The organism is Rhodococcus sp. GA1, from assembly GCF_024321955.1.
GTDB lineage: Bacteria > Actinomycetota > Actinomycetes > Mycobacteriales > Mycobacteriaceae > Rhodococcus > Rhodococcus pyridinivorans.
Map to the genome: position 1 here is coordinate 1,552,399 of NZ_CP097186.1, position 112,618 is coordinate 1,665,016.

General features: G+C 67.8%; 114 protein-coding genes, 3 pseudogenes and 1 riboswitch. Of the genes and pseudogenes, 52 read left to right on the forward strand and 65 right to left on the reverse strand.

From position 1 onward, the window contains the following. Window positions 1–275: 275 nt before the first annotated feature. From M3330_RS07170 to M3330_RS07180, 3 genes and pseudogenes are all read left to right on the forward strand, one after another. Window positions 276–416: pseudogene (locus tag M3330_RS07170) on the forward strand (hypothetical protein); the annotation flags it as partial. Between the two features lie 175 nt (window positions 417–591). Further along, on the forward strand, window positions 592–738 hold the full coding sequence (locus M3330_RS24465; RefSeq protein WP_230809823.1) for a glycoside hydrolase family 15 protein: 147 nt from the start codon (window positions 592–594) through the stop codon (window positions 736–738). Between the two features lie 124 nt (window positions 739–862). Next, a complete protein-coding gene (locus tag M3330_RS07180) occupies window positions 863–1,819 on the forward strand; it encodes a TIGR03885 family FMN-dependent LLM class oxidoreductase (RefSeq protein WP_255028015.1) in 957 nt (318 codons plus the stop codon). A gap of 24 nt (window positions 1,820–1,843) precedes the next feature. Here M3330_RS07180 and M3330_RS07185 read toward each other — a convergent pair whose 3' ends face one another. The 20 genes from M3330_RS07185 to M3330_RS07280 all read right to left on the reverse strand — a co-directional run bounded on the left by M3330_RS07185 (window position 1,844) and on the right by M3330_RS07280 (window position 27,888). Then, window positions 1,844–2,128 carry an antitoxin gene (locus M3330_RS07185; protein WP_230809780.1) on the reverse strand — a complete coding sequence of 95 codons (285 nt, stop codon included), beginning with the start codon at window positions 2,126–2,128 and terminating at the stop codon, window positions 1,844–1,846. A gap of 63 nt (window positions 2,129–2,191) precedes the next feature. Beyond that, on the reverse strand, window positions 2,192–4,669 hold the full coding sequence (locus tag M3330_RS07190) for an HAD-IC family P-type ATPase (RefSeq protein WP_230809779.1): 2,478 nt from the start codon (window positions 4,667–4,669) through the stop codon (window positions 2,192–2,194). Between the two features lie 52 nt (window positions 4,670–4,721). Further along, window positions 4,722–5,855: an MBL fold metallo-hydrolase gene (locus tag M3330_RS07195; RefSeq protein WP_024103115.1), complete on the reverse strand. Its 1,134-nt coding sequence runs from the start codon at window positions 5,853–5,855 to the stop codon at window positions 4,722–4,724. Then, the gene (locus M3330_RS07200; RefSeq protein WP_064852131.1) at window positions 5,852–6,583 is read right to left on the reverse strand and encodes an enoyl-CoA hydratase; all 732 of its coding nucleotides are present in this window, start codon (window positions 6,581–6,583) and stop codon (window positions 5,852–5,854) included. The genes M3330_RS07195 and M3330_RS07200 overlap by 4 nt, the downstream gene beginning before the upstream one ends. Window positions 6,584–6,690: 107 nt before the next feature. Then, entirely contained in the window at window positions 6,691–7,491 is an 801-nt protein-coding gene (locus M3330_RS07205; RefSeq protein WP_197483223.1) for an AfsR/SARP family transcriptional regulator, read from the reverse strand. A gap of 235 nt (window positions 7,492–7,726) precedes the next feature. Then, a complete protein-coding gene (locus M3330_RS07210; protein WP_082937633.1) occupies window positions 7,727–9,286 on the reverse strand; it encodes a phosphopantetheine-binding protein in 1,560 nt (519 codons plus the stop codon). Then, complete coding sequence (locus tag M3330_RS07215; protein ID WP_255028029.1) at window positions 9,283–10,734, reverse strand: class I adenylate-forming enzyme family protein; 1,452 nt, start codon at window positions 10,732–10,734, stop codon at window positions 9,283–9,285. Before M3330_RS07215 ends, M3330_RS07210 begins: the two co-directional genes overlap by 4 nt. 10 nt (window positions 10,735–10,744) lie before the next feature. Beyond that, window positions 10,745–12,232: an MFS transporter gene (locus M3330_RS07220; RefSeq protein WP_064852097.1), complete on the reverse strand. Its 1,488-nt coding sequence runs from the start codon at window positions 12,230–12,232 to the stop codon at window positions 10,745–10,747. Continuing rightward, complete coding sequence (locus M3330_RS07225; protein ID WP_064852096.1) at window positions 12,229–13,494, reverse strand: MFS transporter; 1,266 nt, start codon at window positions 13,492–13,494, stop codon at window positions 12,229–12,231. Before M3330_RS07225 ends, M3330_RS07220 begins: the two co-directional genes overlap by 4 nt. Next, the gene (locus tag M3330_RS07230; RefSeq protein WP_255028031.1) at window positions 13,491–14,210 is read right to left on the reverse strand and encodes a thioesterase II family protein; all 720 of its coding nucleotides are present in this window, start codon (window positions 14,208–14,210) and stop codon (window positions 13,491–13,493) included. Before M3330_RS07230 ends, M3330_RS07225 begins: the two co-directional genes overlap by 4 nt. Beyond that, window positions 14,207–15,316: an alpha/beta fold hydrolase gene (locus M3330_RS07235; RefSeq protein WP_064852727.1), complete on the reverse strand. Its 1,110-nt coding sequence runs from the start codon at window positions 15,314–15,316 to the stop codon at window positions 14,207–14,209. The genes M3330_RS07230 and M3330_RS07235 overlap by 4 nt, the downstream gene beginning before the upstream one ends. Continuing rightward, window positions 15,316–15,975 carry a 2-oxo acid dehydrogenase subunit E2 gene (locus M3330_RS07240; RefSeq protein WP_231781063.1) on the reverse strand — a complete coding sequence of 220 codons (660 nt, stop codon included), beginning with the start codon at window positions 15,973–15,975 and terminating at the stop codon, window positions 15,316–15,318. The genes M3330_RS07235 and M3330_RS07240 overlap by 1 nt, the downstream gene beginning before the upstream one ends. A 104-nt stretch (window positions 15,976–16,079) precedes the next feature. Next, on the reverse strand, window positions 16,080–16,301 hold the full coding sequence (locus tag M3330_RS07245) for a phosphopantetheine-binding protein (RefSeq protein WP_064852729.1): 222 nt from the start codon (window positions 16,299–16,301) through the stop codon (window positions 16,080–16,082). Continuing rightward, complete coding sequence (locus M3330_RS07250) at window positions 16,298–18,238, reverse strand: HAD family hydrolase (protein WP_247848569.1); 1,941 nt, start codon at window positions 18,236–18,238, stop codon at window positions 16,298–16,300. The genes M3330_RS07245 and M3330_RS07250 overlap by 4 nt, the downstream gene beginning before the upstream one ends. Next, window positions 18,235–19,275: a 3-oxoacyl-ACP synthase III family protein gene (locus M3330_RS07255; RefSeq protein WP_064852730.1), complete on the reverse strand. Its 1,041-nt coding sequence runs from the start codon at window positions 19,273–19,275 to the stop codon at window positions 18,235–18,237. The genes M3330_RS07250 and M3330_RS07255 overlap by 4 nt, the downstream gene beginning before the upstream one ends. Then, entirely contained in the window at window positions 19,272–22,268 is a 2,997-nt protein-coding gene (locus M3330_RS07260; protein WP_255028045.1) for a type I polyketide synthase, read from the reverse strand. The genes M3330_RS07255 and M3330_RS07260 overlap by 4 nt, the downstream gene beginning before the upstream one ends. A 5-nt stretch (window positions 22,269–22,273) precedes the next feature. Further along, window positions 22,274–22,537: an acyl carrier protein gene (locus tag M3330_RS07265; protein WP_064852731.1), complete on the reverse strand. Its 264-nt coding sequence runs from the start codon at window positions 22,535–22,537 to the stop codon at window positions 22,274–22,276. A 37-nt stretch (window positions 22,538–22,574) separates the two neighbouring features. After that, window positions 22,575–24,200 carry an acyl-CoA dehydrogenase gene (locus M3330_RS07270; RefSeq protein WP_197483266.1) on the reverse strand — a complete coding sequence of 542 codons (1,626 nt, stop codon included), beginning with the start codon at window positions 24,198–24,200 and terminating at the stop codon, window positions 22,575–22,577. Then, window positions 24,197–25,969 carry an acyl-CoA dehydrogenase family protein gene (locus M3330_RS07275; RefSeq protein ID WP_083543555.1) on the reverse strand — a complete coding sequence of 591 codons (1,773 nt, stop codon included), beginning with the start codon at window positions 25,967–25,969 and terminating at the stop codon, window positions 24,197–24,199. The genes M3330_RS07270 and M3330_RS07275 overlap by 4 nt, the downstream gene beginning before the upstream one ends. Next, entirely contained in the window at window positions 25,966–27,888 is a 1,923-nt protein-coding gene (locus M3330_RS07280) for a fatty acyl-AMP ligase (protein ID WP_200359503.1), read from the reverse strand. The genes M3330_RS07275 and M3330_RS07280 overlap by 4 nt, the downstream gene beginning before the upstream one ends. Before the next feature lie 160 nt (window positions 27,889–28,048). Between M3330_RS07280 and M3330_RS07285 the strand changes: the two genes are divergently transcribed. Further along, on the forward strand, window positions 28,049–28,603 hold the full coding sequence (locus tag M3330_RS07285) for an SRPBCC domain-containing protein (RefSeq protein ID WP_083543554.1): 555 nt from the start codon (window positions 28,049–28,051) through the stop codon (window positions 28,601–28,603). Between the two features lie 64 nt (window positions 28,604–28,667). Here M3330_RS07285 and M3330_RS07290 read toward each other — a convergent pair whose 3' ends face one another. Continuing rightward, entirely contained in the window at window positions 28,668–29,666 is a 999-nt protein-coding gene (locus M3330_RS07290; protein WP_064852734.1) for a ketoacyl-ACP synthase III family protein, read from the reverse strand. Then, entirely contained in the window at window positions 29,663–30,979 is a 1,317-nt protein-coding gene (locus tag M3330_RS07295; protein WP_230809775.1) for a cytochrome P450, read from the reverse strand. The genes M3330_RS07290 and M3330_RS07295 overlap by 4 nt, the downstream gene beginning before the upstream one ends. Before the next feature lie 199 nt (window positions 30,980–31,178). Here M3330_RS07295 and M3330_RS07300 point away from each other — a divergent pair, with 199 nt between their 5' ends. Then, a complete protein-coding gene (locus M3330_RS07300) occupies window positions 31,179–32,456 on the forward strand; it encodes an FAD-dependent monooxygenase (protein ID WP_255028073.1) in 1,278 nt (425 codons plus the stop codon). Window positions 32,457–32,509: 53 nt separating this feature from the next. Here M3330_RS07300 and M3330_RS07305 read toward each other — a convergent pair whose 3' ends face one another. The 3 genes from M3330_RS07305 to M3330_RS07315 are packed head-to-tail and all read right to left on the reverse strand — an operon-like array spanning window position 32,510 to window position 34,309. Then, the gene (locus M3330_RS07305; protein ID WP_064852736.1) at window positions 32,510–33,190 is read right to left on the reverse strand and encodes a DUF2332 family protein; all 681 of its coding nucleotides are present in this window, start codon (window positions 33,188–33,190) and stop codon (window positions 32,510–32,512) included. A gap of 6 nt (window positions 33,191–33,196) precedes the next feature. Beyond that, window positions 33,197–33,406, reverse strand: a complete 210-nt coding sequence (locus tag M3330_RS07310) for a hypothetical protein (protein WP_060652022.1) — start codon at window positions 33,404–33,406, stop codon at window positions 33,197–33,199. A gap of 12 nt (window positions 33,407–33,418) precedes the next feature. After that, on the reverse strand, window positions 33,419–34,309 hold the full coding sequence (locus M3330_RS07315) for an SPFH domain-containing protein (RefSeq protein ID WP_255028077.1): 891 nt from the start codon (window positions 34,307–34,309) through the stop codon (window positions 33,419–33,421). A gap of 131 nt (window positions 34,310–34,440) precedes the next feature. Here M3330_RS07315 and M3330_RS07320 point away from each other — a divergent pair, with 131 nt between their 5' ends. The 10 genes from M3330_RS07320 (at window position 34,441) to M3330_RS07365 (ending at window position 44,767) form a co-directional block, all read left to right on the forward strand. After that, entirely contained in the window at window positions 34,441–35,571 is a 1,131-nt protein-coding gene (locus M3330_RS07320; protein WP_200360161.1) for an NAD(P)-binding domain-containing protein, read from the forward strand. Then, entirely contained in the window at window positions 35,568–36,641 is a 1,074-nt protein-coding gene (locus tag M3330_RS07325; protein ID WP_200359495.1) for a S1C family serine protease, read from the forward strand. The genes M3330_RS07320 and M3330_RS07325 overlap by 4 nt, the downstream gene beginning before the upstream one ends. A 117-nt stretch (window positions 36,642–36,758) precedes the next feature. Continuing rightward, the gene (locus M3330_RS07330) at window positions 36,759–38,102 is read left to right on the forward strand and encodes an MFS transporter (protein ID WP_219129968.1); all 1,344 of its coding nucleotides are present in this window, start codon (window positions 36,759–36,761) and stop codon (window positions 38,100–38,102) included. A 68-nt stretch (window positions 38,103–38,170) separates the two neighbouring features. Then, entirely contained in the window at window positions 38,171–39,808 is a 1,638-nt protein-coding gene (locus tag M3330_RS07335) for an ABC-F family ATP-binding cassette domain-containing protein (RefSeq protein ID WP_255028080.1), read from the forward strand. Continuing rightward, window positions 39,809–40,186, forward strand: coding sequence for an RNA-binding S4 domain-containing protein (locus M3330_RS07340; RefSeq protein ID WP_006551630.1), 378 nt, complete (start codon window positions 39,809–39,811; stop codon window positions 40,184–40,186). A 69-nt stretch (window positions 40,187–40,255) separates the two neighbouring features. Then, window positions 40,256–40,528, forward strand: coding sequence for a helix-turn-helix transcriptional regulator (locus tag M3330_RS07345; RefSeq protein ID WP_033096769.1), 273 nt, complete (start codon window positions 40,256–40,258; stop codon window positions 40,526–40,528). Between the two features lies 1 nt (window position 40,529). Then, entirely contained in the window at window positions 40,530–41,066 is a 537-nt protein-coding gene (locus tag M3330_RS07350; RefSeq protein ID WP_033096770.1) for a hypothetical protein, read from the forward strand. Then, window positions 41,063–41,953: an ABC transporter ATP-binding protein gene (locus M3330_RS07355; protein ID WP_006551633.1), complete on the forward strand. Its 891-nt coding sequence runs from the start codon at window positions 41,063–41,065 to the stop codon at window positions 41,951–41,953. Before M3330_RS07350 ends, M3330_RS07355 begins: the two co-directional genes overlap by 4 nt. Then, the gene (locus M3330_RS07360; RefSeq protein ID WP_039587530.1) at window positions 41,950–43,143 is read left to right on the forward strand and encodes an ABC transporter permease; all 1,194 of its coding nucleotides are present in this window, start codon (window positions 41,950–41,952) and stop codon (window positions 43,141–43,143) included. Before M3330_RS07355 ends, M3330_RS07360 begins: the two co-directional genes overlap by 4 nt. A 118-nt stretch (window positions 43,144–43,261) precedes the next feature. Further along, a complete protein-coding gene (locus M3330_RS07365) occupies window positions 43,262–44,767 on the forward strand; it encodes an acetyl-CoA carboxylase carboxyltransferase subunit alpha/beta (protein ID WP_255028094.1) in 1,506 nt (501 codons plus the stop codon). A 16-nt stretch (window positions 44,768–44,783) separates the two neighbouring features. Here M3330_RS07365 and M3330_RS07370 read toward each other — a convergent pair whose 3' ends face one another. Beyond that, complete coding sequence (locus M3330_RS07370) at window positions 44,784–45,458, reverse strand: GPP34 family phosphoprotein (RefSeq protein WP_255028096.1); 675 nt, start codon at window positions 45,456–45,458, stop codon at window positions 44,784–44,786. A 130-nt stretch (window positions 45,459–45,588) separates the two neighbouring features. Here M3330_RS07370 and M3330_RS07375 point away from each other — a divergent pair, with 130 nt between their 5' ends. Then, the gene (locus tag M3330_RS07375) at window positions 45,589–47,481 is read left to right on the forward strand and encodes a propionyl-CoA synthetase (RefSeq protein ID WP_255028098.1); all 1,893 of its coding nucleotides are present in this window, start codon (window positions 45,589–45,591) and stop codon (window positions 47,479–47,481) included. Between the two features lie 85 nt (window positions 47,482–47,566). Here the strand turns inward: M3330_RS07375 and M3330_RS07380 are convergent, their stop codons facing one another. From M3330_RS07380 to M3330_RS07390, 3 genes are read right to left on the reverse strand one after another with little or no spacing between them, the layout of a single operon-like run. Beyond that, window positions 47,567–47,809, reverse strand: a complete 243-nt coding sequence (locus M3330_RS07380) for a DUF3618 domain-containing protein (protein ID WP_019289912.1) — start codon at window positions 47,807–47,809, stop codon at window positions 47,567–47,569. Beyond that, complete coding sequence (locus M3330_RS07385) at window positions 47,806–48,228, reverse strand: phage holin family protein (protein ID WP_006551639.1); 423 nt, start codon at window positions 48,226–48,228, stop codon at window positions 47,806–47,808. The genes M3330_RS07380 and M3330_RS07385 overlap by 4 nt, the downstream gene beginning before the upstream one ends. Beyond that, a complete protein-coding gene (locus M3330_RS07390) occupies window positions 48,225–49,346 on the reverse strand; it encodes a YihY/virulence factor BrkB family protein (protein WP_024103103.1) in 1,122 nt (373 codons plus the stop codon). Before M3330_RS07390 ends, M3330_RS07385 begins: the two co-directional genes overlap by 4 nt. Before the next feature lie 98 nt (window positions 49,347–49,444). Between M3330_RS07390 and M3330_RS07395 the strand changes: the two genes are divergently transcribed. The 4 genes from M3330_RS07395 to M3330_RS07410 are packed head-to-tail and all read left to right on the forward strand — an operon-like array spanning window position 49,445 to window position 51,806. Beyond that, window positions 49,445–49,954 carry a flavin reductase family protein gene (locus M3330_RS07395; RefSeq protein ID WP_255028103.1) on the forward strand — a complete coding sequence of 170 codons (510 nt, stop codon included), beginning with the start codon at window positions 49,445–49,447 and terminating at the stop codon, window positions 49,952–49,954. A gap of 37 nt (window positions 49,955–49,991) precedes the next feature. Further along, window positions 49,992–50,768 (forward strand): pyrimidine reductase family protein, encoded by a 777-nt coding sequence (locus M3330_RS07400; RefSeq protein ID WP_255028854.1) that lies wholly within the window; start codon window positions 49,992–49,994, stop codon window positions 50,766–50,768. Next, window positions 50,758–51,249 (forward strand): CinA family protein, encoded by a 492-nt coding sequence (locus M3330_RS07405; protein ID WP_006551643.1) that lies wholly within the window; start codon window positions 50,758–50,760, stop codon window positions 51,247–51,249. Before M3330_RS07400 ends, M3330_RS07405 begins: the two co-directional genes overlap by 11 nt. A 44-nt stretch (window positions 51,250–51,293) precedes the next feature. After that, a complete protein-coding gene (locus M3330_RS07410) occupies window positions 51,294–51,806 on the forward strand; it encodes a hypothetical protein (RefSeq protein WP_019289913.1) in 513 nt (170 codons plus the stop codon). Here the strand turns inward: M3330_RS07410 and M3330_RS07415 are convergent. After that, window positions 51,789–53,588 carry an acyl-CoA dehydrogenase gene (locus M3330_RS07415; protein WP_255028105.1) on the reverse strand — a complete coding sequence of 600 codons (1,800 nt, stop codon included), beginning with the start codon at window positions 53,586–53,588 and terminating at the stop codon, window positions 51,789–51,791. The two genes, M3330_RS07410 and M3330_RS07415, sit on opposite strands and share 18 nt — an antisense overlap. A 104-nt stretch (window positions 53,589–53,692) precedes the next feature. Between M3330_RS07415 and M3330_RS07420 the strand changes: the two genes are divergently transcribed. Next, the gene (locus tag M3330_RS07420; protein ID WP_255028107.1) at window positions 53,693–54,373 is read left to right on the forward strand and encodes a TetR/AcrR family transcriptional regulator; all 681 of its coding nucleotides are present in this window, start codon (window positions 53,693–53,695) and stop codon (window positions 54,371–54,373) included. Between the two features lie 70 nt (window positions 54,374–54,443). On the opposite strand, the gene M3330_RS07425 is transcribed toward M3330_RS07420, so the two are convergent. The 5 genes and pseudogenes from M3330_RS07425 to M3330_RS07445 form a co-directional block, all read right to left on the reverse strand. Continuing rightward, window positions 54,444–54,809: an FKBP-type peptidyl-prolyl cis-trans isomerase gene (locus M3330_RS07425; RefSeq protein WP_039958015.1), complete on the reverse strand. Its 366-nt coding sequence runs from the start codon at window positions 54,807–54,809 to the stop codon at window positions 54,444–54,446. A gap of 6 nt (window positions 54,810–54,815) precedes the next feature. Then, window positions 54,816–55,166 (reverse strand): annotated as a pseudogene (locus M3330_RS07430) (FKBP-type peptidyl-prolyl cis-trans isomerase); the annotation flags it as partial. 50 nt (window positions 55,167–55,216) lie between these two features. Beyond that, window positions 55,217–56,515, reverse strand: a complete 1,299-nt coding sequence (locus M3330_RS07435) for a citrate synthase (RefSeq protein ID WP_006551650.1) — start codon at window positions 56,513–56,515, stop codon at window positions 55,217–55,219. A gap of 271 nt (window positions 56,516–56,786) precedes the next feature. Continuing rightward, a complete protein-coding gene (locus M3330_RS07440) occupies window positions 56,787–57,095 on the reverse strand; it encodes a serine hydrolase (protein WP_369683112.1) in 309 nt (102 codons plus the stop codon). A 109-nt stretch (window positions 57,096–57,204) separates the two neighbouring features. Further along, window positions 57,205–57,765, reverse strand: a pseudogene (locus M3330_RS07445) (serine hydrolase); the annotation flags it as partial. Window positions 57,766–57,932: 167 nt separating this feature from the next. On the opposite strand from M3330_RS07445, the gene M3330_RS07450 reads away from it, so the two are divergent. Next, complete coding sequence (locus M3330_RS07450) at window positions 57,933–58,808, forward strand: LysR family transcriptional regulator (RefSeq protein WP_039587545.1); 876 nt, start codon at window positions 57,933–57,935, stop codon at window positions 58,806–58,808. Beyond that, on the forward strand, window positions 58,805–59,752 hold the full coding sequence (locus tag M3330_RS07455; protein ID WP_019289918.1) for a serine hydrolase: 948 nt from the start codon (window positions 58,805–58,807) through the stop codon (window positions 59,750–59,752). The genes M3330_RS07450 and M3330_RS07455 overlap by 4 nt, the downstream gene beginning before the upstream one ends. Here the strand turns inward: M3330_RS07455 and M3330_RS07460 are convergent. Together M3330_RS07460 and pdxH are read right to left on the reverse strand one after the other, a co-directional pair. Next, entirely contained in the window at window positions 59,735–61,003 is a 1,269-nt protein-coding gene (locus tag M3330_RS07460) for an MFS transporter (protein ID WP_006551656.1), read from the reverse strand. The genes M3330_RS07455 and M3330_RS07460 overlap by 18 nt on opposite strands. Then, window positions 61,000–61,686, reverse strand: coding sequence for a pyridoxamine 5'-phosphate oxidase (pdxH, locus tag M3330_RS07465; protein WP_193903845.1), 687 nt, complete (start codon window positions 61,684–61,686; stop codon window positions 61,000–61,002). The genes M3330_RS07460 and pdxH overlap by 4 nt, the downstream gene beginning before the upstream one ends. Before the next feature lie 184 nt (window positions 61,687–61,870). Between pdxH and M3330_RS07470 the strand changes: the two genes are divergently transcribed. From M3330_RS07470 to M3330_RS07485, 4 genes are all read left to right on the forward strand, one after another. After that, window positions 61,871–62,998 (forward strand): citrate synthase 2, encoded by a 1,128-nt coding sequence (locus tag M3330_RS07470; protein ID WP_255028119.1) that lies wholly within the window; start codon window positions 61,871–61,873, stop codon window positions 62,996–62,998. A 104-nt stretch (window positions 62,999–63,102) separates the two neighbouring features. After that, on the forward strand, window positions 63,103–64,224 hold the full coding sequence (gene serC, locus M3330_RS07475; RefSeq protein ID WP_006551659.1) for a phosphoserine transaminase: 1,122 nt from the start codon (window positions 63,103–63,105) through the stop codon (window positions 64,222–64,224). A gap of 220 nt (window positions 64,225–64,444) precedes the next feature. Further along, complete coding sequence (gene sepH, locus M3330_RS07480; RefSeq protein ID WP_024103094.1) at window positions 64,445–65,314, forward strand: septation protein SepH; 870 nt, start codon at window positions 64,445–64,447, stop codon at window positions 65,312–65,314. Between the two features lie 14 nt (window positions 65,315–65,328). Further along, window positions 65,329–66,030, forward strand: a complete 702-nt coding sequence (locus tag M3330_RS07485) for a hypothetical protein (protein ID WP_039587548.1) — start codon at window positions 65,329–65,331, stop codon at window positions 66,028–66,030. A 33-nt stretch (window positions 66,031–66,063) separates the two neighbouring features. Here M3330_RS07485 and M3330_RS07490 read toward each other — a convergent pair whose 3' ends face one another. The 8 genes from M3330_RS07490 to M3330_RS07525 form a co-directional block, all read right to left on the reverse strand. After that, complete coding sequence (locus M3330_RS07490; RefSeq protein ID WP_255028128.1) at window positions 66,064–67,647, reverse strand: alpha/beta-hydrolase family protein; 1,584 nt, start codon at window positions 67,645–67,647, stop codon at window positions 66,064–66,066. Between the two features lie 127 nt (window positions 67,648–67,774). Further along, window positions 67,775–68,200 (reverse strand): hypothetical protein, encoded by a 426-nt coding sequence (locus M3330_RS07495; protein WP_039587697.1) that lies wholly within the window; start codon window positions 68,198–68,200, stop codon window positions 67,775–67,777. Between the two features lie 210 nt (window positions 68,201–68,410). Then, window positions 68,411–68,827, reverse strand: coding sequence for an SHOCT domain-containing protein (locus tag M3330_RS07500; RefSeq protein WP_019289925.1), 417 nt, complete (start codon window positions 68,825–68,827; stop codon window positions 68,411–68,413). A gap of 312 nt (window positions 68,828–69,139) precedes the next feature. Next, entirely contained in the window at window positions 69,140–69,565 is a 426-nt protein-coding gene (locus tag M3330_RS07505) for a hypothetical protein (RefSeq protein ID WP_255028133.1), read from the reverse strand. 101 nt (window positions 69,566–69,666) lie between these two features. Continuing rightward, complete coding sequence (locus M3330_RS07510) at window positions 69,667–69,939, reverse strand: DUF2537 domain-containing protein (protein ID WP_138841782.1); 273 nt, start codon at window positions 69,937–69,939, stop codon at window positions 69,667–69,669. After that, the gene (locus M3330_RS07515; protein ID WP_138841780.1) at window positions 69,936–70,742 is read right to left on the reverse strand and encodes an RNA methyltransferase; all 807 of its coding nucleotides are present in this window, start codon (window positions 70,740–70,742) and stop codon (window positions 69,936–69,938) included. The genes M3330_RS07510 and M3330_RS07515 overlap by 4 nt, the downstream gene beginning before the upstream one ends. Window positions 70,743–70,857: 115 nt before the next feature. Then, window positions 70,858–71,289 carry a MarR family winged helix-turn-helix transcriptional regulator gene (locus tag M3330_RS07520; RefSeq protein ID WP_006551668.1) on the reverse strand — a complete coding sequence of 144 codons (432 nt, stop codon included), beginning with the start codon at window positions 71,287–71,289 and terminating at the stop codon, window positions 70,858–70,860. A gap of 44 nt (window positions 71,290–71,333) precedes the next feature. Next, window positions 71,334–72,803, reverse strand: coding sequence for an NCS2 family permease (locus M3330_RS07525; RefSeq protein ID WP_039587704.1), 1,470 nt, complete (start codon window positions 72,801–72,803; stop codon window positions 71,334–71,336). A gap of 80 nt (window positions 72,804–72,883) precedes the next feature. On the opposite strand from M3330_RS07525, the gene M3330_RS07530 reads away from it, so the two are divergent. Continuing rightward, the gene (locus M3330_RS07530; protein WP_006551670.1) at window positions 72,884–73,135 is read left to right on the forward strand and encodes a DUF2530 domain-containing protein; all 252 of its coding nucleotides are present in this window, start codon (window positions 72,884–72,886) and stop codon (window positions 73,133–73,135) included. A 39-nt stretch (window positions 73,136–73,174) separates the two neighbouring features. Here the strand turns inward: M3330_RS07530 and M3330_RS07535 are convergent, their stop codons facing one another. The 3 genes from M3330_RS07535 to M3330_RS07545 are packed head-to-tail and all read right to left on the reverse strand — an operon-like array spanning window position 73,175 to window position 77,425. After that, window positions 73,175–73,714, reverse strand: coding sequence for a phosphatase PAP2 family protein (locus M3330_RS07535; protein WP_019289931.1), 540 nt, complete (start codon window positions 73,712–73,714; stop codon window positions 73,175–73,177). Then, a complete protein-coding gene (locus M3330_RS07540; RefSeq protein WP_039587557.1) occupies window positions 73,711–76,521 on the reverse strand; it encodes a sacsin N-terminal ATP-binding-like domain-containing protein in 2,811 nt (936 codons plus the stop codon). Before M3330_RS07540 ends, M3330_RS07535 begins: the two co-directional genes overlap by 4 nt. A gap of 1 nt (window position 76,522) precedes the next feature. Further along, window positions 76,523–77,425, reverse strand: a complete 903-nt coding sequence (locus tag M3330_RS07545; RefSeq protein ID WP_255028150.1) for a DUF3027 domain-containing protein — start codon at window positions 77,423–77,425, stop codon at window positions 76,523–76,525. Between the two features lie 135 nt (window positions 77,426–77,560). Here M3330_RS07545 and M3330_RS07550 point away from each other — a divergent pair, with 135 nt between their 5' ends. From M3330_RS07550 to M3330_RS07560, 3 genes are all read left to right on the forward strand, one after another. Further along, a complete protein-coding gene (locus tag M3330_RS07550) occupies window positions 77,561–78,376 on the forward strand; it encodes a glutaminyl-peptide cyclotransferase (RefSeq protein ID WP_006551674.1) in 816 nt (271 codons plus the stop codon). Between the two features lie 91 nt (window positions 78,377–78,467). Further along, the gene (locus M3330_RS07555; RefSeq protein WP_006551675.1) at window positions 78,468–80,144 is read left to right on the forward strand and encodes an MFS transporter; all 1,677 of its coding nucleotides are present in this window, start codon (window positions 78,468–78,470) and stop codon (window positions 80,142–80,144) included. Window position 80,145: 1 nt separating this feature from the next. Continuing rightward, entirely contained in the window at window positions 80,146–80,634 is a 489-nt protein-coding gene (locus M3330_RS07560; protein ID WP_255028160.1) for a DUF2771 domain-containing protein, read from the forward strand. Window positions 80,635–80,702: 68 nt separating this feature from the next. Here the strand turns inward: M3330_RS07560 and M3330_RS07565 are convergent, their stop codons facing one another. Next, on the reverse strand, window positions 80,703–81,110 hold the full coding sequence (locus M3330_RS07565; RefSeq protein WP_006551677.1) for a cold-shock protein: 408 nt from the start codon (window positions 81,108–81,110) through the stop codon (window positions 80,703–80,705). Between the two features lie 194 nt (window positions 81,111–81,304). Between M3330_RS07565 and M3330_RS07570 the strand changes: the two genes are divergently transcribed. The 3 genes from M3330_RS07570 (at window position 81,305) to M3330_RS07580 (ending at window position 82,990) form a co-directional block, all read left to right on the forward strand. Then, on the forward strand, window positions 81,305–81,547 hold the full coding sequence (locus tag M3330_RS07570; protein ID WP_024103084.1) for a hypothetical protein: 243 nt from the start codon (window positions 81,305–81,307) through the stop codon (window positions 81,545–81,547). Continuing rightward, complete coding sequence (locus tag M3330_RS07575; RefSeq protein WP_006551679.1) at window positions 81,544–81,936, forward strand: YccF domain-containing protein; 393 nt, start codon at window positions 81,544–81,546, stop codon at window positions 81,934–81,936. Before M3330_RS07570 ends, M3330_RS07575 begins: the two co-directional genes overlap by 4 nt. A gap of 327 nt (window positions 81,937–82,263) precedes the next feature. After that, a riboswitch (cyclic di-AMP (ydaO/yuaA leader) is annotated at window positions 82,264–82,398 on the forward strand. Window positions 82,399–82,408: 10 nt separating this feature from the next. Further along, window positions 82,409–82,990, forward strand: a complete 582-nt coding sequence (locus tag M3330_RS07580; RefSeq protein ID WP_006551680.1) for a transglycosylase family protein — start codon at window positions 82,409–82,411, stop codon at window positions 82,988–82,990. Between the two features lie 159 nt (window positions 82,991–83,149). Here the strand turns inward: M3330_RS07580 and M3330_RS07585 are convergent, their stop codons facing one another. Then, the gene (locus M3330_RS07585; RefSeq protein ID WP_006551681.1) at window positions 83,150–83,338 is read right to left on the reverse strand and encodes a hypothetical protein; all 189 of its coding nucleotides are present in this window, start codon (window positions 83,336–83,338) and stop codon (window positions 83,150–83,152) included. 59 nt (window positions 83,339–83,397) lie between these two features. Between M3330_RS07585 and M3330_RS07590 the strand changes: the two genes are divergently transcribed. Continuing rightward, window positions 83,398–85,677, forward strand: coding sequence for a helicase-associated domain-containing protein (locus M3330_RS07590; RefSeq protein WP_006551682.1), 2,280 nt, complete (start codon window positions 83,398–83,400; stop codon window positions 85,675–85,677). Between the two features lie 70 nt (window positions 85,678–85,747). Here M3330_RS07590 and M3330_RS07595 read toward each other — a convergent pair whose 3' ends face one another. Genes M3330_RS07595 through M3330_RS07610 form a run of 4 tightly spaced genes read right to left on the reverse strand, consistent with a single transcriptional unit; the run spans window position 85,748 to window position 89,757 of the window. Further along, the gene (locus M3330_RS07595; RefSeq protein ID WP_255028168.1) at window positions 85,748–87,103 is read right to left on the reverse strand and encodes an LLM class flavin-dependent oxidoreductase; all 1,356 of its coding nucleotides are present in this window, start codon (window positions 87,101–87,103) and stop codon (window positions 85,748–85,750) included. 28 nt (window positions 87,104–87,131) lie between these two features. Next, window positions 87,132–87,857 carry an ABC transporter ATP-binding protein gene (locus M3330_RS07600; protein WP_219130432.1) on the reverse strand — a complete coding sequence of 242 codons (726 nt, stop codon included), beginning with the start codon at window positions 87,855–87,857 and terminating at the stop codon, window positions 87,132–87,134. Beyond that, window positions 87,833–88,696 carry an ABC transporter permease gene (locus M3330_RS07605; RefSeq protein ID WP_255028170.1) on the reverse strand — a complete coding sequence of 288 codons (864 nt, stop codon included), beginning with the start codon at window positions 88,694–88,696 and terminating at the stop codon, window positions 87,833–87,835. Before M3330_RS07605 ends, M3330_RS07600 begins: the two co-directional genes overlap by 25 nt. Continuing rightward, window positions 88,693–89,757 (reverse strand): ABC transporter substrate-binding protein, encoded by a 1,065-nt coding sequence (locus tag M3330_RS07610; RefSeq protein WP_094980924.1) that lies wholly within the window; start codon window positions 89,755–89,757, stop codon window positions 88,693–88,695. Before M3330_RS07610 ends, M3330_RS07605 begins: the two co-directional genes overlap by 4 nt. Window positions 89,758–89,945: 188 nt before the next feature. Here M3330_RS07610 and M3330_RS07615 point away from each other — a divergent pair, with 188 nt between their 5' ends. The 4 genes from M3330_RS07615 (at window position 89,946) to M3330_RS07630 (ending at window position 92,539) form a co-directional block, all read left to right on the forward strand. Next, on the forward strand, window positions 89,946–90,383 hold the full coding sequence (locus M3330_RS07615; RefSeq protein ID WP_255029082.1) for a hypothetical protein: 438 nt from the start codon (window positions 89,946–89,948) through the stop codon (window positions 90,381–90,383). 15 nt (window positions 90,384–90,398) lie between these two features. After that, window positions 90,399–90,566: a hypothetical protein gene (locus tag M3330_RS07620; protein WP_019289942.1), complete on the forward strand. Its 168-nt coding sequence runs from the start codon at window positions 90,399–90,401 to the stop codon at window positions 90,564–90,566. 23 nt (window positions 90,567–90,589) lie between these two features. Then, window positions 90,590–90,748 (forward strand): hypothetical protein, encoded by a 159-nt coding sequence (locus M3330_RS07625; protein ID WP_019289943.1) that lies wholly within the window; start codon window positions 90,590–90,592, stop codon window positions 90,746–90,748. A 132-nt stretch (window positions 90,749–90,880) separates the two neighbouring features. Further along, the gene (locus M3330_RS07630; protein WP_006551687.1) at window positions 90,881–92,539 is read left to right on the forward strand and encodes a DNA repair helicase XPB; all 1,659 of its coding nucleotides are present in this window, start codon (window positions 90,881–90,883) and stop codon (window positions 92,537–92,539) included. 40 nt (window positions 92,540–92,579) lie between these two features. On the opposite strand, the gene M3330_RS07635 is transcribed toward M3330_RS07630, so the two are convergent. Genes M3330_RS07635 through M3330_RS07645 form a run of 3 tightly spaced genes read right to left on the reverse strand, consistent with a single transcriptional unit; the run spans window position 92,580 to window position 96,314 of the window. Beyond that, a complete protein-coding gene (locus tag M3330_RS07635) occupies window positions 92,580–93,242 on the reverse strand; it encodes a response regulator (protein ID WP_006551688.1) in 663 nt (220 codons plus the stop codon). Next, the gene (locus M3330_RS07640) at window positions 93,224–94,894 is read right to left on the reverse strand and encodes a sensor histidine kinase (protein WP_024103077.1); all 1,671 of its coding nucleotides are present in this window, start codon (window positions 94,892–94,894) and stop codon (window positions 93,224–93,226) included. Before M3330_RS07640 ends, M3330_RS07635 begins: the two co-directional genes overlap by 19 nt. A 49-nt stretch (window positions 94,895–94,943) precedes the next feature. Continuing rightward, window positions 94,944–96,314, reverse strand: a complete 1,371-nt coding sequence (locus M3330_RS07645) for a CitMHS family transporter (protein ID WP_255028858.1) — start codon at window positions 96,312–96,314, stop codon at window positions 94,944–94,946. 272 nt (window positions 96,315–96,586) lie between these two features. Between M3330_RS07645 and M3330_RS07650 the strand changes: the two genes are divergently transcribed. Together M3330_RS07650 and M3330_RS07655 are read left to right on the forward strand one after the other, a co-directional pair. Then, on the forward strand, window positions 96,587–97,255 hold the full coding sequence (locus M3330_RS07650; RefSeq protein WP_255028175.1) for a DUF3239 domain-containing protein: 669 nt from the start codon (window positions 96,587–96,589) through the stop codon (window positions 97,253–97,255). 17 nt (window positions 97,256–97,272) lie between these two features. Continuing rightward, complete coding sequence (locus M3330_RS07655) at window positions 97,273–97,836, forward strand: GNAT family N-acetyltransferase (RefSeq protein WP_039587568.1); 564 nt, start codon at window positions 97,273–97,275, stop codon at window positions 97,834–97,836. An 81-nt stretch (window positions 97,837–97,917) separates the two neighbouring features. Here M3330_RS07655 and M3330_RS07660 read toward each other — a convergent pair whose 3' ends face one another. Beyond that, window positions 97,918–98,904, reverse strand: coding sequence for an LLM class F420-dependent oxidoreductase (locus M3330_RS07660; RefSeq protein ID WP_255028179.1), 987 nt, complete (start codon window positions 98,902–98,904; stop codon window positions 97,918–97,920). Between the two features lie 166 nt (window positions 98,905–99,070). Between M3330_RS07660 and M3330_RS07665 the strand changes: the two genes are divergently transcribed. Beyond that, window positions 99,071–100,120, forward strand: a complete 1,050-nt coding sequence (locus tag M3330_RS07665) for a patatin-like phospholipase family protein (RefSeq protein ID WP_071936306.1) — start codon at window positions 99,071–99,073, stop codon at window positions 100,118–100,120. A gap of 3 nt (window positions 100,121–100,123) precedes the next feature. On the opposite strand, the gene M3330_RS07670 is transcribed toward M3330_RS07665, so the two are convergent. From M3330_RS07670 to M3330_RS07685, 4 genes are all read right to left on the reverse strand, one after another. Continuing rightward, window positions 100,124–101,404, reverse strand: a complete 1,281-nt coding sequence (locus M3330_RS07670) for an MFS transporter (protein ID WP_039587574.1) — start codon at window positions 101,402–101,404, stop codon at window positions 100,124–100,126. Between the two features lie 76 nt (window positions 101,405–101,480). Further along, window positions 101,481–101,654, reverse strand: a complete 174-nt coding sequence (locus tag M3330_RS07675) for a hypothetical protein (RefSeq protein WP_162836426.1) — start codon at window positions 101,652–101,654, stop codon at window positions 101,481–101,483. 44 nt (window positions 101,655–101,698) lie between these two features. Then, window positions 101,699–102,073, reverse strand: coding sequence for a thioredoxin (trxA, locus tag M3330_RS07680; RefSeq protein ID WP_071934404.1), 375 nt, complete (start codon window positions 102,071–102,073; stop codon window positions 101,699–101,701). Window positions 102,074–102,104: 31 nt separating this feature from the next. Further along, complete coding sequence (locus M3330_RS07685; RefSeq protein ID WP_106200585.1) at window positions 102,105–103,484, reverse strand: rhodanese-like domain-containing protein; 1,380 nt, start codon at window positions 103,482–103,484, stop codon at window positions 102,105–102,107. Window positions 103,485–103,623: 139 nt separating this feature from the next. On the opposite strand from M3330_RS07685, the gene M3330_RS07690 reads away from it, so the two are divergent. The 8 genes from M3330_RS07690 to M3330_RS07725 all read left to right on the forward strand — a co-directional run bounded on the left by M3330_RS07690 (window position 103,624) and on the right by M3330_RS07725 (window position 109,230). Continuing rightward, a complete protein-coding gene (locus M3330_RS07690) occupies window positions 103,624–103,893 on the forward strand; it encodes a metal-sensitive transcriptional regulator (protein ID WP_071934402.1) in 270 nt (89 codons plus the stop codon). 115 nt (window positions 103,894–104,008) lie between these two features. Beyond that, on the forward strand, window positions 104,009–104,608 hold the full coding sequence (locus tag M3330_RS07695; RefSeq protein ID WP_039587607.1) for a rhodanese-like domain-containing protein: 600 nt from the start codon (window positions 104,009–104,011) through the stop codon (window positions 104,606–104,608). Between the two features lie 2 nt (window positions 104,609–104,610). Further along, window positions 104,611–105,489: a sulfite exporter TauE/SafE family protein gene (locus M3330_RS07700; RefSeq protein WP_039587610.1), complete on the forward strand. Its 879-nt coding sequence runs from the start codon at window positions 104,611–104,613 to the stop codon at window positions 105,487–105,489. 57 nt (window positions 105,490–105,546) lie between these two features. Next, window positions 105,547–105,861, forward strand: coding sequence for a rhodanese-like domain-containing protein (locus M3330_RS07705; RefSeq protein WP_039587717.1), 315 nt, complete (start codon window positions 105,547–105,549; stop codon window positions 105,859–105,861). Between the two features lie 120 nt (window positions 105,862–105,981). Continuing rightward, the gene (locus M3330_RS07710) at window positions 105,982–106,527 is read left to right on the forward strand and encodes a thioredoxin domain-containing protein (protein WP_083543719.1); all 546 of its coding nucleotides are present in this window, start codon (window positions 105,982–105,984) and stop codon (window positions 106,525–106,527) included. After that, window positions 106,524–107,006, forward strand: a complete 483-nt coding sequence (locus tag M3330_RS07715) for a hypothetical protein (protein WP_255028195.1) — start codon at window positions 106,524–106,526, stop codon at window positions 107,004–107,006. Before M3330_RS07710 ends, M3330_RS07715 begins: the two co-directional genes overlap by 4 nt. 26 nt (window positions 107,007–107,032) lie before the next feature. Then, the gene (locus M3330_RS07720) at window positions 107,033–107,806 is read left to right on the forward strand and encodes a sulfite exporter TauE/SafE family protein (protein ID WP_071934401.1); all 774 of its coding nucleotides are present in this window, start codon (window positions 107,033–107,035) and stop codon (window positions 107,804–107,806) included. Window positions 107,807–107,883: 77 nt separating this feature from the next. After that, the gene (locus M3330_RS07725; protein WP_071934400.1) at window positions 107,884–109,230 is read left to right on the forward strand and encodes a rhodanese-like domain-containing protein; all 1,347 of its coding nucleotides are present in this window, start codon (window positions 107,884–107,886) and stop codon (window positions 109,228–109,230) included. Between the two features lie 21 nt (window positions 109,231–109,251). Here M3330_RS07725 and M3330_RS07730 read toward each other — a convergent pair whose 3' ends face one another. Together M3330_RS07730 and M3330_RS07735 are read right to left on the reverse strand one after the other, a co-directional pair. Beyond that, complete coding sequence (locus M3330_RS07730; RefSeq protein ID WP_052227411.1) at window positions 109,252–109,560, reverse strand: hypothetical protein; 309 nt, start codon at window positions 109,558–109,560, stop codon at window positions 109,252–109,254. After that, window positions 109,557–110,324 carry a hypothetical protein gene (locus tag M3330_RS07735; protein WP_198040593.1) on the reverse strand — a complete coding sequence of 256 codons (768 nt, stop codon included), beginning with the start codon at window positions 110,322–110,324 and terminating at the stop codon, window positions 109,557–109,559. Before M3330_RS07735 ends, M3330_RS07730 begins: the two co-directional genes overlap by 4 nt. Window positions 110,325–110,520: 196 nt before the next feature. Between M3330_RS07735 and M3330_RS07740 the strand changes: the two genes are divergently transcribed. Both M3330_RS07740 and M3330_RS07745 read left to right on the forward strand, forming a co-directional pair. Beyond that, window positions 110,521–110,790, forward strand: a complete 270-nt coding sequence (locus M3330_RS07740; protein WP_016695659.1) for a metal-sensitive transcriptional regulator — start codon at window positions 110,521–110,523, stop codon at window positions 110,788–110,790. Window positions 110,791–110,822: 32 nt separating this feature from the next. Next, window positions 110,823–111,236: a DUF302 domain-containing protein gene (locus M3330_RS07745; protein WP_039587618.1), complete on the forward strand. Its 414-nt coding sequence runs from the start codon at window positions 110,823–110,825 to the stop codon at window positions 111,234–111,236. A gap of 56 nt (window positions 111,237–111,292) precedes the next feature. Here the strand turns inward: M3330_RS07745 and M3330_RS07750 are convergent, their stop codons facing one another. Continuing rightward, window positions 111,293–112,519 (reverse strand): oxygenase MpaB family protein, encoded by a 1,227-nt coding sequence (locus M3330_RS07750; RefSeq protein WP_039587620.1) that lies wholly within the window; start codon window positions 112,517–112,519, stop codon window positions 111,293–111,295. Window positions 112,520–112,618: the final 99 nt, after the last annotated feature.

Consider the following 112,618-nt stretch of genomic DNA (forward strand, 5'->3'; position numbering starts at 1 on the left):
CGGCCACGTCTTCTTCTTCGGCCACCCTGCCGGATGCCGTTCGCCCCGCCCCTCCTGCTTCCACGACGCGCCCGCACACCCGATCTCGCAGCGAGACCGGCAGGTCGTTTGCCCCGACGCAGCCGGGGTATGCAACCGATCGACCGCCGTGTACCCGGCCCCAGCGAGGAGTGCGTGTGATCCCAGCCCGCGACGACGACGGCTATGCGGACCTGCGCACCTATGCCGCGCTGGGTGACGGTGACACCGTCGCCCTCGTCGCCGAGGACGGTTCGGTGGACTGGTATCCGGTTCCGCTCCTCGATTCGCACCCGGTCTTCGCACGACTGCTCGATGCACCGGCGGGCGGTTCCGTCGAGTTGCAGCCTGTCGCCGAGTTCACCGTAGAACGCGCATACGTGACGGGTACGAACGTGCTGAGCACCGTCTTCACCACCGCGCAGGGCCGGGTCCGCGTGACCGATTCGATCGACACGGGCGTCGCCGGGCGGTTGCCGTGGGGTGAGCTCGCCCGCCGCTCGATCGGCGGCGGCTTCGTCCGTTCCGGAAATCCCGGACGGCGAGAAGAACTGGGACTACCGTTTCGCCTGGGTGCGCGACGCCGCCTACACCCTGCACGCGTTGATCCGTCTCGGCGATCGCGAGGAGGTGCACGCCGCGATGAGCTGGTTGCTCCGCGTGGTGCGCGATCAGGGCGCCGACGCGAAGGTGTTCGCCCGGGCCTGTACTCGGAGATGATTGCCGAGGACGGCACCTTCCTCGGCAATCTCCCCCAGGGGCTGAGCCATCTCGCACTCATGACGGCTGCACTGGCCCTCATCGAGAAGTACTGATCGCCGATCGACCGGAGGAGCGGACAGGTATGACGCTGATAGGTTTTCACGCCTCACACGAACAGGCGTCCCCATCCCGCCTGCTCGAGGACGTCCGGCTCGCGGAAGCGGCCGGTTTCGGGGCGGCCATGTGCTCGGACCACATCGAACCGTGGTCGCGTCGCCAGGGGCACTCGGGGTTCGCGTGGTCGTGGCTCGGAGCGGCCCTGGCCACCACGGACCTACGTTTCGGCGTCGTCACCGCGACCGGCTTCCGCTACCACCCGGTCGTCACCGCCCAGGCCACCGCCACTCTGGCATCGATGTTCCCGCAGCGCTTCTGGTTCGCCCTTGGCAGCGGTGAGCACTGCAACGAACGCATGTCCGGAGTTGCCTGGCCGCCCAAGGAGGAACGGCAGCAACTGCTCGGCGAGAACCTCGACATCGTGCGACGCCTGCACGCGGGCGAAGTCGTCGACCACGACGGCGCGGTGAAGGTCGACCGCGGACGGGTCTGGGACCGGCCGGAGACTCCTCCCGACATTCTGCTTCCCGCACTGACTCCCGGGACGGCCGGTCGTTTCGCCGACCGGGTCGACGGTCTCGTCACCGTGAACGCCCCGCTCGAGGACCTGCGGCGGATCCTCGGCGCTTACCGCGACGGGGGCGGACGCGGACGGACCGTGCTGCAGGTCCATCTGAGTTGGGCGCCCACGCGGGAACGCGCTCGGGAGATCGCGCGGGAACAGTGGGCGACGAACGCCTTACCGCCGGAACTCATGGCAGAACTCGCCACGCCCGAGGAATTCGAGGCCCACGCCGCCGAACTCGACGACGGCGCTCTCGAGGGCGCGGTGATCGTGTCCGACGATCCCGCCGAACACGTCGACCGCTTGTGCGAATTCGCCGAACTCGGTTTCGACGAGATCTATCTGCACCATGTGGGGCCGGATCAGCGTCCGTTCATCGACACCTTCGGCGACACCGTACTGCCATACCTGCCGTGAACGGGGCTGCCGCCCCTGCCTCGATCAGGGCTGACGCGGTCCCGGCTGCGCTTCGGGCCCGGGGCCGCCCTCGGGACCCGGTTGCCCGCCCGGCTCCGGCTGCGCGCCCGGAGCGGGATTACCGGTAGTACCCAGATGTCTGCGGGCGGCGTCCTGCGCCTTGTCGACGTGCTGGGTGTACTTCCCGCCGGTACGTCCGTCCACCTGGTCTCCGACCTTCTCGATGAACTGATCGGCCTTGTCGGGGTTCTTCGAGGCGTAGTCCTTGCCCTTGTTCACAAGGCCCTTCACCGAATCCATGAAACCCATCGTTCGGTCCTTCCCTCGTCGGATCGCTGTGAGGTTCGGGCGCACCGATCCGTGCGCTGCGGGTCAGTGTACGCCCGGGAGCAGATCGCCGGAGGCGGCGAACAGGCGGCGATGCTCCCCGTGGAGACGTCCCGACACCCACCACAGGGCCTCGACGAGGACGACTCCGATCAGCCCACACGTCACCGCGATCGTCGAGTACGCGACGTTCGACGGATCGAGCGCGAAGAACTCCCGGGTGAACGGCACGGAGAACAGGATCACGTAACCGAGCACCGAACCGGCGAGCAGCACGATCTTCCACCACTGGTACGGGCGGGCGACCACGGCGAGCACCCACAGCGCGATGATCAGCAGGGTGATCAGGGCCGAGGTGCCGGCCTGGATCTTCTGCTGCTCGGTCTGCTCCGGGCCGCCGTAGACGAGCACGTAACAGACGAAGGTCGCCACACCGACGACCACGCCCGAGGGGATCGCCAGTCGCATCACGCGGGAGACGAAGCCCGAGCGTGCCCGCTCGTTGTTCGGTGCCAGCGACAGCAGGAAGGCGGGTATGCCGATGGTGAACCACGCCGCGATCGTCACGTGCCGGGGCAGGAACGGATAGGGCAACGGCTCGAAGTCGAACACCTGCGACAGCACACCCGACACGCCCACCAGGAAGGCGAGCAGCACCGAGTACACCGTCTTGGTGAGGAACAGGTTGGAGACGCGTTCGATGTTGCCGATGACCCGGCGACCCTCGGCCACCACGTAGGGCAGCGTCGCGAACTTGTTGTCGAGAAGGACGATCTGTGCGACCGCGCGGGTCGCGGGACTGCCCGACCCCATCGCGACTCCGATGTCGGCGTCCTTGAGGGCGAGCACGTCGTTGACGCCGTCGCCGGTCATCGCGACGGTGTGACCGCGCGACTGTAGCGCGCCGACCATCGAGCGCTTCTGATCGGGACGGACCCGGCCGAAGGTCGTCGAGCCTTCGACGACGTCGGCGAGTTCGTTCTCGCCCTCCGGCAGGGAACGCGCGTCGATGGGAGACGCGCTGCCCGGCAGGCCGAGCGACGAGGCGACCGCACCGACGGCGATCGCGTTGTCGCCGGAGATGACCTTGACGTCGACCTGCTGGCCGGCGAAGTACTCGAGGGTCGGCTTCGCGTCCGGGCGCACCCGCTGTTCGAGGACGACGAGCGCGGCGGGCGTGACCGTGCCGGGGGCGAGTTCGTCGTCGACCGGGCGGTCGCTGCATGCGAGGAGCAGCACCCGCAGCCCGCTCGAGCCGAGTTCCTCGGCGCGTCGCGCCGCCTCGGTGCCGGGGTCGAGCAGCACGTCGGGTGCGCCGAGCAGCCAGTTGCCGTGGGTGCCGTACGACTGGCCGCTCCACTTCTTCGCCGACGAGAACGGCGCGACCGCCGTCGGCTCGCCCCAGCCGGGGGCGGTGGGGAACGCCTCGGCGATCGCGAGGACGCTGGCGTTCGGACGCGGGTCGTCGGCCGCGAGCGCGGCCAGGGCGGCGCGGGCCTCGTCGAGGCCGCTGCCGTCGAGGGACTCGAGATCGGACAGGCGCATGCCGTTCTCGGTGAGCGTGCCGGTCTTGTCGGCACACACCACGTCGACGCGCGCGAGGCCTTCGATCGCCGGCAGCTCCTGCACGAGGCACTGACGACGTCCGAGGCGGACGACTCCGACCGCGAACGCGATGGACGTCATGAGCACGAGACCCTCGGGCACCATCGGCACGAGGGCGGCGACCATGCCGCTCAGCGCGGGGCCGAGCGACTCGCCGCTGGAGAAGAGCTGGTTGTAGATGATGAGCAGACCTGCCGGGATCATCAGGTAGGTGATGAAACGCAGGATCTTGTTGATGCCCGCGTTCAGCTCCGACTTCACGAGCGTGAACTTGCTCGCCTCTTCCGCGAGTCGCGCCGCGTAGGCGTCGCGGCCGACCTTCGTCGCACGGTAGGAGCCGGAGCCGGAGGCGACGAAGCTGCCCGACATCACCGTCGAGCCGGGCACCTTGTGCACGGCATCCGACTCACCCGTCAGCAGCGACTCGTCGAGTTCGAGACCCTGGGCCTCGACCACCTCGCCGTCGACGACCAGCTGGTCGCCGGGGCCGAGCTCGATGATGTCGTCGAGCACCACCTCGCGCGGAGCGATCGGTGCGGCGATGCCGTCCCGGCGCACGACGGGTTTCGTCTGGCTGACGATGGCCAGCTTGTCGAGGGTGCGCTTGGCACGCACCTCCTGGATGATGCCGATGCCGCTGTTCGCGATGATCAGCAGACCGAACATGCCGTCGATGATCGAGCCGGTGGCCAGCACGATCAGCAGCAGCACCCCGAGGATCGCGTTGATCCGGGTGAACACGTTGGCCCGGACGATGTCCTTGACCGATCGGGACGCGCGGTCGGGGACATCGTTGGTGAGGCCACGTGCCACACGCTCGGCGACCTGCTCGGTGGACAGCCCCGTGGCTGCATGGTCGGATGCGAGGACCGGCGCCTCGCCCGTTCCCACCACCGTCGTGGGCTCTTCTACTGCCATGACGAACCAGATTAGGGCACGAAAGCGAACAACCGGTGCCGTGGCAGGGGGATCAGCTCGACGTGAGCCACCACGGATCGACCGCGACGGACTTCGACGCATCGGACTTCGACACGTCGATCCGCTGACCCGGCATCGGCACCGCGGTGGTCACCTCCGACTCCCGCGCGGCGGGCAGCAGCCGGGTGATGGGCTCCGACCAGGCGTGGAAGGCGAGGTCGAAGGTTCCCCAGTGCACGGGGACCAACAGACTGTCGTGACGGTCGACGCCACCGAGGTCGAGATGCGTGCGCACCGCCTCCTCGGGGTTCATGTGCACGTCGGGCCATCGCTTGTCGTAGGCGCCCACGGGCAGCAATGTCAGGTCGAACGGGCCGTAGGCCTCGCCGACGTCGGCGAACCGCGGGGTGTACCCGCTGTCGCCGCCGAAGAACACCCGGCGCGTCGGCCCGGTGAACACCCACGACGACCACAACGTGATGTTGCGCTGCAGGCCGCGCCCGGAGAAGTGCCGGGCCTCGGTGCACGTGATGCGCAGGCCGTCCACCTCGACGTGTTCGTCCCAGTCGAGTTCGACGATGCGTTCCTCGGCGATCCGCCAGCGGCGCAGGTGCGCGCCCACCCCGAGCGGCACGACGAACCGGACGGTCGGCTGCAGCACGGCGAGGCTCTCGACCGTGAATCGGTCGAGATGGTCGTAGTGGTCGTGCGAGATCACCACCGTGTCGAGGCGCGGCAGGGTTTGCAGTTCGACCGGCGCCGGATGCAGACGTGCCGGGCCGACAGTCGGTGAGGGTGACACGCGCTCGCTCCACACCGGGTCGCACAGCACCCGGTAGCCGTCGACCTCGACGAGGGCGGTCGAGTGCCCGAACCACGTCACGGCGAGTTCCGCCGCGTCGACCGGCGCGAGATAGGTCGACAACGGCACCTCGGTGCGAGGTCTCCCCCGCGACCCGCGGGTGAGCAGGTCTTTCGCGAAACCGCCCGCCGCCTCGGCGCCGAGCACGGACGCAGGGTCGGTGTTGTGGAAACGACCGTCGCGGTAGCGGGGCGACGCGGCGGCGTAGGGACGGATGTCGGAGACCGAGGCGCCGATGGAACCGGGCAGGCCGTTCACGGCGCGCGCGACCCACAGCGTGCCTGCTCCGGCGAGCGCTGCCGAGACGGCGGACCGGATGTTCATCGTCCGCGGAAGGTCGGGTCGCGGCGCTCGGCACGAGCGAGCCTGGCCTCCTGGGCGTCCTCGCTGAGCCACGCCGCGGCGAGTGCGGCGGTCTGCTCGGGTGTGGCCTCGTCGCGGGTGCCGTCGTCGTTGAGGAACAACTTCATCGCGTTCAGCGACAGCGGCGCGAGCTTCGCGATCTCGTGCGCCCAGGCCTGCGCGTCGGCGAGGTCGCCGATGCGATTGGCGAGCCCACGCGCGAGAGCTTCCTCGGCGGGGACGGGTTCGGCGGCGAGGAAGACCGCGCGTGCGGGACCGCCGCCGATGAGTGAGGCGAGTCGCCGGACCGTCCAGCGGTCCACCGAGATGCCCAGGCGCGCAGCAGGAACCGCGAAACGCGCAGTGGGCGCCACGACCCTCAGATCCGCCGCGAGCGTCAGTTGGGTGCCGGCACCGATGGCCGGGCCGTTGACGGCCGCGATCACCGGGATCGGGGCGTCCACGATGGTGCGCAGCATCTCGGCGAGGCTGTCGGTGAATCCTTCGGCGTAGACGTCGCCGGAGAGATCGGCCCCGGCGCAGAAGCTCGTGCCCCGCCCGGTGATCACCACGACACGCGCGTCGTCCGCCACGGCCTTGTCCACGGCCTCGCGGATCTCCACGCACAACTGCGTGTTGAGCGCGTTCCTGCGTTCCTCGCGTTGCAGTTCCACGGTCACGACGTCGCCGTCGCGGCTGATCCCGATCATGTGTCGCCCCATCCCTTCGTCACCGAACACCACGCATCATTCCACCAGGGCGGCCGACGTGTTCCGATGGCGACCGGATGCGTGCGGATCCGAAGCGGAACCGGAGGTCAGAGGGCCACCTGAACGCTGGGCCGCCCTGACTGCGACGCCAGGATCGAACGATGGATCGCGCGGATATCCGAGCCCGGTTCGACTCCGAATCCGTCACTCAGGTCTTCGCGCAACTTGCTGTACACCTCGAGAGCCTCGATCTGGCGACCCGACCGGAACAGTGCCCGCATCAACTGCCCGTGGAGAGTCTCGTGCACCGGGTATTCGAATACCAGGGCCTGAAGCTCCGAGACCACCGTGTGCAACTCACCCATATCGAGCATCACTTCGTTCCGCAGTTCGATGAGCGCCAGCTCGACTTCCTCCATCTTCTGCACGAAGGCGCCGAGCTTCGTACCCCCCTGCGCACCGCCGAGGATCGGCTTGTGGAAATCGGCGGCAGCCTTGTCGAGGGCTGCGATCGACTCCGGAAGACTGCTCTTCCGGTGGAGTTCGCGCGCCGTGTCGTATTCCACGAGGACCCGACACCAGTCCACCACGTGACGGTCCACCGCCAACCGGTAACCACGGTTCTTCGTTTCGATCAGACCCGGATCCACTCCGCACCTCTGCGCGAACATACGCAGCTGCGAGATGTACACATGTATCGATTCGCGGGCGCGACGTGGCGGCTCGGATCCCCAGACCGCGTCGATGAGAACATCGACCGGTACGGTCCGTTGCGGTTCCAGCACGAGGCACACCCACAGGGCACGTATCCGGTTCCCCGAGGGCAACTCGTGACGCGCCCCGCCCACGGTGATCTCCAGTTCACCGAGCACGGCCACATCGCTCACCCGATCCGACGCAACAGCCACAACAGTCCCCCCGTCCCGGCACAATGTCATATCACTCGAATGCTTTATGGCCGAATGCAATACGGCACACAGGGGCAGATGCCCACGCGGGAGAACTCTACAGCCGGACATACGGCGGGAAAACCGGCGATCGCGACTGTGAGCGGATTCACAGGCGTAACAGATCCCAGCTTGGACGGGGTTCCGAACCGTACCGAATTCTACACCAGGACTTCATCTTCAGGAAATCAAAGGGTCAAACCGATGTGTGCCACTCACCGCTTTCGATGCGCGACCCGGCCTGTGACCGGATCACCTCCCACAGCCCCAACGGGGTATCGCACCGACCGTCGAACAACGCCTCGTCGGGTACCGTCACCGCGTAATGCGCCTCGACCGTTCCGAGGAGATGGACCAGCGCGAGCGAATCGATGCCGAGCGCCTGCAGCGTCTCGTGCGGCGTGATCTCGGCTGCCGCGTCGAGCCTCGGCAGTACCGAACGGAGCATCGTCTCGTAGTGTTCGTCCCAATTCCGCACCTTCTCCTGGTCCGACTTGTTCTCCTGCACGAAAGACACTTCCTCCCTGGCGAATACAACACGTGATGCAGCAACGACCCGCTGGCCACGGGTGACGACCTCGACCGGCGCCGGGCGCGAGAGAAAACCCATGAGACTGGCGGACAGGCCGTACGCCCCCACATTGGGGACGGAGATGATCCGACCCGGTGCGATGTCGCCGAATTCGATATGACGATTCAGGACGTCGGCCGGGGTACACAACGGACCGACGACAGCACCGGCCGCCGGGGCTCCATCGGAGGCCGAAGGGCCGAGCGCCGCGCTCGCACGCATCGGCAGCACACGTCCGATTCCGGACAAACCGCCCACGTGGTGGATACCGGTGTCCGTCACCACGAAATCCTTGTCACGGCTACGTTTCACGTCGAGCACACGCGCCACGAGCGTACCGCTGTCACACGTGAGATACCGACCGGACTCGAAGACCACCTTCGGATTGCCCTCACGCCATCCGGGTAGGCGACGGTCGAGTTCGAACTCGACGGACTCCCGCAGGGAGGGATACAGCGGGCGGGAGCCCTCCACTCCGTACGGGGCGGCGAAGCCACCGCCGAGATCCAGGACTTCGAGCGGGATCTCCCACCTCTCCGACAGTTCCACCGCGTACCGGATGCTGTTGACGATTTCCTCGATCAGGGCGTCCTCGTCGGTGGCGTTGCTCATCGGATAGAAATGGAAACCGTGAACGCGTGCGCCCGCGATCACGAGGTCCATGGGGAGCACCTCCACACTGTCGAGGTCGATCCCGAACTGCGAGGGGGTTCCCGTCATCCGCATCGCACCCTGCCCCGGGGCCGACGGTGCGTTCACGCGCAGAAGGCAGTCGGCCACGGAACTTCTCCGTTCCGCGGCAGAGGCGACACGACGCAAGTCGCGCACGGATTCGCAGGAGAAATTACGTACGCCGGCATCGAGCGCGGTACCGATCTCGCCTTCCGTCTTACCCGGGCCCGTATACAGCGCTTCTGCAGGATCGAAACCCGCCGCGAGCGCCGCCGCGAGTTCGCCGACGGAGCTGATCTCCGCCCGGCAACCGGCCGCTCTCAGTATCGCTCCGACATCGCTGTTGGGATTCGCCTTGAGCGAGAAGTAGATCTCGCTTCCGCCGGGAAGAGCCGCACGCAGGTCGGCTACCGCCTGCTCGATCGACTCTGCACGGAAGATGTACACCGGCGTCCCGAACTCGGCCGCGATGCCTTCGTACAGGTCGCCGGTACTCGTCGAGTGGTTTGTCACTGGTTCTCCTCGAATTCGCGGATCACACGCCGTGTGTCGATCTTTCCGTTGGCAGTCAGAGGCATTCGGTCGACAACGACACACAGTCCCGGAACTTTCTGGGGCTCGAGCCTTCGGTGCAGGTCGTCGACAACGTCACTCGCGGATACGCTTCCGGTCACCACGACCGCCAGTTCACGCTCGCCGCGCGGTGGGATCACGACGACCTCGCGTATCCCGGGAACCCGCTCCACTGCAGCGGCGATCTCGGTGACGCTGGCACGCACACCCTTCGTCTTGAAAATGTCGTCACGCCGCCCTCGGAAGTACAGGTAACCGTCGTCGTCGACATATCCGTAGTCACCGGTGCGAAGGAACGCGGTGCCGTCCGGCCACCGTCCGAACCTCTCCGTTGTCATCTCGGGCTGCTCCCAGTACCCGTCCATCACGTTCGGTCCGGACACGACGATCTGTCCGACCGAACCGGGTTCGACGGGCCTGCCGTTCTCGTCCAGGATCGTCACCGCGGTACCGGGCAGGGGGCGACCGACGCTTCCGGGACGGATCCGGTCGAGATCCGGTTCGGCCACGGTCACCCGCTTGCACTCGGTGATGCCGTACATGGCCACGATCGCGGCGCACGGCAACACCTCCCGTAACTCGGCGATACGGGACTCCGACAGGTCGGCTCCGGTACTGGTGACCATGCGAACCGAGCATGCGGGACCGGACCGTCGTAGCAATGCGTACAACATGTGGGCGACCGGCGGTACGACGGGCAGAACCGTGACGTCGATGCGTCGGATCACGGCGAGCATCTCGGTGGCGCGCGCAGCATCGGCGAGCACGACCTGCGCGCCTACCGAGAATGCGAGCAAGAGCTGGTACAGCCCGTAGTCGAACGACAGCGGCGACAGCAGGGCGATCGTGTCGTCGGCACGATAGTTCAGCCGCTGTTGTATCGCGTGCACGCCGAACTCCATCGCGGACGCCGGGCACCGCACTCCTTTGGGCGCAGCCGTACTTCCGGAGGTGTACATCAATGCGGCGAGTGCCGACGGCTCGTGCGCCACGAGGTGCGGTGGATCGAGTGGGTCCGACGGATCGGTGAGGGCGCCGTCCACCACCAGTACCGGTCGGCAGTCCTCGACGATTCCTTCCAACTGGGTGTCGGTCAGTTGTGGGTGGAGCGGCACATAGGTCGCTCCCAGCCCCCACACTGCGAACGCAACGGCGACGGCATCGGGGGTGGCGGACATGCGCACAACGACCCGTTCTCCAGGGCCGACCCCGAGACGCGCCAGTTGGGCCGCGACCTCGACCGTGCGGTCCCACAGCCGGTCGTAGGAGAACATTGTGCCGTCCACCGTGCGAAGAGCGACAGCGTCGGGTGTTTCGGTACGGGCAACGGCGAGTAGTGCGAACGGGCCGCGGAAAGCGACCGCGGCGGTTGCACTCAGGTCTGTCATGGCAGTCCTCTCATGTCGTACTCGGGTTGATGGTGCGACGGGGCGGAAGAAGGCGGAATGCGACCACGGCTCCGATCCCGACGACGAGCGCTGCTGCGGAGAACGCCCATTGTGTGGCCGTCCGGAACTCCGCAACGGCCTCGGCGAGAGCGACCGCATCGCCTGCCGCGCGAGCGTCGACGATGACGAGACCCGCCGCAGCAGCGTCCCCCGAACCGGTCCCGGCGAATCGGTACGCCAGGGCGAGGGCTCCCCCGACCACGGCCACCCCGGCGGAGAATCCGATCTCCTGCATCGTGTCGTTCACCGCGGCGGCGTCCCCCACTCGAGAAGGTGGTGCACTCGCCACCATCGACTCGGTCACCAGAGGCAGAGCGACACCCACACCCGTTCCTGCGACGGTCACCGCCGCGATCGTGACGCCCACGGGTGCGGCGGGTAGGAGCGCGATCGACAGCGCCGCCGACGCAACGACGAGCAACCCGCCGACCGCGCCTGCACGGACCCCCCAGGCGCTCGCCAGCGGTCCGGACAGGATCGTTCCGACGATCATGGCGATGGTGACCGGTGTGACCGCCAGGCCGGCTGCGAAGGGCGAGAACCCGAAGGCGTACTGCAACAGCTGCGTGAGCACGAACAGCGAGCCTGCAACGGCGAAGAACATCAGCATGTTCGCCACCGATGCACCGAGGAAGCTTCTCGTCTCCCATCCGGCCGGCGCCGACCCCCCATGAGGACGTCGTCGCCGCCGCCACGCGAGGGTCACCCAGGCGGAGGCCGACACCACGACACACACCAGCGCGATGACGGGAAGATCGGACAGGACCGTGAGGGCGACGAGAAGCGGTGCTGTGCCGAGTATCCGGAGGAACGTGGTGAATACTGCGAATCCGTCCGTGCGTTGTGGCGCGAGAGGCGGAACACCGACCGTCACCGTCACCGCCACCGCGGCGGCACTGCAGGTGACGGCGACAAAGATCGACACCCATCCGAAGGTATCCACCAGTGCACCGCCGAGAACCGGCCCTCCCGCGGCGCCGGCCACCGACACCGCCGTCCAGACCGCGATGGCCCGCGATCGACGCTCCGGTGGCGACGTCTCGACCGCGACCGCGAGAGTTGCAGGCATGACGAACGCCGCGCCCGCCCCGATGAGGGTGCGACCGGCGATCACCCCGATCTCGGTGGGGACGGCCCAGGCCGCACAGGCGCCGAGTGACGCCACCCACAGCCCCGTCACGAGGGCCCGGCGCGCACCCCACCGTCCGCACACATATCCTGCCGGGAGCAGCAATGCTGCGAACGTCACGGAGTAGGAGACCACGACGAGCCGCATCGCGGCATCGGACAGGGTCAATTCCGCAGCCATCGCGGGCAGGGCGACATTCACGGCCGTGTTGTTGAAGATGACGACGGTGACCGCGAGTGATACCAGTACGAGCACGGAGGTGTTCGCCCGGGGGCGCCCGGGAAGATGAACGTCTGCCGAAGCGGTCACCGCATTGCCTCTTCTCCGTGACGGCGATCGGTGCGGCCCACGCAGAACATCGCCACCCCGCCCACGACGATGGTGAGACCCGCGAACCGGAAAAGAGATCCGTAGGAACCCGTCGATTCCAGCAGACGGACCGCGGCCAACGGCGCCACGAGCTGGGGTAGCACCACGGCCATGTTGAAAATGCCGAGATCCCTTCCGTGACGCCGAGGGGAGCGCAAACGTGCTGTGATGACCCCGAATCCGGCGCCGAGGCAGATTCCGAGGCCGGTACCGAAGCCGATGGCCGCAACGAACGTCCATGACAACGAAGTCGTGGCGTCGAAGGCGAACAACGCGACTCCGGCGCACAGTGCCCCCGCCAAAGACACCGCCCGACCGTCACCGAGCCGTGCCGCGACTCGTCCGGACATCACCGAACACAACGCCGAGGTCACCACGAATCCGAGGGTGAGTACGAGCACTGCACGGTCCGGGCGGTCCGCCCCGAGGTGGTCGGTCACGAAGTAGAGGAGGAACTGCGTCACGCAACCGAGTCCGAACATCACGCACAATCGCCCCACCCAGGCGAGGACGAGATCGACCCGGACTCCGCTCGCATCCTCTCCGGCCTCGTCCGGATCCGGCCCGGACCCCGTGTACTCCGCATGCTCCGCTGAGACGGAACCCGCGTTCCCGAAAAACGGGCCCACTGTGAGCACGGTGGCCGCTGCGACGAGGAGGTAGCCGGTGGAGGCGTCGGGCGCGGCCGTTGCGATGACCGATCCGATCAATGCCCCGCCCATCTGCGCAGCGGAGAGCACGCCCGCCATCCGAGATCGGCGCGAAGGGTGGGTCCTGTCGGCGAACGTCGCTTCGATACTGCACTGCAGGGCGCCCAGCCCCACCTGTGCACAGGCCCAGGCGAGCACGAGGGCGGCGGGGTCCCGAACCATCGAACACCAGATCAGGGCACCCACCGAAACACCGGTACCGATGATCGCGAACGGTCTTCTCCCCCATCGGTATCGGAACCTGTCCGACACGACACCCCAAGCCGGGTACGCACACAGGAGAACGAGACTTCCCACCGCCGTGACCGTTCCGAACAACCGCGCCTTCGAGTCCGGAGCGATCTCTGCGGCCGTCAGCGCCAGGAGCACCTGCGTCGGCGCGAAGAATGCGAGCCAGAAGCCGACGGCAGCCACGACGAGTGCACGTTGCCCCCGCGGGTCATGCCGGATGTCGTCGCGGGTGCCGGACGGGAATCGTTCGACAGTGCTCACAGCACACCCACCCGGGTACGGTCGACGACCGCGGCTACCAACGCGGTCACTTCCGAACGATTCTCCGTCACGAGGAAATGGCCGGCGCCGTCGAGGATCGAGAGGGAGAAGTCCCGACCGGCGTGGAGGCGCCAGGTCGCCAGTCGCTCCGGGGGCACGAGCCGGTCACGGCTTCCCCCGATCACGTGGAGCGACACCGGCAGCGGCGCCAGCTCGGCATCACCGACCACTCGCGCGCTACGACACAACCGCAGATCGTCCTTGACCGGGCGCATGAGCGGCCCGAGCCATTCGGGCCTCTCGAGCAGTATCGGCGGGATACCACCGAGTTCGGTGAGCGAACGCGCGATCTCGAGATCGGTCATCTCGTCGAGTGGGAGACCCGCGGGCTGCAGATGCGGCGGATTCGACGCCACCACGATCATCGCGAGCGGCAACCGGGCGTTGCGGCGCATTCGCCGCAACGCCAACTCGTAAGCGATCGTCCCACCCATGCTGTGCCCGAAGAGGACATGCTCGGTGGCGAGTAGCTCACCGAGCTCGTCGTCGAGTTGCTCGACCAGCGAGTCCATGGACGTCGGCGACGGTTCGTTCCGCCGTCCGTCCCGCCCGGGCAGGCACACCGCATGGATACGGAGGTCGTGCTCGGATCCCCAGTCCCGGTATGCGGCAGCGCTTCCTCCGGCGTGATGGAAACACACCACCGTCGGGGTCATGCCGGCACCCTCCTGCCCAGATCGACGGGCGATACGAGCGAAACCCGTTCACCTGCCATCAGCACTGCAGACAACGTCCGGGCAGACAGGGAGCCGGGACGGATCATCTCGAGCAGCGCGGACAACGAGCGCATCCTCACCGCGTCGGCGTGATGGGGCGATCCGTGCACATCGTCGAAATCGACGACCGCTGCCCGAGCGAGATGGGCGATCAGCACATTCGCGTCCGCTGTCGGCACGATCTCGTCCCGCAGACTTCGGATGTAGTGGACCGGAATCATCAAACGGCCGAGGTGCTGCCGATCGAGCGCAAGTTCCGGCAACAGCGACGGGAGGTCCTGTGCGCCGGTGACCGACTCGAGCGTACGACGGGTGATCGCCGGCATCGCCTTTTGCACCCAGGGATCGACGAAGGTGTACTGCGTGGGAGATCCGACCGCAACAACCCCTCGGATTCTCGGGTCGGCCGCCGCCGCACGAAGCATCACCGTGCCCCCGAAACTCATGGCCAGGCCGTAGACACCGGACAGTCGCATGCGGGTCGCCGCGGCATCGACGACAGCCGAAACGTAGCCTTCGGAGTCCGGTCCGTAGAGCGCGCTCCGGTGTGCGCCCACCCCCGGCAGATCGATCACGACGGCTGCGATGCCGAGTTTCCGGAAATGAGGAAGCAATCGCCCCCACTGCTCTTTGGGACTGACGATGCCCCCGAGTACGACCACCAGAGGGGCCGGTCCGTCGGTGTCCACGGAGCCGAACCATGCGGTCGTCCGGGAGCCGTTGTACTCCACCGCGAGGTTCTCCGCGACCCCGGACGAACGTGCCCATTTCCCGAACTCGAATACTGCACGGGCCGATGCGTTCTCCTGCATTTCCGTCGCTGCGAACGGAAATCGTGCCAGATTGTCGCGAGCGATCGCATCCAGCGCACGTCCCCGCTCACGATACTTCGAGGCCTCGGCCGTCCACCGTGATGCCCAGCCGTGTTCGTCGTCCTCGAGCGTTCGGATCGTACCGAGGACCCTGCGACATTCCGCCGCATCGATACCCTGCGCGCGACCGTGGAGCAGGACGTGCGTTTTCACTTCGTCGAGGTAATTCATCATCACACTTCCGATCGGGTGTGGGAGGCGGGTACCGTGCACCGCTCCAAATGCCGAACGAGGTCTCCCAGAATGTCGGCCGCGAGCGCGCCGTCGATGACCCTGTGATCGAAGGTCATCGACAGTGGAAGAACGCTCCGAATCTCGATGCTGTCGTCCTGCACGGTGGGACGCCGATGCGCATGCCCCACCCCCACGGTCACTGTCGTGCCACCATCAGAGAAGAACGTACCGACGCGACGGTGTGCCAGCGACGTCACCGCAATCGTGCCCAGGAAACGATGTCGCACAGGCGCAATCGTCATCGACGCGAACACACTGCGGCCGACGGACCTCGGTAGGGCCGACAGGAGGCGTGTACGCCCACGGCCGTTCTGCATCCGACTGCGCGTGTGCTGCATCCATTCGTGGATCTCGCTCGGCGTCCGCCGATCGGCTCGCATCAGCACGTCGGACTGCACTGTCCGCACACCGTCGACCTCCACGTCGAATGCGACCTTCACCGAGACGTCGCGAGGGCGCGACAGCATGGGGAACGGCAGCCGGTGGAATGTGCAGTTGGCGTCCGGATGCTGCGCCACGGTCTCGGCGATCGCTCGTATCACGTGCGCGGTCGCCGAAGCGGCAGGACGGCGACCGGACCGGTCGAGCAGTCCGCTCACGTCGGCTTCTGTTCCGAGGTGAACGAGAGGCCGCCCTGCCATGGCGGTCGAGAAGTATTCGGTGTGCCTGCGCGGTTTCGGAAAAGGCAGGAGATCCACGCTGTTCATGCGCCCACGAGGTTTCGCAGCTGCCCCAGTGATGCGCATTCGAGCGCGTCCGCCACGTTCAACGAACGACCGGTGCGCGCCTCGACAGCAGTCGCAACCGTGAGCAGATACATCGAGTCCCAGGCAGGAAGGGCGTCGAACGGCAGATCGAGATGATCCGTGCCGACGTGCATTCCGGTTTGTGCGCATACGAGTTCGACGAATTCTTCGGCGTTCATGACGGACTGTCCTCTCGCGTCAGACGGACGTAGGGGGAAGGGGGGACGGAGTCGCCGGCCGTCAGCACGAAGTGCTGCCGGCCCTCGGCATCGGCATCGGCATCGGCCGAGCAGAACCCGTTCTCGGAGTACAACGTCGCCACGATGCCGTTCTTCGGGGAGGGTCGATACCATCCGACAACGCTGTGCGCGCCCTCCGACCATGCCGCGTCCACCACGGATCCGAGAATCGCCGTTTCGACACCTCGGGCGAGCACCCGGCACGACAATGCGAAGTTGCGGATGTGCAGCTCCGCTCCGTCGCGCTCGAGGAACAGGCATCCGACCATCCCGTGATCACCGAATCGGTCCGAACACCACACCGCAGCAACAGATGTCGACGGACCGTTCATCCATACCGTCACCGCAGCCTCGTCCATCCGCACCGTGGTCAGGTTGAACTGGTTGGTCCGCTGCGTGATCTGGGAAACCCGCGGGATCTCCGTGATGCGCGGCGCCCTGACGACCACGGCGGTGTCGAGCGCAGCGAGGTAGTCCTCGACGCTCCCGGCTGTGGCGCGTAGTTCGTGCCTGCCGATTTCGCGGCGGTACCGGACCGGACGCGCACGGTCTTCCTCGGTCACGTGCGCCGTGGTGAACCAACCGTCGCGGAGTATCCGCGGCACGTGCAGGGCCGGTTCGTCCGCGTCCACCCGAATCACCTCGACCTCCGGTCGGGCGGTACGCATCGACCCGCACTCGGACGCGGAGTCGTCGACGAACACGAACGAATCCGTGCCGATGTTGAGCCGTCCGGCCAATTCACCGAGGTTGAGAGGCTTCGGATCCCAGTTCGCGATTATCGCAACGAAGTCGTCCTCCGTCAGACCCATGGCGTCGTTCGTGGCGAACACTTCGCGGACCGCCGCGTCGTCGTTCTTGCTCAGCGCCGCAACGAGGACGCCCTGGGCAGCCAACTGTCGCACCACGTCGTGGACGGCGTTGAAGGCCGCTCCGCGAGGCCCGTCGCGCAGCACGATGCCGTGTGGTCCCGCCTCGGCGAGAATGCCACCCCAGAGAGTGCCGTCGAGGTCGAGGGCGAGGCACTTTCGCGTCATGCCCCGGGTGCTCCGTACGATGTGCCCGACCTGCCGGGCGACCTCCGCAAGGAACGCGTCACCGAGTTCGACCCGGGCATAGGCTGCCATGCGCTCGTCGGACAACGGACCAGTGACACACAGGATCGACTCCGAATCGACGACGTGCAGTCGAGACCTGTCGAGAGCGAGTTCCGCGAGTGCGGTGTTGAAGCGACGCCATGCCGCGGCCGCACGTCCCCGCGACTCGAGATCGACCAGCATCGCGAGGATTCGTGGTGGGAGCGGCACCGTGTTGACGACCAGAGTCCGGGCGTCGCCGTGCGTGTCGACAGCGACCACCAGGTCCGCATATGCGTCGTCGAGGGCCTCGAGGAGATCGTCGACCGTCCACGGTGCCCGGAGCCGATCGGTGACGATCGACGCGTCCAACAGGCACAGAGTCAGGTGCGGGCCGTGCTCGAAGACCGTTGCGGAGGGATCGCGCAGTTCGAGGCTCCAGCGGCCGAATCCTCCCACCCTCACCGCGGGAACCAGGCCATGGCGGAGCATTTCTGCCGTCAAGGCTCCCGTCACGCCGCGGACCGTCGTACTGCCGAGCACTGCGACACCGACGACGCGGTGCGCCGAGCCTGCGTCGACGGATCGGCCCTCGAACGACGACAACAACCGAGATGCGGCCGGACGGTCGGTCTCAGGAAGAGCCGCGAGGACGGACTGCAGTTCGACGACCTCACTCTCGAGCCGTCCGTCGCGCTTCAGTTCGACAATGCGCTCGAGGCCCGATACATCCGGCGAGGATGGTCGGATGTCGCCGTTCACGTTCTCGTCGGCGATCGGTGTCGACACCAGGTCGGTCACGGATTGACTCCTTCCACTGCGAAGCCACCCTTGATCCAGCGACTCGATTCGATCGCGACCGCAATTGCGCGCTGCCCGGGTTCGATGCACCGGGCGAGACGGTCGAGCTGAAGGAAGGAGAGGGCGTTGCCGCTGTTGCCCGTCTCGGCCACGCAGCTGATCTCTGTTGCACGATCGGCACCCAGCGCAGCCCGGATACGAGGGGACATCTTCCCCGAGAGTTGCGGGGGCAGAACGTAGTCGACCTCTTCGACCTTCCACCTCGCGAGGCGCAGCAGATCGGTGAACATCTCGCCGGCCATGTGCGGCACATACAGTTCGATTGCCTTGTAGTCCTCGGTGACGGCCTGCCGGTCCGTACCTGTCTCGGTGCGAATCCACCGAGACAGGTCCGCATCGCCGAACCACTCGATGACCTGACCGGGCAGACGGTTCCGTCCCTCGAATCGGGAGACGACCCGCCCCAGTCGCATGAGCGCGCCGTCCGGGTCGGCCGAGATGACCACGGCGCCGGCCCCGTCGCCGAAGAGCATGTAGTTGACCAGTTTCGAAGGCGGCATGGCTCCGGCCCCACGATCGAGGACCATGTGCTTGGCACACACATCGGCCCCGATGACGAGACCTGTTCGATGATCGTCGTCGAGCAACCGGCGCCCCACGTCCAACGCCTGGACTGCGCCGGCGCAACCGGATTGCACCTGGTATGCGGGGATGAGGTCGAGACCGAGCCGATCGGCGACCCCGGTGGCGGCGGTCGGCATGAGCGTGTCGGGCGTGGCCGTCGCAAGAACGATGAAGTCCAGATCCACCCGGTCGATCCCGGCCGCACCGATCGCAGCCTCCGCTGCCTCGGTACCGAGGTCGACGACACCGTGGGTCTGCTCACCGGAGTCGAGATCGACACCGAAGTAGCGGGTCCGTGTACCCACGAAATGGTCGACCCACTGCGCATTGATCCCGAAGGTCTCGTGGAGGAGAGTGTTGTCGACGGGATCGTTCGGGAGCGCCGTGCCGGTTCCGAGTATGAACGTATTCATCGTTTCCCTTCCGACCGGCGAACCGCGAACTCGATGAGGGTGTCGACGGTGACCAGACTTTCGACGAACTCGGTGATCTCGGGCGGTTCGTCGAATCGCACACGCTCCGCCAGCCGATCGGCGAGCTGCATCGCGAGGATCGAGTCGAATCCGAGATCCTCGCGCAGTCGCGCGCCCTCCTCGATCACGCTCGTCGCGTATCCGCTGATCTCCCCGATGGTTTCGCGCACGATCAGCGCAATGTCGCGGGTGTCGATCGATACGACACCGACCGGTTCCGGAGAGTCGTCACGAGAGATCCCGGTGGCGGACGGTGGGACTACCTGTTCCACCGAAGTGTCCCGAGCGGAACGATCGTCCTCGGACACCTCCGGTCCGCGGGACTGCGGCAACCGGCCCCCGGGGTAGAGCGGCAGAACGTGCTGGTCGTGGTCGAACTCGTAGACGGGCATGCGCACCGGCACCACATCTTCGGGCCGGTACAGGCCGTCCCATCGAACATCTGCGCCGTCCTCGTAGAGACGTGCAACCGAGTAAGCGAATTCGATGCCGGTCGATCGTTCTCCGTCCAGCGGTGCCAGTCGGGTGATTCTCGCACCGCCTTGTTCGGCGGCAAGCGATGTCAGCACGGCCCGTGGCCCGATCTCGAGCAGATGGGTGGGCTCTGTCGCAAGCAGTTCCGCGAGCGCGGTCCGGAATTGCACCGGCGCGGAGATCTGCTCGCTCCAGTACACGAGGTCGAGTGCCTCCGCGATCTTCGCACCCCGCAACGTCGAGAAGAACGGAATCCCCGGAACCCCTCGGCCGATCCTTCCTTCCATGGAGCGAGCGAACGCAGCCCCTGCCCCCGCCACGAGAGGCGAGTGGAACGCATGGGTGACCGCGAGCCGCCTCGGCGACCTGCCGTCCAGTGCGCGTTCGGCCTCTTCGATCGCGGCCCCCGTCCCGGCCAGCACGACCCGAGCGGGACCGTTGTCTGCGGCGATCACGACGTCGGTGCGCGAACCGATCCACTCCCGGGCGGCATCGACCGACATCTCGACGCTCGACATCGCCCCGGTTTCGGGCAGGTCACGCATCGCGCGTCCGCGGGCCAGGACCAATTCCGCTGCGGCCTCCGGGGGGAGGGCGCCGGTGATCGTCGCGGCGGCGATCTCTCCGATGCTGTGCCCGAGCACAGCGGCGGGCCGGATCCCGAGATCCGAGTACGCCCCGGTCAGGGCATACTGCAGAACGAACATCGCCGGCTGGCTCGACGCGGAATCCGTCTCGACGACACGAACGGTCTCCTCCGTGGGCGGACCGAGGAGAAGTTGCTCGACGGTCGCTGCAACGTCGTCGGGGAACAAGGTCAGTGCTCGGTCCACATGCGTGCGGACGGCGGGAATCGACGATGCGAGGCGCCGGGCGACCCCTGCGGTGAGCGACCCCTGGCCGGTGAACAGGAAGGCGACGCGGGGACGCACCCGATTCGGTGGAAGGCCGGACGCCACATGGTCTCTGAGCCGGGTCCGAAGCTGCGCGACCGCCGTCCGCCGATCCGGAGCAGCCACCGCGAGCCGCACGCGGCGATCCGACTTGACGAGATTCGTGCCTCGGGAAACACGCGCGAAGTCGCTGTCCGACACCCCGTCGAGGTACTCCGCGACACGCGCGATATTCACGGACAGCGCGGCGGGGGTGGCGGCGGAGACGGTGACCACCCCTATCGACGACCCACTCGGTCGTAGTCGCGGGGTGGGCACCCCCCGCAACAGCATGTGCACATCGGTGCCGCCCATGCCGAAGCTGCTCACACCGGCGATCGCACGTGCAGGCAGCCGGGTGGGGCCGGTGGCAAGCGAGAGGCCTTTGTCGGCAAGCCCCAACTTCGGATTCTCGTCGACGGCGAACAGGGACGGGGGCAGAATCCGATGCTCGAGGGCGAGACACGCCTTGATGGCGCCGGCGATGCCGGCGGCGCCTTCGAGGTGCCCCACGTTGCCTTTGACCGAACCCATGAGGCAGGGGGCCGCTCTGCCGGAGAACACTTCGCCCAAGGCATTGGCCTCGATCATGTCACCGAGCGTCGTTCCGGTACCGTGCGCTTCCAGGAAGTCCACGTCGCCTGCACAAACGTCTCCGGCGCCGAGTGCACGACGGAGAACATCGACCTGCGCCCACTTGCTGGGGGCCGTCAGACCGTTGCTGCGACCGTCGTGGCCGACCCGGCCTCCGAGTACTTCCGCATACACCGTCCCGGAGGCCTCGACCTGGTCGTCGAGGACACGGAGCACGACGACACCCACTCCCTCCCCGCGCCCGATCCCGTTCGCGCCGGCCGAGAACGGTTTCGATCGCCCGTCCGGTGCCGACAATCCGGTAGAGCTGTAGAAGGCGGGGAGTGCGGGCGACAGCATGACGTTGACCCCGGCCACCAACGCGACGTCGCAGTCGCCCGCCCGGATCGCCTGCGCGGCCAGGTAGAAGGCCACGAGCGAGGACGAGCACGCGGTATCGACGGACATGCTGGGCCCGCGCAGATCCAGGTGGTAGGACACCCGGTTCGCGATCATGCACTGCCCGCTTCCCGCGCCGAGATGCGGTGACATCGCGGCGGGATCCGCGACGTTCAGGGCCGTCCAATCACTGGACATCACACCGGCATACACGCCGGTGGAGGTTCCGGCGAGACTCGCCGGAGCGATCCCGGCATCCTCGCACGCGCGCCACGCTGCTTCGAGAACGAGTCGCTGCTGCACATCCATTCCCGAAGCTTCGGTGGGGTTGATTCCGAAGAACGAGCAATCGAATCCGGCCGGATCGTCGATGTAACCCGCAGGCGGCACGCTGCCGGGTGCGTCCGGCACCAGCCAGCGCGTGGAGGGGATCTCGGAGATACCGTGTTCGCCTCGGACGAGCAACTCCCAGAACTGTTCCCGCCCGGAAGCCCCGGGGAATACACAGTCGATGCCGACCACACCGACCCGACGATGCCTCGAATGTGTGTCCATCGCGGTCACGATGCCGACGTCCGTGTGGTCTGTGTCTCGAGGAATCGGGCCATCGCGGCGATCGTCGGGTGGTCCCATGCCAGCGTCGGCTCGACCTCGATCTCGAAGGTGTCCTCGATCTCGCCGCAGAGGGTCAGCGCGTAGACGGAATCCAATCCGTACTCGGCCAGGGGTCGGTCGATGTCGATCGAATCGATGTGTCGGTCGAGGAATCCGGCCACCCGCGAGGAGAGCCAGTCGGCGATCTCGACGTGTCCGATGTTGTCCATTGTGTCCTCCGCTGATCGGTGGAGTCGGCTTCAGGTGTTACGGAAGGCGGCGAGCGACCGGCCTGGCGGCCAGGTCGAAAGCCCGGCCGTGTTCGGCACGTCCGAGGAGTTCGGTGAGCACGGTCCCGTCGTCCGGGGCCGGTATGCGCTGTCTGTACAGCCTGGCCACGAGGCGACGTTTCGCACGACGCGCCCACGCGTCCTTCCCGTCGGATGCGAGCGTCACCGCGCCCGCGGCGACGAGCAGCGCGTAGCGCTCGGTCAGGCGCAGAGCGGAAGGGGTGGTGGCGACTCCTGTCGCGGCAGGTCCCAGGGCCCGGGCGCCGTGAGAAAGCTCACCGAGCGCATGTGCGAGAGCTCGATCGATGTCGTCGACCGGATCGAGTCGTGCCCGCAAGCCGAGCAGCATCGGATCCGCCGATCGCCCGACGAGGGCCAACTCGTCGAACCTCACAGGGGGTAGGACATCTGCCGTGTCGGAATCAGGCAGATCCGCACCGTCCAATCTGGTGATCCGTGCCAGTTGTGAGAGGATCGTGAGCTGACAGCTGACGCCTCCGGCGTGTCCGATCGCCAGTGCGGGGATGTCACGGAAGTGCTTGCCGAACATCGCGTACGGTCCGCGGCGCAGATAGAAGCGTGCGCCGAGGAGCACCGACAGCGATCGCATGGTGTCCTCGAGCATGCGCGGGACGAGATACTTCGTCGCTGCGCACAGCGCTCCCGCCCCGGCAGGCGAAGTATGGAGGGCACGTGCCGTTTCGCGAACCATCGCCTCGGCGACGAGCAGATCGACGAAGGCGTCGCCCAGGACGGCGCGGGCATGTGGAAGTTCCACGAGCCGTCGGCCGTAGAGACACCGTTCCCGGGCGAACTTCAGTACGAGGAACAACGCTTCGTCGACGGGTCCCAGTGCAGCGCCCGCTGCGATGCATCGGCTCACCTGGAAGGAACGCAGTGCAATCTCGACCGCCGCCCCACGCGCACCGATGCGGTCGGTATCGAGGAGCGAGACTCCGCCGAAATCGACACCCCCGAGCCGGCAGCCCCTCAAGCCCAGCGTGCGGTAGCGCGTGGTCCGGTCGATCACCGGATCGTCCAGCGGCACGAGGAAGAGCGAGTGTGCACGCGGCCCCTCGACCCGATCGGTCCGAGCGAACACCACAGCGCTGTGTGCGCGCTCGATGTTGTTGATCAACTGCTTTCCACCTCGTAGGCGGAGGATGTCCTCGTCCTGGACGGCGGCGCATTCGTTGGACGTGAAGTCGTTGCCGTGATCGAGTTCGTGATATGCGACCGAAATCTTGTTCCCGGCGAGTACCGAATCAGCGATTTCTCTCTTCTGCCGCCCATCTCCGGCTGCGTAGACGTTGAGCGCCGCCATGAAGGTGGTGATTCCGTAGCCCAGTCCGAGAGCTGCGTCGCGCGCGAACACCGGCCGGAGCGTGTCGACGAGGGCCGGGACCGATTCGAACCTGCCACCCAGGTCCGCCGGAACGAAGTGTGCATCGAAACCGGCTCCGAGAAGAGCATTTTCGGCATCAACGAGTATCTCGTCCCGCTCGTCCGCTTCGACGATGCGGTGGGCACCGAGCGGATTGTCGATGTCGTAGGGATCGCCGAACAGCGATTCGATGTCGCTCGTGGGGTGGGCAATCGTCATGATGCCTCCGCATCCGTCGAGTTCGTGTTCACCCCGTGCCCCGACCCGCCGGGAAGCAGTGTGATCTTGTGTCCGAAGGCCGTCGCGTCCGCGAACACCATGACCGCCTCGTCGGTGAGGTGATCCGGCCTGTCCGTCGGCATGCCGAGTGCGTCCGCCACCGCATGCAGCGCGAGTCGCAACCACAACGCGTTCTGCCACAGCGGGTTGCCGTCCCCTGCCCGGGTATCGCAACCGTGCACCCATACCGCGACCGCTGCAGCGCCGGCGATGCACGCGGCAAGGCGTTCGGCCGCATCGAACGCCTCGACCGAGGTCTCCACCGAGGCGCGTGGCTGCGAATGCACCTGTGCGGTCAATCGGTCCAGCTCGGCGGCGAGTCCGGTGACACCGGTGCGCACTTCGTCGGCGACAGGGCCACTCAGCCCGCGGCCGGCAGAGCCGTCCGTTGCCACCCGGCGCAGGAATCGCAGCACCGACAGCCCGCGTTTCGGCAACAGGGACAGACGTTCCGGACGGAACTCGGGTAGCTCGGCGTTCGGATCGGCCGCGACCCGGAGGGCGTCGTCCTCGCCGGCACCGGCCTCACCTCTCCGCCCCAGCAGAACGGGGAACTGACTCACGAGAGTCGTGAGGTTGACGATGGTGTTGCCGTCGAACAACGAGACGATGCGGTGGTCACGTTCGATCTTCGAGAACGTCCCGTGGTCGGTGGAACCGACGACGAGCGATCGCGCCCCCACCAGACGGCGGACGGAAACCATCGAATTTTCGACGAGCGTCGGCACGAGGTACTTCGCGGCCGCGGCGATCGCGGAGTGCTCCTGCGGCAGCGCGTGGACACTGCGCGCAGCGAAGGTGGTGAAGGCCTCGGCCAGCACGTGGGCTGCCACTGCATCGGCGACGACCGCGCGGGCTGCGGGCAGCTCGAGGAGCGCACGTCCGTAGAGTTCCCTGCCCAGTACGAAACCACCCGCGATCGCCAGCGCATGGTCGGACGCCCCGAGTGAAAGATAGCAGCACATGGTGCGGGTGAGCTGCATGGCCGAGAGCACGATCTCGAGGCCGCGCCCCACACCGCCGACGATCGCGTCGGCGGGGACGGATGCCTGGTCGAAGCGGATCCCGCTGATGTCCGCGCCACGAATACCGTGAGTGAGTTCCTTCGGGAGGGTCTGCCAGCTGTCCGGGGTCAGCTCCGCCTTCTCGACCAGCACCAGGCTGTACGCTCTCGGCCCGGCATCGGACGACGTGCGTGCCAGGACGCAGAGTGCGGCGCCTCGCGTCGCATTGTTGATCAGCCATTTCTCCCCGGTGAGCCGGAAGCGGGTGACGGCGTCGACGTCCGTCGCTTCCGCGACGACCTCTCCGGCGAGGAGATCGCTGCCGTGGCCTCGCTCGGTCAGCGCCCAGGAGACCGCACCGCCCGCGCCCACGATCTCGGCCAGACGGGCCCGTTGGGCGGGAGAACCGGCGATCCACACACAGACCGCGCCGAGATAGGTCTTGCCGTGTGCCACCGCGAGGGTCACGTCGAACGACGCGACTTCGCGCATCAACCTGCCGGTGCGCTCGTAGTCGACGAGCTCACCGCCGTCGGCGACCGGAATGTAGTGGCGCTGCAGGCCGATCGCGTCGAACGCTGCGATGGTCCGCTCGGGGAAGGCATCCCGCGCGTCGAGAGTCTCGCATGCTGCCGGAGACAGTCCGTCGAGCACGGCGCGCAGCGCGACCTCGACGGGAACATCGTTCGACGACCGTGGACTCATGCGTTCACGCGCCCGAGTACCGATCCGATCGCGATCTCGTCGAATGCTCCGTCGAGGAATCGCGTCCGCATCTCTGCGCGGCGGATCTTGCCGCTCGTGGTGCGCGACACAGTTTTCCGTGGCGTCAGGATTATCGCGGCCACGGCGGCTCCGTGGTCGAGTCGAATCCGCTCGCGTATGCAGGACCGGACGTCGGCCCAGTTCGCGTCGCCGCCACCGTCTGCGACTTCCTGCACGACGACGATGCGACCGTCGTTCTCCCCCGTGCCGAACGCGGCTGCCAGTCCCCCGGCCAGGGCCGGGTGCGCTTCCCGCGACGAATGCTCGATGTCCTGGGGGTAGAGGTTGCGCCCGTTGACGATGATGACGTCCTTCGCGCGGCCCGTGACGTACAGCCGTCCGTCCACGAAGGCACCGAGATCACCTGTGCAGAGATAACCTCCCAGACCGTCCACGGTCCGCTCGAAGGTCTCGGCGGTGGCGGCAGCGTTGTTCCAGTATCCGGCAGCGACGCTTGCTCCTCTCACACGGATCTCCCCGATCCGGCCGTCGACCATTCGCGCCTCGGTCCGTGGATCGACGATCGCGACGTCGAGACCCTCCGCGCGGCCACAGCTCACGAGGCTTCTGAGACCATCTGCGACCGCTGGTACCACGCGGTTCTCCGCCAACGCATCCTCGTCCACCTCGAGGACATGGAACGGCTCCGGGTCGTCGGAGGTCACCATGAGCGTGCTCTCCGCCAACCCGTAACAGGGACACAGTGCTTCGACCGCGAGCCCGGCACCGGCGAAACGGTCCGCGAACGCGCGAAGCGTCTGGGCTCGGATCGGTTCCGACCCGTTGAGGACCGTCCGGATCTTGCTCAGATCGAGGTCGCGGATCTGCTCCTCGGTCACCCGCCGCACACACATGTCGAAAGCGAAATTCGGTGCGACCGTGCCGGCCGCACGGAAATCGCTGAGCATCTTCAACCACAGATGGGGACGCTTCAGGAAGGTCGCGGGTGACATGTGCACGCCGCGGTGACCGCCGAACAGCGGGTACAGGATCTGCCCGATCAGACCCATGTCGTGGAAGTGAGGCAGCCAGCCGGCCACCGTCGAGCTGTCGGGCAGACGGCTGGCCCGGTCGATCACGGCAAGGTTGTGGGCCAGGTTGCGACGGGTGACCATCACACCTTTGGGGTCGCTCGTGGAACCGGAGGTGTACTGGAGGAAGGCGATGGCGTCCGGGGAATGGAAGGGCTGGGCATGGGACGGGGATCCCAACGTTTCGTCGGGCACGGCGGTCTCGATCACTCCCACCGACGGGCAGTTGTCGGACATCGACTCGCCGAGCCATCCTTCGACCACAGGAGCGAGATCCGTAGTGGTGATGATCTCGGAGACTCCAGCGTCCGTCACGATGCGGGCGAGCCGGCTCATCCCCTTCTCGTCAGTAGGGAGCGGTGCCGGAACCGCGATCATTCCCGCGTAGAGACATCCGAGGAAGGCGTTGAGGAAGCCGAGCCCGGGGGCCGTCAGGATCAGCACACGATCGCGCGGGTCGTGTCGGGCGAGCAGGTCCGATCCGGTCGCCGACGCCGTGCGATGCAGTTGCGACCAGGTCCGCGTCTGTTCCTCGATCACATGTCCGCGATCGTCGACGTACTCCACGGCGATCGCGTCGGGACGCGTGGTCGCGAAGTACTCCAGCCGCGCGACGAGATCCGGTGTCGTCGGTGCGGCCGCGTGAGTGTCGGGCATATCTCTCCCACCAATCCGGTCATCGATCGAGACGGGGCGCAGCGCTGGCGAAGACCCTGTTCGCGCAACCCCTACGGAACCGAAACTGTACTTCTCGCAGCTTTTTTCGAACTTCGCTGCCGCTAAAGAACCGCCATATGACGGGGCGCACAGTCGGTGCGGCGAATGCACGGGTCACCGTTGCCGTAATGCAGCGTTCTGTCCATGTCGCCGTAACCGACTGCATGTAGCCTCGACGACTCCTGCCCTCGGTGATCGCACCGCGCAGGCGGCCGGATCCGGCGGCCCGACAATCACGGGCAGGTACCTCGGAACAGAAAGGGCACGACATATGACGGCCGGTTCCCTCATGACCACCCGACGGGGGCGCGTACTCAAATGGGTCGGGATAACACTCGCAGTAGTCTTCGTTCCGCTCGCGGTCTACGCGGCATGGGCGTCCACCAAGGAATACACGCTCGTCGCACGCACCGAGATCGACGGTACGGCCGACGAGGTGTGGGCCGTGCTCACCGACCGTGAGTCGTATCCGTCGTGGAATCCGTTCATCGTGTCCTCGGTGGGCGAGCTCGCAGTCGACGGCACGATCACCAACGTCCTCGTCGGAGCCGGCGGCGGAGAATCCACCTTCACGCCGAAGCTCCTCACCGTCGATCCAGGCGAAGAGCTGCGATGGAAGGGAACCGTGGGCGTTCCGGGAATCTTCGACGGCGAGCACTACTTCAGGATCGAGGACACCGGCAACGGCCGCGTCGTGCTCGAGCACGGTGAGATCTTCTCGGGGATCGCGGTACCGCCGATGATGGGTTACCTGCGCGACGACACCTATCCTCAGTTCGTTCTCATGAACGAGGCTCTGGCCGAGCAGGTTTCACTACGGCGCTAGAAGTCGGCGGCACACAGGTGCGGCCCGGACGGAATGTCCGGGCCGCAACCGTTCGTTCCTCTTCTCAACCTCGGAATTCGAGGACCGCAGATGTGCACGTGAAGCCTGCACCGCCCCCGACGAGCAGGATCCGGTCCCCCGGCTCGAGACCGCCCTCGGCGCACATGCGCTCGAGGCCCACGAATTGGTCTCCGGCCCCCAGATGCCCCATCTGCCTGGCGAACCGCCAGTTCGTACGATTGATGTCGACAGGTATGAGAGCCTGAAGTTGCCAGTCCAGCTTGGTTTTCCCCACCGCAGGGACGATCACCCGAGTCATATCGCCGATCTCCGATTCGGCGTCCGCCAGGGCCCGGCCGACGGAAGTCGTCACCGCGTCGACGAGTCTGCCTGCCGCCGCACGCATCCCACCCGTCGAGATGAAGTAGTCGAAGCGCGCACCGATGTCGATCGTCGTCGTGCTCGGACACGTCGCGAACTGCGGTCCGCGCACCACCTTCTCGAGATCGTTGGCTGCTTCCGTGTGCGTCGAGACGAGTTCGAACTTCCCACCGGTCGACGACAGCACCACAGCACCTGCACCGTCCCCGTAGACGACACCGGATTCGGTTCGCCACCGGTCGACGGGGCCACCATCGAAGCGGTCGGCCGTCGTGAGCAGGATGTGGCCGTTCACAGAGGGCAACAGAGCGGCGGCGAGTTCGAGCCCACTCAGTCCGACATTGCACTGCTGTTGCAGGTCGAAGGCACGTGCACCCGGACGGGCGGCGTGCGCTGCCACGTAGGAGGCCGCGGGCCACATGTCGACACCCTGGAACCAGATACCGCTGTGGAAGACGATGTCGATGTCGTTCGAATCGATCCCGGCATCGGTGACAGCCTTCCCGGCGGCCTCGACTGCCATCTGCGGCGGGACCAGCTCGCGCTCGATGCTCGCACCCTCGAAACCGTCGGCCTCACGCGATTCCTCGCTGTAGAGCCCCTGGTCGACCGCAGAGGAGGTCGTCACGGAGCTCGGCACGTACGCTCCGACACCGGCGACGAACGTGTTGTTCCATTTCATGGGGCTTCTCCTGAAGTCGAACGGGTGGATTCCGATAGCGGTCGGGAGGGCACTGCTCGGGCAGCATCGGCATCCCAGGTCACCGGAAGAGACGACACGCCGTTGACGAGCAGCCCTTCCGGTCGGGGCACGTCGGCCGCGGGGATCGCGAGCGCCAGTCCGGGAAGACGACGCAGGATCTCGTTGAAGGACACCCGAAGCTCGGCGCGGGCAAGCGCCGCGCCGATGCAGAAGTGCGGACCGTGGCTGAAGGACAGATGCGGGACGTCCTTTCTTTCCAGATCGAGGTGTTCCGCTCCGGGATATCGATTCTCATCGCGGTTCGCTGCGATGAGGCTCGGCAGAACAGCACTTCCCGCAGGGATCCTCACGCCCGAGAGTTCCACATCCTCCGCCGCGATCCGGAGCAACCCTTCCGTTCCCGGACCGAACAAGCGGAGGAGTTCCTCGACCGCGGTGTCGACGATTTCGGGTCGGGAACGGAGCAGTTCCGCAGCGGCAGGATCCAACATGAGCGCGAACACACCGTTGGCGATCATGTTGACGGTGGTCTCGTGTCCGGCGACCAGGAGACTGACCCCGAGGAAGGTCAGTTCAAGTTCCGAGATCGCACCTTTCGCGTCGTTCTGCACGACCAGGTCGCTGAGGATGTCGTCCTGCGGGTTTGCACGCTTGCTCGCGATGAGCTCGGTGAGGTAGACGAACAACGCCCCCTGCGCTTGTTGAACTTGCTCTGCGGTGTATTCCGCGGTTGTGGTGGCGAGGAATGCGCGCGACCATGCTCCGAACTGTTCCCGATCGCTCATCGGCACACCGAGCAGTTCGCAGATTACCTGGACGGGCAGTCGACTTGCGAACATCTCGACGAGATCCGCGGTCGGACCGGCTTCGATCATCTCGTCGAGGTACTGCTCGACGAGACCGGTGACGTGCGGCTCGAGTACGGCGACGCGGCGGGAGGTGAACGTCCCCGAAATCATCTTGCGTACCCGGTTGTGGTCGGGAGGGTCCATATTGAGGAGGGTCGGGAAGTTCTGCGGGGCCGGCCCGAGGCGAGGCGCTCCTTCGGCCAGGGTGGCGGCACGTGAGAAGCGGGGATCGGACAGAACCGTCCTCACGTCGTCGTATCGCGTGACGAGGTAGGCGCGATCACCCGACGGCATCTGCACCCGTCCGACCGCCTCATGTTCCTGGATCTCGCGGTATTCACGCGCGACACCCATCGCCGACGGGCGATCGAACGGATAGCTGTACGGACATCGCCCCGTATGCTCGCTCGTGTCGCCGGTCGATTCTGCTGCTGTCGAAGTCACTGGTTCCCTTTCCTGCATGCTGCGGCGATCGGAACTCGACGGTAAAGAGAGACAGTCTGTGGGACAACCGGATTCAGCAATACTTTAGGAATTCCCACAGCGGTTCGAAACGGTCGCTTCAGACGCGTGCCCCCCAGGAGTTTCGGGCGTATTCCTAGGCTTCTCACCGAACGTGTCGATCACACCGAAAGAGCAGCCGATGACGGAAATCTCCGAACGCCCCGAGCAGTACGACGTGGTCGTCGCCGGTGCAGGTCCGGCCGGAATGATGACAGGATTGTGCCTGGCGCTCCAAGGCGTCGCGGTTGCGGTTCTCGAGACAGCTCCCTCTGCCGCCCGCACGTTCCGTGGTGAGTCGATCTCCCCCGACTCGGTGACCGCGCTCCGGCGCCTCGGGGTACTCGATCAGCTGCCGGCCGATCGCACGATGCCGGTGTCGGGCATACGAATTGTCGATGCCGGCCAGGAGGTACTCACCGTCCGCTTCTCCGAACTCGCAGACGCTGAGGAGAGCCCTCTGGAGATCCCGCAGGATTCGCTACTCGACGCCATCGACGCTGCCGCTGCACGGTTTCCGTCATTTCGGCTGATTCGAGGCGCATCGGTTCAGGAGCTGATTCGTCGCGGACCACGCATCGTGGGGGTGCGCTACCGGATCGGAGAGGACGAGAACACGATCACCGCACGGGTGGTGGTCGCCGCGGACGGACGGTACGGCAAGCTGGGTGCTGCGGCCGGCCTCGTATCCCGTAAGCAGCCGATGCGCCGGGATTTCTTGTGGTTCAAGGTGGACCCACCTGCGGGATGGGATCTGACCCGCTACCAGGTCCACCTCGCCGACGACGCCCACGTGATGTGCATACCGACAGTTCCGGGGATCCTCCGGCTCGGCGTGAACATCCCTCCCGGAGGCCTGAGCAGGATCCGCAAGGCCGGTCTGCCGTCCTTGTACAGCAGCGTCGCCCGGATAGTCCCGGACCTCGCCGAGGCAACAGAACACTCCGTCCGAACGTGGCGTGATACGTCGATGCTCGAGATCTTCAGCAGCCGATGCCCCCGATGGAGCATCCCCGGCCTGGTCCTCGTCGGCGACGCGGCGCACACCCTCACACCGGTCCTGGCCCAGGGGGTCAATCACGCGATTCTCGATGCGGTCGTTCTGGGGGATCAGCTCGGGCCGGCACTCCGCGCCGAGGAGTCCGACATCTTCGTCGACGAGCGGTGCAGAATCTTCCAGGAACTGCGCGAACCCCACGTGGATCAGGCACGAGCACTGCAGTTCCGGCAGGAGAGTGCGTTCGCGCAGTCCGGCGCATTACCCACACTTGCCCGGCGTTCGCTGTACCGCACGATCGACCGGCTACCCGTCACGAAGAATGCCATCTGGGGTCGCTTGTACTACAGCCTGGCCGGCGGCCGAAATCCCGCCGCAGAGGCCTTGGACCGCCTGGTCGCGCGGATACCGCAAACGGTGTGACGCCGCACCGCCGAACGGCGTTCGCGGCATACGAATCGGCGGCACCACAAGAATCAGGGGAACCAATCGAGCATCCGTCCCCGCGACCAGCAGCGGCCGACTGCATCCACGTGCTGCTCGGATCCGCGGTACACGGCCACGCCCACGATGCTGTGGCCGGAGGCCGGACGGTCACCGAGCGTCGGGACCGACGGTGCGGCGCCGACCCCCTCGGCCGACACCCACGCGACCGTCCGTCCCGCGGCCGCCTCGCGAAGACTGTCGACGAACGACGGGCGCCGCGGAATTGCCAGGCGCGACAACGCCCAGGTCGTCGTCACGACGGGCAGAGCACCCTCGGGTACCGCCGCGATCCCCTCGGGCAGCAGTTCCACGACGTCGCCGCAGAACCGGACGGGCGGATCCTCGGCGAGCAGGGCGTCCTCGACGTCGGGCCGGCGCCGCGTCACGGCGACGCGCGCGACCACCGGAGGCATCGCCCGGTCGGGAACCGTCCCGCCGTGGACGATCGAACAGCTCTCCTGCACAGGAGAATCCGGGTCACCCAGGAACACCCCGTCGCTGTAGGTAATGCCCACGCGGTCGACGCACAGGTTCAGCGCCGCGGGGCGCCCCACGTCGATCAGGCCGATCGCGGTCGCCCCCGCGCGGTGGGCCGCTTCGGCGATCGCCGGGTGGAGCACTGCGTAGCGTCCCGCCTCGTCGACGGCGGCCCTCCTCGGAGGATCTGCCATGTCAGCTCACTCCTCGTCGTCGGCATCGGCGCGCGGACGACCGGGCCCGCGTATGCGCCCCACCTCGCGCGGCATCCGGCCGGCCTCGGTGAGGGCCCGCCGGAGCAGGAACTCGATCTGGGCGTTGGTGCTGCGCAACTCGTCGGCAGCCCACCGCGCGAGCGCGTCGTGGACTGCCGGGTCGAGGCGCAGCAGCACCTTCTTACGTTCGGCCATGCCGCATGATCCCTACTGGTACAGCGATCCCGTGTTGAGGACGGGCTGAGCACTCTGGTCTCCACACAACACGACGAGGAGATTCGAGACCATCGCGGCCTTGCGTTCCTCGTCGAGCTCGACGGTGTGCTCGGCCTCGAGGCGGGCCAGGGCGGTGCCGACCATCGAGACGGCGCCTTTGACGATCTGCTCGCGGGCGGCGATGACGGCGCCGGCCTGCTGACGTCGCAGCATCGCCTGGGCGATCTCGGGTGCGTAGGCGAGCTGGTTGATGCGGGTCTCGATGACGCGGATACCGGCGGACTGCACGCGGTCGTGGACCTCGGCCGAGAGCTTGGTGGTGATCTCGTCGGCGTTCTGACACAGCGACATCACTTCCGGCGCAGCGTCGTACGGGTACGAGCCGGCGATGTGACGGACCGCGGCCTCGGTCTGCACGGCGACGAACTCCTCGAAGTCGTCGACGTCGAAGACGGCGCGCGCGGTGTCCTCGACCTGCCACACGATGACCGCCGATATCTCGATGGGGTTGCCGTCGGCGTCGTTGACCTTGGCTCTGCCCGTCTCGTGGTTGCGGATGCGGGTGGAGATCTTGCGGCGGGTGTTGAGCGGGTTCATCCAGCGCAGACCGGGTTCGCGCAGGGTGCCGGTGTACGAGCTGCCGAGGAGCTGGAGGACGCGGGCCTCGTTCGGTTCGACGAGGACGAGTCCGGCGAGCGGCACGAGGGCGAGCACCACGATGACGGCGCCGACGATGATCAGCGGGACCGTGACATCCACCGCTCCCCAGCCGATCAGCCCGGCGCCGACGGCGATTGCGACCAGAGCGGCGATCAGCACCGGCCAGCCGTTGGACGAGGGGCCCGGCCGCTCGACGGTCACGGGCGACTGCACGACATCCATGTTACTACCTCCCAGAGTCAAAGCGATATTAAAGTGATATCACATTTCTACGGCTGCGGACAGCGTTCCTTCCGCGCATCGGGCGCGATCGCGGCATGATGAAGGACAACGATCCGAGAGGGAGGCTCGCGATGCTCGCCGACGAGGCACTCGATGCGGCCGAGGTACAGACCGCCGATGCGACGCCGGTCGACATCGTCGTGATCGGCGCCGGGCAGGCCGGCCTGTCGACCGCCTACTTCCTCACCCGCTTCGGAGTCGCACCCGAAACCGGATTCGTCGTCCTCGACCGCTCGTTCGGCCCCGGCGGGGCATGGCAGGACCGCTGGCCGTCGCTGACGCTGAGCACCGTCAACGGCGTCCACGACCTGCCCGGCCTCGCGTTCGCGGACGTCGTCGACACCTCCGCGGGAGAGGTTCCGGCCGCCTCTGCGGTACCGCAGTACTACGCCGCCTACGAAAAGGAGTTCGACCTTCCCGTCCACCGACCCACCACCGTGCGGGTCGTGTGCGACCGCGGCGAGCGACTGCGCGTGGAGACCGAATCGGCCGTCTACGCGACACGCGGCATCATCAACGCGACCGGCACCTGGGAACGCCCCTTCGTCCCGTGGTATCCCGGCGCCGCGCGCTTCACCGGACGGCAACTGCACACCAGGGACTACCGAACGGCCGAGGAATTCACCGGGCAGCACGTGCTCGTCGTCGGCGGCGGCATCTCCGCGGTCCAGCTCCTCGACGAGATCTCGCGCGTCACCGAGACCACCTGGGTGACGCGACGCGAACCCGCTTGGAGCGAGGAACCTTTCACAGCCGAGCGCGGTCACGCTGCCGTCGCGCTCGTGGAGGATCGGGTACGACGCGGACTGCCACCCGGATCGGTCGTCTCCGTCACCGGGCTCCCGCTCACCCCGGCGCTGCGGGCCGCGCGCGAACGCGGCGCGCTGGAGCGGTCCCCGATGTTCTCCGAGATCACCGAGACCGGGGTCCGGTGGAGCGACGGGCGGACACTCGACGTCGACGTCATCCTGTGGTGCACCGGATTCCGAAGTTCCCTCGACCATCTCGCGCCGCTGTCGTTGCGCAACGCCGGTGGCGGCATCACGATGGACGGCCGGCTCGCGACCCGCGTCGCGAAGGATCCGCGCATCCACCTCGTCGGCTACGGCCCGTCGGCGTCCACGATCGGGGCGAACCGCGCCGGTCGCGCCGCGGCCCGGGAACTGGTCGACCATCTCACCGGCGAGGTGCCGCAACAGTGAGCGGGCGGGGCGGATCGGTGCTGCTGGTCGCGCTCGCGACCACCGCCAGCCTCGTCGCATCGGCACCGGCCCTGGTCGACGTCGCGCTCCCTCCCCCACCACCGGCGCCGGTCGCTCCTCCCCCGACACCGCTGACCGCCGACGAACTGACCGTGCGCACCCTGCCGGTCGTCGTGACGATCGACGCGAGCGCGGGATGGACGGGCATGACGGGCACCGGGATCGTGATCACCCCCGACGGCACGGTCGTCACGAATCATCATGTGGTGAGCGGAGCCACCGACATCAGCGCGGTCAGCGGCGCGAACGGCCTGATCTACGACGCCGAGGTCCTCGGCTACGACCGCGAGCGCGACCTCGCGGTCCTGCGACTCGGCACCGCGAGCGACCTTCCGGCCGCCGTGATCGCGGAGGACCTGCCGCCGGTGGGCAGCCGGGTCACGGCCTTCGGGAACTCCCAGGGCGGTGGGGTCGTCGTGGCGACACCCGGCACCATCGTCGAGTTCGACCGCAACGTGGTGGTGCGCGACGCCACGGACGGTTCGCGGCACCGCCTCACGGGGATGATCCGCACCGACGCCCCGATCCGGCCGGGTGATTCCGGCGGGCCACTGGTCGACGAGTACGGAACGGTCGTGGGGATCAACACCGCGGGTGCGGTGCAGCGGAACATCGACACCTCGCCCGATACGACCCCCGAGGCGTACGCCGTGCCCATCACCGAGGCGATCACCGTCGTCGAGCAGGTGCGGACGGGAGTGAGCGAAGGGTCGGTGCACGTGGGCCCGACGCCCCGGCTGGGCGCGAGCGTCACCACCGCCCGCAAGGACGGGCAGGATCTCGGGGCCGAGGTGCTGTGGGTGTCCTACGACAGTCCCGCCTATCACGCCGGTCTCGACGCCGGCGACGTCGTGGTGTCGTTCGACGGGGAGCGCGTCTCGTCGACCGGAGAACTCGAGGAACGTCTGCTCCGTCACCGTCCCGGCGACGTCGTGTCGATCGAGTGGACCACCGAGAACGACGAAAGGCGTTCCGCAGACATCGTTCTCGAAGTCGGACCCGCACGCTGACGGCGACGCTCACGGAAAAATCGGTTGATCGGTCACCCGGGGGGCGAAGACACTTGACCTCGAGTCGCCTCGAGGTCGCAAGATCTCATCGGACCGTCCGACGACCGGGGGAACGCGATGAGCAACCACACCGCATCACCGACGCACCGGCGTCCGCGCCTGGCGCGCGGACCCGTGCGGCCGTTCGCTCATCCGCAGTACCGCCTGCTGATCCTGGCGCTCGCCGCGGGACTGCTGTCCGTGGGCACCTGGCTCATCGCGGTGGTGTGGCAGGTCGTCGAGATGGGTGGCGGTCCGGCCGAACTGTCCTCGGTCGCAGTGGGGCCTGCCGTGGGCATGCTCCTCGTCGCACTTCTCGGGGGTGTGCTCGCCGATCGGATCCCGCAGCGCACCCTGCTCCTCGCGACGTACATCGTCCGGGCGGTGCTGGTCGCGGTGACGGCTGCGCTCGCCGTGAACGGATCGATCGCCTTCTGGCATCTCACCGTCGTGGGTTTCGCACTCGGGCTCGCCAACGGTGTCCAGTTCCCGGCCTATTCGGCACTGTTGCCGTCCATCGTCCCGCCGCAGGACCTGCTCGCCGCGAACGGTGTCGAGGGTGTGCTCCGGCCGACGCTCGTGCAGGCGGCCGGTCCGGCGGCGGCGAGCGCCGTCGTGGCGGCCTCGTCCCCCGCCGTCGCCATGTGCACCGTCGCGCTCCTCGAGGTGGTCGGGGCATTGTGCATCCTCGCGATGCACCCGACCGTGGTCCGCTGCGACGACACGCGGACCGGAGGGTCGAGCGGATTCCGTTCCGTGCTCGACGATCTCGCGGAGGGTGTGCGGTTCACCGTGCGCACGCGGTGGTTGCTCGGAACGCTCCTGTTCGGGTCCGTCGCGGTCTTCTGCGTGCTGGGACCGATCGAGGTGCTGATCCCGTTCGCGATCCGCGAGGCGACCGGGGGCGGGCCGTTGCAGCACGCGATGGTGATGGCCGGTTTCGGTGTCGGTGGGGCAGTCGGGTCGATGCTCGTGGCGTCGCTGCGGCTGCCGAGGCGCTATCTCACCGTCCCGCTTCTGATGTGGGGGCTGGGCTGCGTCCCCCTCGCCGTCATCGGGGTCTCCGGGTCGGTACCAATCATGATCGCCGCGGTGTTCGTCGTCGGCGCGCTGTTCAACGCCGGATCCGTCGTGTGGGGAACGCTGCTGCAACGGCGGGTGCCCGCGCACCTGCTCGGTCGGGTCTCGAGTCTCGACTTCTTCGTCTCGATCGTGTTCATGCCGCTGTCCATGGCCGTGGCCGGGCCGCTGGCCCTCACGGTCGGGCTCGCGCCGACCTTCGCGATCGCCGGGTTGGTGCCGGCCGTCGCCGCGGTGATCGTGATCGTCGCGGCCCGGACGCGGCGCGACGAGATCGACAATCCACTCGACGCCGTCCCGGTGAGCGACGATGGGATCGTGCCCGCGGAGTGCGGTGGCTGAGGGGCCGCTCGTGGCCGGTACCGACCCGCGCCGGACCTCGGATTCGTCGCACCCGGGATACTCGGAGCGTGAGCGCAACACTTCGTATCAACGGCCTGTCGGCCTCCCGCGGGGAACGTGTCCTGTTCGACGGACTCGATCTCACCGTCGCACCCGGCGATGTGATCGGCCTCGTGGGGGCCAACGGCGCCGGGAAATCGACGCTGCTCACGACCCTCGCGGAGATCGGTGACGCCGATGTCACCGGCTCGGTGGTCCTCAGCCCGCCCGACGCCACCATCGGCTATCTCGCCCAGGAACCCGAACGGGTGCCGGGCGAGACGATCCTCGGTTTCCTCGCACGTCGCACGGGTGTCGCGGCGGCAGAACACGTCATGAACGCCGCTGCCGAGCGACTCGGCGACTCCGACGAGGACGAGTACACCCCGGCGCTCGAACGGTGGCTGGCGCTCGGCGGGGCCGACCTCGCCGAGCGTGCCGAAAAGGTGATCGCCGACCTCGGCCTGGAAGCGGGCCTCGACGCTCCGATGACGGCGCTCTCCGGTGGCCAGGCCGCCCGCGCCGGGCTGGCGGCACTGCTGCTGTCGCGCTACGACGTGCTCCTGCTCGACGAACCGACGAACGACCTGGATCTGGCCGGCCTCGAACGACTCGAACGCTTCGTGGACGAGACACGCACGGCATTGGTGGTCGTCAGCCACGACCGCGAATTCCTCGCGCGCACGGTGACGGGCATCGTCGAACTCGATCCCGTGCAGCAGCAGATCTCGGTCTACGAGGGCGGGTACGAGGCGTATCTCGTCGAGCGCGAGGTGGCGCGCCGACACGCGCGCGAACAGTACGAGGAGTTCGCCGACACCAAGTCGCAGCTCGAGGAACGCGCCCGGATGCAACGCAACTGGCTCGAACACGGCGTCCGCAACGCGCGCCGCAAGTCCAAGGACAACGACAAGATCGGACGCAAGCACCGCGCGGAGGCCACCGAGAAGCAGGCGGCGAAGGCGCGTCAGACGCAGCGGCGCATCGAGCGGCTCGACGTCGTCGAGGAGCCGCGCAAGGAATGGGAACTGCGCATGTGCATCGCCGCCGCCCCACGCAGCGGCACGGTGGTCGCGACCCTCGGCGAGGCCGTCGTCCAGCGGGGCGACTTCGTCCTCGGGCCGATCACCACGCAGGTCGAGTGGGGCGAACGCATCGTCGTCACCGGCCCGAACGGCGCCGGGAAGTCTACGCTGCTCCGGTTGCTGCTCGGCACGATCGAACCGGATACCGGTCGCGCGTCGCTGGGGTCGGGTGTTCTCGTCGGCGAGATCGATCAGGCCCGCAGCCTGTTCGAGGGGGACGAACCGCTGGTCGAGGCGTTCGGGCGCAACGTGCCCGACTGGCCGGACGCCGACGTGCGGACCCTGCTGGCGAAGTTCGCCCTCAAAGGGCACCACGTCCTGCGGACGGCGTCGTCGCTGTCGCCGGGCGAACGCACCCGCGCGGGACTCGCACTGCTGCAGGCACGCGGCGTCAATCTGCTGGTGCTCGACGAACCCACCAACCACCTGGATCTGCCGGCGATCGAGCAACTCGAGCAGGCCGTCGACAGTTTCGAGGGAACCCTACTGCTGATCACGCACGATCGCCGCATGCTGGAGACCACACGGACGACACGTCGATGGATGCTCGACGACGGGAAGCTGAGCGAGGAGTTGATGTAGATGGGTGGAAGCGTGCGCGTGGACAGCTGGACGTGGTCGGTCCGGCTGTTCAAGACCCGGTCCGCCGCGGCGAGCGCGTGCCGCGCCGGGCACGTCCGCGTCGACGGTGTGACGGCCAAGCCGTCGACGCCGGTGACGATCGGAGCCGAGGTCCGCGTACGCGCGCACGGAACGGAGAAGATCGTCGAAGTCACCCAGCTCGTGAACAAGCGCGTGGGTGCACCGATCGCCGCGACCGCCTACATCGATCACAGTCCCCCGCCTCCACCGAAGGAGATCCTCGCGGCGCTCCCCCGCCGCGACCGCGGGGCGGGCCGTCCGACGAAGAAGGAACGCCGCGAACTCGACCGTCTCCGCGGTTTCGCCGACGACGACTGACAACACTACGACATATCGATCCATCCTCTCCCATTGACAAAGCGTTGGGTTTTCACAACACTTTGTTCCATGAGTCCGGTGCGTCGTGGGGAAGCTCTCCCCATCTACAACCGCATCCGCGTCCTGCGCGCGGAGCGTGGCATGAGCCGCGCACAACTGGCCGCGCTCATCGATGTGAACCCGCAGACCGTCGGAGCACTCGAACGCGGCGACCACTATCCGAGCCTCGATCTCGCCTTCCGCATCTGCGATGTCTTCGGACTACCGGTCGAAGCCGTCTTCTCCCGTACCGAGTTCACGCCGTTGTCGACCGAGCTGTACAAGCCCCGGAAGGAGGCCTGAGATGACCACAGAATCCCTGCTCGATCGCTACGAGGAGTACCGCACCCGCAGGTTCCTGAAGAACGAGGAGATCACCGGGGGGTGGATGCCGAACTGGCGTACCCGCCGTCGCCGCCGCATCCTCGCCGTCGCCGTCATGGCGCTGATCGCGCTGATGTTCGTCGCGTCGATCGCGTCGTACTTCACGATGGCGGCGGCGATCGCCTGGCTGCCGGTGACGCTGGTGTTCCTGCCCACTTGGACGTGTCTGCAGATCGTGTCGGGAAGGCAGTCCGATGCACCCCGTCGCGCCCTCGATGAACGCGAGATCGCCGAGCGCAACAGCGCCCGCTCGATCGGCCTGTCCGTGGCGCAGGGCCTGCTGATGATCCCGATCTTCGCGTTGCTGTGGAGCCCGGCGATCGACTCGATCGACCATCGGGCACTCGCCTATTCCGCAGGCGGATTCGCTCTCGCCTCGATCCTGTTCAGCGGTTGCCTGCCCGCCGTTCTGCTCGCCTGGACCCGCCCCGACGACGATCCGGAGGACCTGCTGTGACACTGACGATCGACAATCTCTCGAAGCGCTACGGCGACACGGTCGCCCTCGACGGCGTGAGTTTCGAAGTCCGCCCCGGCGAATTGTTCGGTTTCGTCGGCAGCAACGGCGCCGGCAAGACCACCACTATGCGGATCACCCTCGGCGTCCTGGCCGCCGACTCCGGCGAGGTCCGCATCGACGGGAAGCCGGTCGACCTCGAGATGCGCCGCAACATCGGGTACATGCCCGAGGAACGCGGCCTGTATCCGAAGATGAAGGTCGGCAAGCAACTGTCCTATCTCGCTCGGCTGCACGGCCTTTCGAAGTCGGAGGCGTCGGAGGCGGTGCAACGGTGGACCGAACGGCTCGGCATCGCAGAACGTCTCGGCGACACCGTCGACGCCCTGTCGCTCGGCAACCAGCAGCGCGTGCAGCTCGCCGCGGCTCTCGTGCACGACCCGAAGGTCCTCGTCCTCGACGAGCCGTTCTCCGGCCTCGACCCGGTAGCCGTCGACGTCATGAGCGACGTCCTGCTCGAGAAGGCGAAAGATGGCGTGCCGGTGGTGTTCTCGAGCCACCAGCTCGACCTCGTCCAGCGCCTGTGCGACCGCGTGGGCATCATCGGCGCAGGTCGGATGCGCGCCGTGGGCACCGTCGACGACCTGCGGTCCAAGGGCGACGCGCTCCTCGTCGTCCACGCGCCGCAGGCACCCCGAGGCTGGGCGCACGGTCTGCCGGGCGTCACGCACGCCGAGTACGAGGACGAGCGCACCGTGCTCACCGTCACCCCCGGCGCCGACGACCAGCTGATCCTCAAGGCGGCCCTGGCCACCGGCCCGGTCCACGAGTTCTCGCTCCGACGCCCATCCCTGACCGAGCTGTTCCGAGAGGTGGTTTCCGCATGAGCGCCCCGTTGAGCAACGCCCGCGCGGTCGGTCTCGTCGCGTCGCGCGAGTTCGTCACGCAGGTTCAGAAGAAGAGCTTCCTGATCAGCAACGCGATCATCCTCGTCGCGATCGTCGTCGGTATCGTCGCCACCTCGATCCTGTCCGGCGGCGACGACGACCGCCCCACCGTCGGAGTCGTGGGGGCGCCCGCGCTGCAGACGACGATCGAGTCGCTCGGCGAGACCGTCGGCACTCCGCTCGAGGTCTCCGACGTTCCCGACGCCGCCACCGCCCGCGAGCAGGTGTCCTCCGGCGATCTCGACGTCGCGCTCGTCCCCGGCGACGGCGCATCCGTCACAGCGATCACCGAATCGGAACTCGACACCGACGTCCGCGCGGTCGTCGAGGCCGCTGTCGTGCAGCAGGCCCAGGTCGCCGCGCTGACCGACCGCGGCGTCGATCCCGCCGCGGTCGCGGCCGACGTCTCGGCGGCGACCGTGACCGTCGACGCCCTCGACCCGCCGGACCCCGAACAGGGACAACGCATCATCCTCTCGATCATCGCGGTGATCCTGCTGTACATGCAGATCCTGATGTTCGGCATGTACGTCGCGATGGGTGTCGTCGAGGAGAAGTCCTCGCGTGTCGTCGAACTGCTGCTGTCCACGCTGCGTCCCCTGCAACTGCTGTGGGGCAAGATCCTCGGCATCGGCGCGGTCGGGCTCCTGCAACTCACCGCCTACGGCGCGGTCGGTGTCGGCACGGCGCTCGCCACCGACACCCTCACGATCACCGGCACCGCCCTCGGCGTGCTCGCCGGCACCCTCGGCTGGTTCGTCCTCGGCTTCGCGTTCTTCGCCGTCCTCTACGCGGCGGCGGGGTCGATGGTGTCGCGGCAGGAGGACGTCAATTCCACCTCGGGTCCGCTGGTGATGCTGATTCTCGCGATGTTCTTCGCGGCGTTCTCGTCGGTCGACGACCCCGAGGCCGGATGGAGCACCACGCTGAGCTGGATCCCGCCGTTCTCCGCGATCCTCATGCCGCTGCGCATCGCGGCGGGCGTGGCCACGCCGGTGCAGATCGTCGGCACCATCGTGCTGATGGTCGCCGCGATCGCGATGCTCAGTGTGATCGCCGCGCGCATCTACCAGCGGTCGATCCTGCGCATCGGCCGGACGGTCACGTGGAAGGAAGCGCTCGGCCGATAGCCGATCCCACAACGAGGGGGAGGATATATGCGGTGTGTCGCAAGAACACGCACATGTCCTCCCCCTCGTTCGCGCCGGTATAGGTTGACCGCGACGGACGAGGACAGGTGGAGGCGACGTGGCCGGTAGCAGGATCTCGGCGCAGGAGTTCATCGACAAGGTGCTCGACCCGGGAAGCTTCGTCTCCTGGGACGTTCCGCCGATCGATGTCGGGGCGGGCGAGAAGTACCTCGCCGATCTGGACAGGGCCGCCGAGAAGTCCGGGGTCGACGAATCCGTGCTCACCGGTTCGGGCACCGTCCACGGCCGCCGGGTCGCTCTGATCGTGTGCGAATTCTCTTTCCTCGCAGGCTCGATCGGTGTCGCCGCCGCCGAACGCATCGTCACCGCCGTCGAACGCGCGACCGCCGAGGGACTGCCCCTGCTCGCGTCGCCCACCTCGGGTGGCACCCGCATGCAGGAGGGCACCCTCGCCTTCGTGCAGATGGTGAAGATCGCCGCCGCCGTCGCTGCGCACAAGGCCGCACATCTCGGTTATCTCGTGTACCTGCGCAATCCGACGACGGGCGGGGTGTTCGCGTCGTGGGGGTCGCTCGGGCACGTCACTGCCGCCGAACCGGGCGCGCTCGTCGGGTTCCTCGGTCCGCGCGTCTACAAGGCGCTCTACCAGGAGAACTTCCCCGAGGACGTCCAGACCGCGGAGAACCTGTACCGCAAGGGCGTGATCGACGGGGTCGTGCCCCTCGGCGGTGTGCGTCAGGTCGTGCACCGGCTGCTGCGCGTACTCGTCGAGGGCAACCGGCCCGAGGTGACGTCGAGTCCGGCGATCACCACCGTCGACGACGTGCCCGACATCCCGGCCTGGCATTCGGTAATGCTCAGCCGACGGCCCGAACGGCCCGGTATCCGGCAGTTGCTGCGTCACGCCGCCTCCGCGCAGGTCCCCCTGTCCGGGACCGGTGAGGGCGAATCCGATCGCACCGTCCTGCTCTCCCTCGCCCGGTTCCGCGGCGTGTCGTGTGTGATGTTCGGCCAGGACCGTGCGGGACAGTCACCCGAACGCACGATGGGGCCGGGAGCACTGCGCGAGGCCCGCCGCGCGATGCGTCTCGCCGACGAACTGCGCCTGCCGCTCGTGCTCGTCATCGACACCCTCGGCGCGTCGCTGTCGAAGGAGGCAGAGGAGCGCGGGCTCGCACCCGAGATCGCCCGCTGCCTCGCCGATCTCGTCACTCTGCCCACCCCGACGGTGTCGGTGCTGCTCGGTCAGGGAACCGGAGGCGGCGCGCTCGCCCTGCTGCCCGCCGACCGCGTGTTGTGCGCGCAGCACGGCTGGCTCGCGCCGCTCCCGCCCGAAGGCGCGAGTGCGATCGTGCACCGCGACACCACCCACGCACCGGCCATGGCGCAGGATCAGGGGATTCGCTCCCGCGACCTGCTGCGCAACGGTGTCGTCGACGCGATCGTCCCCGAGCGTCCGGACGCCACCGAGGAACCCGTCTCGTTCGTCAAGCGGGTCGGTGCTGCGGTCGCCCGCGAACTCGCGATCCTCACCGAGGAACCCGCGGAGGACCGCTACCGGCGACGGATCGAGCGGTACCGGAAGCTCGGTGTGCCGTCCTGACGCGGCGCGATCCGGATCAGCTCGAACCCGCCACCGCTCCGCCGGCCACGACGGCGGCCATCATGGCCGCGTTGACGGACGCGACGGCATCGCGCACCGCTCTGGCCGCCCACTCGCCCTGCGCGATCTCCTTCGCCCGCTTCTTCACCGCTCGCTTGTCGGCGTCCGGGAACACCTTCGGGGCCGCATCCGCCGCCGACAGCAGGGCGATCAGCGCCGCGGTACGTGGCTCCGGGGTCAGGCCGTCGATCAACGCCGCGCGGATCAGGTCGCGGACGCGCTGTTCGTGGGTGAAATCGATCGCGGGCCACTTCTTCGTGGGGAACACCCCGAGGATCTTCCCGCGCTCCTCCGAGACCCAGCCCTGCTCGACGACCCGCGCGAGAAGCTTCTCCTGCAGGCCCTTCTGCAGTTTCTCGATGGCCGCCGTCGGCTTCACCGGCCTGCCCGAGCCGAGCCGCTCGACCGCCTCGGCGAGGATCGGATCGGCGGGTCGTGCCTCGGTGCGTATCGCGATCCGCCCCTTCTTCACCTGGTTCCCCTCGGTGTCGACGGCCACCACGTCGTCGAGGGCGAGTTCGAGGAGCACGGCACCGGCGAGAACACGCGGCAGTTTCACTCCGTCGACGAGAGGCTTTCCCGATTCGTCGTCCAGAAGCAGGAGCAGCAGGTCTTCCGCGATCGAGGTCATGCGGCTCAGGGTAGGCACTTCGTCCGTTCGTCGCCTGGTCGTGTCCGTCCGACGCAGACCTGCAGCCACCCCCTTGCAGGTCACATAGAGTGGTTCGGGCCACAACCGCCGTCGAGGAAGGACACGAACGATGGGCTCGTACGAGGAGGCGTTCCGTCGGAGTACCGAGGATCCGGAGGGATTCTGGCTCGAGGCCGCCCGCGCGGTCGAGTGGGAGAGCGCGCCGACGCGAGCTCTCGACGACTCGGCGGCACCGTCGTACAAGTGGTTCCCGGACGGCACCCTGAACACCAGCGTCAACGCACTCGACCGGCACGTGGACGCCGGCAACGGCGACCGCCCGGCCCTGATCTGGGATTCGGCAATGGTCCCGGCCAAGCGCACCTACACCTACGCCGAACTGCTCGACGAGGTCGCGAAGTTCGCCGGTGTGCTGCGCGACCAGGGTGTCGCCGCCGGCGACCGCGTCATCGTCTACATGCCGATGGTCCCCGAGGCCGCCATCGCGATGCTCGCCTGCGCCCGCATCGGGGCAGTGCACTCGGTGGTGTTCGGCGGGTTCGCCGCGAAGGAACTCGCGACCCGCATCGACGACGCCACGCCGGTCGTGCTCGTCACCGCCTCCGGTGGTCTCGAACCCGGCCGCACCGTCGAGTACCTGCCGATCGTCGAGCAGGCGATCGGCCTGTCGCCGACCCCGCCGCACACCGTGATCGTGAAGAACCGCGAGCAGATCCCCGGATCGGCGGCCGACTACCAGACGTCCTCGGCGGCGTGGTTCGACTGGGACGAGCTGTGCGCCGACGCGTCCCCTGCGGAGCCCGTGACGGTCGCGGCGACCGACCCGCTCTACATCCTCTACACCTCCGGCACCACCGGGAAGCCCAAGGGCGTGGTCCGCGACAACGGTGGGCACGCCGTGGCCCTGACGTGGTCGATGCGCAACATCTACGACATCGATCCGGGCGACGTGTGGTGGACCGCGTCCGATGTGGGCTGGGTGGTCGGCCACTCCTACATCGTCTACGGCCCGCTGCTGGTCGGAGCAACGACGGTGATGTACGAGGGCAAGCCCGTCGGCACCCCCGATGCGGGTGCGTTCTGGCGGATCATCGCCGAGAACGGCGTCAAGGCACTGTTCACCGCTCCCACGGCGATTCGCGCTGTGCGCAAGGCGGATCCGAACGCCGAGGAACTGAAGAAGTACCCCATCGACTCGCTGCAGACGCTCTTCGCCGCCGGTGAGCGCCTCGACCCCGACACCTACCACTGGGCGACGAAGGTGCTCGACCGCCCGGTGGTCGACCACTGGTGGCAGACCGAGACGGGCTGGGCGATCGCGGCGAATCTGCGCGGGCTCGAGGCGATGCCGCTCAAGGCCGGCTCCCCCACTGTCCCCGTGCCGGGCTACCGGGTCGAGATCGTCGACGGAGAGGGCAAGCCCGTCGATCCGAACACCGAGGGCAACATCGTCATCCGCCTGCCGTTGCCGCCGGGCACACTGGCCGGCCTGTGGCAGGACGACGACCGGTACCGCCGGTCGTACCTCGACACCTTCCCTGGTTACTACCTCACCGGCGACTCGGGCTATGTCGACGAGGACGGCTACGTCTTCGTCCTCGGCCGGTCCGACGACGTGATCAACGTTGCCGGGCACCGGCTCTCGACCGGCAGCATGGAGGCCGTGGTGGCCTCGCATCCCGCTGTCGCCGAATGCGCCGTGGTGGGCATCCGCGACGAATTGAAGGGCCAGCGCCCCTCGGGTTACGTGGTGCTCAAGGCCGGTGTGGAGATCGAGCCCGAGACCCTGCGTCAGGAACTCGTCACGATGGTCCGCGACCAGATCGGTGCGGTCGCGACCTTCCGCGACGTGACCGTGGTCCAGGCCCTGCCGAAGACGCGCTCCGGCAAGATCCTCCGCAAGACCATGCGGCAGATCGCCGACCACGAGGAGTACACCGTGCCGTCGACGATCGAGGACCCGGCCGTGCTCGACGCGCTGAAGGAACAGCTCGGCGGCTGACGGCACGCCCCGCTGAGCCTGCACACAGCAGCGGACGGATACTCGGTGCAGAACACGAGTATCCGTCCGCTCGAGTACGCCTACGTCACTTCTTCCGTCTGCGCCTCACGACCATCAGCACGAGCACGGCCGCGATGACCCCGCCGGCCACCGCGATCAGATCGGGCCGGTTGCGGACTTCCTGGGCCCGTTCGGCCGCGGACTGCTTGACCCGGGTGGGCACGTCGAGTCTGTCGGTGAGTTCGCCGACGGTCGCGGCGAGTTCGGCCCGTTGACGTTCGATGTCGGCCACCTCGTCCGGACGACCACCGTTGTCGGATGCGGTCACTTCGTTGCTCCTTTCGCGGCGTCGATGTCGGCGCGGACACTGGCGACCGTGCGTTCCGGCACGGGCGGTGCGGCGTTCTTCGCCTTCGAGGCACCGACCGCGGCGAGGATGCCACCGACCGCGAGCACCACGAGCGCGACGATGAGGGCCGCGAGCCACGGTTCGACGGCGGTGGCGAGGCCGAGTACGGCCGTCGCGATCAGGGTCGCCAGACCGAGGAACAACAGGATCGCTCCCGCACCCGAGATCCCCACGCCCACACCGATGCGGGTGCCTTTGGACTTGACTTCCTCGAGCGCGTGCGAGACCTCGGTCCGCACGAGGGTCGAGACCTGTTCGGTGAGCCGCTCGGTGAGTTCGACAGTGGACAGGTTCTTCGGTTGCTCGGCTACGGGGCGCGCATTGCCGGGTGTCGTCATCGCGGATTCCTTTCCGTCGTGGGCCCGGTAGGGCCCACGGGGTCGGCCGCCTCTCCGGAGGAGCCGTCGGCGCTGTGGGCTTCGCGCAGCTTCCGCCCGTGCTCGACGAGTTCCTCCAGCTTGGCGGCGTTCTTCTCGCTCGCGCGCGAATCACGTTCGGGCAGTTGCAATGTCTTCTCGGCAGGCATACCGGCCTGCAGCTGGCGGCCACGTTCCATCTCGGCGTCGAACTCGGCACCGAACAACAGGGCCAGATTGGTGATCCACAACCACAACAGGAAGATCACCGCACCGGCGAGTGAGCCGTAGGTCTTGTTGTAGCTGCCGAAGTTCGAGACGTAGAAGGCGAATGCCACCGAAGCCACGATCCACACGACGATCGCGATGAGCGATCCGAGGCTGACCCAGCGGAACTTCGGCTGGGACACGTTGGGCGTCGCGTAGTACAGCACCGCGACGATCATGACCACCAGCGCAAGCATCACGGGCCACTTGACGATGTTCCACACCGTCACGGCGGTGTCGCCGAGGCCGATGACGTCGCCGATCGTGCGTGCGACCGGGCCGCTGATCACGAGCATCAGGGCGGTCGTCCCGGCGGCCACCAGGGCCACAGCGGTGATCAGCAGCATCAGCGGACGCAGCTTCCAGACGGGCCGGCCCTCTTCGATCTCGTAGATCCGGTTCATGGCGCGGCCGAAGGCGCCGACATATCCCGAGGCCGACCACAGCGCGCCGAGAATACCGACGATCAGGGCGAATCCGGCTGTCGGTGCGGACACGAGCTGTTCGATCGGTCCTCGCAGGGTGTCGACGGCGGAGGACGGGCCGAGGTCCTCGACCATGCCGAGCACGGTGTCGACCGTCGTCTGTCCCTGGCCGAACACGCCGAGCAACGAGACCACGACGAGCAGCGCAGGGAACAGCGACAGGACGGCGTAGTACGTCAGTGCGGCTGCGAGATCGGTGCACTGGTCCCGACTGAACTCCCGAATCGTCCTGCGCAGCACATATTTCCACGACGGCGTGGACAGATCGGTCGGTGAGTCGGGTTTGCGCGGGTCATCGGGGGCGAGGGTGGCACCCGACGATCCATCACCTCTGTGCTCGGCGTCCATACTGCGGCGGGTACCCCACCTCGCACACCGACCAAACTCACAGCCGCACCGCGGCCGAACCACCGCCGCATCGGTGTGACGGCCGTACGATTCCGCTCATGGCCGGCACCCCACTCGAAGGATCCGCCGACGGTTTCGCGGACATCGCCTCGCAGCTCGACTACCCGATGTTCATCGTCACCGCATTCGACGGCGAGGAACGCAGCGGTTGCCTGATCGGTTTCGCGACCCAGTCCGCGATCGATCCGGCCCGCTTCCTGGTGGCGCTGTCGAACAAGAACCGGACCTACCGGGTGGCGTCGAAGGCGAAGCACCTCGCCGTGCACGTCCTGACCCCGGCAGACCGCGAACTGGCAGCGCTGTTCGGCGAGCACACCGGCGACGACATCGACAAGTTCGACCGCTGCTCGTGGCACGAGGGACCCCACGCACTACCCGTGCCGGACGGCCCGCGCGCGTGGTTCGTCGGCCGGATCCTCGAGACCTTCACGACCGGCGACCACGGCGGTTTCCTCCTCGAACCCGAACGCGGTGAGCTCCGTGGCGACCTGGACCGCCTCATGACCTTCAAGTCCGTGGGTGATCTCGACGCCGGGCACGGCGCGTGACGTGCATCCGGCGGGCGGGAGTGGTCTGATCGGCGTCATGCGACGACTCGACGGCACCGATGCGACGCAGCACGTGGACGACACGGCGCTGCGCGCTCTCTACGCCTATCCCGACGACCTGTCCCGGCCGTGGATGCGGATCAACTTCGTGTCCTCCCTCGACGGAGCCGTGGCGGTCGAGGGACGATCGGGCGCCCTCGGCTCGCCCGCCGACAAGAAGGTCTTCGGGCTGCTGCGCGAACTCGCCGATGTGATCCTCGTGGGCGCAGGCACCGTGCGGGCCGAGAACTACGGCGGCGCGAGGACCAGCGAGGCCCTGCGCGTGCGCCGCGAGGAGGCCGGACTCGCTCCGATACCGCCGGTCGCGGTGGTGACCGCCTCGTGCGACCTGCCGCCGGACCTGCGTCTGTTCACCGACACGACGATCCCGCCCGTGGTCTTCACGACCGCACGGGCCCCCGAGACCGCCCGGCGCGCGGTGGAGGCCGCCGGAGGCGACGTCCGCGTCATCGCCGACGCAGTGATCGACGGCCCCTCCCTGCTCGCGGCGATCGGCGAGGCGGGATGGCTCCGGGTGCTGTGCGAGGGCGGACCGAATCTGTTCGGCCGCATGATCGAGGACGGCGTCGTCGACGAGCTGTGCCTGACCTGGGCTCCGGTCCTGGCCGCCGGCAGCGCCGCGCGTATCGCGCATTCGCCGACGGCCGCTCTGACACCCCTTCAACGTGCGCACCTGGTGTGCGACGACGACGGCACCCTGCTCACCCGCTGGATGCGACCCGATGCTCTGGAAGGAGACACGCATGGCCGATGACGACGTGGTGGAGGGGACGGACACCTCCGACGAGTTGATCGAGCAGCTGGCACAGCTCGCCTCCGACAAGGAGCTGACGCTCGGCTGCGCGGAGTCGCTCACCGCGGGCACGCTCGCAGCCCGCCTGGGTGCCGCGAAGGGCAGCTCCGACTGGTTCCGCGGCGGCATCGTCGCGTACTCGCGCGAGGTCAAGTACGGCCTGCTCGAGGTTCCGGAGGGCCCCGTCGTGTCCGAGAGCGCGGCCCGCACGATGGCGGAGAGCACCTCCCGCCTCCTGGGCGCGGATATCGTCGTCGCCGTGAGCGGAGCCGGTGGGCCCGACCCGCAGGACGGCCGCCCGCCGGGCACGGTGTGCTTCGCGACGACCGGTCCGGACGGCACCCGCAGCGAGGAGCAGCGCTTCGACGGTGATCCCCAGGACGTGCTCGCGAGGACGGTGCGTCACGCCCTGTCGTTGCTCGTCGAGCGCGCATCCGCCTGAAAATCGGATGCGATCTTCCACCCGCGGGGCCTAACGTGACGAACATGCGCGTCGTCTTCACGAAGGGTCCCGGGATCGGGTACGAGATCGCGGTGCACCGCGACATCGGTCCGGAGCTCGCTCCGCGCAACGGCCCGGGCGGTCACCCCTATCTCCCCCACGACCTCGTGCACCTGCTGGTCGAGAACGAGGCGGGTATCGAACTCGGTGTCTTCGGGCAGCTGGCCGCGGGCGACAACGGCATGTTCTGGCCCGTCGACAATGCGGAGCGGACCAGAGCGGGTCGGCGTCGGCGCTCGAAGAAGCATGCGATGCCGCCGCGCGCGGAGGCCGACATGATCAGGTCGGAGACACTGGCGCGCATCGCCGTTCCCGTCTGGGAGGCGCGACGCGGCCTGGCGTCGGGCCTTCCGGCATATGTGTCCGCGCACGATGTCACCCCGGTGGTCGACCGGATCGTCGACACCTTCGACGACTACGCCGACCGGTGGCATGCGCTACCGGTCGGCGGGTCGGTGACGGTCACCTGGAAGGTGTCGTTACAGAACCGACGGTGACACGTCGAGGGTCGTGCGGTCGAGGCTTGCGAGCAGATCGAACTGCGGACCGGTCCTGGGCAGTTCGAAACGGAAGAAATACCGTGCGGCGGCGCGCTTCCCGTCGAAGAAGTCGCCCTCGCGGTCGCCCACCGCGAGAAGCTGCTCGAGCCACATCCACGCCACCACCACGTGCCCGATGGCTTCGAGGTAGACCGACGAGTTGGCCAGGGCCACAGCGGGATCGCCGGTGGACCACAGCGTCGCGGTCGTCTCCGCGACGCGCGCCACGGCCGCGCCCAACTGCTGGGCGTAGGCGGCGGCGTCGCCCCCGGCCTGCGTCGCCCGCGCGATCGTCTCGCCCACCGCTTCGCCGAGCAGCGCGAGAGCGGCACCGCCCTGCATGATCACCTTGCGGCCGAGTAGGTCGAGGCCCTGGATGCCGTGCGTGCCTTCGTGAATGGGGTTGAGTCGGTTGTCGCGGTAGAACTGCTCGACGTCGAACTCGCGAGTGTAGCCGTAGCCGCCGAGCACCTGGATCGCGAGGCTGTTGGCTTCGAGGCACCACTGCGACGGCCAGGACTTCGCGATGGGCGTGAGCAGGTCCAGCAGCAGACCGGCGCGGGTGCGCTCGTCGTCGCTCTCGGCGGTGCGCTGCACGTCGACGAGCTTCGAGCAGTACAACCCCAGCGCGAGAGCGCCTTCGACATAGGACTTCTGCGCCAACAACATTCGTCGCACATCGGCGTGTTCGACGAGCGGCACCTGCGGCGAGGCCGGATCCTTGGCGCCGAGCGGCCGGCCCTGCGTGCGGGTACGGGCGTAGTCGAGCGACTGCAGGTACCCGGCGTAGCCGAGGGAGGTGGCGAGGAAGCCGACGCCGATCCGGGCCTCGTTCATCATGTGGAACATGTACGACAGGCCCTCGTGCGGCTCACCGAGCAGGTAGCCGACCGCACCGGCCTCGCCGCCGGGGGTGTGGACGCCCTCGCCGAAGTTGAGCAGGGTGTTGGTGGTGCCGCGGTTGCCCATCTTGTGGTTGAGGCCGACGAGCGCGACGTCGTTGCGTTCGCCGAGCGTGCCGTCGGCCTCGACGAGGAATTTCGGGACGATGAACAGCGAGATGCCCTTCACCCCGTCCGGCCCGCCGGGGATCTTGGCGAGGACGAGGTGGACGATGTTCTCGGTGAGTTCGTGGTCGCCGCCGGAGATCCACATCTTGGTGCCGGTCAGCCGGTAGGTGCCGTCGGCGGCGGGCACGGCCCTGGTGGTGATGTCGGCGAGCGACGAACCGGCCTGCGGTTCGGACAGGCACATGGTGCCGAAGAAGCGGCCCTCGAGCATCGGCGGCACGAACATCTCGATCTGCTCGTCGCTGCCGTGGGTGACCAGCAGGTTCGCGTTGGCTGCGGTGAGGAAGGGATACGCCGAGGTGCCGGCGTTCGCGGCCTGGAACCACGCCATCGAGGCACGTTGCACGGCGACCGGCAGTTGCATGCCGCCGTGCTCCTCGTCGAACCCGCCGGCGAGTAGTCCCGCCTTGCAGAACAGGTCGAGCGCGTCCTTGACCTCGGGGATGATCTCGACGCGACCGTCCTCGCCGATGCGAGGCTCCTGAGCGTCGCCCTTCTTGTTGTGGGTAGCGAAGTGCTTGGTGGCGATGTCGGCGCTCAGGTCGAGTACGGCGTCGAAGGTCTCCCGTGAATGCTCGGCGAAGCGGTCGCGAGCGGTGAGGGACTCGATGTCGAGCCAGTCGTACAGGAGGAAGTCCAGGTCGCGGCGGGACAGGACTGGAGAAGGCATCGAGGATCCTTTCGGGCGACTCGGATATCGGCCGTAGCAGGAGCGAACTCAGCAGAACGAACTCAGCAGAACGAACTAAGCGCTCACTCAGTAGACCAACGACGGTGCATGATGTCAACGACGCCTTCTCCGCGACCCGCAGGACGGACCCCGTGACCGACACACCCGAGCAGACCCCCGACGCCTCTCTTGTCGCAGCGCTCCCGAGCGGTGGATCCGAGGTCGCGCGCCGGCTGGTCGCCTCCGCGGTGGAGTCCTTCGCACGCCGCGGCTACCACGCGACCACCACCCGAGACATCTCCGTCGGCGCAGGATTGAGCCCCGCAGCGCTCTATGTGCACTTCCCGTCCAAGGAGGCCGTGCTCTTCGAGGCCGGCCGCAACGGGCACCTCCACGTCCTCGAGGAGGTCGAGAGCGCCGCCACGAGTTCCACCGACCCGATCGAGCGGATCCGCGCCATCGTCGACCGTTTCGTGCGGATCCACGCCGTGCACCACACCACCTGCCGGGTCGCGCAGTACGAACTGCATGCGCTGTCGGAGGAGCACTACCGCGAGATCGCGGAGATCCGCAGGCGCACCGACGCGGTGGTCCGTGAGGTCATCACCTCGGGGGTCGACATCGGCGCGTTCCGGGTCGGCGACGTGCCCACCGCAGCACTGGCGATCCTGTCGCTGGGGATCGACGTCGCCCGCTGGTACCGGCCCGGCCGCGTGGACGTCGACGATCTGGCCCGCAACTACGTCGGCCTCGCATTGTCGATGCTCGGGGCGCCCCGTAACTGAACGAAGACGAGGCCCGCAACCCCGGTGGTCTCACCGGTGTTGCGGGCCTCGGATGTCGTTGCGGGTCCGGCTATCCGACGCCGAGCAGATCGATTACGAAGACCAGCGTCTTGCCTCCGAGCGGATGCCCGGAACCGGCCGGTCCGTACGCGAGCTGCGGGGGCACCGTGAGCTTGCGGCGTCCACCGACGCGCATGCCCGGAATGCCTTCCTGCCAGCCCGGGATCAGTCGTCCGAGCGGGAAGCGGACGGAATCGCCGCGAGCGAACGACGAGTCGAACACATCGTTGGTGTCGTACTCCACGCCGTGGTAGTGCACGTCGACCACGCCGCCGGGCTGCGCTTCGTCGCCGTCACCGATGGTGATGTCCTCGATGACGAGATCGGCGGGCGCCGGGCCGGTCGCCGGCTCGACCGTCGGAACCTCCGGCGGCACCTGCACGGCGAGCAGGTCGATGATGAACACGAGCGTCTTGCCCGACAGGCGGTGGCCCGACCCGGCGGGACCGTAGGCGAGCTCCGGCGGGATGGTCAGCTGGCGACGGCCGCCGACCTTCATACCCGGGATGCCCTCCTGCCAGCCGGCGATCAGACCGGACAGCGGGAAGGTGATGGACTCACCACGGCTCCACGACGAGTCGAACTCTTCACCGGTATCGAACTCGACCCCGACGTAGTGGACTTCGACCTTCGATCCGGGCTCCGCTTCGGCACCTTCGCCGACCACCAGGTCCTTGATGACCAACTGGGTGGGGGCGGGACCCTCCTGGAACTCGATTTCAGGCTTTGTCATGCGTGTCTCCTCGTCGGGATTCGGTCGATCTTTCCGGTCGCTCCGAGGGTTCAGCGCTCCTCGAGGGACGTGTACGGGCGCTCGGTGTAACCGGTGTAGATCTGACGCGGACGGCCGATCTTCAGGGTCGGGTCCGAGTGCATCTCACGCCAGTGCGCGATCCAGCCGGGCAGGCGACCCAGGGCGAACAGCACGGTGAACATGCGGTCCGGGAAGCCCATCGCACGGTAGATCAGGCCCGTGTAGAAGTCGACGTTCGGGTACAGCTTGCGCTCGATGAAGTAGTCGTCCGTGAGGGCGGCCTCTTCGAGCTTCATGGCGATCTCGAGCAGTTCGTCGCCCGCACCGAGCTTCTTGAGGATGCGGTCGGCGGTCTTCTTGACGATCGCGGCCCGCGGGTCGTAGTTGCGGTAGACGCGGTGCCCGAAGCCCATGAGCTTCACGCCGTCTTCCTTGTTCTTGACCTTGCGGACGAAGTCCTTGACGTCGCCGTCGGACTTGTGGATGCCGTCGAGCATCTCGAGCACGGCCTGGTTGGCGCCGCCGTGCAGCGGGCCCCACAGTGCGTTGATGCCGCCCGAGATGGACGTGAAGAGATTCGCGTCCGAGGAACCGACGAGGCGCACCGTCGACGTCGAGCAGTTCTGCTCGTGATCGGCGTGCAGGATGAGCAGCATGTCGAGCGCCTGAGCGATCTCGGGATCGATCTCGTAGGGCTCGGCCGGGAAGCCGAAGGTCATGCGCAGGAAGTTCTCGACCAGCGACAGCGAGTTGTCGGGGTAGAGGAAGGGCTGACCGACCGACTTCTTGTAGGCGTAGGCCGCGATGGTCGGCAGCTTGGCGAGCAGACGGATCGTCGACAGCTCGACCTGCTCGGAGTCGTCCGGATCGAGGGAGTCGGGGTAGTACGCCGACAGGGCGTTGACCGCGCTCGACACGACGGGCATCGGGTGCGCGTTGCGCGGGAAGCCGTCGAAGAACCGCTTGAGATCCTCGTGCAGGAGGGTGTGGCGGCGGATCTTGTCGGTGAAGACCTCGAGCTGCTCCGCAGTCGGCAGCTCACCGTAGATCAGCAGGTAGCTGACCTCGATGAACGTCGACTTCTCGGCGAGCTGCTCGATCGGGTATCCGCGGTACCGCAGAATGCCCTTCTCGCCGTCGATGTACGTGATCGCCGACTTCGTGGAGGCGGTGTTGACGAAACCCGGGTCGAGGGTGGTGTACCCGGTCGCCGCGAGGAGCTTGCCCAGCTCGATACCGTCATTGCCTTCCGTCGCCTTGGCGATCGACATCGTGTGTTCGCCACCGGGGTAGCTGAGGGTGGGGTTGGTGTCATTCTCAGCGGGCACGAAGGATCCCTCTCAAGCTCAGACCTACGAGAAACTTCCGGACATTCACGTAGAACCTAGCCGTAGCGCGGGGTATGCGCTGCGGCAGGGTCCGCCGAAAGTCCCCGATCGGTATGTCGTCCATGTGGGTTCCGAACGCTCGCCCGCACCCTCCGCGACTGCGCCGCAAGGCCGGCACACGCCGATAACCTGCGGCAATACTACCCGGGTCTCACCAAGGTCGTTACGCGGGGATCTGCGCGTATCCGGCGCCCCACGCCGGACACTGTACTCACGGCACAGCGAAGAGTGCGTCGACCAGCACGGCGGTGGTCTCCGCGACGGGCGCGCCCTCGAGGGGTGCGTCGGGGTCGCCGGTGGTCGAGTCCGACAGGATCGCCAGCAGCAGCGGTTGCCCGTCCGGCGACCACACCACCCCGGCGTCGTTCACCGTCCCGTGATTGCCCCCGCCCGTCTTGTCCGCCGATGTCCATCCCGGCGGCAATCCCCCGCGGATCCGGGTGTCCGAGGTGGTGGTGGCGCGCATCCAGCCGAGCAGTGTCCGCTGTTGCGGCGCGGGCAACCCCGCGCCGAGGAGCACCTCCCGGAAGCCGCGAGCGAGTCCGGCAGCGGTGGTGGTGTCGCGCTCGTCGCCCCCGTGCCGCCTCGTTGAGTTCGGGTTCCCAGCGGTCGAGCCGGGTGGTCTCGTCCCCGACGGAACGGGCGAAGGCGGTGACGGCCCCGGGTCCGCCGATCCGTTGGAGCATCAGGTTTCCGGCAGTGTTGTCGCTGCGGGTGAGCGCGGCCTCGCACAGCCGGTCGATCGGCAGTACGCGCCCCTGATGTTCCGAGGTCACCGGCGAATTGACGACGATGTCCTCCGGGTCGATCGGGAGGGTCTCGTCGAGACGGAGGGATCCTTCCGCCTCGAGTCGCAGGATCGCGGCGGCGGCGTAAACCTTGAACGGAGAACAGATCGCGAACCGTTCGTCGGCCCGATAGGTGTGGACGCGCCCGGTCACCGGCGACTGCGCGACCACACCGAGCCGCACGGCGTAGCGGTCCTCGATCTCCCGGAGACGCTCGTCGACACCGGCGGCGAGCAGATGTGTGCCGGGTACCGAATCGGCCGTCGTCGACGGCCCCCTGGCGACCGGACCGTCCGGCGACCCGCAGGCCGCCGCGGCGGCGACGGAGGACAGGGCGAGGGCGGAGTGGAGAAAACCCCTGCGCGACAATCTTTTCCGGAGAAGTGAATCGGTGGAAGTCATGCCGACAGGACACCACCGACGGGAGTCGCCCCGCCAATACCCACCCGCCGTCCGCACGAGTCGGAAGAACTATCGCCGCTGTTGGAGGCGGGGACGACGGACGGGATCCGGCCGCGCGACACGCCGGGTCGGTGAATCGTCCGCCCGTGCTGATTGAATCCCCTGCCATGGACCTGATCCGCCACCTCCGGTTCTTCGTCACCGTCGCGGAGGAAGGACACTTCGGCCGGGCCGCGGCGGTGCTCGACATGACGCAACCTCCTCTGTCACAAGGACTTCGGAAACTCGAGCAGCATCTCGGTTCCGAACTCGTGCATCGCACCAGGCAGGGAGCGGTCCTCACGCCCGCCGGAGCGGAACTGCTCCCCCGCGCTCGTCTCCTCATCGACGACGCCGATCGTTTCCTCGCCGAGGCCGGGCGCGTCGCCCGCGCCCGGGGTCTTCTGCACTGGGGTGCCACCCGCGTACTACCCGATCGCCTGGTCACCCTGTGCGTCACCGTTCTGAGCAGACGCGGTGAGGCGACGGTGGCGACGCGTTCCGCGAGCACGGTCGAACTCGTCGACGCCGTCCGCTCGGGCATGTGCGATCTCGCCGTCGTCGAGCATCCGGCTCTGACCGAAGGACTCGAGGCCGGCCCGGTGGTCAAACTCCGGCGATGGCTGGTCGTGCCGGCCGACCACCGCAGCGCCCGCTCCGACCGGCCCCGTCTGCCGATGCTCTCCGACCTGACGTTCGCCGCGCCGCCGCGGACGGGGAACCCGGCGGCCTTCGACGCGGCGCAGGATCTGCTGCGCGAACGCGGACTCGATGTCGAGACCACCCCGGCGGCGGACGACCGCGCGGTGCTCGCCGCCGTGGCCGCCGGTACCCACTTCGGGATGTCGACCTCACCGCCCGGCTCGGTGCCCGGCGTGGCCTGGCTGGACTGGGCTCCGTCCGCGCTGGCCCTGCGGGTGCGCATCGTGCGACGTGCCGACGCCGACGTCGGTGCGCACGTCGACGCCCTCGACCGCGTGCTGTTCAAGGAACGCGTCCGGTGAAAGGCGGGGAACGGCGAGACACGGCGGTCGACCGGATCCGCGCGGTGTTCGCGGATGCCGGGTGCACGGGATGGCTGCACGCCCGCCGGTGTTCGGATCCACGTGCGGCGACGCTGTCGGTGCGCGGGGACGAACGCGTGGTCCTCGCGTCGGTGTACAAGCTTCCGCTGTTCCTCGCGTTCTGCGCGGAGGTGGACGCCGGCCGACTCGACGCATCCGGGCAGCTGCGGATCGTGCCGTCGGACTGCACCCCCGGCCCGACCGGGATCGCGAGCTTCCGGGATCCGGTGACGATGAGCCGACGCGACGTGGCCGCATCGATGATGACGGTGTCCGACAACGCGGCGGCCGATGTGCTGCTCGGCGAGATCGGCACGACCACCGTCGAGGAACTCCTCGCGCGCCTCGGACTCACGCGGACCCGGATCATCGGTGGCACGGCGGACGTCTATCAGCGCCTCGTCGAGGAGACGGACACCCGCACCACCGTCGAGGCGTTCCGGGCGCTCACCGACATCGACGCGGCCTGGACGGTCTCGGCGTACGACCCGGCCTACACGAGCGCGACCATCCCGGAGGAGATGACCCGGCTGCTCGAGGCCGTGTGGTCGGGCTCGGTGCTCTCGCCCGAGAGCACCGCCTTCGCGCAGCAGGTGATGCGCGCCCAGGTCTGGCCGCACCGCATCGCGTCGGGCTTCCCGCATCGCGGGGTCGCGATCGCCGGCAAGACCGGCACGATCGGCATCATCCGCAACGAGGTGGCGGTCGTCGAGTTCCCCGGCGAGTATCCGATCGCCGTCGCGGTGTTCACCCGCGCCGCCCGCGCGGATCCCGTACTGCCGGTCGTCGATGCAGCGATCGGTGAGGCCGCGCGCATCGCCGTCACGGAGTTGCGTGCTCCCTTGCCGTGCGACTCCGCAGGCGCGTCATCCGAGAGTGCGTGAGACCCGGTAGCGCACGAAGGCCGGGAAGGCGACGACGCACACGAGCGTGCCGACGATGACGAGGACGCCGCCACCGGCAGCCGCGACGGCCGTGCCTGCAGCCGCTGCGGCGGCGCCGTGGAGCACGTCGCCGATGCGCGGTCCGCCCGCGACGACGACGATGAACACGCCCTGCAAGCGGCCACGCATCTCGTCGGTGGCGACGGTCTGCAGCATCGTCGAGCGGAAGGCCGCGGACACCATGTCGACCGCCCCGCCGAACGCCAGGAAGAACAGGGCGACCCACAGCAGCAGACCGCTGCCGTCGGGCTCGGCCCACCACACCGCGACACCGAAGCCGACCATCGCCACGCCCCACAGGACGATGCACACGATCACGGCGAGACCCTGGCGCTGCACCCGCGGCAGCCATCCGGAGAAGACGCCGCCGATCACCGCGCCGACCGACATGGCCGCGAACAGCAGACCGAGGGCGAAGCCGCCCTGCGCCGGATCGCCGAACGACTCGTGGGCGATCTGCGGGAACAGGGCGCGCGGCATCCCGAACACCATGGCGACGATGTCGACGACGAACGACGCCAGCAGGATCTTCTGGCCCGACAGGTACCGGAAACCGTCGAAGACCGCGCGCAATCCGGCCTTGGTGACCTCACCGAGCGGCGGAATCGCCGGGAGTCGGACCACCGCCCACAGCGTGGCGAGCAGGAAGATCGCGTCCAGCAGGTAGAGGGTGGACAGACCCACGACGGGAATGAGAGCGCCGGCGAACAACGGACCGGCGATCGCCCCGAACTGCACGACCGTCATGTTCAGCGAGGTGGCCGCCGCGATCTGCCCGACCGGCAGCAACCGCGGGATCACCGCCGCCCGGGTGGGCTGGTTGACGGCGAAGAACGCCTGCTGCACCGAGAAGAGACAGAGCAGTACCCACACGTTGTTCAGACCGATCGCGGCCTGCGCCCACAACAACAGCGACGTGACACCGAGACCGGTGGAGGTGACGATGAGCAGTTTCCGGCGGTCCATCGCATCGGCGAGCGCTCCACCCCACAGGCCGAACACCACGAGCGGCACGAGCCCGAACACGCCGGTCAACCCCACATAAGCGGAGTTCCGGGTGATCTCGTAGATCTGCTGGGGTACGGCGACGACCGCCATCTGCGCACCGATGACGGTGACGATCCCGGCCCACCACAGCCGGGCGTAGTCCTTGTTGCGCAGCGGTGTGGTGTCGGCGAGCAGGCGCCTCACGGTTGCAGACGCTCGGCGATCCAGCGACCGTCCACCAGGCGGGTCCGGATCCGGTTGTGCAACCGGTTGGGCCGGCCCTGCCAGAACTCGACGGACTCGGGCACGATGCGGAATCCACCCCAGAACGGCGGCACCGGGATGTCGTCGTCGACCTCGTAGCGCTCGGCGGCCTCGACGAGGGCGTGCTCGAGATCGGCGCGCTCCGCCACCGGACGCGACTGCTGCGACGCCCATGCGCCCAGGCGGGATCCGCGCGGCCGCGTCTGCCAGTACGCGAGGGTCTCCTCGTCTGGCACGCGCACGACCGGCCCGCGTACGGTCACCTGCCGGTAGACGGGCAACCAGAGGAAGGTCGCCGAGGCGTAGGGGTGCCCGGCCAGATGGCGGCCCTTGTCGGACTCGAAGTTGGTGAAGAAGGTCAGGCCGTCGGCGTCGATCTTCTTGCACAGCACGGTGCGGGTCGCCGGGTGGCCGCGCTCGTCGACGGTCGCGAGCACCATCGCGTTCGGCTCGGGCACCGCGGTGGCGACCGCGTTCGCAAACCACGTACGCACCAGCGGAAGCCAGCCCTCGGCGACATCGCCGGGGGTGAGATCGCGGTCGGCCGGGGACTCGTCGGTCGGCCCTGCCGGGCTGTAGTCGACACGCATACGCGCGAGGTCGTCACCCTCGGGGCGCGGCAACGGGAAATCGGACGGCACGAACGACGACGGTACTCCCGGCATCCGGGCGGCGACGCTCGGACCACGGGGGCTACAGTTTTCCCGACGACCCGAGTGGGGCGCCGATCACACCTGACGGTGACCTCATTCCACCGGCAGCGCGGCTCGGACCGGGCCGTGCTCGAACGAGGAGAGCCCAACCGTCATGGCAGCGCGCGCGTCAGTTCCCGAGGATTTCGTCGCAGGACTCGAAGGCGTGGTCGCCTTCACGAGCGACATCGCCGAGCCCGACAAGGACGGTGGCGCACTGCGCTATCGCGGGGTCGACATCGAAGAGCTCGTCGAGAAGGGAGTGACCTTCGGCGACGTGTGGGCCCTGCTCGTCGACGGCGAGTTCGGTCGCGGTCTGCACCCGGCCGAGCCGTTCCCCCTGCCGATCCACACCGGCGACGTGCGTGTCGATGTCCAGGCCGGTCTGGCGATGCTCGCACCCATCTGGGGCTTCCGTCCGCTGCTCGACATCGACGATGCGACCGCCCGCGACAATCTCGCCCGCGCCGCGGTGATGGCCCTGTCCTATGTGGCGCAGTCCGCCCGCGGCATCTACCAGCCCGCCGTGCCGCAGCAGCGCATCGACGAGGCGAGCACCGTCACCGAGCGCTTCATGGTGCGGTGGAAGGGCGACCCGGATCCCAAGCACGTCGAGGCGATCGACGCCTACTGGGTGTCGGCGGCCGAGCACGGCATGAACGCCTCGACGTTCACTGCCCGGGTCATCGCCTCGACCGGCGCGGACGCGGCCGCCTCGCTCTCCGGCGCGGTCGGCGCGATGTCGGGCCCTCTGCACGGCGGTGCCCCCGCGCGCGTGTTGCCGATGATCGAGGAGACCGAACGCACCGGCGATCCGCGCGGTCTGGTCAAGGGCATCCTCGACCGCAAGGAGAAGCTCATGGGCTTCGGTCACCGCGTCTACCGCGCCGAGGACCCCCGCGCCCGGGTGCTGCGCAGCACCGCCCAGCGGCTCGACGCTCCGCGCTTCGAGGCGGCGGCCGCGCTCGAGCAGGCCGCCCTCACCGAGCTGCGCGAGCGTCGTCCCGACCGGGCGATCGAGACCAACGTCGAGTTCTGGGCTGCGGTGATCCTCGATTTCGCGGAGGTCCCCGCGGCGATGATGCCCGCGATGTTCACCTGCGGACGGACCGCCGGCTGGTGCGCCCACATCCTCGAGCAGAAGCGTCTGGGCAAGCTCGTGCGTCCCGCGGCGATCTACACCGGCCCCGATCCGCGCCCTGCCTCCGAGGTCACGGGCTGGGATTCGATCACGCATCGCTGATGCCTCTTCCTCTGCCGGGCCGACCAGCGCCCGGCGGGGGTTCCGAGGGGGCGGTCTAGACTGCCTGTGCACCATGTCCCTCGACTCTTAGGACACGCATTCCGATGGCAGACGCGTCACCGATCATTCCCGCCGACCTCAAGCCCGCAGACGGCCGCTTCGGCTGCGGCCCGTCCAAGGTTCGTCCCGAGCAGCTGCAGTCGCTGGTCGATGTCGGCGCTTCGGTGTTCGGCACCAGCCACCGGCAGAAGCCGGTCAAGGACGTCGTCGCCCGTGTCCGCTCGGGTCTGCGCGACCTGTTCTCCCTGCCCGAGGGCTACGAGGTCGTCCTCGGCAACGGCGGCACCACCGCCTTCTGGGACGCTGCGGCCTTCGGTCTGATCCGGGAGCGCTCGCAGCACTTCACCTACGGCGAGTTCTCGTCGAAGTTCGCGACGGTCGCGAAGAAGAACCCGTTCATCGGCGATCCGATCGTCGTGGGTTCGGAGCCGGGCTCGGCTCCGGAGATCGTCGCCGACGCATCGGCCGACCTCATCGGCTGGGCGCACAACGAGACCTCCACGGGTGTCGCGGTTCCGGTGCAGCGTCCCGCCGGTTCCGACAACACCCTGATCGCGATCGACGCGACCTCGGGTGCCGGCGGCCTGCCGGTGAACATCTCCGACACCGACGTGTACTACTTCGCCCCGCAGAAGTGCTTCGCCGCCGACGGTGGCCTGTGGATCGCGCTGATGAGCCCGGCAGCGCTCGAGCGTGTCGCCGAGATCAAGGAATCGGGTCGCTTCACCCCCGAGTTCCTGTCGCTGCCGATCGCCGTCGACAACAGCAGCAAGGACCAGACCTACAACACCCCGGCACTGGCCACCCTGCTGATGTTCGCGAACCAGATCGAGTGGCTCAACGGCAACGGCGGTCTCGACTGGGCCGTGGCGCGCACGAAGGATTCGTCCTCGCGCCTGTACGAGTGGGCCGAGGCCTCCGAGTACGCGACGCCGTTCGTCGCCGATCCGTCGCTGCGTTCGCAGGTCGTCGGCACCGTCGACTTCGCCGACTCCGTCGACGCGGCGAAAGTCGCGAAGATCCTGCGGGCCAACGGCATCGTCGACACCGAGCCGTACCGCAAGCTCGGCCGCAACCAGCTGCGCATCGGTATGTTCCCGGCCATCGATCCCGAGGACGTCACGCAGCTGACCAAGTGCATCGACTGGGTCGTCTCCCAGCTCTGAGTACGCCGCACAGCGGGGCCGGGTCCGATGTCGGATCCGGCCCCGTTGTTGTCATAGTCTCGACCTCGCATCGAGACATTTCGGCGAACCCTGGACGATAACGCGCCGCGTCGGATTTCTTGCGATGTCGCTCGGCGTGGCGCGGCGTGTCCGGCCACGAAAAATATCCAGGTCGGTTACAGTCGGGCGGGTCAATCGCGATCGGCGCGAGGAGGTCAAGGTGCGAGAGCTTCGAGTGGTCGGTCTCGAGCCCGATGCTAAGCATGTGGTGCTCGCCGATCCCACGACGGGGGACAAGTTCCGCATTCCCGTCGACGACACCCTGCGCGCGGCCGCTCGCGGAGATCTGGCCCGTCTCGGCCAGATCCAGATCGAGACGACCAGCCAGCTCCGCCCTCGCGAGATCCAGGCCCGCATCCGCGGCGGCGCCTCGGTCGAACAGGTGGCCGATGAGGCCGGCGTCCCGGTCGCCAAGGTCGAACGGTTCGCCTATCCCGTCCTGCTCGAGCGGTCCCGGGCCGCCGACATGGCCAAGAAAGGCCATCCCGTCCGCCCCGACGGTCCCGCCGTCGAGACCCTCCACGAGATCGTCACGCAGGCCTTCCGTGCTCGCGGGCACAGCCTCGACGAAGCCGAGTGGGACGCCTGGCGCGACGACGAGGGCTTCTGGGTCGCGCAGTTGCGGTGGCACGCCGGTCGTTCCACGAACCGCGCGCATTGGCGCTACCAGCCCGACGCTCACGGCGGCACGATCACCGCGCTCGACGACATTGCCGCCGATCTCGTCGATCCCGATTGCGGCCGTCCCCTGCGCTACCTGACCCCGGTCTACTCGGCGCGCGACGTCGACGATTCCACTGAGGTGGAGAACGCCGACCGTCACGCCCCGATCGCGCTGGAGGCTCCCGCTTCCGATGAACCGGCTCCGGAGCCGGTCGCCGACGAGGAGACCACCGTCGCCGTCACGGTGCCCGACGACGCCGATGCATCGCGCGCGTCTCAGGCTCCCGCGAAGGACAAGCGCGGCAAGCCCGCGCTCCCCTCGTGGGACGACGTGCTGCTCGGTGTGCGCAGTAACGGACGCGTCTGAGGAAGTCGTCGACGATGTCGGCGACAGTGTCGACGCTCTGGTACGTCGACGCACCCGATCCCGTAGCGGTGCTGCGCGAGTTCTCTCCGGACCGCGATGCGGCGCGAGCACTTCTGTCGCGTCTGTTCCCGGAGTTCCAGGTCGATCCCGGCGCGCGGGTACCGCTCGCCGACGCCGGGGGCACCGGCGAGGACGATGGCGCCGAACAGTTCCGGGTCGGTAGCTATCCCGGTGTGACGGTGGTGTCGAGCCCCCGATTCGCACTACGCCACCCCTCGGAGCTGCCCACGATGTGGTTGCGCACGCCCGCCGCCGAACGCACGTGCCTGCTGGCATCCGATCCGGCCGGTGCGTGGGGATCGTTCGCCGTGTGGGAGTGCGGCCGGCTGCGCCGCGGCTTCGGAGCGAACACCGTCGAGTTCTTCGAGGACCAGGGAATCCCGTTCGTATGGGAGCGGCCGTTCTGGGCGGGCGAGCATCCGCTCCGCTGGCCGCCGAACGTACCCCCTCCCCCGGAGTCCCTGCCCTTCCACCCTCGCAAGCTCGTCGAGGAGGCCCACGGCGCGTGGCTCGGGTTCCGCTATGTCGGGCGCCGCGACGACGAACTCGACCCGCGGAACATCGACACCTGGAGTTTCACGCTGCGCACCCCGGTCCCGCAGATCTCCGTCCCCGCACCGAAGACCTCCTGGTGGCGGCGACGCGCGGCGCACTGACGTGCCGTCGAGCGACGCTCCCGGTCGGACTCGTCACTCCTCTGCTCCGACAATGAATTTCACCTCGTCGATGTCGTCGGGTGTGATCTCCGGGGATTGCAGGACGAGAGCCCAGGCGTCGACGTACTCGGTGCTGTACTTGTGGCCGTGCCCGGCCGGGACACCCGTGGAGAAGGGCAGATCGGCCGTGACCTGCCAGAAGGTCACGAACGGGATCCACACCATGTCCTCGAGCACGTCGCGGCCGGGGGCTTCGCCGATCCAGTCCGGCTCACTCGTGATCAGGTGCGGACTCCACCAGACGATCGGGTCCGACGGGTGCATCAGATACAGCACCCGACTCCCCTCCCACGGCTCGTCCGTCGGCGGGATCTCCGCCTGTGGGTCGTTCGTGAACCGCACCGTGCGGCCGTCCCGGAAGACCGGTTCGATCTCGGGGCTGCCGGCCTCCCGGCGATCGCTGAACTCCCGGAAGAGGACGTTGAAGTTCGGAGGTCCGGCGAAGACCGTGCCCGACGTGCGATTGCGCAGGTCGTACTCGCCGCTGAAGGCGGTCTCCCCGCCGAACGAACCGAGGCTCTCCCCAGCCACGAGCAGTCGGGGGCGGGCGTCCTGGGGAAGCTTCGACCAGACGTCGTAGACCGCGTCGAACAGGTCGCGTCCGGCTTCCCGCGCCTTCGACTGATCGACGAGATAGGAGATCCACGAGGGCAGATAGGAGTACTGGATCGCGACCGTCGCGACGTCGCCGCCGGTGAGGTACTCGACGGAGTCCACCAGGGCCGGGTCCACCCAGCCGCTCCCCGTCGTCGTCACGACGACCAGGTTGCTCCGCCCGAATCCTCCTGCCCGGGTGAGGTCCTCGACAGCGAGGGACGCGCGATCCTCGGTGTCGTCCGCCGATGCCAGGCCGGCGTAGATCCGGATCGGTTCGAGGGCAGGACCTTCGGTGAACTCACCGAGTTGTTCGGTGGTCGGCCCCTGCCCGACGAAAATCCGCCCCTGCCACCCGAGAGAATCCCACGGAACGACCGAATCCGCTCCACCGGAGCGGAGTGCGGTCGTCGGTTGCTGCACACCTTCCTCGGTTCTCGTGTCCCGCGCCGAGAACGCCGCATTGGCGGCGTCGATGAAGCCGGCGAGGAGCACTCCGGAGACGATCGCGTACACGAGTCCCGCGACGAGAACCCACCCCACGACGTTCGCGGCCCGCTGCCCGATCCACCGGTCGAGTGTCCGTGCCGCCCAGTGGTACAGGGCGCGGATACCACGTCCGATCGCCAGCAGCACAGCGAACATCACGACCGCGACGAGCGGGGAGAGAACCGCAAGTGCCAGGTTGTACTCGGAAACCCCCATCAGAGTACGGATCTCGTGCTGCCAGTACTGGCCGAGCCCGAAGAAGACCGCGAAGAGGACCGCCCCGCAGGCGCCGAAGATCCACCACGACGCAGCCTTGGGAGACCGAGGAGGCCGGTCGGCGAAGGCGCGCCACACGAACGCGAGGAGCACGCCGAGGCCGTATCCGATCGCGGCAGTGATCCCGCAGATCATCCCCTGCAGGATCCCGCCGCGCGGAAGCAACGACGGGGTGAACGACAGGCACGCGAAAAGCACTGCACCCCAACACCCGGGAAGTGTGAGGTGCAGTGCCCACCGCCGTGCCCGCGATCGGGGAACTTCGGTCGCGACGTTCGCGCCCGGATCACCCCGGACGTTGCGGCCGTTTTCTTGCACGGTCGCGTCAGTAGTAGTCGGCGCGTGGCTGCCAGGTCGAGATCGCCCAGATCACGACCGCGTCCAGCGCGATGATCAGGATCGACCACCACGGGTAGTACGGCAACCACAGGAAGTTCGCGATGATCGACAACGCAGCGAGGACGATCGCCGTGACACGGGCCCAGGTGGCGCCGCTCATCAACGCGAGACCGGCGACCAGCATCACGACACCGAGGACGATGTGGATCCATCCCCACGTGGTGAAGTCGAACTTGAACGTGTACTCCACGCCCCGCACGAAGACTTCGTCCTCGGCCACCGCGGCGATTCCCTGGAAGAGCTGGACGACGCCGACCGTTGCCAGGATGATCGCGGCCCCGATCGAGGTGCCTGCGGCGATGCCCTGTTTCACACTCATTCCGTCCCTGTCGGGACGTACGTCATGAGACATGACGATCCTCTCGTGTACGAAGGAGACATCGGTCGTGCGCCGATCCTCGCGAGGAACGGTCACGGTCCGATTCTCAGGAACAAGGGTGCCTGCGGGTTATGCTGCCACCCTTACACTTTCGACCGCCGGCTCCTCGACGCGACGAGGCGTCGAACGCACGAGCCGACCACGGGAGGACTCCGTCCGCAGCGCCCTCCCCGCGACGACGATTCACGCGATGGGCACGCCGTCACGTCCGGTCGTGGCGTTGCCGAGCGCCTGCGCCTTGAGGTGTTCGTACTCCGCGGGCGTGATCGCACCGGAGTCGAGCAGGGCCTTGGCATCGGCGATCTGTTGAGCCGGGGATTTCCCGACCGCCACGGTCCGGATGTATTCGTCGGTGGCCTGCTTCGCCTCGGCCTGGGCCTGTTGTGCCCGCAGAGCCATTCCCCGACCGCGAACGATCAGGTAGACCAGCGCTGTCAGGTACGGAAGGAGCACCAGACCGATGACCCACATCGCTTTGACCCAACCGGACACGGAGTGATCCCGGAAGAGGTCGACGATGATTTGGAACAGGACGATCAGGTATGCCACGAAGGCGAATACGACGACGGTGTACCACACGTAGTCCCAGAATGAATCCATAGCCGAACCTCCTCGGCCGAACCGATGGCGGGACGATGCCCCCATGAAACCACCGGAGAATGAAGATCTCGAATCCTGCTTCCCCCTGCGGTGTGCCGCTACGGCACTGCCACTACTCGCGGCCCCCGGTCCACTCATCGATACCGGCGTCGAATCGTGACGACTGTCCGATTCGGGCTTCGGCAGGTCCATCTTCAGTCATGACGACCTCCGTCCCTCTGATCGGGGAGGGCCGGATATACCATACGCCCGTTCATGGGTGGAGGACATCGGTTTGCGCAATCGGCGCGATTCGGCACCGGCTCGAGTCGGTCAGGAGTACACCGCGCGGGGGTTCCAGGTCGCGATCGCCCAGATGACCACTACATCGAGGGCGATGATCGCAAGCGCCCACCCTGGGTAGTAGGGAAGCCACATGAAATTCATCAGGATCGACAGCGCGGCGATGACCATTGCGGAGACGCGCGCCCATGTCGCCCCGGAAATCAACGCGATGCCCACGATCACCATCACGACACCGACAACGATGTGGACCCACCCCCACGTGGTGAGATCGAACGTGAACAGATACTCCTGGCCGGCGACGAAGACTTCGTCCTCGGCGACCGCAGCAATTCCCTGCAACAGTTGCAGAGCACCGATCAAGGTCATGATGATTGCGGCACCGACCGACGTTCCCGCGGCGAGACCCTGCTTGACCGACATTTCCTCCCGCTCGGCATGCACATTGCGTGACATGATGCTCCTTCCGGATGACCCGACATCTCGAGTGTGCGCTTCGTCGGAATTCTCCAATGGAGGTTGGGGGTTTTCCGCCGGCAATCGCACCCAGAACTCGTTCAGGACACGAGCAGCGCGAGCCAGCCGAACGGCACACCGGCCAGGAAACCGGCGGCGAGCCAGCGCAGTACCTGCACCCGGAGCCACGACCACACGGTCGGCGCGACTCCCGCGACCGTCACGACATTGACGACGACGGCGAGGGCCGGATGGATCCGGCCGAGCACCTGCCCGCAGGCGACGACGGTGATGACGGTGGCGACGAAGGAGAATGCCGTCAGCGTGAGCCCCGTCGCCCAGGGTGTGGGCACGGGGCCGCGAGCCCGGCTCATCGCGGAAGCCGCACCCGCTCGTAGAACGCCATCGCCGCAGCGGTGGCCACGTTCAGCGAATCCGTGCCGACAGCCATGGGAATCCGGGCGCGCACGTCGGTCGCCCGCATCGCATGTTCGGTCAGGCCGGGGCCCTCGGCGCCGAGCAGCAGCGCGACCTTCTCCCCCGTCATCGCTTCGGCGAGCGGGATCGCCCGTGGGTCCGGGGTCAGCGAGATCAGCTGGAAGCCTCTGCTGCGCAACAGATCCAGGTCGTACGGCCACCGGTCGACGTGCGCGAAGGGGACACGGAGGACGTGCCCCATCGACACGCGCACCGCACGCCGGTACAGAGGGTCGGCGCATCCTTTCCCGAAGAGCACACCGTCGACGCCGAGCCCGGCGGCGTTGCGGAACATCGAGCCGATGTTCTCGTGGTCGTTGACCCCTTCGAGCACCGCGACCGTGGTCGCCTTGTCGAGGACGTCGTCGAGCGAGAGCGGTTCGGGCCGGTGCGCGACGGCGAGCACCCCGCGGTTGAGGTGGAAGCCGACGACCTCCGCCATGGTCGCCGCATCGGTGCGGTAGAACGGCACGTCGACGTCACGCAGGTCGTCGGCGAGTTCGTCCAGCCGCCGACTCACCCCGAGCAGGCTCGTCGCAGCGAACCGGGAGTCGAGCATGCGCTGGACCACCAGCACACCCTCTGCGATCACCAGACCCTTGCCACCGGGAAGGTCGGGCCGACGGTCCGCGGAGTTGAGATCGCGGAAGTCGTCCACCCGGGGGTCGGAAGGATCGTCGATGTCGATGACGTGAACCACCGGGTCATTCTCCCAGCGGCCCTGCACCCTCCCGCACCGGGTCGGTCGTCACGACCGCGGTGCGGTCGGCCGTCATCGACCGCGGTGCGGTCAGTCGTCATCGACCGCGGTGCGGTCAGTCGTCTTCAGCGACGAGCGCCGTGAGGATTCCGACGGCGTCGCGCAACGTGGCGAGCGAGTCGGGATCGAGTTTGTCGAGCCGTTCGGTCAGCCACACTTCGCGTGCCTGCGCCTCGTCGGCGAGCAATTCCCTCCCGGCTTCGGACAGCGTCACGATGATCTGTCGTCCGTCCGTCGGGTGCGGCGTCCGCTCGACGAGACCGAGTTCGTGCAGAGACGCGATGACCCTGGTCATCGAGGGTGGTTGGACGCGTTCGCGCGCTGCCAGTGCCCCCGGGGTCATCGCACCTTCCTGCGCGAGGGTGGCCATTGCCGAGATCTGGGTCAGAGAAACTCGGGAATCGGTGCGTCTCCCCCGCAGATGACGCGTCAGACGCACAACGGCGAGTGAGAGGTCACCGGCGAGTGCGCGTGTATCCGAGATCATGGCGTGCAGAATACGTCACATCGCCCGAAACACGCGTCGGCTGCCTAGGTGAGCAGTTCCGTGAGCGGATCGACCGAGAAGTACAGGGCGAACAGCACTGCGACGATCCACATCAGCGGATGGATGGTGCGGATTTTGCCGCTCGCGGCGTGCAGGATCACCCAGGTGATGAAGCCGACGCCGATGCCGTTGGCGATCGAGTAGGTGAACGGCATGACCATGATGGTCAGGAAGGCCGGCAGCGCCACAGCGAACACCGAGAAGTCGATGTCGCGGACCTGGCCGATCATCAGGGCACCGACCACGACGAGAGCCGGAGCGGCCGCTTCGATCGGGACCACCTCGTACAGCGGGGTCAGGAACATCGCGAGCAGGAACAGCACGCCGGTGACCACGTTGGCCAGGCCGGTGCGGGCTCCTTCCGCGATACCCGAGGCCGATTCGACGAACACCGTGTTCGACGAGGCGGAAGCGCCACCACCGACGATGGCGCCGGTGCCCTCGACGACGAGGGCCTTGCCGATGCCGGGCAGGGTGCCGTTCTTGTCGGCCAGGCCGGCTTCCTTGCCGAGGCCGGTCATGGTGCCCATGGCGTCGAAGAAGTTCGCGAGGACGAGCGTGAACACGAGCAGGGTCGCGGCGATCACGCCGATGCGGGTGAACGCGCCGAACAGGTCGACGTTGCCGACGAGGCTCAGGTTCGGGATGCCGAAGAAGGAGTCGGGGGCGTCGGGGGTGCTGAGGTTCCAGCCCTTGGGGTTGGTGCCCAGCGACGGGCCGACGTCGGCGATGGCCTCGATGATCATCGACAGGATCGTCGTGGCGACGATGCCGATCAGCAGTCCGCCGCGCACCTTGCGTGCGACGAGCACACCCATGAGCAGCACACCGACGACGAAGACGAAGGTCGGCCACGACGCGATGGAGCCGTCGATGCCCAGGCCGACAGGGACGGTGGTGCCGGCGGCGTCGGGGATGCGGCGGACGAAGCCGGCGTCGACGAGGCCGATCATGGCGATGAAGGCGCCGATACCGGCAGCGATGGCGGCCTTGAGTTCTGCCGGGATCGCGTTGAAGACCGCGGTGCGGAAACCGGTCAGGGCCAGCACGACGATGATGATGCCGTCGATGACCACCAGGCCCATCGCTTCGGGCCAGGTGACCTGCGGCGCGATGGTCACCGCCAGCAGGCTGTTGATGCCGAGGCCGGCGGCGATGGCGAACGGATAGTTGGCGACCACACCGAAGACGATGCTCATGAAGCCGGCGACCAGCGCGGTGACGGCGGCGACCTGGTTGATGGGCAGGATGTTGCCCATCACGTCGATCTTCGCGCTCGCGTCCTCGGCGGAGAAGCTACCGAGGATCAGCGGGTTGAGGACCACGATGTACGACATCGCGAAGAACGTGACGATGCCGCCACGCACCTCTCGGGACACGGTGGAACCGCGTTCGGTGATCTTGAAATAGGTGTCCAGGAAGGACGTTCGCTTGGAGTCGGTGCCTACGGCCATGTCCACAAATCCGCTCGTCGAGTACGGGGCGTCGCAACGGGAACCGATTATTGCAGCGCGAAGGAACTAATCTGCAAACCGTGGAACCCGCCCAGCTCGTCGCAGCCCGCATCCGACGCCTCGCCGACCCTCGCCCCGCGCTTGCCGTGGGAACCGGTCTGTGGGTGGTGGCAACCGTCGTCGTGGCGGTGGTGGGCGGCGAACTCCGGGACGATGTGCTTCCGGTCTGCGTGGCGGGAATCGTGGTGGGGCTGCTGGGAACTGCGCTCTTCCTGTTGCAGCGTCGCGCCGCCCGACGCGGTGACCGGGGTGCCCAGGCGGGGCTGGACTGACCCTCGCCCACGGCCGTCCGCGACAAGCCCACAGCGGTGTCAGCGACGGATCCGCACCCGAGTGATCAACCACACCCACAGCAGGGCCCATGTGATCCCGAAGATCCAGCCTGCGACGACATCGGTGAACCAGTGCGCCGCGAGGTAGACGCGAGAGAGCCCGATCACGAGGGTGTAACCGGCGAGCGCGATCGTCGCGGCGGTCCGGCGGCGATCGCCGCGCGGCCACGTGCGCACGACGACCGCGACGAGCACCGTGGCCAGAACTGCGCTGGTCATCGCGTGTCCGGACGGGAACGACTCGGTGCGCAGGGCCAGGAGCCGTTCGGGTTCCGGTGGCCGGACACGGCCGAACAGATTTTTGAGCAACACCATCAACGGCCAGCCCGTGAGGACCGCTCCGGCGACGAGGACGGCGTCGGACAGACGATCGGCCCGCACCAGCAGCAGCGTCGTCGCCGCGGCGATCAGGCTCGTCGCGACTCCCCCGCCCGTGTGGGTGAGTGCGGTCACCGCGGTGGTCAGCCACGGCTCGCGGAGCGACACCATCCAGTCGAGCACCGCGGCATCGAGCGTCACGGTTCGGTTCTCACGTCCGGAGCCGTGAGCGCGGTGAGTGCCGCGGCCAGGCCGATCGGTGTGCTGTGGACGGTGCCGGCCGCGTCGACCCACCACGGGACCTCGACCTCACCGGTCAGGGCTCCGGAGCAGCGGAGGACGAGTCGGTCGTGCAGCGCGAGTACGCCGCGCGGAAGCGGCACCCCGGCGACGATTCCGGCCAGGACCGCGGCCGGTTCGCGCTCCCACGTCGAACTCCTCCCCTGCTCGACGGGTTCGGCGTCGACCACCGCGGACGCCACGGCGATGTCGAGCACGTCCGCGAGCGCGTGGGCGGTTCCCCTGCCGCCGGTGACGAGGCGGTCGTGCGGGATCGCGGCCGCGAACCACGGACGGTCGGGTACGAGAGCGTCGGCTGCGTCGACGACGACACCCGACAGGCTGCGCACCCCGTCGGGCAGAGTGACCGACTCGGGATCGAGACCACCCGACGAGAACGCCGCGGCGAGCGCGTCGTGCGCGGCGACGATCGCGGCCGGCCCCGGCGACCTGCTGTCGTCCGCGAGCCGGTCGAGCAGTGTCTGTGCCAGTTCGATGTCGTCGATCCGCGTTCCGGCGAGGGCGCTGCGGAAGGCCGATGCGTCGGGGTGGGTACAGGGATCGAGCAGACCTTCGAAAAGGGTGTCGTCGGCGAACCGGTAGTGGCCCAGAGGCCGGCCGTCGAGCGACGCGCGGGTGCGCAGATACCACGCCGTATATCCGGCGGGGTCGGCGATCGCTTCGGCCGTCGCGGGCTCGGCGGCCAGCAGGGTCAACGCCCGCGACCAGCGGCGATCGTCGACGAGATCGAGGTCGCGCACCGCGACGAGCACCTCGGGATCGTCGTCGAGCCGCTCCCACCACAGGTGTTCGTCGGGCAGATCGTGGTCGGGGCCGGTCGGCAGTTCCGCACGCAGGACCGTGAATCCCCAGCCCACACCGATCGCCCGCAGGGCGTCGGCCCCGTACCGGTCGACGACGGACGGGTCGACGGTGCCGAAGGGCGCGTCCTCGACGAGTACTTCTGCGAGCGGTGCACCGGGAAGCAGGAGTTCGTCGGCGGGGACGAGGTCGCCGTGGGTGTCGGGCAGCAGCAGCGCCCCGAGTTCGCGGGGCACGGCCGCGGGCGACACGAGCGGCACCAGTCGCAGCACGACGTCGGCGAGCTCACCGGCCGGGAGGTCGCCCTCCGGGTGGAGGTCGTCGGGATCGGTGTCCTCGACGGCCGCGACGAGCGCCGGGTCGGCGAGCAGGTCCTCGACCGTCACGGTGCCGGCTCCGAGCCGGGCGAGCAGCGGATGCGCGGCGTCGGGATGGACGAGACGCACCCAGGGCATGGACACCGGGCCGATATCCTGCAGTTGCGTTGCGAGAACGGCCGTACGCGGGCCGGTCACGGTCCGTCCGTCCGACAGCGGAACCGGCAGCGATGCGAGTTCCTCGGCCGCGACCGCGTCGACGACGAGCGGAGTGAGCGCCTCGTACAGGCGGTTCCACCACTTCGGATCGCGTTCGTGCCCGGAGAGCAGTTCGGCCAGTCGCGCGAGACCGAGCCGGTGCACGCCGACGGCGGACAGCGCGGACGCATGTCGCGGCCCGCACAACTCGGGGATCACGAGCCCCGGGACCACCTCGCCGAGGACGTCGGCGAGGTCGTCGGTGAGACCGGGAAGTGCGACGGCCCGGTCGGGCACCAGATCGGCGCTGCGGTCGGCGGCGGGAAGCCACGCGCCGGCAGCCAACTCGTCGAGGATCGCCTCGCGGATGCGTTCGTCGACCTCGCTGCGCGCGAAACCCGGCAGGGGCACGAGGTCGAGTCGCTGCTCGGCGGGCAGAGCCGCGACGAACCGCGCGTATCCGCGGGCGACGTTCTCGACGTGGGCTCCGGGAAGCACGCGCCTCCGGTCGGGTTGCATGGCGACGTCGGCGACGACGATCGCGGGAAGTGACAGCTCCTCGTCGGAGCGGGTGGGGGCACGCAGGACATCGCTGCGGACCGGGTCGACCCGCCCGTCGACGACGGGCACCAGCCATCGCGCCGACGCTCCGGTGAACTCCCACCAGGTGCGATCGCCGATCCGCACCTCCCACAGGCCGCTGTCGAGTTCGCGCCGGTGACGGGTGAATTCGTCGTCGGCGACGAGGACGGTGTGCAAGCCCGGGAGTTCGAGCAGGATGTCGTGGGCCTCGGATCGGAAGGCGTCGAGCAGTGCGACCGGGTCCACCCCGGGGCGCAGGGTCAGCACGACCTCGGTGTCGCTGCCGGTCGCCGGCGGGGCCTCCGTCGGCCACACGAGGCGCAGCGCCGGGACACCCGACTCCGGCTCGGGCAGGTTCCGCTCGGCCAGCACCGCGCGGGTGCGCTCGGCCGAGAAGTGGAGCGAACCGGTGCGCGAACGCACCTCGATGTCGTCGGAGACCGACAGCACCGCCGTGAAGCCGACACCGAACCGCCCCACGGTGGATCCGGCGCCGGTCTTGTTCGACGAGCGCAGTGCGGTCAGCGCGTGGACACCGCCCTCGTGGAGCGGCTCACCGATGTTCGCGACGTGGAGACGGCCGTCGGCGAACCAGACACGCAGCTCACCCGGTACATCGGCACGCGCGGCGGCGTCGGCGGCGTTCTGGGCGAGCTCGGTCAACACGCGGTCGCGGTAACCCGCGCGGACATGATCGGCCTCGGTCGCCGCGTCCTCGCGCAGACGGGTGGGCGACGACGACCAGGCCGCGAGGATCCCTTCGCGTAACGCCGCGGTCCCGAACGGATCCGCGGGGTCCGGCCGGGTCACGTCAGTCGGTCTGTTCCGACTCGGACGGGGACGGCTCGGACGCTGACGACTCGGGGGCGGGCTCGTCCGTGGAATCGGTCGGCTTGGACTCGGTGCTCACGACCTCGGTGCTCACGACCTCGGTGCTCACGACCTCGGTGGTCGCGGACTCCGCAGGCGCCGAGCCGGCCGGTCCGACCTCGACGACCTCCACTGCCGAATCGTCGAACGCCTCGTAGATCGGCGAACCGGCGCCGGTGGGCAGGGTCGTGTCGGAATGCGCGCCGCATCCGTACTCGGCGTGCACGACGTGACCGTCGGCGGCGAACTCGTTGCCGCAGACGCCGAAGGCCGCACGCAGCGATCCGGCGAGCGGAAGATAGAAACCACACAGGCGGCACGAGGACGGAGCGGCCTTCGCCATCTCCGAGTCGGGACCGTATTCGCTGTCGAACCAGCGCTGCGCTGCCTCGAGGCGACCTTCCAGACTCATGACCTGCTTGCGGCCCAGCCCGATCTCGAGGGCGGTCTCATCGACCTCGGGGTCGCCGGACAGCATGTAGCCGGGAACCAGGCGCACGTCGTCGGGAGCGGGAGCCAGCAGGTCGCCGGGACCCAGATCGCCGGGACGGATCCGCTCGCTCCACGGCACCCACGCGGGGGCGACGAGCGCGTCGGGACCGGGCAGGAGCACGAGTTCGCTCACAGTCACCCGATCCGAATCCGGGGCGGCGGCCACGACGACGGCCCACTGCCAACCGCGGTAACCCGGCAGCTCCGAGGCGAAACGATGGGTGGCCGAGCACTCGTCCTCGCGCGTCACGCCCAGATAGGCGCCGACTCCACCGTCTCCGAGTTCGTCGAGTGCGGCCCGAGCGAGGTCGACGGCGTCGGCGAGCACGGAACGCACCGCCGGATCGACCACGGGGTTCGTTCCTCGGGAAGTGGAAGCAGAGGCAACACTCACGACCCCCATTCTGCCTGACCTGTCTGCTCCGGCGCCTGCGGGTCGCGGAAGGTCGTACAGGCACCGCTCACACGCGAGGTGCAGGATGGGCGCGTGCCCCGTCTTCTCCTCTCGGCCGCGGTCGCGACGGTCGTCTGCGTCACCACCGCCGGATGCGGCGACGATCTCGTCGCCGAACCCGGTCCACCCGCCACCGAACTCGGTGTGGAGGTCGTCGCCACGCACCCCCACGATCCGGAGGCGTTCACCCAGGGCCTCGAGATCGACGAGGGCGAACTGCTCGAAGGCACCGGCCGGGCCGGGCGCTCGTGGGTGTCGGCCCGAGAGGTCGACCTCGACGGCGGGACCGTCACCCTCGCCGAGACCGAGCGCACCCGCGAACCCGTCCTCGACGACCTCTTCGGTGAGGGCATCACCGTGGTCGGCGACGAGGTGTGGCAGCTGACCTGGAAGGACGGCACGGCCGTCCTCCGCGATCGCGACACCCTGCTCGAGAAGCGCCGGGTCGACTACGACGGCGAGGGCTGGGGGCTGTGCGCGCAACCCGGCCGTCTGGTGATGAGCGACGGCTCGGCCGAGCTGATCTTCCGCGACCCCGTCACCTTCGACGAACTCGGGCGCGTCACCGTGCACCGGGACGGACGTGCCGTGTCGAAGCTCAACGAACTCGAGTGCGCCGAGGACGGCAGGGTCTGGGCGAACGTGTGGCAGACGGACGAGATCGTGCTGATCGATCCGGCCTCGGGCCGTGTGGAGGCCCGGGTCGACGCGGCTCCGCTGCGTGATCGGCTGCCCGCGGGAGCCGATGTGGACGTCCTCAACGGCATCGCACGGATCCCCGGGACCGATCGGTTCCTGGTGACGGGCAAGTACTGGCCGACGCTGTTCGAAGTGCGTTTCGTGGAGTGATCCGGGTGGCATACCGATCGCGGCACGCGTCACTCGGGCCACGTGCCGCCCTTGTGTTACAGCCGCTATCGCGTGGGGAAGAATCGAAGACGTGACCGAACCGGACGAGCGACCCGCCCCCGAGGGAGCGGACGGCCGTGTCCCGGGTTCGCAGCATCCGGGGTACAGCAACTATCCGCCTCCGCGCCGCGTCTCGGGCCGTCGCACTCCCCTGCCGCCCCTGCATCCCGTCGACCATCCGCGCCGACCGCCGGGTGCGTCGGCGGCCGGTCGGGCGGAGTCCTCGTCCGAGACCGACTCACCGCGCGCTCCGCGCATGCCGCGGAAACTGACGGTGACGCGGGTCGCGGCCCTGCGCAGCCGCGAACTCACCTCGAAGGGCATCGCGACCTTCCGCCGAGCGGCCACGGCCGACGGCGCCGACAAGTCGGGCCTGACGGCGCTCACCTACGCGACGATGGCGAACTTCGCCTCCGACGCGGCCATCGCCGTCGCGCTCGCGAACACCCTGTTCTTCTCGGCGGCCACCGGTGAGGACAGGACGAAGGTCGCGCTGTATCTGCTCATCACGATCGCGCCGTTCGCGATCATCGCCCCGCTCATCGGGCCGCTGCTCGACAGGTTGCAGCACGGTCGTCGCGTCGCGCTGGCGACGTCCTTCGCGCTGCGCACGGTGCTCGCGGTAGTGCTGGTGTTCAACTTCGACAGCTGGCTGTTGTATCCGGCGGCGCTCGGCATGATGGTGCTGAGCAAATCGTTCGCGGTGCTCAAATCCGCGGTGACACCCAGAGTCCTGCCACCGGAGATCGATCTGGTGCGGGTGAACTCCCGGTTGACGGTCTTCGGCCTGGTCGGCGGCACGATCGGTGCCGGCGCGATCGCGGCGGCCGCGGCATGGGCATTCGGTTCGTCGGGCGCACTGTGGCTGTGCGCCGGGATTACCGCATTCGGCGCCTATCTGAGCATGCGTATCCCCGCCTGGGTCGAGGTCACCGAGGGTGAGGTGCCGGCGACGCTGTCGTACCACCGCTCCGACGCGCGCACCGAGGTGCTGAACGCCGACACCGTGACCGAGGTGATCGTCACCAAGTCCGGGAAACGGAAGCAGCCGCTGGGACGGGCGGTGGTGACCGGACTGTGGGGCAACGGCACGATCCGCATCCTCACCGGCTTCCTGACCTTGTTCATGGCGTTCGTCGCGAAGAACACCACCGGACAGGATCCGCTCATGCAGGCCGCGATGCTCGGTGGTGTCGGTGCCGCCGCCGCGGTCGGCAACTTCGCGGGCAACGCGACCGGAGCGCGACTCGCGCTCGGACGGCCCGCTCTCATCGTCGTGCGGTGCACCGCCGCGGTCGTCGTCGTGTCCGCCGTCGTCGCTGCGACCGGCAACGTCCTGGCCGCCGCGCTGGCGGCGCTCGTGGCGGCGTGCGCCAGCGCGCTGGCCAAGGTCTCGCTCGACGCATCGCTCCAGCAGGACCTTCCCGAGGAGTCCATCGCGTCCGGATTCGGCAGGTCCGAGACGGTTCTCCAGCTCAGCTGGGTGTTCGGCGGAGCGATGGGTGTGCTGTTGCCGACCGAACTGTGGCTCGGGTTCGCTGTGGTCTCCGTCGTGCTGGTTCTCGGATTCGCGCAGACGGTGCTGACATACCGTGGGGGGACATTGCTGCCGGGATTCGGCGGCCGTCGACCCGAACGCGTCTCCACCGAGACGGCTGCCGGGCGGAGGCGCGCCGGTGGATCCCCCACCGAAGATTGGAACAGTTGAGTTGCAGGCCCGGACGAAGAAGATTCTCGCGCTGCTGCTGGTGGCCCTGGTGGTCGTGGTAGCGGGAGTCGCCGCCACGGTGTGGAAACTGGTCGATTCGGCCGAGCCCACGCTCCCCACCATCACCGCGTACGCACGGGGAAAGACCGTGACGGTCGATCCCGCGCAGCACTGCAATCTCTATCTCGAGGACTGCGTGGAGAACCCGATCGGTCAGCTCGACGTGCCGGCCGGCTACCCGCTGCAGCTGTCGCTTCCGAACGAGATCGCCGATGCTCCGTGGCGCATCCTCACCGTCTACGGCGACACGCAGACCGGGCAGACCTACATCGATGGCGCGATGTTCGAGGCCGGTGCACGCCGCACCCTCACCGTGGAGAGCTCCCCGGAGCTGCAGTTGCTCGGAGTGGAGATCCAGCTGCCGTCGGCCGTCGTCGACGAGGCCGGTGAACCGATCGCGCACGCCGTGTGGGCCGTCAGGACGTTCTGAGTCCCGACCCCGCATACGACGACGGGCCGTCCTCGCACACGGCGAGGACGGCCCGTCGTGGTTCGTCCCTAGTGATCGAGCTCGCGCGCGATCGCCCGCATGACCTCGGAGATGCGCTGCCCGGTCTTGCGGTCGGGGTAACGCCCGCGCCGCAGATCGGGCTGGACCGCTGCTTCGAGCAACTTGATCATGTCCTCGACCATGCCGTGCAGTTCGTCCGGCGCGCGGCGTTTCTGCTGGGCGGGAGCCTCGCGGCGACCCTGCCGCAACGTGGGCTGCTCGAGGAGCTCGACCTTCAGCGCCTGCGGACCCCGACGGCCCACCGCCATACCGAACTCGACGCGCTGACCGGGCTTGAGCGCTTCCACTCCCTCCGGCAGTGCCGAGGCGCGGACGTAGACGTCCTCACCCTCGTCCTGGGACAGGAAGCCGAAGCCCTTCTCGACGTCGTACCACTTCACCTTGCCGGTCGGCACCGCGCTCACCTGCTCCTCGAAAGCTGTGCCCCACAGCGGGGCAACCCGTTTACCATGCAAAACAACGCGCCCCGGCTCGGTCGAGCGGGACGCGTAGACACCTGTCAGTGTACCCGCAGAGGTGGGTCCGCCCCCGAATCGTCTTCCCGCTCCCGGACGTCACCGTTCGTCCTTGCGGCGACTACCGTGGTCACGTGGGTACTTCATCTTCGGATTCGTCTGCCGCCCCGCGTAACGGCCTCCTGAAGGCCGCGATCGCCTGCTTCGTCGTCGGTGTGGTGGCGGTCGTCGCCATCTTCCTCATTCCGGCGGTCACCGACGGCACGCCCGGACTCGCGCTGTATCTGTTGACCCTCGCATGGCCGTTGGGTTTCGCCCTCGCCATCGCCTTCGCGCTGCGCTCGGGCCGGCGCGCTCGGAACGGAGACCGGACATGAGGATCCTGCTCAACATCATCTGGTTGATCTTCGGCGGGCTGTGGCTCGCGCTCGGCTACTTCGCGGCAGGTCTGATCTGCTGCATCCTCATCATCACCATCCCGTTCGGCATCGCGTCGTTCCGGATCGGTATCTACGCGCTCTGGCCGTTCGGCAAGACGACGGTCGACAAGCCGACGGCCGGCACCATGTCGCTGATCGGCAACGTCATCTGGATCCTGGTGGCCGGTATCTGGCTGGCCCTCGGCCACATCGCCACCGCGCTCGCCATGGCCGTCACGATCATCGGCATCCCGCTCGCCGTCGCCAACCTGAAGATGATCCCGATCTCCCTGATGCCCCTGGGGAAGGAGATCGTTCATGTGGATGCCCGCCCGAGTTACATGTGATCTTTCTCACATAACGAGCCGATAACGAGCAGGACTCGAAACGAAATTTCGGGTACCCGGACCCCACTACCTGGGACTTCATTCCCCGGTCCGCGCCACACACGTCTGTCGCCACACGAATCGGCGCGTTATCAATTGGTGACACTTCGCCCTCGGAACCGTTACCGTCATGTCCGGTCGAACCGCCTGGCTCGACCGGTCCGGAACCGCCGCGCCAAATTCCTGTCCCGTGGTTCCGGAAGTCCCGACGAACGATCCACAGGGGACAGGAAACGGGGGACCCACCGGTCTCCCAGGAACCGATCGGCCCACAGCCGGACGGTGTCCAGGAGGCCCGGGCCGACGCAAGTGCGACGGTCCTCGGGGTGAAGCCGAAGGCGCTCCCAACGGAGCGACACGGCCGGGCGACCTCTTCAGCCCGAACCCGACAGCTGACCTCGTAGGTGCGTACGGAGAGGAACACGGAACCGACATGAGCGGACGCCATCGCAAGCCCACCAATACCGGTCGTACCGTCGCGAAGTTCGCGCTGACGGGCGCAGTCCTCGGCGTCACGGGTGTCGCGTTCAGCGGCACGGCCGCTGCCGCCCCCGACTCCGACTGGGACCGCCTCGCACAGTGCGAGTCCGGCGGCAACTGGGGAATCAACACCGGCAACGGCTACCACGGTGGCCTGCAGTTCTCGCCGAGCACCTGGAACGCCTACGGCGGCCAGGAATACGCCGCCTCGGCCAGCCAGGCCAGCCGCGAGCAGCAGATCGCCGTCGCCGAGCGTGTCCTCGCCGGCCAGGGCTGGGGCGCATGGCCCTCCTGCTCGTCGAGCCTCGGCCTGTCGAGCGCGCCCACGCAGCGCTCCGTCGACGCAGCGCCCGCCGAGACCCCTGCGCCGGCCATCCAGAACGCTGTCCCGCAGCTTCCGGAGACCCCCGCTGTCCCCGCCGAGGTCCAGGGCATCCTGGCCGGCTTCGAGCAGGGCGTCACCGCACTCCAGGACGCCGGTGTCGAGCTCGACCCGAACATCCTGGACGCCGTTCGCGCGGTGCTCCCGCAGTAACACCCCGAACATCCCGGAAGGGCCTCGCACCGTTCACGGTGCGAGGCCCTTCCGCATATGCGGACGACCTTCGTTCATCCCTCACACACGACGACGCCCGGCCCCCACGAAGGGACCGGGCGCCGTACGGAAGAGTCTGTTCGGTGATCCGCGATCGGATCAGCGGTTGATCACCGTCTTCGGATGCGTGTAGGGCAGGTCCTCGACCGGCAACGGGAACACGGTGTCCTCACCGTACGGGGAGAGCGGACCGGAACGCGTGGACGACAGTTCGGTGACAGCGTGCTCACCGTCGGCCAGCTCGGGCCATCCGTGGTCGACGTAATGCTTTTTCGAAGAGGTAGCCATGCGCTCATTTTGGCAGGTGAGTTCGGGGCCTGCTACCGCAGGTCTCTAATCTGGAGGGGATGTCCCCGACCACGCCCGCTCCCGACACCGCCTCGGACTCCCTCGCCCGCTGGCTGGCAGGTCGACGCGACACGGATCTGGCCGCCACGCTGCGCGCCCGTCCGGATCTCGTAGTGCCGCCACCGGCGAGCATGAACGTGCTCGCGAGCCGGGCTCAGCAACGCGCCTCGGTGTTCCGTGCGGCCGACGAACTCGACACCGCCGCCTTCGGGATCATCGAGGTGCTGGCCCGTCTCGGAGCGGTGGACACCCCCGTCTCCCGCGCCGCCGTGCTCGACGAGGTCTCCGGCCGCATCAGCGCGAGGAATCTCGACCGGATCCTGTCCACCCTGCGCTCGCTGCTGCTCGTGTGGGGGTCCACCGACGAACTGCGTCTCGTCGCCGCCGCCGTGGACGCCGTTCCGTGGCGCGTCGGACGCACCGGCGACGTCACCGGACCGTCCCGGCAGGAGCTCGACGACCTCCTCGCGGCTCTTCCGCCCGAGCAGCGCAGCATCCTCGACACCCTGTCGCGTACGTCCCCGATCGGTCGGACCCGCGACGCCGCACCGGACACCCCCGCCGACCGGCCCGTGCAGAAACTGCTCGCCGCCGGACTGCTCTTCCGCATCGACGACGAGACCGTCGAACTCCCCCACCGGGTGGGCCAGGCACTGCGCGACGACGCTCCCTTCGATCCGGCGGCGCTCGCTCCCCCGCGCGCACCGAAACCCACCCGATCGACCGCCGACGTCAATGCGACCGCCGGCGGCGCCGCCCTCGAACTGCTGCGGCACTGCGAAGACGTTCTCGACACCCTCGGTGCGCAAGCCGCCCCCGTCCTCAAGGCCGGTGGGCTCGGTGTCCGCGAACTGCATCGCATCGGGAAGGCGGTCGGACTCGACGACGACGAGACGGCGCTCGTCGTCGAGGTCCTCGCGGGTGCCGGCCTGATCGCGCGGGGCCTCCCCGATCCGCCGACACCGGGGGACGACGATCACTGGGCACCGACCACCGCCACCGACGCGTGGCTCGCGTCCTCCCCCGCCTACCGCTGGGCCGTGCTCGCCGGTGCCTGGCTCGATCTGCCGCGCCGGCCCTGGCTGATCGGCCGGCGCGACCAGAACGACAAGCCGGTCGCCGCGCTGTCCGACGAGGTGAAGTCCCCTACTGCCGCCCGCGACCGACGGTTGCTGCTCGACGCCCTCTCCGACGTGCCGGCGGCGGGCACGGACGTCGCCGACCTGCGTACCGCTGCGGCGTGGCGTCGTCCTCGCTGGGCGAGTCGCTTCGACACGACGAGCGTCGTGGAGACCGTGCGCGAGGCGACGACACTCGGTCTCGTCGCGCACGGCATGCTCGCGTCGCCGGGCAAGGCGCTGCTGCACGGCGGCGACGCCGAGGCCGAGATGGCAGCGGTGCTCCCCGAACCCGTCGACTACGTGCTCGTCCAGGCCGACCTCACGGTCGTCGCCCCCGGACCGCTCGTCCCCGAACTCGGCGAGCGGATCGCGCTCGTCGCCGACGTCGAATCGGCCGGTGCCGCGACCGTCTACCGGATCGGCGAGAGCAGTATCCGGCGCGCGCTCGACGCCGGGCTCGGCGCGAGCGACCTGCACGGCCTGTTCGCGACGCATTCGCGCACCCCGGTGCCGCAGTCGCTCACCTACCTGATCGACGACGTCGCGCGTCGCCACGGACGCCTGCGGGCCGGTGTGGCGACGTCCTTCGTCCGCGCCGACGATCCGGCTCTGCTCACCGAGGTACTGTCCGCCCCGGTCGCCGCCACGCTCGCCCTGCGCGCGGTCGCCCCGACCGTCGCGATCTCGCAGGCGCCTCTTGCCGAGGTGCTCACCGAGCTGCGCGCCGCTGGTTTCGCTCCCGCCGGGGAGGACGCATCGGGAGCGATCGTGGATCTACGGCCCCGGGGTGCCCGCGTCGCGATGCCGCGTGCCCGGGCCCGCTATGCCGGGCCCACCGCGCCGAGCGACGAGCAGCTCGACACCCTCGTGCGCACGCTGCGCGCCGGCGACCGTGCGGAGTCCGCGACACCGACGGCCTCGGCACGTGGTGACGGCAGCCGGTCCGGCGGTGCGGCGACGCTCGCGCTGCTGCAACTGGCCGTGCACGGCAAGCGCAGCGTCACCCTCGGCTACGTCGACGCTCAGGGTGTGGCGACGCGCCGCATCGTCGACCCGGTGTCGGTGGGCGGCGGGCAGGTGCAGGCCTTCGACCCGGCGACCGGCTCGGTGCGCAGCTTCGTCCTGCACCGCGTTACGTCGGTGGCGCTGGTCGACTGACGACGGACCCGGGTGCGGTTGATCGAGCATCGCCTGGAACCGCCCACCACCGGCCCGTGGGCGGAGAGGCTCAGCGCTGCGTCGCGAACCCCACGAACGCCCCGCCGACGGTGAACTGGTTCTCCGGCCGTGGGAGCCCGTAGTGCCCACGCAGGGTGGATTCGGTGTACTCGGTGCGGAACAGACCGCGCTCCTGCAGGATCGGCACCACACCGTCGACGAACTTCTCGAGCCCCGACGGCAGCACGGCGGGCATGATGTTGAAGCCGTCGGCCGCGGCGCTGTGGAACCAGTGCTCGATCGTGTCGGCCACCTGCTCGGCCGTGCCCGCGAAGGTTCGATGGCCGCGACCGCCGCCGAGTCGTTCGATGAGCTGCCGCACCGTGAGGTTCTCCCGTCGCGCGAGCTGCACGATGAGCGTGTACCGGCTCTTGGCTCCCTCGATCTCGTCCTCGGACGGCAGGTTCTCCGGCAGCGGCTCGTCGAGCGGAAGCTGCTCCGGCCGCAACCCGAACCGGTCGGCGAGCTGGTGGCGCGCGTACTCGGGCGAGATCAGCCGGGCCAGTTCGGCCTCGAGTTCGCGTGCCTCATTCTCCGTATCGCCGATGACGGGCACGATGCCCGGGAGGATCAGCACCTGCCGCGGGTCGCGGCCGACCTTGCCGACCCGATCCTTCACGTCGTCGTAGAACGCCTTGCCCTCCTCGAAGGTGGGCTGAGCAGTGAAGATCGCCTCGGCGTACAGCGCGGCGAAGTCCTTGCCGTTCTCCGACGAGCCCGCCTGCACGAGCAGCGGATAGCCCTGCGGCGACCGCGGCACGTTGAGCGGCCCGGCCACCGAGAAGAACTCTCCCTCGTGTTCGAAGGTGTGGACCTTCGCGGAGTCGGCGTGGATCGCCGCCTCCTTGTCGGCGACGATCGCGTCGTCCTCCCAGCTGTCCCACAGCTTGGTCGACACCTCGACGAACTCGGCGGCCCGCGCGTAGCGGCTCTTGTGCGCCGGCACGCCGTCGAGACCGAAATTGCGAGCGGCGTCGTCACCGGCGGTAGTGACGATGTTCCAGCCGGCCCGTCCCCCGCTGACGAAATCCAGCGATGCGAATCGACGCGCGAGGTTGTAGGGCTCGTTGTAGGTCGTCGACGCGGTCCCGATGAGACCGATCCGCTCGGTGGCCGTCGCGATCGCGGTGAGGATGATCGTGGGTTCGAGCTTGCCGCTCGGACGCCGTTCGGGATTCGCGAACAGCACGGGGCTGTCGGCGAGGAACACCGAATCGAACCTGCCACGCTCGGCGGTGCGGGCGAGCGAGATGTAGTGCTGGATTTCGAGATTCGCGTTCGGGTCGCTCTCCGGCAGACGCCAGGCCGCTTCGTGATGGCCGACGGGCATGAGGAAGGCGTTGAGGTGCAATCGACGATCGGTCATGTCTTCTCCTGTCGTGAAAGGTCTTTCGTCACAGTTGCGTGATGACACCGAGGGCGGTGAGGAGGTCTTCACGGATGTCCCGGAAACCGGGATCCGTGATGGAACGGGGCTTGTCGAGATCCACGTGGCAGTCGACGGCGAGGCGCCCTTCGTCCAGCACGACGATCCGATCGGCGAGCACTATCGCCTCGTCGACGTCGTGAGTCACGAGCAGCACGGTGGGACGGTGCGCGCGGACGAGGTCGTCGAGCAGTCCGTGCATCCTGATGCGGGTCAGGGCGTCGAGCGCGCCGAACGGCTCGTCGGCGAGCAGCAACTGCGGCTCCCGCACCAGGGCCCGGGCCAGCGCGACACGCTGTTGCTCCCCGCCCGAGAGTTCGAGCGGCCAGGCGTCCTCGCGCCCGGCCAGGCCGACCTCGGCCAGCATCTCGGATCCCCGGCTCCTGCCCTGCCTGTCGAGCCCGAGCGTGACGTTGTCGAGCACGCGCAGCCAGGGCAACAGGCGGGAGTCCTGGAAGGCGACGGAGACCTTCTCCGGTACCGCGAGGGCGCCGCCCCGGATCTCCACGTCGTAGTCGAGGCCGGCGAGCGCACGCAGCAGGGTGGACTTCCCGGATCCGCTCCTGCCGAGCAGGGCGACGAACTGTCCGTCGGGGATCTCGAGGTCGAGCCCGTCGAGCACGTTCCGGTCGCCGAAGCCGCGGATCAGGCCGCGGATGCGTACGGCGCTCATCCGCCCAGCGTCTTCCGCCAGACGAGCGCCCGACGCTCGACCAACCGGAGACCGGCGTCGGATGCCAGACCGAAGATGCCGTAGACGAGCAATCCGACGAGGATGACGTCCGGCTGACCGTAGTTCTGGGCGTTGAACATCATCTTGCCCAGGCCGCTCACGGCGTTGATGCTCTCGACCACGATCAGGGTGAGCCACGCACCGGTCACCGCCAGGCGCAGACCGAGGAAGAATCCGGGCAGCGCTCCTCGCAGCACCACCTTCCGCACGAACTGTGCGCGAGTGAGAGCGAGGACCTCGGCGAGTTCGACGTAGCGCTGTTCGAGGGCCGTGAGAGCGTTGTGCGTCTGGATGTAGATGGTCACGACCGTCCCGAGTGCGATCACCGTGATCTTGAAGGTCTCGCCGATGCCGAGCCACAGGATCAGCAGCGGGATGAGACCCAGCGTCGGGATAGCACGCTTGAACTGCACAGGGCCGTCGATCAGTGCTTCACCGGTGCGCGTCAGGCCGGATGCGAGCGCGAGCGCGGTGCCGATGACACATCCGATCACGAAGCCCAGCACGGCACGGCTCAACGATGCCAGGATGTGTTGTTGCAGAGTTCCTTCCGCGACGAGTTCGACCGCGCTGGTCACCGCGGTCCAGGGAGCGGAGAGCTTGCGGTCGTCGATCCATCCGGCACCCGACCCGATCGCCCACACGACGAGCAGGAGAACCACGCCGGTCATGCGCGAGAACGGGACGGCCTTGCGGAGACCGAGCCGCCGGAGCGGCCTGATCCCCTCCGTCGGTGGCTGATCGGTGGGGTCCGGTGGGCGGGCGCCGACCGCCACCGGCCGTGTCAGTGTGCCGGTCACGAATCCGACCCCTTCCGGTACTCCTGCGGAACCGACTCCGCGGCAATCGTTTCGAATCTGCGATCGAAGATCTGCTCGACGTCGAACTCGTCGAACCATCCGGCCTCATCGAGCAGTTCCGAGGTCTCCTGCGTCCATTCGATCGCGGAGTCCCAGTCGGTGGGATATGCCGGTTTCTGGCCGACGGTTTCGACGATCCGCCTGCCGTCCTCGTACGACACCCCCTCGCTCTCGACGTAGTACTTCCGAATCCACTCGTCCCGGTTCTCCCACGCCCAGACGTCACCCTGTGCCCACAAAGGGATGAATTCCTTGATCGCCGCGACCTTCGCGGGATCCTCGAGCACGGACACCGGAGCCCACAGAACACTCAACGCGTCGACCTCGGGCGTGAACACCCCTCGCGCACCCTCGGTTTCGTACTGGTTCAGGTACTTCGTGAGGGTAGGTTCCGCCAGCGGTGCGACGTCGACCTGCTTCGCCTGGAGCGCCGTGAGGAACTGCGTGCTCGGTAGTTCGACGAATTCCACCTCGTCGAGACCGATTCCGGCCGACTTCAGCGTCCGGAGCACGACGACACCCTGGGCCTGCCCCGGCGACAACGCGATCTTCCTGCCGCGCAGGTCGTCCAACGAATCGATGTCTGTACCGGGTGCCGTCGCGAGCGAGTACTGCGGCGAATCCTTCTCGCGTACGGCGACGATCCTGGCGTCGAGCCCGGTGGCACGGGCCTGGATGGGAGGAATCGCCGCATTGACCGCGAGGTCGACGGCGTCGCCGCGGAACGCCTGGATGACGTCGGGACCGGCCGAGACGTCGGGCCAGTCCGACACCGTGAACGGCAACTCGTCGATACGACCGGTCGCTTCGAGCTGGATACGGGTGGGCTTGACGGCAATGCTCAACGACGTCCCCGGTGGAATCTCCTCGGGGATTTCGGCGTCGGCGGACAATCCCCCGGTCGAACCGCCGGCGCACCCGGTGAGCACGACGCTCAGTGCGGCCGCGACGACGATCGGAGCGCGCGATCTTCGAGAGCGCACGAGTGAGGACACGATCATGAGAACTCCTTGCGAAAGTGAGGGGCGCGACATCGCGCGAATACGCCGACGTGCGCCACCGGAAGACGAGCGGGAACCCGAGCGCGGGCCCGACCGCGAGGACAGCAGTCCCGGAAACCGCAGTCCCGAAATCAGCGGTCACGGTACGGAGAACAGCGACAGTGCGGACAGCCACGGAACCGCGATCGGTGGACGACACGACACGCACGGTGTTCGCGACGCGAGGCACTGCGGCCTGCGATCACTGTCCGGCCCATCGCTCTCCCCCGTCCGCCCGGGCTGTGGACGTCCTCTGTCTGCACAGCATCGCCGGTGACGGTATCGGCCGCGCGGAACTTCCCGACAGGGATCAGCGCACGGTGAAATCAACTCCGGACACCGGAGTACGGAACATTTCAGCGCCGTGTTCGGATGGCGCACAGAATAATTCGAGCGACTGGCTTTTTCCGGGAAATGACGTATGGTGTGGTCTTGTCGAGTGGTTGTTCATCGAAGATGGAGTGACAATGGCCGACAAGGGCAAGAATTCGAAGAAGCCAGCGAAGTCCCTGAAGGAACGTCGTCAGGAGAAGCGGCAGAAGGCCGCCGAAGCCGGCGAGTTCATTCGTAAGCGGAAGCGGAGCTGAATCCGGTTGCAGGCCATGGATCTCGAAATCGCAGCGCTCGAAGCGCTGTACGACAAGATAAGTGGATTGTCCGGTCGGGAAACGGGCACCGACGCACAGCGGCACGGATATCGCGCCGCCTTGGCGCGTGCACGGGTGTTCGTTCTCGACGAGCGTGCCGGCGCGATGAAACAGCCGGCCTGAGAAAAGAGAAAATCGGTACTGGAATGAAGCGGACGCTGCATGCCCTGGACAAGATCCAGGAACGACTCGAATCGGAACTGGATTCGAGACCTCCCACCTCCGAGAAAGACGCCGGCTACCGGTCCGGTATCTCCGAGGCGCTGGTGTGCGTGATGGAGGTGCGGCAGTCGCTCGCACGGTGAGTACGCCGTGAAACCGGTCGGCCGTGCGTTCCCGCCACGGGGGAACGCACGGCCGTACACCGTCGTGGTGGCGCGGTACGGCCCGAACCTGGAGAATGGGAAAGTTCTACTTTCCATCCACAGGAGGCACTCGTGGCCGACGGACCGCTCATCGTCCAGTCCGACAAGACCGTGCTCCTCGAGGTCGATCACGACCGGGCGAACGAGGCGCGGCAGGCGATCGCACCGTTCGCCGAGCTCGAACGCGCCCCCGAGCACATCCACACCTACCGGGTGACGCCGCTGGCATTGTGGAACGCCCGTGCCGCCGGTCACGACGCCGAGCAGGTCGTCGACGCGCTGGTCTCACATTCCCGGTTCGCCGTCCCGCAGGCGCTGCTCGTCGACATCGTCGACACCATGAGCCGCTACGGGCGCCTCCAGCTGGTCAAGAACCCCGCCCACGGCCTGACCCTGGTCAGCCTCGACCGGGCGGTGCTCGCCGAGGTCCTGAGAAACAAGAAGATCGCCCCGATGCTCGGTGCGCGCATCGACGACGACACCGTGATCGTGCATCCGAGCGAGCGCGGACGCGTCAAGCAGATGCTGCTGAAGATCGGCTGGCCGGCCGAGGACCTCGCGGGGTACGTCGACGGCGAGGCCCATTCGATCTCGCTGGACTTCGAGACGAACCCCTGGCACCTGCGCGACTACCAGGAACTGGCCGCCGACTCGTTCTGGTCGGGCGGCTCGGGTGTCGTGGTGCTGCCGTGCGGTGCCGGTAAGACGATGGTCGGCGCGGCCGCGATGGCGAAGGCCGGCGCGACGACGCTCATCCTCGTGACGAACACGGTCGCCGGGCGCCAGTGGAAGCGCGAGCTGATCGCCCGCACCTCCCTCACCGAGGACGAGATCGGCGAGTACTCGGGCGAGAAGAAGGAGATCCGCCCGGTCACCATCGCCACCTACCAGGTGATCACCCGCAAGTCGAAGGGTGAATACCGCAATCTCGAGTTGTTCGACTCCCGCGACTGGGGGCTGATGATCTACGACGAGGTGCACCTGCTGCCGGCGCCGGTCTTCCGTATGACCGCAGACCTGCAGTCCCGCCGCCGCCTCGGTCTCACCGCGACCCTCGTGCGCGAGGACGGACGCGAAGGCGACGTCTTCTCGCTCATCGGCCCGAAGCGGTTCGACGCGCCGTGGAAGGACATCGAAGCCCAGGGCTGGATCGCCCCCGCCGACTGCGTGGAGGTCCGCGTGACCCTCACCGACGCCGAGCGCATGGCGTACGCGGTCGCCGAGCCCGAGGAACGGTACAAGCTGTGCTCGACCGCGCGCACCAAGATCCCGGTCGTGAAGTCGATCCTCGAGCAGCACCAGGACGCCCCGACACTGATCATCGGTGCCTACATCGATCAGCTCGACGAGCTCGGTGAAGCGCTCGACGCCCCGGTCATCAAGGGTTCGACGAAGACGAAGGAACGCGAGGCGCTGTTCGACCGGTTCCGGTCGGGCGAGCTGAAGGTGCTCGTCGTGTCGAAGGTCGCGAACTTCTCCATCGACCTGCCGGAGGCCTCGGTCGCGATCCAGGTGTCGGGCACCTTCGGCTCGCGTCAGGAGGAGGCCCAGCGTCTCGGGCGGCTGCTGCGTCCGAAGCACGACGGCGGGCAGGCCCACTTCTACTCCGTGGTCTCGCGCGACACCCTCGACGCCGAATACGCCGCGCATCGCCAGCGGTTCCTCGCCGAGCAGGGTTACGCGTACCGGATCACCGACGCCGACGACCTGCTCGGACCGCAGATCGGCTGACGCGGAGCGTCCCTGCGCGACGCGTCACAGGGACTTCGTGTCACTGCGGCCGGTATTCCTGTTCGGGGCGGCCGGTGGTGCCGTAGCGCAACTGCATCCGCAGGCGTTTCTTCGCGACGAGCGCCGCGAGATAGCGCTGTGCGGTCGCGCGCGACACCCCGATCGTCACGGCCACCTCCCCCGCCGACATCGGTTCCGGTGATTCCCGGAGCGCCTGCATCACGAGCTCTTCGGTCATCGAACGCGAGGGTGCCGGGCGGGCGGCCGGCAACACCGGCCGCAGTGCGGCCAGCGCCGTGTCGATCTCGGTCTGGGTGAGCTCCTCCCCCGCGACGACCCTGCGGTACTGCGCGTAGGCCGCCAGCCGCCGGGCCAGTTCGGTGCTTGCGAACGGCTTGACCAGATACACCAGCGCACCGGCGGTGAGTGCCGCGCGCACCGTCGTGCCCTCGCCGGCGGCACCGAGCACGAAACTGTCGCATTCGAGGCTCCGGATCAGGTCGATCCCGGAGCCGTCCGGTAGGTACACGTCCACGAGGGCGAGATCGACGGGACCGGCCCGAACGGCGTCCCGGGCCGCCGCGATGCTCCCGGCGACCGCGCAGACCTCGAATCCCGCCACACCCGAGACCACGGAGGCGTGGAGTTCGGCGACCCGGAAGTCGTCGTCGACGACGAGGACCTTCAGATCCGTTCCGCCCATCCCGTGTCCCTTTCGTCGAGCATCCCGGGCAGCGTCGCCAGGAAGACCGCACCCCCGGTCGGATTCTCCGGCGTGCGCTGCCCGCCACGGTCCGCCAGCACGACGTCGCCGCCGTGCAGCCGCGCGATGCGCCGTGCCAGCGCCAGCCCCATTCCCCGGCCACCGGGCACCGTCGGATCGCTGCGGGTCGTTGCGCCCTCGGCGAAGACGTCGGGCAGCGCGGGATCGACGCCGTCGCCGGTGTCCGCGACACTCACGTGCAGGTCGGCACCGTCCTCCATCAGTTCCACCTCGACCTCGGCCGGAGCGCGCCCGCTCGTGCGTGCCGCCTCGATCGCGTTGTCGAGCAGGTTGCCGAGCACCGTCGTGACGTCGACGGGTGCCCGCACGGTGGCGTGCGCCCACGTGTTCTCGCCGAGCACGAGCGTGACTCCCTGCTCGCGCGCATGCGCGGCCTTCGCGACGAGGAAGGCGTGCAGGTACGGGTCGGTGATCGCGTCGATGCCCTCGAGCTGTTCACCGAGCGGACCCGAACCGAGGATCTGTTCGATGTACTCGAGCGCCTGCTCCGCATGCCCCCGGCGGAGCAGTCCGTCGAGCAGGTGGAGCCGGTTCGCGAACTCGTGCCGTTGGGCCCGCAGTGCCGTACTCATCGCCTTGACCGCGTCGAGTTCGCGCGTGAGCGTCTCGATGTCGGTCCGGTCCCGCACCGACATCACCGTGCCGAGATCCCGGCCGTCGCGCACCACACGCCGCGAAACGGCGACGACGACCCGGTCGCCGGTGGTCGCCGCAACCGGGATGCCCTCCGCGGAGCGCAGCACGTCGAGCAACCGCGGGGTCATTCCGAGGGTGTCGACACTGCGACCGATTCCGTCGTCGAGATCGAGCAGACGACGCGCCTCGGCGTTGACGACGGTGACGTTGCCGCGCGCGTCGGTGCCGACGACCCCGTCGGAGATCCCGTGCAGCACGACCTCCTGTTCGCGGACCAGCTCGGTGAGCTGTTCGGGTTCGAGTCCCAGAGTGAGCCGCTTCCAGCGGTTGGCGAGCAGCAACGATCCGACAGCACCGCACACGAGTGCTGCGAGCGCGATCAGGACGGCATCGGCGAGGTCGCTGCGCAGGTCGGCGCGCACCCGGTCGGTGGCGATGCCGACGCTCACCTCCCCGACCACCCTGCCCGAGACGGGATCGCTCACCGGCACCTTGGCCCGGACCGAATCGCCGAGCGTGCCCGACTCGCTGGTCACGACCTCCCGTCCGGCGAGTGCCTCGGTGGGGTCGGTGCTCACCCTCCGGCCGAGCTGCTCCGGATCGGGATGCGCGAGCCGGAGTCCCTGGTCGTCGGTGACCACGACGAACAACGCTCCGGTGGCGGTGCGGACGGCCTCGGCGGCCTCCTGCACCGCACCGGATGCGAGTTCCGGGTTGTCCGGGGAAACCACCCCGTCGTCGGCGGCCGAATAGCGTGCGACCTCGTCCCGCACGGTCGGGTCCGCGGACACCGACCGTGCGATCGCGAGCGCCCGCTGACCGTGCTCGTCGGTGACTCGGTCCTCGGTGGTGGTGGCGAACACCGTGAATCCGATGCCGAGTGCCACCGCCACCACCGCGGACTGGAGCAGAAGTACCTGGGTGCGAAGTTTCACGGCGTCGCTCCCGTTCGTCCCATCCGTCCAGTGTGGCCCGGGGCCGATCTCATCCGAACGGAATCTGCCCGAGTACCACCCCGACGACGAGCATCACGACCGACACCACTCCGGCGCGCCACAGCACCTTGCGGTGATGGTCGGCCAGTGGCACCCCGGCGAGGGTCACCAGCAGCAGAATCGCCGGGACCAGCGGGCTCTGCATGTGGACGGGCTGTCCGGTGATCGATGCGCGCGCCATCTCGACCGGTTCGATGCCGTACTGCGCTGCCGTCTCCGCCAGCACCGGGAGCACCCCGAAGTAGAAGGCGTCGTTGGTCATGAAGAAGGTCATCGGGATGCTGAGCAGGCCGGTGATGACGGCGAGGAACGGGCCGAGTGCGTCGGGGACGACGCCGGTGAGCCACAACGCCATCGATTCGACCATGCCGGTGCCTTGGAACACGCCGGTCAGGACGGCGGCGGCGAACACCATCGCGACGACCGACACGATGCTCGACGAATGGCGTGCGATCGCGGCGGACTGATCGACGACGCGAGGGAAATTCACGGCCAGCGCGATACCGGCGGCGATCATGAACAGCACGGGGATCGGCAGGATGTCGAGGCCGAGGACGACGAGCAGCGCCACCGTGAGGATCGCGTTGAAGGGCAGCAGACGCGGACGCAGGGTCGGACGGTCGGGGTCGAGTCCGGCAGCCAACCGACCGACCTCCCCGTCGGTCGTATCGGTGCCCTTTCCGACCGTCGTACCCACTCCGGACGGACCAGCGCCGAGCGGCATCAGGTCGGGCTTCCACGTGAGCTTTCCGAGACGGCGACGTTCGACGAAGCCCAGGTGAGCAGCGAAGCCCAGCACGACCACGAGTCCGACGACGAGCGACGGGATCATCGGGACGAACACGTCGGACGGGGACAACCCGAGCGCGCTGGCTGCACGGACCGTCGGCCCGCCCCACGGGATGATGTTCATCGTGGCGTTCGCCAGGCCCGCGACGACGGTGAGGACGACCGGGCTGACCTTCAGTTTCAGGTAGAGCGGCAACAGTGCGGAGGTGGTGATGATGAACGTCGTGGACCCGTCCCCGTCGAGGGAGACGACCATCGCCAGCACAGCGGTTCCGATCACCAGTCGTGCCGGGTCGTCGCGCACGAGCCGCAGGATGAGCCGCACGAGGGGGTCGAACAGGCCGACGTCGATCATGATGCCGAAGAAGATGATCGCGAAGAACAGCAGCGCCGCTGTGGGGGCGAGACTTTCGACGCCGTCGACGATCATGTCGCCGATGTCGGTGCCGGCTCCGGCGATCAGGCCGAACGCGACCGGGACCAGGATCAGGCCGACGACCGGGGTGGCCCGTTTCGACATGATCAGGTACATGAACGTGGCGACCATCAGGAAGCCGAGGACGACGAGCATGGCGGTGCCCACTTTCTGACGTGATCGGGGCCGGTCCGGGCACACGTCGACCACGGGTCGCGGGCGCGACCGGAGGTCTGGTGTGGGGGTCCGGCTCGAAGCCGTGAGGGTTGTGTGATCTCTGCTACAGCAGAGTGTGTGGCCACGTCCCTCACCGAGTCACCGTTGCGCGCGAAAGCGCCGTTGTGCGCATTCTGCTCGAGCCCGTCGTGGTCGGGCTCGCCGCCGGAGGCCGACAGTGGTCGGCCCAAGGGCTCCAATAAGCTGGCGGCGTGCGCCGCTTCGACTTCCCTGTGGACCTGCCCCATGCCAAGGCCGTGAACCAGACCCTCGCGGATGTCCGTCGTCTGCGGTGGTCGGCGATATTCGTCGGCCTGGTGTGCGTCGCGGGTGCGGTGGGTCTGTTCCTGCTCGGCGAAGCCTGGGCGTACATCGTCGCCGCCGTGCTGGCGGTCGCGGCCGCGACGTCGGTGTGGGTGGCGCTGTGGGCGCCGCGCAAGGTGGGGACCATCGAACAGCTCTACCGCGACAGCCCTCTCGTCCCGGCCGTCGTCGCCGCCGAGCGTGCCCGCGGGCTGACGCTGCTCGCGCTCGTCGACATCGCCAAGCCCGAGACGTCCGGCCGGCACTTCGCCCTGGTCACCCGCAACGTGGAGGCGGTGCCGGGTCACCGGATCGCGATCGGTGAGCGCGTGCCGTGTGCCGCGGTCCTTTCCGACCGCACGACCCGCAACGACTCGGGGGTGTGGCAGATGGTCGGCCCCATGCCGATCGCCTGGGGTACCCGTGATCAGAAGGTCATCGCCGACGCGGTCGCGCAGATCCCCGAAGTGGAGTGGCGCGTGCTGAAGGACAAGCTGAAGATGGTGGACCAGGTCGACGCCAACGACGAGCGTCGCCTCGAACTGGCGAGCAAGGAACTGCCGCCCGAGCTGCGGTGACACAGGACTGCGGTGACATGGAAGTACGCACGCTGACCGACGGTGCGGTGGTGCTCTCGCCACCGGGTCCGGCCGACGTCGACGCCATCACCGAGGCGTGCCGGGATCCTCTGATCGCCCGGTGGACCACCGTGCCCTCCCCCTACACCCGGGCCGACGCACTGCACTTCGTCGAGGACGTCGTTCCGGCCAAGTGGGCGAACGGTTTCCCCGATTGGGCCGTACGAAGCTCCGCGGATGGGATGTTCTGCGGCATGGTCGGATTCGTCCCGCGTGAGAGTGCCGATCCGGAGATCGGCTACTGGATCGCACCGACGGCCCGAGGCCGGGGTACGGCGACGGCCGCGGTGCGACTGGCATGTGGCTTCGCCTTCGCGCAGGACGGCATGAACGTCCCGCGGGTCGCCTGGCGCGCATTCGTCGGGAACGACGCCTCGGCGCTCGTCGCGCGACGGGTCGGGTTCCGGTACGAGGGCATTGCCCGCAACGGCCTGCTCCAGCGGGGCGTGCTGCGGGACGTGTGGGTCGCCGGACTGTCGGCCGACGACCCACCCGGACCCGTGGACGGCTGGCCCCTGTAGTTCTCAGCGCTGTAGTCCTCGGGCGCTGTAGTCCTCGGGCGCTGTAGTTCTCAGCGCTGTGGCCCTCGGGGGCCGTGGGGATCACGCGAGGTGCGGGAGCACTTCCTTCTCGAGCAGTTCCAGCCCCGAGGTGTCGTAGGCGGCCTCGGGAAGGTAGAAGATCGCGTACTCGAGCCCCTGCTTCTTCAGTGCGGTGAGGTTCTCGACGACCTGCTCGGGAGTGCCGACGGCGGGCATCCCCCGGAAGGCGTCGAGCGCCCCGTCGGCCTTCTCCGCTCCGACGATCGGTTCGAGACGGGCCCGCAGTGCCTCGAGCCGGTCCTGCACCTCGGCTTCGGTGCGGCCGATCGCCACGTTGTAGTTGGCCGATCGCACGATGGCGCCGAAGTCGGTGCCGACCTCGGCGCAGTGCTCGCGCAGGATCTCGGACTTGCGCGCGAATCCTTCGGGTGTGCCGTCGAAGTTGGTGTACTGCGCGTACTTCGCGGCGATCTTCAGGGTCACCTTCTCGCCGCCACCGGCGATCCACAGCGGAATGCCGCCCTCCTGCAGCGGAAGCGGACGGACGATGGCTCCGTCGACGGTGTAGTGCCTGCCCGAGAGTGTCGCGGAACCCGTGGTCCAGGCCTGGCGGAAGATCTGCACGCCCTCGTCGAGCCGGCGGAGTCGCTCACCCGCCGACGGGAAACCGTAACCGTATGCACGCCATTCGTGCTCGTACCATCCGCCACCGATCCCCATCTCGATGCGCCCACCGGAGATGATGTCGGCGGTGGCGGCGACCTTCGCGAGATAGGCGGGGTTGCGGTAGGCCATGGCGGTGCACATCTGGCCGATGCGCACCCGCTCGGTGACGGCAGCGAAGGCCGACACGAGGCTCCATGCCTCGTGGGTGGCCTCATCGGTGGGCGCAGGGACGGTGTGGAAGTGGTCGTACACCCAGATCGATTCCCACGGCCCGGCGTCGGCACGGACGGCGAGATCGCGCATCACCCGCCAATGGTCGGAGGGATCGATGTCGACGAGGTCCAGGCGCCAACCTTGAGGAACGAACAGTCCGAAACGCATGCGACTCCTTCGCTGGTAGGTACGGGCACGATGTCGTCCATCCACCCCACGGGTTCCAGTGTGCGGTGCGACCGCCGAACATTCCTCCCGAAGTCCGGCACCGTGTGCGACACGACGACTGCGTTCCCGTCGGATATCGACGAGGGTGCTGCGTACCATCGGACCCATGGCCGGACGGACACGCGTGGCGCTCGCCCTCGGCAGTGGCGGCGCCCGCGGGTACGCCCACATCGGCGCCATCCGGGCGATCGAGGAACGCGGTCTCGAAATCGTCGGAGTCTCAGGCGCTTCGATGGGTGCGCTGGTCGGTGGTGTCTATGCGGCAGGCGCGATGGACCCGTACACCGAATGGGCCACCGGCCTGTCCCAGATGGATGTCGTGCGCCTGCTCGACCTGTCCGTCTCGGCTCCCGGCGCGATCCGCGCGGAGCGGATCCTGTCCAAGATGCGGGAGATCCTCGGCGACGCGGTGATCGAAGAACTTCCGATTCCCTTCACCGCGGTCGCCACCGATCTCGCCGCAGGTCGCGCTGTCTGGTTCCAGCGAGGTCCCGTCCACTCGGCGATCCGGGCGTCCATCGCGATACCCGGCGTCATCACGCCGGTGATACTCAACGGCCGTGTCCTCACCGACGGCGGCACCCTGTCGCCTCTGCCGATCGCACCGACGGTCGGCATGCCCGCCGACCTCACGATCGGGGTCAGTCTCGGTGGGGAGGAACACGGCGCGGCGCACTCACCCGAGAACGCAAGCTCGGAAGCACGTCCCATCGAGGAATGGAAGGCACGTTTCCGGCGCAGCGCCAACCAGATGCTCGACACCGACATCGTGCGGTCGGTGGTCAACCGGTTCTCGACCGGTGCGGCGAGCGACGAGCCACCGGAGGTGGCTGCCGAGGACGCCGGAGATGTCGACACCGACGATGCGCTCGTCCCGAAGTTCGGACGCGTCGCGGTGATGAACCGGTCGCTCGACATCATGCAGTCGGCGCTGTCCCGGTTCCAGTTGGCGGCCTATCCGCCCGACATCCTCGTCGAGGTGCCACGAACCGCGTGTCGAAGCCTCGACTTCCACAAGGCTGCGGACATGATCGCGCTGGGTCGCTCACTGACCGAAGACGCCCTCGACCGTGCCGGTATCGCGGCCTCCGCCCCCACCGGTTCGGGGCCCGAGATCTCTGCCGACTCGTCATCGGACGTGCCCGGCTCGCCCTGACTGCTACCGAGCAGCGTCCATCGGCCGGTGTGTTTCGTACATCCGGAGAGCGACGATCAGCGCGGAGGTTGCGCTGACGGCCGCAGCGACTCCGACCGCGGCGTGCAGACCCATCAGGTCGGCGACGATCCCGCCGAGGACTGCCCCGACCGCGTAGCCCAGATCGCGCCAGACGCGGTAGACGCCGACGGCCCGGCCTCGCCAGACCGGATGGGCGACGTCGCCGATCACGGCCAGCAGGGTGGGATAGACCATGGCGGTGCCCGCACCCAGCAGTACGGTGCCGGTCGCCCAGCCCGCGAATGCGTCGCTCAGCGCGATGACCGCCAGGGCGACCGCCTGCGTGGCCATTCCCGCGGTGATCAGGTGCTTCCGGCCGATCCGGTCCGAAAGGGCTCCGGTGACCAATTGTCCCGCGCCCCACACTCCTGGATAAAGGGCGAACAGCAGGCCGATCTGTGCAACGGTGAGGTCCGCGGTGGCGAACAACAGGGGGAACAACCCCCACGAGAGACCGAAATTGAGGTTGTTGACCAATCCCGCCTGACTCGCCGAGGACAGAGCGGGTTCCCGAAGACTGGTCTGGACCACGATCTCACGGTCGGTCAGGTCGGCGTGAAGGTGATCGTGGATTCCGTCGGCGCGGGCCACATGTTGCCCGGCGTCGAGCAACGCGTGATCCCGGGTCTCCTTCACGAAGAAACCCGACAACACCAACGCCAGGGCGGTGTACGCGAGCCCCAGCAGGAAGGGTGCGGGGCGCAGACCGAAATGCTCGGCCAGATAACCGGCGAACAGCGATGTCACCGCGACAGCGCCGTAACCTGCAGCTTCGTTGAGTCCCATGGCCAGACCGCGCCGGGCCGGACCGACCAGATCGATCTTCATCACCACGGTCGTCGACCAGGTGAGCCCCTGGTTGATACCCAACAGTACGTTCGCGGCTACCACCCACCACCAGTCGGTGGCGAGAATCAGCATGAGAGGTACCGGCAGGGCGAACAACCATCCCACCAGCAGCACCGGTTTGCGCCCGTAGCGGTCGGAGAAGGTCCCGGCGAAGTAGTTTGCGGCAGCCTTGGTGATCCCGAAGGCTGCCACGTAGGTGAAGATGAATGTGTAACCGCTCAGCCCGAATTCGTTCTCGGCAAGCAGCGGAAGAACGGTCTGTTGCTGACCGACCATGCCTCCCACCAGGGCGTTGACCGCCACCAGCAGGGTGAACTGGGCGGCGTTGGCCCGCAGACCCAGCACCGGAGGCCGGGGCGTGGCCCTGGGGCTCACGTCCCGGCCTCCGGGTCGGGGCCGACGGCTACGGCCGGTTCCGGTTCGTACGCCGTCTCCATGGTTGCGACCGAGGTCAGCGACGGAAGAGCGACCGCACGCTTCGACGCTCGGCGCGGGCCGGGACGGTGTCCTGACCGCAGGTGCAGCGATCGGCGGCGGGCACCGAACGCATGACGGCGTCGACATGCTGTCCGCATCCGCCCCATCCGGTCTTTGCGCAGTTCGGGCAGGCGACGGGGTAACACATGAGAGTCCTCCTCGATGAGAGTTCGCTACGGACCCGGCGAAGGGTCAGGAGCGGGAGGCTGCGCGTTGTCCGGCAACCTGGTCGTGGATCTCGGTCATGTCGAGGGCCTCGATCCGGGTGATCAGGTCCTCGAGAGCCGGTGCCGGCAACGCGCCGGGCTGTGAGTAGACGAGCACACCTTCTCGGAATGCCATGATCGTCGGAATCGAGCGGATGTTCGCCATGGCGGCGAGCTGCTGCTCGGCCTCGGTGTCGACCTTGGCATGCACGATCTCGGGGTGTGCCTGCGACGACTTGTCGAAGACCGGGGCGAAGGCACGGCACGGGCCGCACCACGACGCCCAGAAGTCGACGAGAACGATGTCGTTGCCGACGATGGTGGATTCGAAGTCCGCCATCGTGAGGTTCTTCGTCGTCATCGTTTCCGTTCCTTTCTCCGGGCCGGAATGATCAGGCAGGGACGTGAGATTCGGCCCACGCGTTGTAGCCGCCGAGCAGATCCGTGACGTTCTCGAAGCCCTGGGCCCGCAGCAGCGAAGCCGCCACGCTCGAACGCCATCCACCGGCACAGTGCACCACGATCGGCTTGCCGGCGGGAACCTGGTCCAGACGGGCCCGCAACTGCGCCAACGGGATCGGCACCGCGCCCGGAATCGTCCCGAACTCGCGCTCACCGGGGTTGCGGATGTCGACGAGGGTGACCGCGTCGGCGGCGAGCAAGCGGTCGAGTTCCTCGACGGTCGTCCGGGGTGCGGCCTCGATCAGGCCGGCCAGCTCCGCGGGGAAGGCCCCGTCCCGGTCGACGTTCAGATAACCTGCGGCACCGTCGGATCCGATTCGCGCCAGGCGCACCGCGGCGTCCTGCTCCTCACCGGGATAGGTGATCAGCACGATCTTCTCGCCGACCTCGGCGACCATGCCGCCGGTCTCGGCGAAACGCCCGTCGAACCCGACGTTGACCGATCCGCGCAGATGCCCGGCGGCGAAATCGTCGACGCTTCTCGCATCGAGAACACGCGTGCCGGCCTCGAGTTCGGCCTTCACCTGCTCGGGGCTCAGCTCGGGAATGGTGCGGTCCTGCAGCAGAAGCGGGTGCATCCGCTTGTTCATCGCGGCGTCGACCGAGAAGTACGACGGGGCGGCCGGCTGCCCTTCGGTGACCAGGGCGACGAAGTCGTCCTCGCTCATCGGTTGCACGGACGGGTTGGTGGCGCGCTGCTCCCCGATGGTCGAGGTGAGTTCGGTCGACAGGTTCTTCCCGCAGGACGAACCGGCACCGTGAGCGGGCATGACCACGACCTGGTCGGGCAAGGTCAGCAGCTTCTCGTGCACGGTGTGATACATCGCTCGCGCCAGATCGCTGGTGGATCCGTCGCCGAGGTTGACCAGGTCGGGGCGGCCGACATCGCCGATGAACAGCGAGTCGCCGGTGAGCACCGCCGACGGGACGGCATCGGGGTGTTCGCGCACCAGCACCGAGATCGATTCCCAGGTGTGGCCCGGGGTGGAGAGAATTTCGAGTTCGACCTCACCGAGGGACAGCTTCTCGCCGTCGCGCAGCCGGCGGATCGGGTAGTCGGTCTCGGCGGCTTCACCGAATCCGATCCACGCACCCGTGGCGTCGACCAGTTCGAGGTGACCCGAGACGAAGTCCGCGTGGAAGTGGGTGTTGATCACCCCTTCGATGGTCAGTCCGTACTTCTTTGCGTCGGAGAGGTATTCGGTGATGTCGCGGCGGGGGTCGACCACGACCGCCCTGCCCGTGCTCTCGTCACCGATGAGGTAGGACGCGTGGGAGAGGCACTCGATGTAGTACTGCTCGAGAATCATGGATTCCTCCGTTGCTGGATCCGGGTGATGTTCCGGTGATGTAGACATCGTGGCATATACCCCCTAGGGTATGTCAAGTACCCCCTGGGGTATCCGGGTCCGATTTCCCGGCAGCGCAGGATCGAGCAGGGAGTTACCGATGGAGAATCCGGAAGCCGATACCGCCGCCCTGCGACGCCTGCGCCGAGCACAAGGCCAGCTCACCGCGGTTATCACGATGCTCGAAACCGACCGCGATCTGCGCGAGGTGGTCATTCAGCTCGCAGCGACATCCCACGCGCTGCATCGCGCCGGATTCAAGATCATCTCGGACCGGCTCCGCCGATGCATCCTCGACGAACAGGACGCCGCCTGCGACGACCGCATCACCGAGAAGGAACTCGAGAAGTTGTTCCTCGGCCTCGCCTGAGCTCACCCAACAAGCTCCTTGCATATACCCCCAGGGGTATGTGTACGATAGTCGAAGAATACCCCCTGGGGCACTTTTATCAGCCCCATCCGATTCCCCGATCGAAAGGCCCCCCATGACCGAGTCCCCCGCTGTCACCGTCGACCCGAACTCCTTGCACGAGTCGATCGACTCCGGCAAGAACGTGCGGATCATCGACGTCCGGACTCCGGGCGAGTTCGAGTCCGTGCACATCCCCGGCGCCTACAACGTCCCCCTGGACCTGTTGCGCGAGCACCGCGACGAGTTCTGCGCTCATTTCGACGAGAACGTCGTCCTGGTGTGTCGCTCCGGACAGCGTGCCGGTCAAGCCGAAGAGACCCTGCGCGACGCAGGATTGTTCAACCTCCACATCCTCGAGGGCGGCATGCTCGGCTGGGAAGCGGCCGGCCTGCCCGTCAACCGCGGCGCCGAACGCTGGGACCTCGAACGCCAGGTCCGGCTCGTCGCCGGTTCGCTCGTGCTGAGCTCGGTTCTCGGCAGCATCGCCGTGCCGAAGCTCAAGTGGCTCGCCGCCGGAATCGGCGGTGGGTTGACCTTCGCCGCACTGTCGAACACCTGCGCAATGGGCATGCTGCTGTCCAAGCTGCCCTACAACCGCGGCGCCTCGTGCGACGCCCAGAGCATCGTCGCGCAGCTTGTCCAGTCGAATACCGAAAGCGCCGAGAGGAACTGATCATGATCGCGTTGACCGTAGCTCTGGCAGTCCTCGTCGGTGTCACCCTCGGACTGCTCGGTGGCGGGGGCTCGATTCTCACCGTCCCGCTGCTCGCTTACGTGGCAGGTATGGACGCAAAGGAAGCGATTGCCACTTCGCTGCTGGTCGTGGGTGTCACCAGCGCGGTCGGCGCGATTTCCCATGCACGCGCCGGCCGCGTGCAGTGGCGCACCGGAATCCTGTTCGGTCTGGCCGGCATGGTCGGCGCCTACGGCGGGGGTCTGCTCTCGCGCTTCATACCCGGCACCGTCCTGCTGCTCGGCTTCGCCGTAATGATGATCGCAACAGCGATCGCCATGCTCCGCGGCCGTAAGAACAAGGCCGCGGCCGACGACGGCGACCAGGCCATGCCCGTGGGCAAGATCCTGCTCGACGGTGTGGTCGTCGGTCTGGTCACAGGCCTCGTCGGCGCCGGCGGCGGCTTCCTCGTCGTCCCGGCTCTGGCGCTGCTCGGTGGTCTGCCGATGCCGGTCGCGGTCGGTACCTCGCTGATCGTGATCGCCATGAAGTCCTTCGCCGGACTCGGCGGCTACCTGTCCACAGTGCAGATCGACTGGCGTCTGGCGGCGATGGTCACCGGTGCCGCCGTCGTGGGCAGCCTCATCGGCGGCCGCCTGACCTCACTGGTCGATCCGGACACCCTGCGCAAGAGCTTCGGCTGGTTCGTCCTGATCATGTCCTCCGTCATCCTCGCGCAGGAGATCCATCCCGGCGTCGGCATCGCCGCGGCGGCACTCACCGTCGTTGCCGCCGGCGCTATCTATGCCTGCAACCGCAGGGAGCACTGCCCGCTGCAACGACTCGGAGGACGCTCTCGCGCCGCCGTGGCGGCGGGCTGAGCGGAGAACTCGGAAGTGCTCACCCATTCTCGACAGACCCGAACCGAGGAGTTCACCATGCACGAAGTCGACACTGCCGCTCTGATCCAGGCGTGGGAGTCCGGAGCTCCGGTGCTCGATGTCCGCGAGGACTACGAGTACATCCAGGGCCACGTTCCCGGCGCCCAATTGATCCCCCTCCCCGAACTGTCCGCCCGTGTGAGCGAGGTAGCTCCGGGAGAGACCGTCTACGTCATCTGCGCATCCGGAAACCGGAGCAAGCGCGGAGCCGAGATCCTCGAATCGGCCGGACGGCCCGCGGTATCCGTTGCCGGCGGGACGAGAGCGTGGGTGTCCGCGGGCCGAGAGGTCCGGCGCGGCCCCACCGCCTGAGCATCGGGCCGAACTTCTTCACCAGCGGCCTGCACGCCGCCGTCGACGACGGTGTGCAGGCCGTAGAGTGGAACCGTGCCGGGCTTCGCCCGAACGGTAGGAGTGGGACCGGTCGGAGACATGTCCCGACGCATCGACGGCGACCCGTTGGCGATCGGCGCGGTGGACGCTCCCGTGGTGATGGTCGCGTACTCCGACTACCGCTGCCCGTTCTGTGCCAAGTTCAGCCGGGACGTCGAAGCGGCCTTGATCGACAAGTACGTGGACGAGGGAATTCTGCGCATCGAATGGCGCGACCTGCCGATCTTCGGCGAGCAGTCGATGGCCGAAGATCTTGCCGGCCACGCCGCTGCCGCACAGGGGAAGTTCTGGGAGTTCGGTACGGCCGTCTACGCCTCCTCCCCCGATCGTGGTCATCCCGACCTGACATCGGAGGCTCTGCGCAGCTTCGCAGCTGCGGCCGGAGTGCCCGACCAGGACCGATTCGACCGGCAGGCCGCCGACCCGTCCGTGGACCAGGACATCTACGCCGACATGCTCGAGGCGAACACCATCGGCGTGGCAAGTACACCGTCGTTCGTGATCAACGGCACCCCGATTCTGGGCGCACAACCGCTCGGGGTCTTCGAGCAGGTCATCGAGGCAGCAGCCGGGTCGGCGCCGTGACCGAGATCGGTCTGCTCGGCGCCCTGCTCGGCGACCTGCTTTCCCTGCTCAGTCCGTGCTCGGCGCTGCTACTGCCCTCCTTCTTCGCGTATGCCTTCGACGGCGCGGGACGTCTTGCAGCACGCACCGCACTCTTCTATGCCGGATTGACCTCGGTGCTCGCGCCTCTGGGCGCCGGACTCGGATTGGTCGGTGCGCTCCTGACTCAGCAGGCTCCATTGCGAACTCATACCGCCTCCCTCATCTCGGGTCTGCTGTTCATCGGCATCGGCGTGCTGTTTCTCGTCACCGACGGCACCGCGAATCTCACCTGCCTCATGGGCGTCGACGAGCAGCTCGACCTGCAAGTTGCACTCGGACAATGGGCCACGGACATGCACGGTCCCGGCCTACTCCTGACAGTCGCTGTCATCGCGTTCGCCGCGGTCGCAGTCCGCGTGATTCGGCAACGGCGTCAACATCGACCCGGGTACCACTGAAAGAGGATGCGACCGAAAGGAGCGAGATGACGTTGGTGCTCGCGCTGGGCTTCGGTGCCGTCATCGGCGTGCTGCTCGGCCTGCTCGGCGGAGGCGGATCGATCCTCGCGGTCCCGGCTCTGGTCTTCGGCCTGGGGTTGAGCATGGCGCAGGCCATCCCGATCTCACTGATCGTCGTCGGCGTGGCGTCGGCGGTGGGGGTGCTTCCGAAAGTACGCGCTCGCCAGGTCGAGTGGCGTCTGGCAGGTATCTTCGCCGCCACCGGCATTCCGGCCACCTTCGCGGGCAGCGCCGTGGGACGGTTGCTTCCGGAACGCGCTCTTCTGATCGGGTTCGCGGTGGTGATGGTCTTGGCAGGAGCGAGGATGCTCGCCGATCGTGGCGATACCGGAACAGCGTGCTCGACCGAAGGATCCCGAATCAACTGGCGCCGTTGCGCTCCTCGGTCGATCGCGGCCGGCCTCACGGTCGGCTTTCTCACCGGCCTGTTCGGTGTCGGCGGCGGATTTCTGATCATCCCTGCGCTCGTCCTCATGCTCGGCATCGAGATGCCGGTTGCCGTGGGCACCTCGCTGGTGATCATCGTCGCCAATTCCGCCGCGGGTCTGATCTCGCATCTGAGCGGCACGAGCATCGACTGGGCGATCACCGCCGCCTTCGCCGGCACAGCGATCGTCGGGTCGCTCGTCGCGGGGCAGTTCGGGACCCGCATCGACACCGACCGGCTTCAACGCTGGTTCGCCTATCTGGTGTTCGCCGTGGCCGCCTACGTGCTCGTCGACGCGATCTTCCTACGGTGACCGCTACCGCATCCACCGTTTCACCCATACGGGTACGGGTATTCGTCCCGTACATCCCCCGAATGAAGGAGTCCCCGATGGACGTGTCGATCATCGAAACCTCCGGCCTCGGCGATCGCAGCTACCTGATCAGCGCGGGCGACATCGGTGCCGTGGTGGACCCGCAACGCGACATCGACCGAGTACTGAAGCTGGCGGCCGAACGCGGAGTACGCATCACCCACGTGCTCGAAACGCACATCCACAACGACTACGTCACCGGCGGTCTCGAACTGTCCAGGGCAGTGAACGCCGAATACGTCGTTCCGGCCGGCGACGATCTCGGCTACCAGCGGCGCGCGGTGGTCGACGGCGACATCGTCGACGCCGGAGCATTCCGATTCCAGGTCATGCACACTCCCGGCCACACGCATCATCACGTCAGCTATGTGCTGCGCGATCCCGACGACACTGCCGTCGGAGTGTTCACCGGCGGTTCGATGCTCTTCGGCACGACCGGACGGACCGATCTCGTCGGCGAGGAGCACACCGACGAACTCACCCACGCGCAGTACCACTCGGTGCGCCGCCTCGCCGAGGAACTGCCTGCGGAGACGAAGGTGTACCCCACGCACGGCTTCGGCAGTTTCTGCGCCGCCACACCCGCCAGCGGCGACGAGTCCACCATCGGCCGCGAACGTACGTCGAACCCGGCCCTGACCCAGGACGAACAGGCATACGTCGACGAACTGCTCGCGGGGCTGGCCGCCTACCCTGCCTATTACGCCCATATGGGAGTGATCAACCGCGCCGGACCTGCGCCGGTGGACCTGTCGATGCCCGAGCGCGTCGATCCGGAGGAGCTGCGCCGGAGGATCGATTCCGGCGAATGGGTCGTCGACCTCCGCGAACGCACTGCTTTCGCCGCCGGACACCTCGGCGGCACCCTCGGGTTCGAACTATCCGGTTCGTTCGTAACCTATCTGGGCTGGCTCTACACCTGGGGAGCGCCGTTGACCCTGATCGGAGAGAGCGAGGAGCAGGTACTCGACGCGCGTCGCGAACTCGTCCGCATCGGCATCGACGATCTCGAAGGTGCCGCAGTGGGCGAGATCCACACCCTCGTCGCCGGCACCGAACTGCGTTCCTATCGTGTCGCCGATTTCCCCGCTCTCGCCCGCAGACGCGACGAGCAGCAGGTCACCGTCCTCGATGTGCGGCAGGCGAACGAGTTCGACGAATCGCACATCGACGGCGCCGTCAACATCGCACTGCACGAACTCGCCGATCGTCTCGACGAGGTCCCCCAGGGGGAAGTCTGGGTGCACTGCGCGTCCGGCTACCGCTCGTCGATCGCGGCATCGATGATCGATGCACCCGAACGCAACGTCGTTCTCGTCAACGACGAATTCGACCGTGCTCGCGAACTCGGACTCACCGGCTGAGACGGTCCCTCAGCCAACGGATCACCCGGCAGTTCGGTAACGCTGCCGGGTGATCAGCGCCGCCCCCATCCACAGCACGGCAAATGTCGCCGCCAGCGCCAGGCCGACGTACTCCAGGTTCAGAGCCGCGATCCACCCGGTCCACGGGTCGGTCAAGGCGAACACCTCGCGCGCCGTGGACACCAGAATGATGGTTCCCAGCACGGCTGCGGCGACGACCGACACACCCGTGGTGATCAACGTGAAGAAGATCTTCGTTCCGGGTGCCAGACCCTCACCGGAATAGAGTTTGGTCATTGCGATGCCGTCGATCGCGTCGACCAGTGTCATCCCCGCGGCGAAACACAAAGGTAGTGCCAGCACCAACCACACCGAGGCGCCGGGAGGGTCGTCGCGACCGCGACGGCGACGACCCCGATGGTCATCGCAGTATCGAACCCCAGACCGAACAGGACGCCGATCACGTAGATGTGCCGGGGATGACGCACCCTGCGCAGGGGCGCCTGCAACACCCGTGCCGCCGCCGTCCGCGACAGCGCCTGCTCCACGGCCACGGCGTCCGGCTCACGCTCGCGATGCAGGGCGCGCAAGCGCACCCAGGCCACGGCGTTGACGGCGGCGATGAGGACGAGGAAACCTCCGGCGACCACCGCGCCGACCGTCGCCAGCACCGCCGTCGCCGGTTCGTCGTCGGACAACAACCGCGTTGCGGTGCCGACCCCGGCTGCCACCAGGACCGTCACCACGAACACCACTGTCGAATGCCCCAGGCTGAACGCCAGGCCCACGCTCATGGGCCGGCGGCCTTCGCCGACAAACTTGCGCGTCGCGTTGTCGATACCGGTGATGTGATCGGCGTCGAGAGCATGCCGCAGCCCCAACGCGTATGCGGTCAGTGCGACGCTCACACTCACCGCGTCGGCGGCCGACGTCCATTGGGCCCACGCCAGCAGACCGAAGCCCAGGACGTGCACCGACGCCACAACCGCCAAGGTCGCAGCGATGCGCAGTCGCTCGGGAACGTGCTCTCGCCCGGAACTGTCGACCAAGCGAGCGAGCCCTGAATCACGAGACGAAGTGACGAACTCACTCACGCGCTGTTCTCCCTCCGACTGCGCAGACCGAAGCACCACGGCAGCGCAGGGCGTCGCAGCAATCGTCGCCCTCATACCCGCACGGCGTAGCTGTCACACTCGTGGTCGACAAGGTGAAGATCGGTCGCACAACTCACACTCCGACCAGATACCCCCGGGGGTACAATGGTCTACAGAACTAGGAAAGGACGCCTCCATGGTCGGCGACGAAGACAGCATCGCACTGGTACTCAACCGGCTGCGCCGCGCGCAGGGTCAGCTCGGCGGAGTGATCGCGATGATCGAACAGGGTCGTGACTGTAAGGATGTCGTAACCCAGCTCGCCGCGGTCTCCCGCGCTCTGGACCGTGCCGGATTCAAGATTGTGGCGAGCGGTTTGCGGGAATGCCTCACCGAGACGGCCCAGGACGGCAAGGAGCCGATGACCGAGGCCGAACTCGAGAAGCTCTTCCTCGCCCTGGCTTGACACCTCCCCTTCCGAGAGAAAGCAGGACACCCATGACACTCGCACTCTCGACCACCCTCCACACCTCGTTCGACGATGCGGTCGAACGCACCCGCAAGGCACTGGCCGGGCAGGGATTCGGCATTCTCACCGAGATCGACATGAAGGCCACCCTGAAGGCCAAGCTCGGTGAGGACCTGGAGGATTACGTGATCCTCGGTGCGTGCAATCCGCCGCTCGCCCACCGGGCGGTGACGGTCGATCGGCAGATCGGGCTCTTGCTCCCCTGCAACGTCGTGGTCCGCACCGACCCCGAGGATCCCGACACCGTGGTGGTCGACGCAATGAACCCACAGATGATGGTGCAGGTCGCCGATCAGCCGGGACTCGCGGAGGTCGCCGACGACGCCACCACCGCTCTGCAGGCCGCCATCGATTCCTTGAAGGCGGATACGGCACAGAACTGAATCGACACCACGAGGGGCCGGCACAGCGACTGTGCCGGCCCCTCGCCCCGAACGGGTCAGGGATAGTTGGGATTGTTGTATTCGGGGATCTCGATGCTGATCGGGCGCAGTTCCGACATGTACAGCAGGACGAACTGGCGCAGCAGTTCGTCGAACGTCCAGTAGGCATCCGGCGCCAGCGGAAGCGGCAGCAGGCCTTCGCGTACCGCGATGAACGGACCCCACGCGACGTCGAGCAGTGTGCCCCAGACCGGTTCGCGCGGAATATTGAGCCAGTTGGCGACCTCGTCGCCGAGAGCGAAGCGGGTGAGCGCACCGAGGATCGGGCGGGACAACAGCGAGAAGTCGAGACCCTTACCGAGATCGAGGAGCATATCGGCGAGCTTCACGCCCTCGGGTGTGGGCGCCAGGATCGGATCGAGCGCCTCCTGCGCCTGGGATTCGGCGTCGTCCCAGGTGGCCGGGATGTACTGGTCTTCGATGCCGAGCATGTGCGCACTGACCTGCCACGAGTGCAGGAATCCGTCGGCCTCCGCGGCCGGGATGGGAACCTTCCACTCCTTCAACGTGCGCATCACGCTGGTGGGCAGGCTGTGCCAGGTGACCATCATGTCGTGCTGGCTGATCGGCACGTCCTCCGGTGCCATGTTGGACCAGTGCGAGGACTGCGGAAGCAGATGACGCACGCCGGCATGGACGAGCCTGGTCTTCACGGCTGTGACGATCATTTCGCCGTCGCCCAGATACGCGTTGCGAGAACCGATGTCGTAGCCCAATTTTGCAGTCTTCGAGATGCGGCCCTTCATGTTCGCGCCGCCCTTGGAGTAGTAGACGGCCAGCGCCTCTTTCGGGATGACCGTGCTCATCATCCCGCTCACGAATCCGTACAGCACACCGAGGTACAACCCGCGCTTCTCGTTGAAGCGGACGGCCGTCTCGAGTTTCGCCGGATCGGCCCAGGGCGGAAGCTGCCGGGCGTGTTCCATGAAGTCGCGCAGGTCGTTCGGAAGTCCTTCGGGTAACGGCTGGGAGTTCTTCTTCCAGGTGCGCAGCAGCTCGTTGACCCTCGGTACGTCGCCCCGCTCGAGCAATGAAGCGACGAGCGGGTCGGCCTCGTTGTCCCATACCTGTCGCGGGTCGGCACCGCTCCCCGCACCCGGTATCGATCCTGACGGTGACCACTTCCAGGGCCGGGCCTGGGCCGGCGCTGCCACCGCGAACGCCCCCAAGGCACCCAGGAGGCCACCGGTTTTCAGAACGTCGCGCCTGCTCGGATTATCCATACTGCCGCTCCCCTACGACTCGCGGATGTAGCAATGAAACATTCAGCGTTTCTCTGTAGCATCGAACCACACTGTGGCTCGGGTCACAATGAATCGTGA

Bases quoted from the DNA above. Each gene is read 5' to 3' on its own strand.
- M3330_RS07180 (WP_255028015.1), top strand. From the start codon at position 863: ATGACGCTGATAGGTTTTCACGCCTCACACGAACAGGCGTCCCCATCC.
- M3330_RS07185 (WP_230809780.1), bottom strand. From the start codon at position 2,128: ATGGGTTTCATGGATTCGGTGAAGGGCCTTGTGAACAAGGGCAAGGAC.
- M3330_RS07190 (WP_230809779.1), bottom strand. From the start codon at position 4,669: ATGGCAGTAGAAGAGCCCACGACGGTGGTGGGAACGGGCGAGGCGCCG.
- M3330_RS07195 (WP_024103115.1), bottom strand. From the start codon at position 5,855: ATGAACATCCGGTCCGCCGTCTCGGCAGCGCTCGCCGGAGCAGGCACG.
- M3330_RS07200 (WP_064852131.1), bottom strand. From the start codon at position 6,583: ATGATCGGGATCAGCCGCGACGGCGACGTCGTGACCGTGGAACTGCAA.
- M3330_RS07215 (WP_255028029.1), bottom strand. From the start codon at position 10,734: ATGACAGACCTGAGTGCAACCGCCGCGGTCGCTTTCCGCGGCCCGTTC.
- M3330_RS07230 (WP_255028031.1), bottom strand. From the start codon at position 14,210: ATGACCCCGACGGTGGTGTGTTTCCATCACGCCGGAGGAAGCGCTGCC.
- M3330_RS07235 (WP_064852727.1), bottom strand. From the start codon at position 15,316: ATGATGAATTACCTCGACGAAGTGAAAACGCACGTCCTGCTCCACGGT.
- M3330_RS07245 (WP_064852729.1), bottom strand. From the start codon at position 16,301: ATGAACGCCGAAGAATTCGTCGAACTCGTATGCGCACAAACCGGAATG.
- M3330_RS07255 (WP_064852730.1), bottom strand. From the start codon at position 19,275: ATGAATACGTTCATACTCGGAACCGGCACGGCGCTCCCGAACGATCCC.
- M3330_RS07260 (WP_255028045.1), bottom strand. From the start codon at position 22,268: ATGGACACACATTCGAGGCATCGTCGGGTCGGTGTGGTCGGCATCGAC.
- M3330_RS07265 (WP_064852731.1), bottom strand. From the start codon at position 22,537: ATGGACAACATCGGACACGTCGAGATCGCCGACTGGCTCTCCTCGCGG.
- M3330_RS07270 (WP_197483266.1), bottom strand. From the start codon at position 24,200: ATGACGATTGCCCACCCCACGAGCGACATCGAATCGCTGTTCGGCGAT.
- M3330_RS07275 (WP_083543555.1), bottom strand. From the start codon at position 25,969: ATGAGTCCACGGTCGTCGAACGATGTTCCCGTCGAGGTCGCGCTGCGC.
- M3330_RS07285 (WP_083543554.1), top strand. From the start codon at position 28,049: ATGACGGCCGGTTCCCTCATGACCACCCGACGGGGGCGCGTACTCAAA.
- M3330_RS07290 (WP_064852734.1), bottom strand. From the start codon at position 29,666: ATGAAATGGAACAACACGTTCGTCGCCGGTGTCGGAGCGTACGTGCCG.
- M3330_RS07300 (WP_255028073.1), top strand. From the start codon at position 31,179: ATGACGGAAATCTCCGAACGCCCCGAGCAGTACGACGTGGTCGTCGCC.
- M3330_RS07305 (WP_064852736.1), bottom strand. From the start codon at position 33,190: ATGGCAGATCCTCCGAGGAGGGCCGCCGTCGACGAGGCGGGACGCTAC.
- M3330_RS07310 (WP_060652022.1), bottom strand. From the start codon at position 33,406: ATGGCCGAACGTAAGAAGGTGCTGCTGCGCCTCGACCCGGCAGTCCAC.
- M3330_RS07315 (WP_255028077.1), bottom strand. From the start codon at position 34,309: ATGGATGTCGTGCAGTCGCCCGTGACCGTCGAGCGGCCGGGCCCCTCG.
- M3330_RS07320 (WP_200360161.1), top strand. From the start codon at position 34,441: ATGCTCGCCGACGAGGCACTCGATGCGGCCGAGGTACAGACCGCCGAT.
- M3330_RS07330 (WP_219129968.1), top strand. From the start codon at position 36,759: ATGAGCAACCACACCGCATCACCGACGCACCGGCGTCCGCGCCTGGCG.
- M3330_RS07340 (WP_006551630.1), top strand. From the start codon at position 39,809: ATGGGTGGAAGCGTGCGCGTGGACAGCTGGACGTGGTCGGTCCGGCTG.
- M3330_RS07345 (WP_033096769.1), top strand. From the start codon at position 40,256: ATGAGTCCGGTGCGTCGTGGGGAAGCTCTCCCCATCTACAACCGCATC.
- M3330_RS07350 (WP_033096770.1), top strand. From the start codon at position 40,530: ATGACCACAGAATCCCTGCTCGATCGCTACGAGGAGTACCGCACCCGC.
- M3330_RS07360 (WP_039587530.1), top strand. From the start codon at position 41,950: ATGAGCGCCCCGTTGAGCAACGCCCGCGCGGTCGGTCTCGTCGCGTCG.
- M3330_RS07370 (WP_255028096.1), bottom strand. From the start codon at position 45,458: ATGACCTCGATCGCGGAAGACCTGCTGCTCCTGCTTCTGGACGACGAA.
- M3330_RS07375 (WP_255028098.1), top strand. From the start codon at position 45,589: ATGGGCTCGTACGAGGAGGCGTTCCGTCGGAGTACCGAGGATCCGGAG.
- M3330_RS07385 (WP_006551639.1), bottom strand. From the start codon at position 48,228: ATGACGACACCCGGCAATGCGCGCCCCGTAGCCGAGCAACCGAAGAAC.
- M3330_RS07390 (WP_024103103.1), bottom strand. From the start codon at position 49,346: ATGGACGCCGAGCACAGAGGTGATGGATCGTCGGGTGCCACCCTCGCC.
- M3330_RS07395 (WP_255028103.1), top strand. From the start codon at position 49,445: ATGGCCGGCACCCCACTCGAAGGATCCGCCGACGGTTTCGCGGACATC.
- M3330_RS07400 (WP_255028854.1), top strand. From the start codon at position 49,992: ATGCGACGACTCGACGGCACCGATGCGACGCAGCACGTGGACGACACG.
- M3330_RS07405 (WP_006551643.1), top strand. From the start codon at position 50,758: ATGGCCGATGACGACGTGGTGGAGGGGACGGACACCTCCGACGAGTTG.
- M3330_RS07410 (WP_019289913.1), top strand. From the start codon at position 51,294: ATGCGCGTCGTCTTCACGAAGGGTCCCGGGATCGGGTACGAGATCGCG.
- M3330_RS07415 (WP_255028105.1), bottom strand. From the start codon at position 53,588: ATGCCTTCTCCAGTCCTGTCCCGCCGCGACCTGGACTTCCTCCTGTAC.
- M3330_RS07450 (WP_039587545.1), top strand. From the start codon at position 57,933: ATGGACCTGATCCGCCACCTCCGGTTCTTCGTCACCGTCGCGGAGGAA.
- M3330_RS07470 (WP_255028119.1), top strand. From the start codon at position 61,871: ATGGCAGCGCGCGCGTCAGTTCCCGAGGATTTCGTCGCAGGACTCGAA.
- serC (WP_006551659.1), top strand. From the start codon at position 63,103: ATGGCAGACGCGTCACCGATCATTCCCGCCGACCTCAAGCCCGCAGAC.
- M3330_RS07485 (WP_039587548.1), top strand. From the start codon at position 65,329: ATGTCGGCGACAGTGTCGACGCTCTGGTACGTCGACGCACCCGATCCC.
- M3330_RS07495 (WP_039587697.1), bottom strand. From the start codon at position 68,200: ATGTCTCATGACGTACGTCCCGACAGGGACGGAATGAGTGTGAAACAG.
- M3330_RS07500 (WP_019289925.1), bottom strand. From the start codon at position 68,827: ATGGATTCATTCTGGGACTACGTGTGGTACACCGTCGTCGTATTCGCC.
- M3330_RS07505 (WP_255028133.1), bottom strand. From the start codon at position 69,565: ATGTCACGCAATGTGCATGCCGAGCGGGAGGAAATGTCGGTCAAGCAG.
- M3330_RS07510 (WP_138841782.1), bottom strand. From the start codon at position 69,939: ATGAGCCGGGCTCGCGGCCCCGTGCCCACACCCTGGGCGACGGGGCTC.
- M3330_RS07520 (WP_006551668.1), bottom strand. From the start codon at position 71,289: ATGATCTCGGATACACGCGCACTCGCCGGTGACCTCTCACTCGCCGTT.
- M3330_RS07525 (WP_039587704.1), bottom strand. From the start codon at position 72,803: ATGGCCGTAGGCACCGACTCCAAGCGAACGTCCTTCCTGGACACCTAT.
- M3330_RS07575 (WP_006551679.1), top strand. From the start codon at position 81,544: ATGAGGATCCTGCTCAACATCATCTGGTTGATCTTCGGCGGGCTGTGG.
- M3330_RS07580 (WP_006551680.1), top strand. From the start codon at position 82,409: ATGAGCGGACGCCATCGCAAGCCCACCAATACCGGTCGTACCGTCGCG.
- M3330_RS07585 (WP_006551681.1), bottom strand. From the start codon at position 83,338: ATGGCTACCTCTTCGAAAAAGCATTACGTCGACCACGGATGGCCCGAG.
- M3330_RS07590 (WP_006551682.1), top strand. From the start codon at position 83,398: ATGTCCCCGACCACGCCCGCTCCCGACACCGCCTCGGACTCCCTCGCC.
- M3330_RS07595 (WP_255028168.1), bottom strand. From the start codon at position 87,103: ATGACCGATCGTCGATTGCACCTCAACGCCTTCCTCATGCCCGTCGGC.
- M3330_RS07610 (WP_094980924.1), bottom strand. From the start codon at position 89,757: ATGATCGTGTCCTCACTCGTGCGCTCTCGAAGATCGCGCGCTCCGATC.
- M3330_RS07620 (WP_019289942.1), top strand. From the start codon at position 90,399: ATGGATCTCGAAATCGCAGCGCTCGAAGCGCTGTACGACAAGATAAGT.
- M3330_RS07625 (WP_019289943.1), top strand. From the start codon at position 90,590: ATGAAGCGGACGCTGCATGCCCTGGACAAGATCCAGGAACGACTCGAA.
- M3330_RS07635 (WP_006551688.1), bottom strand. From the start codon at position 93,242: ATGGGCGGAACGGATCTGAAGGTCCTCGTCGTCGACGACGACTTCCGG.
- M3330_RS07645 (WP_255028858.1), bottom strand. From the start codon at position 96,314: ATGCTCGTCGTCCTCGGCTTCCTGATGGTCGCCACGTTCATGTACCTG.
- M3330_RS07655 (WP_039587568.1), top strand. From the start codon at position 97,273: ATGGAAGTACGCACGCTGACCGACGGTGCGGTGGTGCTCTCGCCACCG.
- M3330_RS07660 (WP_255028179.1), bottom strand. From the start codon at position 98,904: ATGCGTTTCGGACTGTTCGTTCCTCAAGGTTGGCGCCTGGACCTCGTC.
- M3330_RS07665 (WP_071936306.1), top strand. From the start codon at position 99,071: ATGGCCGGACGGACACGCGTGGCGCTCGCCCTCGGCAGTGGCGGCGCC.
- M3330_RS07675 (WP_162836426.1), bottom strand. From the start codon at position 101,654: ATGTGTTACCCCGTCGCCTGCCCGAACTGCGCAAAGACCGGATGGGGC.
- trxA (WP_071934404.1), bottom strand. From the start codon at position 102,073: ATGACGACGAAGAACCTCACGATGGCGGACTTCGAATCCACCATCGTC.
- M3330_RS07685 (WP_106200585.1), bottom strand. From the start codon at position 103,484: ATGATTCTCGAGCAGTACTACATCGAGTGCCTCTCCCACGCGTCCTAC.
- M3330_RS07690 (WP_071934402.1), top strand. From the start codon at position 103,624: ATGGAGAATCCGGAAGCCGATACCGCCGCCCTGCGACGCCTGCGCCGA.
- M3330_RS07695 (WP_039587607.1), top strand. From the start codon at position 104,009: ATGACCGAGTCCCCCGCTGTCACCGTCGACCCGAACTCCTTGCACGAG.
- M3330_RS07700 (WP_039587610.1), top strand. From the start codon at position 104,611: ATGATCGCGTTGACCGTAGCTCTGGCAGTCCTCGTCGGTGTCACCCTC.
- M3330_RS07705 (WP_039587717.1), top strand. From the start codon at position 105,547: ATGCACGAAGTCGACACTGCCGCTCTGATCCAGGCGTGGGAGTCCGGA.
- M3330_RS07710 (WP_083543719.1), top strand. From the start codon at position 105,982: ATGTCCCGACGCATCGACGGCGACCCGTTGGCGATCGGCGCGGTGGAC.
- M3330_RS07720 (WP_071934401.1), top strand. From the start codon at position 107,033: ATGACGTTGGTGCTCGCGCTGGGCTTCGGTGCCGTCATCGGCGTGCTG.
- M3330_RS07725 (WP_071934400.1), top strand. From the start codon at position 107,884: ATGGACGTGTCGATCATCGAAACCTCCGGCCTCGGCGATCGCAGCTAC.
- M3330_RS07730 (WP_052227411.1), bottom strand. From the start codon at position 109,560: ATGACACTGGTCGACGCGATCGACGGCATCGCAATGACCAAACTCTAT.
- M3330_RS07740 (WP_016695659.1), top strand. From the start codon at position 110,521: ATGGTCGGCGACGAAGACAGCATCGCACTGGTACTCAACCGGCTGCGC.
- M3330_RS07745 (WP_039587618.1), top strand. From the start codon at position 110,823: ATGACACTCGCACTCTCGACCACCCTCCACACCTCGTTCGACGATGCG.
- M3330_RS07750 (WP_039587620.1), bottom strand. From the start codon at position 112,519: ATGGATAATCCGAGCAGGCGCGACGTTCTGAAAACCGGTGGCCTCCTG.